The sequence below is a fragment of the Undibacterium sp. Ji49W genome (genome assembly GCF_049340205.1).
Taxonomy (GTDB): domain Bacteria; phylum Pseudomonadota; class Gammaproteobacteria; order Burkholderiales; family Burkholderiaceae_D; genus Undibacterium.
In genome coordinates this window covers 57,672-173,014 of record NZ_JBMPOW010000012.1, presented here as the reverse complement: position 1 = coordinate 173,014, position 115,343 = coordinate 57,672, and the positions used below count along the sequence as shown (strand labels likewise).

95 protein-coding genes and 1 tRNA gene (2 of these 96 cut by a window edge) are annotated in these 115,343 nt (G+C 51.3%); 55 read left to right on the top strand and 41 right to left on the bottom strand.

The features are described from left to right. Positions 1-339, bottom strand: partial view of a quinone oxidoreductase family protein gene (locus ACO0LK_RS16460; protein WP_422976851.1) — the start only. Its footprint begins 633 nt before the window's first position; 339 of the gene's 972 nt are visible here — the first part of the coding sequence; the start codon lies at positions 337-339; the stop codon falls past the left edge of the window. Positions 340-463: 124 nt separating this feature from the next. On the opposite strand from ACO0LK_RS16460, the gene ACO0LK_RS16455 reads away from it, so the two are divergent. The 7 genes from ACO0LK_RS16455 to ACO0LK_RS16425 all read left to right on the top strand — a co-directional run bounded on the left by ACO0LK_RS16455 (position 464) and on the right by ACO0LK_RS16425 (position 8,140). After that, a complete protein-coding gene (locus ACO0LK_RS16455; RefSeq protein WP_422976849.1) occupies positions 464-1,339 on the top strand; it encodes a LysR family transcriptional regulator in 876 nt (291 codons plus the stop codon). A 119-nt stretch (positions 1,340-1,458) separates the two neighbouring features. Continuing rightward, on the top strand, positions 1,459-1,989 hold the full coding sequence (locus ACO0LK_RS16450) for an isochorismatase family protein (protein ID WP_422976847.1): 531 nt from the start codon (positions 1,459-1,461) through the stop codon (positions 1,987-1,989). 325 nt (positions 1,990-2,314) lie between these two features. Beyond that, positions 2,315-2,611, top strand: a complete 297-nt coding sequence (locus ACO0LK_RS16445; RefSeq protein ID WP_422976845.1) for a flagellar protein FlaG — start codon at positions 2,315-2,317, stop codon at positions 2,609-2,611. Positions 2,612-2,623: 12 nt separating this feature from the next. Then, positions 2,624-3,610 carry a hypothetical protein gene (locus ACO0LK_RS16440; RefSeq protein WP_422976843.1) on the top strand — a complete coding sequence of 329 codons (987 nt, stop codon included), beginning with the start codon at positions 2,624-2,626 and terminating at the stop codon, positions 3,608-3,610. 175 nt (positions 3,611-3,785) lie between these two features. Next, the gene (locus ACO0LK_RS16435) at positions 3,786-5,273 is read left to right on the top strand and encodes a pyridoxal phosphate-dependent decarboxylase family protein (protein WP_422976842.1); all 1,488 of its coding nucleotides are present in this window, start codon (positions 3,786-3,788) and stop codon (positions 5,271-5,273) included. Further along, positions 5,263-6,504: an ATP-grasp domain-containing protein gene (locus ACO0LK_RS16430; protein WP_422976840.1), complete on the top strand. Its 1,242-nt coding sequence runs from the start codon at positions 5,263-5,265 to the stop codon at positions 6,502-6,504. Before ACO0LK_RS16435 ends, ACO0LK_RS16430 begins: the two co-directional genes overlap by 11 nt. Before the next feature lie 121 nt (positions 6,505-6,625). After that, positions 6,626-8,140 carry a hypothetical protein gene (locus ACO0LK_RS16425; protein ID WP_422976838.1) on the top strand — a complete coding sequence of 505 codons (1,515 nt, stop codon included), beginning with the start codon at positions 6,626-6,628 and terminating at the stop codon, positions 8,138-8,140. A gap of 1 nt (position 8,141) precedes the next feature. Here the strand turns inward: ACO0LK_RS16425 and ACO0LK_RS16420 are convergent, their stop codons facing one another. The 5 genes from ACO0LK_RS16420 to ACO0LK_RS16400 form a co-directional block, all read right to left on the bottom strand. Next, positions 8,142-8,981 carry a hypothetical protein gene (locus ACO0LK_RS16420; protein WP_422976836.1) on the bottom strand — a complete coding sequence of 280 codons (840 nt, stop codon included), beginning with the start codon at positions 8,979-8,981 and terminating at the stop codon, positions 8,142-8,144. 338 nt (positions 8,982-9,319) lie between these two features. Further along, positions 9,320-10,027, bottom strand: coding sequence for a hypothetical protein (locus ACO0LK_RS16415; protein WP_422976835.1), 708 nt, complete (start codon positions 10,025-10,027; stop codon positions 9,320-9,322). Positions 10,028-10,166: 139 nt separating this feature from the next. Beyond that, positions 10,167-11,411 carry an MFS transporter gene (locus tag ACO0LK_RS16410; protein WP_422976833.1) on the bottom strand — a complete coding sequence of 415 codons (1,245 nt, stop codon included), beginning with the start codon at positions 11,409-11,411 and terminating at the stop codon, positions 10,167-10,169. 69 nt (positions 11,412-11,480) lie between these two features. Further along, the gene (locus ACO0LK_RS16405; protein WP_422976831.1) at positions 11,481-12,614 is read right to left on the bottom strand and encodes an alpha/beta hydrolase; all 1,134 of its coding nucleotides are present in this window, start codon (positions 12,612-12,614) and stop codon (positions 11,481-11,483) included. Positions 12,615-12,684: 70 nt separating this feature from the next. Beyond that, a complete protein-coding gene (locus ACO0LK_RS16400; RefSeq protein ID WP_422976829.1) occupies positions 12,685-13,200 on the bottom strand; it encodes a cyclophilin-like fold protein in 516 nt (171 codons plus the stop codon). Positions 13,201-13,331: 131 nt separating this feature from the next. Here ACO0LK_RS16400 and ACO0LK_RS16395 point away from each other — a divergent pair, with 131 nt between their 5' ends. Continuing rightward, a complete protein-coding gene (locus ACO0LK_RS16395) occupies positions 13,332-14,246 on the top strand; it encodes a LysR family transcriptional regulator (RefSeq protein ID WP_422976827.1) in 915 nt (304 codons plus the stop codon). A gap of 6 nt (positions 14,247-14,252) precedes the next feature. Here the strand turns inward: ACO0LK_RS16395 and ACO0LK_RS16390 are convergent, their stop codons facing one another. Beyond that, positions 14,253-15,158 (bottom strand): LysR substrate-binding domain-containing protein, encoded by a 906-nt coding sequence (locus ACO0LK_RS16390; RefSeq protein WP_422976825.1) that lies wholly within the window; start codon positions 15,156-15,158, stop codon positions 14,253-14,255. Positions 15,159-15,264: 106 nt separating this feature from the next. On the opposite strand from ACO0LK_RS16390, the gene ACO0LK_RS16385 reads away from it, so the two are divergent. From ACO0LK_RS16385 to ACO0LK_RS16370, 4 genes are all read left to right on the top strand, one after another. After that, positions 15,265-16,038 (top strand): SDR family NAD(P)-dependent oxidoreductase, encoded by a 774-nt coding sequence (locus tag ACO0LK_RS16385; protein ID WP_422976823.1) that lies wholly within the window; start codon positions 15,265-15,267, stop codon positions 16,036-16,038. 374 nt (positions 16,039-16,412) lie between these two features. Further along, positions 16,413-17,384: an alpha/beta fold hydrolase gene (locus tag ACO0LK_RS16380; protein WP_422976822.1), complete on the top strand. Its 972-nt coding sequence runs from the start codon at positions 16,413-16,415 to the stop codon at positions 17,382-17,384. Between the two features lie 7 nt (positions 17,385-17,391). Next, positions 17,392-17,649: an SDR family NAD(P)-dependent oxidoreductase gene (locus ACO0LK_RS16375; RefSeq protein ID WP_422976884.1), complete on the top strand. Its 258-nt coding sequence runs from the start codon at positions 17,392-17,394 to the stop codon at positions 17,647-17,649. 73 nt (positions 17,650-17,722) lie between these two features. After that, on the top strand, positions 17,723-18,256 hold the full coding sequence (locus tag ACO0LK_RS16370) for a hypothetical protein (RefSeq protein WP_422976820.1): 534 nt from the start codon (positions 17,723-17,725) through the stop codon (positions 18,254-18,256). Between the two features lie 114 nt (positions 18,257-18,370). On the opposite strand, the gene ACO0LK_RS16365 is transcribed toward ACO0LK_RS16370, so the two are convergent. Next, positions 18,371-20,656 (bottom strand): pre-peptidase C-terminal domain-containing protein, encoded by a 2,286-nt coding sequence (locus tag ACO0LK_RS16365; RefSeq protein ID WP_422976818.1) that lies wholly within the window; start codon positions 20,654-20,656, stop codon positions 18,371-18,373. 845 nt (positions 20,657-21,501) lie between these two features. Next, positions 21,502-22,248, bottom strand: coding sequence for an SDR family oxidoreductase (locus tag ACO0LK_RS16360; protein ID WP_422976816.1), 747 nt, complete (start codon positions 22,246-22,248; stop codon positions 21,502-21,504). Positions 22,249-22,728: 480 nt separating this feature from the next. Here ACO0LK_RS16360 and ACO0LK_RS16355 point away from each other — a divergent pair, with 480 nt between their 5' ends. From ACO0LK_RS16355 to ACO0LK_RS16340, 4 genes are all read left to right on the top strand, one after another. After that, a complete protein-coding gene (locus ACO0LK_RS16355) occupies positions 22,729-23,067 on the top strand; it encodes a histone-like protein 2 (RefSeq protein ID WP_422976814.1) in 339 nt (112 codons plus the stop codon). 92 nt (positions 23,068-23,159) lie between these two features. Next, the gene (locus ACO0LK_RS16350; protein ID WP_422976812.1) at positions 23,160-23,489 is read left to right on the top strand and encodes a hypothetical protein; all 330 of its coding nucleotides are present in this window, start codon (positions 23,160-23,162) and stop codon (positions 23,487-23,489) included. A gap of 115 nt (positions 23,490-23,604) precedes the next feature. Continuing rightward, entirely contained in the window at positions 23,605-24,057 is a 453-nt protein-coding gene (locus ACO0LK_RS16345) for a hypothetical protein (RefSeq protein ID WP_422976810.1), read from the top strand. Between the two features lie 309 nt (positions 24,058-24,366). After that, entirely contained in the window at positions 24,367-25,536 is a 1,170-nt protein-coding gene (locus tag ACO0LK_RS16340; protein WP_422976808.1) for a hypothetical protein, read from the top strand. Positions 25,537-25,659: 123 nt separating this feature from the next. Here ACO0LK_RS16340 and ACO0LK_RS16335 read toward each other — a convergent pair whose 3' ends face one another. Beyond that, the gene (locus tag ACO0LK_RS16335) at positions 25,660-27,570 is read right to left on the bottom strand and encodes an ATP-binding cassette domain-containing protein (RefSeq protein WP_422976806.1); all 1,911 of its coding nucleotides are present in this window, start codon (positions 27,568-27,570) and stop codon (positions 25,660-25,662) included. 165 nt (positions 27,571-27,735) lie between these two features. Here ACO0LK_RS16335 and ACO0LK_RS16330 point away from each other — a divergent pair. Continuing rightward, a tRNA-Arg gene (locus tag ACO0LK_RS16330) sits at positions 27,736-27,810 on the top strand. Between the two features lie 990 nt (positions 27,811-28,800). Here the strand turns inward: ACO0LK_RS16330 and ACO0LK_RS16325 are convergent. Beyond that, positions 28,801-29,244 carry a hypothetical protein gene (locus ACO0LK_RS16325; RefSeq protein ID WP_422976805.1) on the bottom strand — a complete coding sequence of 148 codons (444 nt, stop codon included), beginning with the start codon at positions 29,242-29,244 and terminating at the stop codon, positions 28,801-28,803. Positions 29,245-29,521: 277 nt separating this feature from the next. Continuing rightward, positions 29,522-31,444 carry a tetratricopeptide repeat protein gene (locus ACO0LK_RS16320; protein ID WP_422976803.1) on the bottom strand — a complete coding sequence of 641 codons (1,923 nt, stop codon included), beginning with the start codon at positions 31,442-31,444 and terminating at the stop codon, positions 29,522-29,524. Positions 31,445-31,835: 391 nt separating this feature from the next. Between ACO0LK_RS16320 and ACO0LK_RS16315 the strand changes: the two genes are divergently transcribed. The 3 genes from ACO0LK_RS16315 to ACO0LK_RS16305 all read left to right on the top strand — a co-directional run bounded on the left by ACO0LK_RS16315 (position 31,836) and on the right by ACO0LK_RS16305 (position 34,391). After that, a complete protein-coding gene (locus ACO0LK_RS16315; protein ID WP_422976801.1) occupies positions 31,836-32,297 on the top strand; it encodes a hypothetical protein in 462 nt (153 codons plus the stop codon). 274 nt (positions 32,298-32,571) lie between these two features. After that, positions 32,572-33,450 carry a hypothetical protein gene (locus ACO0LK_RS16310; protein ID WP_422976799.1) on the top strand — a complete coding sequence of 293 codons (879 nt, stop codon included), beginning with the start codon at positions 32,572-32,574 and terminating at the stop codon, positions 33,448-33,450. 401 nt (positions 33,451-33,851) lie between these two features. Next, the gene (locus ACO0LK_RS16305; RefSeq protein WP_422976797.1) at positions 33,852-34,391 is read left to right on the top strand and encodes a cysteine hydrolase family protein; all 540 of its coding nucleotides are present in this window, start codon (positions 33,852-33,854) and stop codon (positions 34,389-34,391) included. A gap of 106 nt (positions 34,392-34,497) precedes the next feature. Here ACO0LK_RS16305 and ACO0LK_RS16300 read toward each other — a convergent pair whose 3' ends face one another. Together ACO0LK_RS16300 and ACO0LK_RS16295 are read right to left on the bottom strand one after the other, a co-directional pair. After that, the gene (locus ACO0LK_RS16300) at positions 34,498-34,980 is read right to left on the bottom strand and encodes a DUF6714 family protein (protein ID WP_422976795.1); all 483 of its coding nucleotides are present in this window, start codon (positions 34,978-34,980) and stop codon (positions 34,498-34,500) included. A gap of 8 nt (positions 34,981-34,988) precedes the next feature. After that, entirely contained in the window at positions 34,989-35,639 is a 651-nt protein-coding gene (locus ACO0LK_RS16295; protein ID WP_422976793.1) for a hypothetical protein, read from the bottom strand. Positions 35,640-36,031: 392 nt separating this feature from the next. On the opposite strand from ACO0LK_RS16295, the gene ACO0LK_RS16290 reads away from it, so the two are divergent. Beyond that, a complete protein-coding gene (locus tag ACO0LK_RS16290) occupies positions 36,032-36,487 on the top strand; it encodes a hypothetical protein (protein WP_422976791.1) in 456 nt (151 codons plus the stop codon). Positions 36,488-36,610: 123 nt separating this feature from the next. Here ACO0LK_RS16290 and ACO0LK_RS16285 read toward each other — a convergent pair whose 3' ends face one another. Both ACO0LK_RS16285 and ACO0LK_RS16280 read right to left on the bottom strand, forming a co-directional pair. Then, positions 36,611-38,533: a tetratricopeptide repeat protein gene (locus tag ACO0LK_RS16285; protein ID WP_422976789.1), complete on the bottom strand. Its 1,923-nt coding sequence runs from the start codon at positions 38,531-38,533 to the stop codon at positions 36,611-36,613. A 2-nt stretch (positions 38,534-38,535) separates the two neighbouring features. Then, positions 38,536-39,045, bottom strand: a complete 510-nt coding sequence (locus ACO0LK_RS16280) for a hypothetical protein (RefSeq protein ID WP_422976787.1) — start codon at positions 39,043-39,045, stop codon at positions 38,536-38,538. A 413-nt stretch (positions 39,046-39,458) separates the two neighbouring features. Here ACO0LK_RS16280 and ACO0LK_RS16275 point away from each other — a divergent pair, with 413 nt between their 5' ends. From ACO0LK_RS16275 to ACO0LK_RS16235, 9 genes are all read left to right on the top strand, one after another. Next, positions 39,459-40,034: a hypothetical protein gene (locus tag ACO0LK_RS16275; protein ID WP_422976785.1), complete on the top strand. Its 576-nt coding sequence runs from the start codon at positions 39,459-39,461 to the stop codon at positions 40,032-40,034. A gap of 1,089 nt (positions 40,035-41,123) precedes the next feature. Beyond that, positions 41,124-41,531, top strand: a complete 408-nt coding sequence (locus ACO0LK_RS16270; RefSeq protein ID WP_422976783.1) for a phage tail terminator-like protein — start codon at positions 41,124-41,126, stop codon at positions 41,529-41,531. Positions 41,532-41,629: 98 nt separating this feature from the next. Then, entirely contained in the window at positions 41,630-42,847 is a 1,218-nt protein-coding gene (locus ACO0LK_RS16265; protein ID WP_422976781.1) for a phage tail tube protein, read from the top strand. Between the two features lie 132 nt (positions 42,848-42,979). After that, entirely contained in the window at positions 42,980-43,405 is a 426-nt protein-coding gene (locus tag ACO0LK_RS16260; protein WP_422976779.1) for a hypothetical protein, read from the top strand. Between the two features lie 8 nt (positions 43,406-43,413). After that, the gene (locus ACO0LK_RS16255; protein ID WP_422976777.1) at positions 43,414-43,812 is read left to right on the top strand and encodes a phage tail assembly chaperone; all 399 of its coding nucleotides are present in this window, start codon (positions 43,414-43,416) and stop codon (positions 43,810-43,812) included. Between the two features lie 100 nt (positions 43,813-43,912). Beyond that, positions 43,913-49,831, top strand: a complete 5,919-nt coding sequence (locus ACO0LK_RS16250; protein ID WP_422976775.1) for a phage tail length tape measure family protein — start codon at positions 43,913-43,915, stop codon at positions 49,829-49,831. Then, positions 49,831-50,736, top strand: coding sequence for a hypothetical protein (locus ACO0LK_RS16245; protein WP_422976773.1), 906 nt, complete (start codon positions 49,831-49,833; stop codon positions 50,734-50,736). The genes ACO0LK_RS16250 and ACO0LK_RS16245 overlap by 1 nt, the downstream gene beginning before the upstream one ends. Next, a complete protein-coding gene (locus tag ACO0LK_RS16240) occupies positions 50,736-52,667 on the top strand; it encodes a hypothetical protein (RefSeq protein WP_422976771.1) in 1,932 nt (643 codons plus the stop codon). The genes ACO0LK_RS16245 and ACO0LK_RS16240 overlap by 1 nt, the downstream gene beginning before the upstream one ends. A 218-nt stretch (positions 52,668-52,885) precedes the next feature. Beyond that, positions 52,886-53,071 (top strand): hypothetical protein, encoded by a 186-nt coding sequence (locus tag ACO0LK_RS16235; protein WP_186949838.1) that lies wholly within the window; start codon positions 52,886-52,888, stop codon positions 53,069-53,071. Between the two features lie 102 nt (positions 53,072-53,173). On the opposite strand, the gene ACO0LK_RS16230 is transcribed toward ACO0LK_RS16235, so the two are convergent. Continuing rightward, positions 53,174-56,137 carry a site-2 protease family protein gene (locus tag ACO0LK_RS16230; RefSeq protein WP_422976769.1) on the bottom strand — a complete coding sequence of 988 codons (2,964 nt, stop codon included), beginning with the start codon at positions 56,135-56,137 and terminating at the stop codon, positions 53,174-53,176. 87 nt (positions 56,138-56,224) lie between these two features. Then, the gene (locus tag ACO0LK_RS16225) at positions 56,225-56,395 is read right to left on the bottom strand and encodes a hypothetical protein (protein ID WP_422976768.1); all 171 of its coding nucleotides are present in this window, start codon (positions 56,393-56,395) and stop codon (positions 56,225-56,227) included. Here ACO0LK_RS16225 and ACO0LK_RS16220 point away from each other — a divergent pair. The 5 genes from ACO0LK_RS16220 (at position 56,379) to ACO0LK_RS16200 (ending at position 64,055) form a co-directional block, all read left to right on the top strand. Next, complete coding sequence (locus ACO0LK_RS16220; protein ID WP_422976766.1) at positions 56,379-57,458, top strand: hypothetical protein; 1,080 nt, start codon at positions 56,379-56,381, stop codon at positions 57,456-57,458. The genes ACO0LK_RS16225 and ACO0LK_RS16220 overlap by 17 nt on opposite strands. Before the next feature lie 46 nt (positions 57,459-57,504). Next, positions 57,505-58,590, top strand: a complete 1,086-nt coding sequence (locus tag ACO0LK_RS16215) for a hypothetical protein (RefSeq protein WP_422976764.1) — start codon at positions 57,505-57,507, stop codon at positions 58,588-58,590. A gap of 325 nt (positions 58,591-58,915) precedes the next feature. Further along, entirely contained in the window at positions 58,916-61,306 is a 2,391-nt protein-coding gene (locus ACO0LK_RS16210; RefSeq protein ID WP_422976762.1) for a TonB-dependent receptor, read from the top strand. A gap of 198 nt (positions 61,307-61,504) precedes the next feature. Continuing rightward, positions 61,505-62,599 (top strand): glycerophosphodiester phosphodiesterase, encoded by a 1,095-nt coding sequence (locus tag ACO0LK_RS16205; RefSeq protein WP_422976760.1) that lies wholly within the window; start codon positions 61,505-61,507, stop codon positions 62,597-62,599. A gap of 325 nt (positions 62,600-62,924) precedes the next feature. Continuing rightward, the gene (locus ACO0LK_RS16200; RefSeq protein ID WP_422976758.1) at positions 62,925-64,055 is read left to right on the top strand and encodes an ABC transporter substrate-binding protein; all 1,131 of its coding nucleotides are present in this window, start codon (positions 62,925-62,927) and stop codon (positions 64,053-64,055) included. A 113-nt stretch (positions 64,056-64,168) separates the two neighbouring features. Here ACO0LK_RS16200 and ACO0LK_RS16195 read toward each other — a convergent pair whose 3' ends face one another. Together ACO0LK_RS16195 and ACO0LK_RS16190 are read right to left on the bottom strand one after the other, a co-directional pair. Further along, entirely contained in the window at positions 64,169-64,978 is an 810-nt protein-coding gene (locus tag ACO0LK_RS16195) for a substrate-binding periplasmic protein (RefSeq protein WP_422976756.1), read from the bottom strand. Between the two features lie 214 nt (positions 64,979-65,192). Further along, positions 65,193-67,148, bottom strand: coding sequence for a phosphatase PAP2 family protein (locus ACO0LK_RS16190; RefSeq protein WP_422976754.1), 1,956 nt, complete (start codon positions 67,146-67,148; stop codon positions 65,193-65,195). A gap of 393 nt (positions 67,149-67,541) precedes the next feature. On the opposite strand from ACO0LK_RS16190, the gene ACO0LK_RS16185 reads away from it, so the two are divergent. Continuing rightward, entirely contained in the window at positions 67,542-69,269 is a 1,728-nt protein-coding gene (locus ACO0LK_RS16185) for a methyl-accepting chemotaxis protein (RefSeq protein ID WP_422976752.1), read from the top strand. A 1,589-nt stretch (positions 69,270-70,858) separates the two neighbouring features. On the opposite strand, the gene ACO0LK_RS16180 is transcribed toward ACO0LK_RS16185, so the two are convergent. The 3 genes from ACO0LK_RS16180 to ACO0LK_RS16170 form a co-directional block, all read right to left on the bottom strand. Then, the gene (locus tag ACO0LK_RS16180; RefSeq protein ID WP_422976751.1) at positions 70,859-71,596 is read right to left on the bottom strand and encodes a substrate-binding periplasmic protein; all 738 of its coding nucleotides are present in this window, start codon (positions 71,594-71,596) and stop codon (positions 70,859-70,861) included. A 96-nt stretch (positions 71,597-71,692) separates the two neighbouring features. Continuing rightward, the gene (locus tag ACO0LK_RS16175) at positions 71,693-72,916 is read right to left on the bottom strand and encodes a M20 family metallopeptidase (protein ID WP_422976749.1); all 1,224 of its coding nucleotides are present in this window, start codon (positions 72,914-72,916) and stop codon (positions 71,693-71,695) included. Between the two features lie 48 nt (positions 72,917-72,964). Continuing rightward, the gene (locus ACO0LK_RS16170) at positions 72,965-74,224 is read right to left on the bottom strand and encodes an allantoate amidohydrolase (RefSeq protein WP_422976747.1); all 1,260 of its coding nucleotides are present in this window, start codon (positions 74,222-74,224) and stop codon (positions 72,965-72,967) included. A 340-nt stretch (positions 74,225-74,564) separates the two neighbouring features. Here ACO0LK_RS16170 and ACO0LK_RS16165 point away from each other — a divergent pair, with 340 nt between their 5' ends. Together ACO0LK_RS16165 and ACO0LK_RS16160 are read left to right on the top strand one after the other, a co-directional pair. Further along, positions 74,565-75,881 (top strand): C4-dicarboxylate transporter DctA, encoded by a 1,317-nt coding sequence (locus ACO0LK_RS16165; protein WP_422976745.1) that lies wholly within the window; start codon positions 74,565-74,567, stop codon positions 75,879-75,881. Positions 75,882-76,018: 137 nt separating this feature from the next. Continuing rightward, complete coding sequence (locus ACO0LK_RS16160; protein WP_422976743.1) at positions 76,019-76,714, top strand: GntR family transcriptional regulator; 696 nt, start codon at positions 76,019-76,021, stop codon at positions 76,712-76,714. Between the two features lie 76 nt (positions 76,715-76,790). On the opposite strand, the gene ACO0LK_RS16155 is transcribed toward ACO0LK_RS16160, so the two are convergent. Further along, a complete protein-coding gene (locus ACO0LK_RS16155; protein WP_422976741.1) occupies positions 76,791-78,485 on the bottom strand; it encodes a hypothetical protein in 1,695 nt (564 codons plus the stop codon). A gap of 20 nt (positions 78,486-78,505) precedes the next feature. Between ACO0LK_RS16155 and ACO0LK_RS16150 the strand changes: the two genes are divergently transcribed. The 3 genes from ACO0LK_RS16150 to ACO0LK_RS16140 all read left to right on the top strand — a co-directional run bounded on the left by ACO0LK_RS16150 (position 78,506) and on the right by ACO0LK_RS16140 (position 81,027). Next, positions 78,506-79,411 carry a hypothetical protein gene (locus ACO0LK_RS16150; RefSeq protein ID WP_422976739.1) on the top strand — a complete coding sequence of 302 codons (906 nt, stop codon included), beginning with the start codon at positions 78,506-78,508 and terminating at the stop codon, positions 79,409-79,411. 312 nt (positions 79,412-79,723) lie between these two features. Continuing rightward, positions 79,724-80,062 carry a hypothetical protein gene (locus ACO0LK_RS16145; RefSeq protein ID WP_422976737.1) on the top strand — a complete coding sequence of 113 codons (339 nt, stop codon included), beginning with the start codon at positions 79,724-79,726 and terminating at the stop codon, positions 80,060-80,062. Then, positions 80,059-81,027, top strand: a complete 969-nt coding sequence (locus tag ACO0LK_RS16140) for a CapA family protein (RefSeq protein WP_422976735.1) — start codon at positions 80,059-80,061, stop codon at positions 81,025-81,027. Before ACO0LK_RS16145 ends, ACO0LK_RS16140 begins: the two co-directional genes overlap by 4 nt. A 237-nt stretch (positions 81,028-81,264) precedes the next feature. On the opposite strand, the gene ACO0LK_RS16135 is transcribed toward ACO0LK_RS16140, so the two are convergent. Beyond that, on the bottom strand, positions 81,265-82,353 hold the full coding sequence (locus tag ACO0LK_RS16135; RefSeq protein WP_422976733.1) for a YwqG family protein: 1,089 nt from the start codon (positions 82,351-82,353) through the stop codon (positions 81,265-81,267). A gap of 35 nt (positions 82,354-82,388) precedes the next feature. Between ACO0LK_RS16135 and ACO0LK_RS16130 the strand changes: the two genes are divergently transcribed. Continuing rightward, on the top strand, positions 82,389-82,832 hold the full coding sequence (locus ACO0LK_RS16130) for a hypothetical protein (protein WP_422976731.1): 444 nt from the start codon (positions 82,389-82,391) through the stop codon (positions 82,830-82,832). 92 nt (positions 82,833-82,924) lie between these two features. Here the strand turns inward: ACO0LK_RS16130 and ACO0LK_RS16125 are convergent, their stop codons facing one another. From ACO0LK_RS16125 to ACO0LK_RS16105, 5 genes are all read right to left on the bottom strand, one after another. Beyond that, entirely contained in the window at positions 82,925-83,440 is a 516-nt protein-coding gene (locus tag ACO0LK_RS16125; RefSeq protein ID WP_422976729.1) for a hypothetical protein, read from the bottom strand. A gap of 80 nt (positions 83,441-83,520) precedes the next feature. Next, a complete protein-coding gene (locus ACO0LK_RS16120) occupies positions 83,521-83,961 on the bottom strand; it encodes a hypothetical protein (RefSeq protein ID WP_422976728.1) in 441 nt (146 codons plus the stop codon). A 108-nt stretch (positions 83,962-84,069) separates the two neighbouring features. Beyond that, the gene (locus ACO0LK_RS16115; protein WP_422976726.1) at positions 84,070-85,086 is read right to left on the bottom strand and encodes a hypothetical protein; all 1,017 of its coding nucleotides are present in this window, start codon (positions 85,084-85,086) and stop codon (positions 84,070-84,072) included. Continuing rightward, the gene (locus ACO0LK_RS16110) at positions 85,083-86,102 is read right to left on the bottom strand and encodes a hypothetical protein (protein WP_422976724.1); all 1,020 of its coding nucleotides are present in this window, start codon (positions 86,100-86,102) and stop codon (positions 85,083-85,085) included. Before ACO0LK_RS16110 ends, ACO0LK_RS16115 begins: the two co-directional genes overlap by 4 nt. A gap of 224 nt (positions 86,103-86,326) precedes the next feature. Then, complete coding sequence (locus tag ACO0LK_RS16105; protein WP_422976722.1) at positions 86,327-87,247, bottom strand: LysR family transcriptional regulator; 921 nt, start codon at positions 87,245-87,247, stop codon at positions 86,327-86,329. Positions 87,248-87,381: 134 nt separating this feature from the next. Between ACO0LK_RS16105 and ACO0LK_RS16100 the strand changes: the two genes are divergently transcribed. Continuing rightward, positions 87,382-88,356, top strand: coding sequence for an MBL fold metallo-hydrolase (locus ACO0LK_RS16100; RefSeq protein ID WP_422976720.1), 975 nt, complete (start codon positions 87,382-87,384; stop codon positions 88,354-88,356). Between the two features lie 95 nt (positions 88,357-88,451). Next, entirely contained in the window at positions 88,452-89,144 is a 693-nt protein-coding gene (locus tag ACO0LK_RS16095) for a glutathione S-transferase family protein (protein WP_422976718.1), read from the top strand. Between the two features lie 140 nt (positions 89,145-89,284). Here the strand turns inward: ACO0LK_RS16095 and ACO0LK_RS16090 are convergent, their stop codons facing one another. Continuing rightward, positions 89,285-90,811 carry a family 43 glycosylhydrolase gene (locus ACO0LK_RS16090; RefSeq protein ID WP_422976716.1) on the bottom strand — a complete coding sequence of 509 codons (1,527 nt, stop codon included), beginning with the start codon at positions 90,809-90,811 and terminating at the stop codon, positions 89,285-89,287. 331 nt (positions 90,812-91,142) lie between these two features. Between ACO0LK_RS16090 and ACO0LK_RS16085 the strand changes: the two genes are divergently transcribed. Both ACO0LK_RS16085 and ACO0LK_RS16080 read left to right on the top strand, forming a co-directional pair. Further along, positions 91,143-91,571 carry a hypothetical protein gene (locus ACO0LK_RS16085; RefSeq protein ID WP_422976714.1) on the top strand — a complete coding sequence of 143 codons (429 nt, stop codon included), beginning with the start codon at positions 91,143-91,145 and terminating at the stop codon, positions 91,569-91,571. Positions 91,572-91,822: 251 nt separating this feature from the next. Beyond that, positions 91,823-92,995 (top strand): DUF4157 domain-containing protein, encoded by a 1,173-nt coding sequence (locus ACO0LK_RS16080; RefSeq protein WP_422976712.1) that lies wholly within the window; start codon positions 91,823-91,825, stop codon positions 92,993-92,995. 83 nt (positions 92,996-93,078) lie between these two features. Here ACO0LK_RS16080 and ACO0LK_RS16075 read toward each other — a convergent pair whose 3' ends face one another. Then, a complete protein-coding gene (locus tag ACO0LK_RS16075) occupies positions 93,079-94,194 on the bottom strand; it encodes a hypothetical protein (RefSeq protein WP_422976710.1) in 1,116 nt (371 codons plus the stop codon). A gap of 294 nt (positions 94,195-94,488) precedes the next feature. Here ACO0LK_RS16075 and sodC point away from each other — a divergent pair, with 294 nt between their 5' ends. After that, a complete protein-coding gene (sodC, locus tag ACO0LK_RS16070; RefSeq protein ID WP_422976708.1) occupies positions 94,489-95,001 on the top strand; it encodes a superoxide dismutase [Cu-Zn] SodC in 513 nt (170 codons plus the stop codon). 176 nt (positions 95,002-95,177) lie between these two features. Here the strand turns inward: sodC and ACO0LK_RS16065 are convergent, their stop codons facing one another. Beyond that, complete coding sequence (locus ACO0LK_RS16065) at positions 95,178-96,470, bottom strand: GNAT family N-acetyltransferase (RefSeq protein ID WP_422976706.1); 1,293 nt, start codon at positions 96,468-96,470, stop codon at positions 95,178-95,180. Between the two features lie 174 nt (positions 96,471-96,644). Between ACO0LK_RS16065 and ACO0LK_RS16060 the strand changes: the two genes are divergently transcribed. Then, entirely contained in the window at positions 96,645-97,610 is a 966-nt protein-coding gene (locus ACO0LK_RS16060) for a ribonuclease Z (RefSeq protein WP_422976704.1), read from the top strand. Positions 97,611-97,720: 110 nt separating this feature from the next. Here the strand turns inward: ACO0LK_RS16060 and ACO0LK_RS16055 are convergent, their stop codons facing one another. From ACO0LK_RS16055 to ACO0LK_RS16035, 5 genes are all read right to left on the bottom strand, one after another. Continuing rightward, positions 97,721-98,017: a hypothetical protein gene (locus tag ACO0LK_RS16055; protein ID WP_422976702.1), complete on the bottom strand. Its 297-nt coding sequence runs from the start codon at positions 98,015-98,017 to the stop codon at positions 97,721-97,723. Positions 98,018-98,756: 739 nt separating this feature from the next. Continuing rightward, positions 98,757-100,883, bottom strand: a complete 2,127-nt coding sequence (locus ACO0LK_RS16050) for a peptidase domain-containing ABC transporter (RefSeq protein WP_422976700.1) — start codon at positions 100,881-100,883, stop codon at positions 98,757-98,759. 285 nt (positions 100,884-101,168) lie between these two features. Continuing rightward, positions 101,169-102,095, bottom strand: a complete 927-nt coding sequence (locus tag ACO0LK_RS16045) for a TraB/GumN family protein (RefSeq protein ID WP_422976698.1) — start codon at positions 102,093-102,095, stop codon at positions 101,169-101,171. Between the two features lie 86 nt (positions 102,096-102,181). Further along, on the bottom strand, positions 102,182-102,601 hold the full coding sequence (locus ACO0LK_RS16040) for a hypothetical protein (protein WP_422976696.1): 420 nt from the start codon (positions 102,599-102,601) through the stop codon (positions 102,182-102,184). Between the two features lie 160 nt (positions 102,602-102,761). Further along, complete coding sequence (locus ACO0LK_RS16035; protein WP_422976694.1) at positions 102,762-104,111, bottom strand: HlyD family secretion protein; 1,350 nt, start codon at positions 104,109-104,111, stop codon at positions 102,762-102,764. Between the two features lie 353 nt (positions 104,112-104,464). Here ACO0LK_RS16035 and ACO0LK_RS16030 point away from each other — a divergent pair, with 353 nt between their 5' ends. Continuing rightward, on the top strand, positions 104,465-104,857 hold the full coding sequence (locus tag ACO0LK_RS16030; RefSeq protein WP_422976692.1) for an MAPEG family protein: 393 nt from the start codon (positions 104,465-104,467) through the stop codon (positions 104,855-104,857). Positions 104,858-105,024: 167 nt separating this feature from the next. Here ACO0LK_RS16030 and ACO0LK_RS16025 read toward each other — a convergent pair whose 3' ends face one another. Next, positions 105,025-106,485, bottom strand: coding sequence for an efflux transporter outer membrane subunit (locus ACO0LK_RS16025; RefSeq protein ID WP_422976690.1), 1,461 nt, complete (start codon positions 106,483-106,485; stop codon positions 105,025-105,027). Between the two features lie 101 nt (positions 106,486-106,586). Between ACO0LK_RS16025 and ACO0LK_RS16020 the strand changes: the two genes are divergently transcribed. From ACO0LK_RS16020 to ACO0LK_RS16005, 4 genes are all read left to right on the top strand, one after another. Further along, the gene (locus ACO0LK_RS16020; RefSeq protein WP_422976688.1) at positions 106,587-107,246 is read left to right on the top strand and encodes a TetR/AcrR family transcriptional regulator; all 660 of its coding nucleotides are present in this window, start codon (positions 106,587-106,589) and stop codon (positions 107,244-107,246) included. Between the two features lie 84 nt (positions 107,247-107,330). Next, a complete protein-coding gene (locus tag ACO0LK_RS16015; protein ID WP_422976686.1) occupies positions 107,331-108,449 on the top strand; it encodes an efflux RND transporter periplasmic adaptor subunit in 1,119 nt (372 codons plus the stop codon). Further along, positions 108,446-111,514 (top strand): efflux RND transporter permease subunit, encoded by a 3,069-nt coding sequence (locus ACO0LK_RS16010; protein ID WP_422976684.1) that lies wholly within the window; start codon positions 108,446-108,448, stop codon positions 111,512-111,514. The genes ACO0LK_RS16015 and ACO0LK_RS16010 overlap by 4 nt, the downstream gene beginning before the upstream one ends. A 155-nt stretch (positions 111,515-111,669) precedes the next feature. After that, entirely contained in the window at positions 111,670-113,082 is a 1,413-nt protein-coding gene (locus ACO0LK_RS16005; protein WP_422976682.1) for an OmpP1/FadL family transporter, read from the top strand. Position 113,083: 1 nt separating this feature from the next. Here the strand turns inward: ACO0LK_RS16005 and ACO0LK_RS16000 are convergent, their stop codons facing one another. After that, positions 113,084-113,248, bottom strand: a complete 165-nt coding sequence (locus tag ACO0LK_RS16000) for a hypothetical protein (protein ID WP_422976680.1) — start codon at positions 113,246-113,248, stop codon at positions 113,084-113,086. Positions 113,249-113,346: 98 nt separating this feature from the next. On the opposite strand from ACO0LK_RS16000, the gene ACO0LK_RS15995 reads away from it, so the two are divergent. Both ACO0LK_RS15995 and ACO0LK_RS15990 read left to right on the top strand, forming a co-directional pair. Continuing rightward, complete coding sequence (locus ACO0LK_RS15995; protein WP_422976678.1) at positions 113,347-113,730, top strand: hypothetical protein; 384 nt, start codon at positions 113,347-113,349, stop codon at positions 113,728-113,730. A 245-nt stretch (positions 113,731-113,975) separates the two neighbouring features. Continuing rightward, entirely contained in the window at positions 113,976-115,106 is a 1,131-nt protein-coding gene (locus tag ACO0LK_RS15990) for a GGDEF domain-containing protein (RefSeq protein WP_422976676.1), read from the top strand. Between the two features lie 22 nt (positions 115,107-115,128). Here ACO0LK_RS15990 and ACO0LK_RS15985 read toward each other — a convergent pair whose 3' ends face one another. Further along, positions 115,129-115,343, bottom strand: partial view of a DUF1868 domain-containing protein gene (locus tag ACO0LK_RS15985; protein WP_422976674.1) — the 3' end only. Its footprint extends 610 nt past the window's final position; only the last 215 of its 825 coding nucleotides appear in the window; its start codon lies off the right edge, out of view; the stop codon is at positions 115,129-115,131.

The following is a 115,343-nucleotide window of genomic DNA, read 5'->3' as shown; positions in this document are numbered from 1 at the left end:
GGCCGCCTGCTGGTTACTGATGTCATCCGGTAGCCTTACCAGCTTCCAGGCCGGGATGCTCAGGTATTCAGCATAGGAGCCGGGCTGTGATAGCCAGGTCACTCTGGTACCGGCAGGCAGGTCTGGATTGCCTTCCACCACGACGCCAGCGCCTTCGGCGCCAGGGATGGCAGGCAAGACAGCAGGGTTTTGCCCGTTGCGCTGATACACATCGGCATAGTTGATGCCGGCGATGGCGACGCGTACCAGCACTTCTCCGGCTTTTTGGGTTGGCATGGGCAGGTCGGTCAGTTGTAAAACTTCCGGACCGCCCTGGCTTAGTATCTGTATGGCTTTCATCGTTACTCTTTCTATGTAGTAGGGGCGTTGTTGCACATAGCTTAGACAAAGAGCACTTTAAATAAAATTACTGAAAAATTCGCCTGGACTGTGCATAATTGCACCATGATGAATTGGGACGATCATGAATTGGGACGATCTACGGTTTTTTCTGGCGCTGGTCGATAGCGGTACGCTGACCGGGGCTGCGCGTCGCCTGCAAGTGGAACACACCACGGTGGCACGGCGCATTGATGCCCTGGAGGCAGCATTAGGCCTGCGCCTGTTTGATAGGCTGGTGCGCGGCTGGCAATTGACGGTGGAAGGACAAAACCTGGTGCAGCATGCGCGGGAAGTGGAAGATCGCTGGTTTTCGTTCGAACGAAAAGCCCTGAGCGAAGGACAGATGGAAGGCGTGGTACGGATTTCAGCTGCACCCACCCTGACATCATTTGTACTGGCACCCAACCTCAAAAACCTGCATGCCGCCTTGCCCGGTCTGGAACTGGAACTGTTTGCCGAAAAACACGAAGTCAGTCTGGGCCGGCGTGAAGCCGATATTGCCCTGCGCATGTCGCGCCCACAAACAGCGGGGCTGGTGATCAAGGCTGTTGCGACTATCCAGTATGGACTGTATGCCAAAAAAAGCTATTTGAAAGGACTGGATCGTAGCGACTGGCAATTTGCCGCCTATGAAAGAAACTCTGGCACGCCCCATCACCAGTGGCTGGAAAATTTGCTGGGTGCCGACCCGTCCAGGGTGCTGTTACGCAGCAATGATCAACTGGTCTTGCGTCAGGTGGTGGCCGCAGGCATGGGGGTGTCGGTATTGCCGCATTACCTGGCCAAAGGTCTGGGTAGTAATGAGCTGCAACGCATACAAGACCCGCCTTGCCCCGTGCAGCGCAAACTGTGGCTGGTCATGCATGATGATGTGCGCCGCTCTGTAAGGGTGAGAGCAGTGGCGGACCAGTTAATCAGCCTGTTTGCCAGCCAGGCAGTGCAAGACCTGTTGACCTGACTATCAGCCTGAAAATAGTACTGCCTGATGATGAACAAATGTTGCACGTGGACCTTGCACTGCACCACGTGCTGAACAACGCGGTATCATGTAGCTTTGGACAGGCAAGCAACAGCACAATGAATACCTTACTCATTATCGATATGCAGAACGCATGGGTGAATGGCACCACGCCGCGCTATGATAAAGAGGGAGTGGTCGCCCGCATCCAGCATGCGACCGAAGTCACGCGCCAGCATGGCGGGCAAATCATTTATATCCGTCATGCCAATGATGACGCAATGGTCGGTTCTGACGGCTGGGAAGTCATCCCCGAATTGCCGTTTACACCAGGTGATGTGTTCGTCGATAAAACTGCCTGCGATTCCTTTGCCGACACCGGCTTGCTGACGCACCTGAAAATCACCGGTGCCCACACCCTCATGGTCTGCGGCCTGGCGACTGAATTGTGCATAGATACCACCATACGCTCTGCCGTATCACATGGTTTTGATGTCATTGCCCTGTCCGACGCCCATACCACAGGCGACCGCCCCCACATGAAGGCCGAAAAAGTCATCGAACACCACAACTGGGTATGGGAAAACTTGTCCACCCCGGCCAATAGCCGCCTGATGGTAAGGACGGTGGCTGAGGTGTTTGGGTCATAGGCCCGCTTAATTTCTGTCAATGTTGTTATTTTGAAATAATTGATGAGAAGGCTGGAGCGGTCTGCGGCATCGGTCAGCTAATGCTTTTCTGGCAATTATTTGCTATAACCCCCACCGCCTGTCAGCGTAAATATCCCGTCAGCCCGTTTTTTGAATAAAAAATTAAACTTTTAAGCACAGCTACCGTTAATGATGTTAACGCAGTAATCCGTTTTGATTTTTTACATTACAGTCGGGGAATGATATGAATATCAGTCAGATAACAGGCGGGGGCACAAGCATCTCTGCTGTTGAGCCTCGGCAAGATGTTAAAAGTGCACCAAAATTGGCGCCTTCAGGTAAGGATTTGGCTGCTGGTGATGTCGCGCCTGCGAAAGATGCAACGCAAGCCACCGCCATCAGCAGTGCCGAGTTGAAGCAGTCTGTGGATAAAATCAATCGCTTTATCGATTCCAGCAATAGCGTGAATTTAAATCTGGACAGTGGCTCAGGCAAAGTGGTTGTGCAGATTGTTGACCGTGAAACCAATACCGTGATCCAGCAGATACCGTCTGCCCAGGCATTGTCCATCGCCAAGGATCTGGGGGGCAAAACTGGATTGTTGCTCGACGCCCAGGCCTGAGAGGGTTGATGCGTGATTTTAACGTCTGACCCGGATTTTTGGCGCGCCCAACTGGGCCGTCCTGTTCTTGAAAGACTGGGTGTGGCACCTGCCGAGGTGCTGGCCTATGTGGCCTCTGTCAATGCCAGCCAGCAAATCAACCAGCAAGGCAGTCAGCAAGGGGTGCAGCAATCTGATCCCGCCCTGGCAGCATCACCTGAAGCAGTGGTGCTTGCCGCCGATTTTTTGGCTGATGTGCAAAATGCCATGGCAGAAATGCCACCATCCCTGTTGAAACTGTTGGCCCGCCCCTTGCTGGGCGTGTATTTTGCCCGTGGCCTGGGTTCATCTGCACTGACCGATGTGGTCATGGCGCCGGATGGCCAGCAACTGGGCGTGGTTTGCCTGATGGATACTGATGCATTTTTGCACCGTGCAGCCAATGACTGGGCCACCTGGAAAGAATACACCCCCTTCCTGCCGCAGGACCAGTACCGCATTGATGTCATCATCGAAACGCCGGACAACGACAACCGCAAAAATGCCATCCAGTTTATATTGCTGCATGAATTTGGCCATGTCCTCAATGCCAACAGCGAATACCTGCCAGACTGGTGGATAGGTTCCAAACGCTTCAAATCAACAGAAGAATACAGCTACCTGTCGCTGGCATGGCAAATCGCCATGAGTGGTGATGTCATCCCCCTGTTGCGCAACGATTTTCCGCAACGCAAACACTTGCGCTTCTACACGGGCGAACAATTGCCGGGTGAACTGATCCCCGAGATTTATCAAGACCTGCAAAAGACCAGTTTCCCCACTCTGTATGCCGCCACCAATGTCTATGATGACTTTGCCGATGGCTTTGCCAGCTATGTGCACGAAGTCATACAGCAACGTCCGTTTGAGATCTGCATCAGGCAAGGCGAGCAGACCATTATGGAATTGCGTGATTACTGGTCCGGCCCCAAGGCAAAGGCCAGGGCCAGCGTCTTTGCGGAGATGTTTGCTGGCGCATAGTTGACAGGGTAAGATGCCCTGAAATATTGTCGTTTGACCATCGCAAGTCAGCCAAATTTCTTACAAATTGTCTCTCTGCATCAATAAAGCTGCAAAAACGCCTGTATTCGCTGCTTTAATCGTCCTACTCTCATAGATAATTACCGTATGTAGATAAGAGAAATTGGGAATAGGCATGGCAGCATCTGACAATGAATCACTGGACCCCAGCGACTGGAAGGCATTACGGGCGCAGGGGCATCGCATGCTGGATGATATTCTTGACTATGCCGAACACCTGCGCGAGCGGCCGGTCTGGCAACCGATACCGGACGCCGTGCGGGCGCAGTTCAGGCAAACCATGCCTGCTGGTCCCAGTGATTTATCGGCAGTGCATCAACAGTTCATGGACCATGTCCTGCCGTATTCGGTAGGTAACAGCCATCCGGGTTTCATGGGCTGGGTGCAGGGTGGTGGCAACCCTGTCGGTACGCTGGCAGAAATGCTCGCGGCGGGCCTGAATGCCAATCTGGGTGGTCGCGATCACATGCCCATCGAAGTCGAAAAACAAGTCACCCGCTGGGTCAGTGCCCTGTTTGATTTCCCTGACACAGCCAGCGGCCTGTTTGTCACTGGCACATCCATAGCCAATTTTATTGCCGTGCTGGTAGCAAGGTCACGTGCCCTGGGCACGCAGGTGCGTCAGACAGGTCTGGCTGCCTGTACGTCAAGGCTGGTGGCCTACACCTCTGCCGGTGCCCACGGCTGCATTGCGCAAGCAATGGACATGGCCGGTCTGGGTATGGATGCCTTGCGTGTCATCCCCATGAATGCGCAGTTTGAAATGGATACTGCCTTGCTGCAAGCCGCCATAGCGGCGGACCGTGCCAGCGGCTTGACCCCTTTCTTTATTGTCGGCACCGCAGGTTCAGTCGATGTCGGTGCGATTGATGATCTGGATGCACTGGCAAATATCGCCCAGCAGGAGCAGTTGTGGTTTCATATCGACGGTGCTTTTGGTGCACTGGCCATGCTGTCACCCGCATTGGCACCGCGTCTGAATGGCATACAGCGGGCCGATTCCATCGCTTTTGATTTTCATAAATGGTTACAGGTTCCGTATGACGCCGGGTTTATCCTGGTGCGTGACAGCACCGCCCATTACAACACCTTTGCCACACCTGCAAGTTACCTGCGACGCGATACCAAAGGCCTGGCCGCCGGTTCACCCTGGCCCTGCGATTTTGGTCCCGACCTGTCTCGCGGTTTTCGCGCCCTCAAAACCTGGTTCACCATACAGGTGTATGGCGCAGACCAGTTGGGGCGCATGATTGCCCACACCTGCGAGGTGGCGCAATACTTGAAACAGGCCGTACTTGCCAACCCAAAACTGGAACTGCTGGCCCCGGTGGCCTTGAATATTGTCTGCTTCCGCTATCGCTGTGCGAACCCGGATGTGGTCAATGCCGACATCGTGGTGGCCTTGCATGAATCGGGTATTTCTGCGCCTTCTACCAATACCATCAATAAGCAACTGGCCATACGTGCTGCTATTGTTAATCACCGTACCCGCACTGAAGATATCGATGCACTGATCGCCGCCACCCTGCGTTTTGGCGACCAGTTCAGCAACACAGACCAACATGCAGCAAGCAAACAGGATGACAAGTCACATGAACGATAATCAGGATACCAATACCGCCGCACCAGCACAGCAAAGCAAGCTGATCGGCCTGGCACCGCTGATGCGCAAGGCATTTGCCGGTGTCGACATGAAACCGCAAGGCATGGAACTGATTGCCCATGCCGAAAAATATCCCAATGATGCCAATGCCATGATGGACCTGGCAACCACCCTGTTATTGCTGGGCCACCGCGACACTGCGCTGGCGACGCAGATGGAAGCCTTGAAGCTGCAACCCCTGTATTCCATCCCGTCGGCGCATGAAACAAAAATCAGATTGCTGGCCCTGATGACCGATGGCGATCTGATGGCCAATACCCCGCTGGAATTTCTGGTGGAAGATTCAGACATCGCGCTGGACCTGTTATACGTCGGTGCCGGCATACCCGCCATAGAACAACTACCCGAACACGATGTCCTGTTTGTGGCCGTTGGTGAAGCGGACGACAAGCATGAACTTTTGCTGGATTTACAGGCGCTGGCAGACAGCTGGCCACGGCCTGTCATCAACGCACCAGAACGCATTACGCATCTGGGACGTGACGGTGCCTGTGCATTGTTGCAGGCTGGCGAAGGCATAGAAATGCCCACCTCCATCCGCATAGACCGGCCTACGCTGGAAAAACTGGGCAGTGGCGACATAGAAATCAGCAGCTTATTGCCTGGTGATGATTTCCCCATCATCGTGCGGCCTTTGGGTTCTCATGCCGGGCATGGCTTAAGAAAAGTCGCATCGCCCGAAGATATTCCCGATTATCTGCAAGCCGTACCCAGCGATGAATTTTATGTTGCCCGCTTTGTCGATTACCGCAGCGCAGATGGTCAATTCCGTAAATACCGCATTATCCTCATCGATGGCAAACCCTTTATTTCCCACATGGGTATTTCCAAACACTGGATGATTCATTACCTGAACGCAGGCATGACCGAAAGCCAGGAAAAGCGCGATGAAGAAAAACGCTTTATGGAAAATTTTGACACCGATTTTGTACCGCGCCACCTGACCGCATTTGCAGAAATCACCCAACGCCTGGGGTTGGATTATGTCGGCATAGACTGCGGTGAAACCCGCGATGGCAAATTGCTGATATTTGAAGTGGATAGTGACATGATCGTGCATGCCATGGACCCGGTAGACATGTTCCCCTACAAACAGGAACCGATGAAAAAACTGTTTGCCGCATTCCGCGACATGCTACTCAAGGCCATGGCAACAGCACCTGCTGCGTAAGTTCTGATATGGAATGTGAGCCCATCCATCAGGCAGGGATGGGCCACGCTGTAGCTTGTCATAGTGTGTAATAGCCATAGTGTGTCACAGTGTGTTGCAAGGAGCCAGATCACTCATGCCCATGAGTACACTACAAGATTTACCCACGCTCGATCAGTTGCTGATTGATGGTGGTGATGCCAGGCTCATTCTGCAAGCCGATGGCACCAATAAATACGGCTGTGCTGCCGTGCCTTTGAACGCGCACGATGCGATGTATGCATTTAGCTCGGCCACTGCTTCCAGCATATCCGCACAGGCTTATACCGCCGCCGCACGTACCTACGCCAGACTGTATCAAAGCGAGCAGGATGCGTATGCTTGCTACGCAAACGAATTGAATGAAGTCCGGCAAGAATTGAAGCAGTTATGTGGGCTGGAGCAGCGCAAAGACGTGGACATCATCTTTGCCGCATCCGGCACGGACCTGCACCTGATCGCCGCCCAGCTATGCGCCAATTTTTCCAGCACACGCACCCTCGTCATCATGGCGGATGCCAATGAAACCGGCAGCGCCGTGCCATCGGCACTGACGGCCAGGCATTTCAGCGAACGTACCGCTCTGGGTGAACAGGTCAGCGCTGGCAGCCACATCGCGCAGGCGAAAGAAGTTGATATCGTCAGCATCAGCTTGCGCCAGCCCGACGGCACCGTGCGTGACAGCCACGATGTCGATAGCGAAGTCGAAACACTGACCCAACAAGCCATACAGCGTGGCCAGGCAGTCATGCTGATTTTGATGGATGTCAGCAAAACCGGCATGATGGCACCGTCATTAAACACCGTAGTGCAACTGCGGGCACGTTACCCGCAATTGCAGATCATGGTAGATGCCTGCCAGTTCCGCCTGTCGAATGCTAGCCTGCAAGCCTATCTGGATCAGGGCTATATGGTGGCGATGACAGGGTCTAAATTTTTATGCGGCCCCAGTTTTTCTGGGGCGCTGTTTTTGCCGGGGGCCATGCGACCGGATTTGAAGACGATCAGATTGCCGGCGTCGCTGCATGCCTACAGCAGCCGTGCTGACTGGCCGTCTGACTGGATCGGAGCCCAGGGTTTGCCGGCAGGCCCTAATTATGGCCTGCTATTGCGCTGGGTCGCCGCGCTGGAAGAACTGCGTGCTTTTCGCGCTTTGCCGGACGCGGCCATTCTGGCCTTCATCCAACAATTTCAACATGCTGTCCACGACTATTTTGCCGGCCATCCATCACTGGCCATGTTGCCCGTGGCAGCACCAGACCGCAGCGCCATCATGACGGCGCAGGGCTGGGATTGTTACACCACTATTTTTTCGTTTGTATTGATGTGGCCTGCTATATCCACATCTGACAAAGCCCAGCCGTACAGCCACGAAGACACGGTCGCCATTTATCGCCACCTGCAAAAAGAAAAAGGCATGCAACTCGGCCAGCCTGTCACCTGTGGCATGCGCAATGGCAAACCCATCAGCGCCTTGCGTCTGTGTTTAGGGGCGAGACAGATTGTTGCGGCAGTCCAGAAAAATCAGGCCAGCACCATCATTGTAGCGGCGCTGGAGGTGCTGGATGAGGTGCAGCGACAGATGGTGCTGGAGCATCCTCTCGCAACAGAAAAATAACTCACCTTGCATGCTCGTTCGCTTGCTTCGCCCATTGCGCATAGGTATGGTCTGCCATATTGCGTGACTCACCAAGCGCTTTGATGACTTGCTGTTGTTCTGGTGTCCCTTCCCAGTGTCCCGGAATTCTGGCAAGAGTGAAAAGGACGTAGAGATTGACGCGATAGGCAGAAGGATCTTTTTCGGGACGTACCGTTGCAATCAGCCTGTCAATGACAGCTTTCTTATTGTTAGCATAATCCCGAACGAGAGTATTGCTGACATCTCGTCTGGTCGGGCCATTGAATAATTCGATCAGAGAATCACTTGTTGGCGCTAGCACGGCGACAGGCGTGATTTGAGGGCTGACAGCACTACTGTTTTCTGTCAAGACGACATCAAGCGCTTTGCGGCCATCTGCCCAGGTTACCTTTTCTGATTCCTTGGCTTGCTGCTCTAGTCCCTTGAATAGGGCATCTACGATGTCGGGTGGGTAGGCGAGAATCATGACTTCACGAATTTGTACCTGGTCTTTTGTATTTCCGGAAAAAATAAGCTCTCTATTGGCTGATACATAGTTTGCTGCGTCGGATCGCCATTTCCTGTTTGCCTCAAATACAGCTTGTGATTGCGCACGTTCATTTTGGCCGGTTTGTAGTGCCAGTTCCTTTTCTTTTTGAGAGAAAGAAATTGCGACTCCGCTTAACGAGACAATGATTGCGGCCAGGGAGATTGCCCCGGTAATCAATGTAGTTGAATTTCTATATAGAAATTCTTCGTCTCGTTTTGCCAGTTTTTCGTCAAGCTCAAGCCGACGGAGTTCCAATAGATACTTGGCAGTGTTTAGTTCATGCTCAGTCATATGGGTAACTCCACGGTCAGTGTGAGATTTGCTGAAATGTTATTCCTTAATAAATTAAACCCATATTAAAAATATGGCAACATTAAAATGAAACTTGAGATTGATAAGATGCCCTGGCGTTGTTTTATGCAGGAATTCTGATCAATGAGAATGGATTGTATGTTCCAGTTTTTAGCTGGTTTGCTGAGTTAATTCAGTTGCGCTAATGCAACTTGATGATCGTTTTTCAAGCAGATTGCCGCGTGCATCGACATGTACTTGCGTGGCAGCAAGAAAGGGCTTGCCGGGCCAGCGCAAAGAATGCGCTGGCATCATCGTTAATGATGAATGTCGGTCACTTATTGCATCGTCGTTTTAGGCGCCGCATCGCAGCCCATTGACCTCAGATTGCTTTCTATCTCACGCTTGTTGCGTGTCAGTTCATCCAGGGTGCTGCCCTGGCCGCCGCTGCGCTGGGCATTTTGGACGGATGCCAGTTGGCGGCGCACATCGTCACACATGGCTTTGGTGCGTGCGGCATCTGCACTGGCGCGTTTGGCGGCGTCTGCCGGGCTTTCACCCTGGCTGGCTTTGCGTTCGGCTGCTTGCGTACGTTTAGCCGGGTCTTCCTGGACAGGTGCCATGCCAAACTTGCGTTCGTTTTCTTTTTCTGACATGCAGTCGCTTTCTATGCGGGCACGTATGTCTACGGCATTGCCGCGCTGGGCATAGACATCGCCTATCACTTTGCGGCGTTCTGCGGTTGTTGCCTCGTTCAGTAATTTGTCTTGCAGGGCACCGCCTTCACGCATCCAGATCACCTTCTTGGCTTCTTCGCCACGGCGCACGCAAGTTGCATCCAGCGGTGGTTTGTCCGTGGCTGTGGCTGTCACGGCCTTGCCGATGACTTTTTCTTTTTGGCCATTGGTGCAGGGGGTGTCCTGATAATCGCTACCGCAACGGTACATTTTTTGTGCCATCACCTGACCGGGCAAGGCCGTGCCACTAACTAACAAGGCTTGCAACAGCCAGGGAGTGGCGAGAGATATAAGAGGGTGGATACGCATATTGGCGAACCTATGCTAAAGCTATAAAAGTATCACTCTAGCATTGGCCGCTTCGAAATGGGGATAGGGGACAGAAGAAAGTAACTTTACCAAGTCGGTTTGCTAATGGTCCTTACGGTTCACGTCGCGCTGATATGGATCAATGTTGGATGTCATTTTTCGCAGGACGCAAACGCCTGCCGTCACCGACTGCCAGTGATGCAAGCAGCAGCAACACCGCTCCGCCGATCCAGGTTGCGCTCAGTGATACGTGATCCAGCAGCAAACCACCAAATGCAGCACCGAGCATGATGGCCAACTGAATGGCTGCTACCATCAGGCCGCCGCCCGCATCAGCTTCGTCGGCGATATCCAGTGATAGCCATGTGGACCACGCCACCGGCATGGCGGCATTGAGTGTGCCCCAGATGATCAGGATCAGTGCGGCAGGCCACAACAGGTGCACAAATGCAAGGGCCAGGAAGGCCAGCGTTGCCGCTGCCAGTGCAAGTGGCAACCAGGCCAGCAGGCGGTAGAGAAACCGCCCCGATAAGGCGCTGGCACCATAGGTGCCGGCAAACCCGGCCAGCCCCATTCCCAATAACAGCAATGACAACTGGGTGACGGTCACGTCCATGCGTGTTTCGAGAAAGGGGCGCAGATAGGTAAAAGTGGAAAACGCCCCCGCAAACGACAGCATCACAGCCAGCATGGCGAAAGCAAGGTTGCGACGTTTCAGTAGCTTGAATGCATTGGTACTGACCACTACGGAACCGGCATCGGGTGGCATGGATGGCAGGCTGTACCACTGCCACGCAAGGTTGATGATGACGAATGGCACCAACGCCCAGAACACGCCACGCCAACCGATCAGGCCACCCATATAGCTACCGATGGGGGCAGCGAAAGCGACGGCCACGGCGTTACCCGTGTAAAGCACGCCTAGTGCCCTGGGTACGGATGGGGCCGTGACCAAACGCATGATCGTCGCCGTCGACAATGCCCAGAAGCCACCAATGGTGACACCTAACAGTGCTCTTGCCACCATCAGTACCGGGAAATTGGGGGCTTCTGCAATCAATAGCAGTGATACCAGCATGGTCATCGTCAGCCCCAGCAGTACATGACGGCGGTCCCATCGCGCGACCACGCTGGCAATCAGCAAACTGGTGGGGACGGCGAATAAGCCAGACACAGAAATAGCCTGGCCTGCCATGCCGCTGCTGGCATGCAGGTCGGCAGCAATCGGTGTCAATAGGCTGACCGGCATGAATTCTGACGCGATCAGCAATCCGACACACATGGACATGGCCCCGACAGCGCTCCATGCCTGCCTGCTTGAGACGCGATCAGATCTGCCAGATGACATGGATGTCGCCGCATTCGTTATGCTGGCTTCTGTCATTTGGACCTCATTTTATTGAAATCACAGGCTACGGTTATGGCTACGGCTATGAAAAGCATGGCTTTCTCCTTATGCCAGATGTTGGGTAAAAAAGGCCGTCAGCTTGCTCCAGGGGATAAGATTTACACGGTCGTACAGGTCCACGTGGCCAGCACCAGGGACGATGAATAGTTCTTTGGGTTCCGCAGCGCGGCGAAAAGCATCTTCACTGAACTCTTTTGAATGTGCTTTGTCACCCGTGATGAAGAGCATAGGACGAGGTGAAATCGTTTCAATGTCATTGAAGGGGTAAAAATTCATAAACTTGACGTTGCTCGACAGGGTCGGGTGCGTTGTCAGTTGTCGCGATGAGCTTTGCGGTGTGTATTCGCCGCGCGGTGTGCGGTAAAAGTCATAGAACTCACGCTGGATGGGGTGGGTATTTTCATTCAGTTCATGCTCTGTCCCGCCGGTATATTTGATGTGGCCACCGGTGAATTCGCCATAGCGTTGCTGTGCTGCTTCGGCAATGATTTTCTTTCTTTGTTCCAGCGTCAGCGAATGCTTGAGCGCATTGCGATTGGCAGCGCCCATGTCGTACATGCTGACCGTGGCAATGGCTTTCATACGGGGGTCAATCTTGGCGGCACTGACGACGAAACTGCCGCTGCCGCAAATCCCGATAGCACCAATCTGCTTCCTGTCCACAAATAGTTGCGTGCCAAGAAAATCCACAGCAGCACTGAAATCCTCTGCATAAATGTCGGGTGCAACAGCGTTACGAGGCTGCCCTTCACTCTCGCCCCAGAAAGACAAGTCCAGGGACAGCGTGATGAATCCTTGTTCAGCCATTTTTGTGGCGTACAGATTTGCACTTTGCTCCTTGACTGCGCCCATGGGGTGGCCTACAACGATTGCCGGTGTTCTTTTACTACGGTCGAGATTTTTGGGCGTAAAAAGATTGCCCGTGACGTTCATCTGGTACTGGTTCTTGAAGCTAATTTTTTGTACAGTGACTGTGTCGCTGGTATAAAAATTATTGGCACCATTCGACATGTCTGGGACCGTTGCTGTACTTGCAGCAGAGGCAGTGCTGCCTGCTGCCGACAAGACACCAAGTGCTGCGACGCTTTGACCTGCCATTATCAGAAAGTCGCGTCGGCCCGACGCCGGGCCAGCCAACTCGGTTGTGGATTCATTGTCGGTGTTGGATGGTATGTTCATGGTTGGTATTCTTGTTGAAAGGTGAAAGGGGTAGATTGAAGAGGGCATTTGTACTCTTCGCGAATGACTGTCAATCCTTGATATGTTCTATCCGGAGCTTTAACGGGCCGGGGCGCTGCAATGCGGCCAGGCCAGTATTGATCTTGCCCAGTCGCACCAGCCCTCGCGCATAGGCGTTGTCGCCCGCAAAAATTGTCAGGTTGTTCCACGGTGCGTAGTAAGTGATGTCGCCAGTAACCGGGGTCATGCCTGCTGGTGCACCCGCAGTAGAAAGCGCGCGAGGCATATCGCCAATGCGCTCGACCTGGGCAAAATCCGTTAAAGTCAGTGACAGTGGCAGCAGCGTAGCGAAATCGCGGGCGGTCGCGTTGTCATACAAAGTGGCAGTGGCGATGTCGCCATTGACATCCAGGCGTATTTTCATAGGGAACTCCTGTGTGAATGCGGGGAGGGCGTAACTGGCCAGCAAGCTGATGACCAATCGCCCCGCAGCTTTCAGCCACGGCGGCGAGCCGCGCCGGGTAGCGCGTTCACGCATATAGTTGCGCATGTGGTCATGGCGGTTGTTGTGGTAGCGGTACTTCATGCGACTGCCGGGTTTTGGTCTCTTTGCTTCATGGGGCTAAGTTTGACAATCCCCACAGATATTGACAAGATAATGAATGCTTACATGGCTTATTAGTAATTCTAATTAATCTTCCTGATACACTGGATCCCATGGCACGACGAAACCTCAACGATTTACTGGCCTTTGTCACCGTGGCACGTGAAGGCAGCTTCACACGCGCAGCCGCTGTGCTGGGTGTGACGCAATCGGCACTCAGCCAGGCCATCAGCGGGCTGGAGGCACGTTTGCGCATCCGTCTGCTTACACGCACGACACGCAGCGTTTCGCCAACTGCGGCGGGCGAACGTCTGGCACAGGCGATTGGCCACCGCTTCGACGAGATCGAAGATGAACTGGATGCACTGACCGAATTACGCGACAAGCCCGCAGGTACGGTGCGCATTACCTGTGGCGACCATGTGCTGCACACAACATTGTTGCCCAAGCTTGCGCCCCTGTTACTGCAATACCCGGATGTGAAAGTAGAATTCGACGTCAACTACGGCTTTCGCGACATTGTGGCTGACCGCTTCGATGCAGGCGTGCGCCTGGGCGACTATATCGATAAGGACATGATCGCTGTACCGATTGGCCCCAAGCTGCGCATGGCTGCTGTCGCCACGCCGTCGTACTTTGCCACAAACCCCGTGCCGCAAACGCCACGTGACCTGATTGACCACCGTTGTATCAACATCCGTTTTACAAGCCAGAGCGGGATCTATGTCTGGGAATTCGAGCGGAAAGGCCAGCCCTTGAATGTGCGCGTGGACGGGCAGGTAGTGTTTAACACCACCCCTCATGTCGTGGCAGCGGCATTGACCGGACTGGGCATCGCGTTTTTGCCGGAAGAAGAATTCGCGCCCCATATCGAACAAGGGCGTCTGGTACGTGTGCTGGAAGACTGGTGCCTGCCCTTTGCAGGTTACTTTCTGTATTACCCTAGCCGCCGGCAGTCTTCACCAGCATTTTCTCTGGTGCTGGATGCGCTGCGCGTGGCGGGCACGGGTGGGCCAAAGCGACGCTGAGGCAGATCACACCCGGTCAAGCATGTGTGGCCGGGTGACCTGAATAATCCAGTTCAGTACAGCCTCCACACGTGGAGCGTTGTGCCTGCGGTGAGGAAGGAGCAGGGAAGCCTGTAGTGGCGGTGGTCTGAATTCGGGCAGTACTTCAATCAAATCGCCGCTGTCGATCAGGCGCTGGCATGTCGGGATAGACATCTGCACGATTCCCAGCCCCTTCACGCAGGACATCTGCAAGATAGTGCCACTATTAACAGTGAGCGCACTGCGCATGGGCACCGTCCGGACAGTGCCGTCACGCATGTACCGGAAAACAGCATCTTCGTTGCGCAAGTTGTTCGCGTAATGAATGATGCGATGATGGGCAAGATCACCCAGCGAAAGCGGCACCCCGTGCTGCCGCAGATACGCCGGGCTGGCCACGTTGCACATCTTCATCATTCCAATTGTCCGTGCCACCAAATCTGAGTCTGGCAGTGGACCTATCCTGATCAGGCAATCAACTCCCTCCCGTACTAAGTCGACCCTACGATCATTGATACTGATCCCAAGGGCAAGCTGCGGATGTATGGCGAGTAGTTCCGGCAGCTTTGGCAACACCAGTTCCTGAGCGAACAAGCCGGGCATGTCAATGCGGACAGTGCCGCGCAAATCACCGGCAATTGGCTGGAACATTCCCTGTAACTGGTCAGCTTCCGCAAGCAGTTCTTTACAACGCTCAAGAAAAATTTCGCCATCGAGTGTGAGCTGGACCGTGCGGGTAGTGCGTTGTAGTAACCGGCTACCCACCTCTTTTTCCAGCAACTGGATGATGGTTGATACCCGGCCTTTTGCCATGTTGAGATGTTCCCCGGCCTTGGTGAAGCTGGCTAATTCGGCGACACGGCAAAAAATCCTCAAATCGTTCAGATCCATGAGTAATTGTTCTTCCTGGGGAAACAGTAAGTTAATTTTCGGCTACTTTATCTGTTGCTAGCGGAACTGTAAAGTCCTCCTACCCAATCAACCTCAGGAGAATTTTATGAGTATCGCTACAAAACCAAACCGTATCGCCCTTATCACCGGCGGTAGCCGCGGACTTGGACGCAGCAGTGCGTTGCGCCTGGCTGCACATGGTGTCGATGTCATCATCACCTATCTCAGCAGCCCGGACGAAGCGGCGGCCGTGGTCAGGCAGATTGAAAGTATGGGGCGCCGCGCCGTGGCCTTGCGACTTGATGTTGGCGCTGCCAGCACATTTGCCGACTTCGCACGTGACGTGAAGGCAACGCTGCAAAAAAACTGGCAGCGCGAGCGTTTTGACTACCTCGTCAACAATGCTGGTTCCGGTGTGTATGCGACCCTTGCCGACACGACCGAACAAGAGTTCGACCTGATGATCAACGTCCACCTGAAGGGAGCTTTCTTTCTGACCCAAAAGATGCTCCCACTGATTGATGATGGCGGACGTATCCTCAATACGTCATCTGGCTTGACGCGTTTTACGTTCAGCGGCTACGCCGCCTATGCCGCAGCGAAAGGTGGTGTTGAGGTGTTGACACGCTTTATGGCAAAGGAATTGGGTACCCGCAACATCAGCGTGAATGTGATCGCGCCTGGCGGAACAGAAACAGACTTTGGTGGTGGTGCGCTGCGCGACAACGCCGAACTCAAAAAGCAATTCGCTGGCATGACAGCATTGGGCCGCAATGGGCTTCCGGATGACATTGGTGGAGTAGTCGCCGCACTGCTTTCCGAAGGCGCAGGCTGGATCAATGGGCAACGCATAGAAGCGTCCGGTGGAGCGCTTCTCTGATACGCCAAAGCGTACATGCCCAGTACGGTATAGCACTGTAAAGCGGGGCGATATACTGAAGTAAGGCCATCGCTCAATTTCCAGGAACTGATGCAAATGCAATCAGTTCCTGTTTTTTTTTGTGAGATAGGATGCTGGCTTTGATAACCCAGCTGCTTGCAGAGAATATTAATGATTTTCGACAGCGCTAGACAGTGCTACTAACGGCCCTTATTCTGCGTGAGGATGGATTTTTTTAAGTCGCTTGACATGAATTTTGTTTTTAGATGATAATCGACATCTATAAGATGATGGTTGACATCTAAATGCCTTGATTTCATCTTGGCCAGCTTAGTTACCTTAATTCCCTTAGCCACCGGCCGGAGCAAGAGATCATGAACAGTGCAAGCAAGGCAGCAGATCAGATGGACCATGCAGGCAGCGGTACGGAAGTTTTGCTGACTGCATTCGAAGCCATCGCTGAACACCATTATGTGGATAGCGATGGTGTCCGCATTCATTATGCGGCTATGGGACAGGGGCCTTTGCTGGTGCTGTTGCATGGTTTTCCTGATCACTGGCTGGGTTGGTGGCAGGTGATGGCAGATCTGTGTGCCGATTACCGTGTAGTTGCTTTGGATTTGCGTGGTTATCACCTGAGCGATGCGCCGCCTGACCCGCAAGCTTATCTGCCTACTAAACTGGTCGCTGATGTGGCGGCGGTGGTAGAACGTGAAGGCGCGGGCAAGGCGACATTGCTAGGGCATGACTGGGGCGGTTTTATTGCGTGGCATGCCGCCATGCAGGCGCAGCCCTGGCTGGAAAGACTGGTCGTGCTGAACATGCCGCACCCCTGGGCCATCGCACGCGAGTTAAGCAATAACCCGCAGCAGCGGGTTGCCAGTGATTATGTGCGAGCGTTTCGCCAGCCGCAGTCGCATTTGCAGTTGCCCATGTCAGGGCTTGGCACCTGGATCAAAGACCCCGCTTTCAAACGTCGGCATGACCAGGCGATGGCGATATCGACACTGGAAACCATGCTGCATTATTACCGCGTCAACTGGCCGGCAGAACCGTATTTCATGCCGGGTGACATGCCGCCCAAGATAAGGGTACCAACCCTGTTGATACATGGTCTGGCTGACCCCTACGCATTGCCCGCCGGTCTGAATGATGTCTGGCAATGGGTGGACAATGAACTGAGCATACAAACCATTCCTGACGCCGGTCATTTCATACAGCACGACAACGCGCAACAGGTAGTGCGTATCGTACGTACATGGCTACACCAGTCAACCGGCGGCAGCGACCAGCAAACCCACTCGCTTCCGATCCCGGAACTGCATTCAACTTCTTCTTTAGTGTAAAGGACGTATCAAGGAACTCAATAATACTGTCGTCTTTGTCACCGGTGCCAACCGTGGACTGGGCCTGGCCTTTGCCACTGCCCTGCTGGAGGCTGGTGTCAAAAAAGTGTATGCCGCTGCCAGAAACCCGGTGCAGGTAGCAAGCCAGGTAGTGGACGCGATAGTGCAGGGACAGGAAGAAGTATGTGCCGACGACATCACGCGTCAGGTAAAACAGGGTTTGTCACTGGAAGCCGCCCCGTATTTGCGCGAAGGTGGTCGATAAGATATTGCCTGGTGCAGTGCAGGCTAACAGCGGGTTATGATGTCACTCTTGCCGTTAGACAAAGGGTGTGGCCGTGTCTGGATTGATTCGCAATGTTTTGACGATACTGCTGGCATTGTGCCGCTACCGCTTTGGCGGCCATAGCGTCGGTGTGAGTGACAGGCTTGACTGTCATTTTTGGGTAACACCATGGGATGCAGGCATCCGGATATTGAAGAGTGATGCCTATCTTCAGCTTGCCGAAGCGGCACAGTTTGATTTTGTTATCAGGACTGGTTTGTTGCGCCCCATGCTAGGCAGTGGCACGGCGTTTGTGAATGTGTCGCAACTGATAATTTTCATGAAGCCGGTGCGTCTTTTTCAGCGGGTGCGGGTAAGCAGCTTCATCCTGTTTGCCGATGATAAATGCGCGTATTTTTCGCATGAAATTTATGTGGGTGATGTGGTGCATGCAGAGGTACTGGTGAAGATGAAATTCAAACGTGGACGTGTCACGGTTGAACCATATGCCTTGTTGCAAACCCGTTTCGATGAGCAGTCTGCGCAACTGCTGGCCTGGGATCAGACGTTGCAGGCGATGGCTGCGGTACACCAGGTGCCGTCATAATCTATTAGATAAGGTCCCAGGGAAGTGCCTGAGACCTTATTTACGACTATTTACGACTATTTACAACTGTGTGCGATGAATGCCTTATCGCACTCCACAACTTCAAAACTTCACTTAATCAGTGGCCACCAAAGTCACACCACTAATGGCGCTGTAGGCTTTGACCATGACGTAATACGTACCGGCAGCGGGTGATGTAACGGTAATGCTTTCATTGTTGCTGGTGCCGTTAGACCGTTGCAGGTAAGACGTGGTGGTCGGTGCCGAACCCAGTTTGACATACAGATCAGCATCGCCTGTACCGCCGCTGGTTTTAAAGCTTACTGATGACTTGCCAGCAGGTACCGCAAAGGTATATACCGCAGTTGCACCCGATGCCAGGCTGATGCCCGTGACCGGCACACCATTGCTCAACACGTTACCTGACGTAGTAGTTTGGTAACTGGCCACCAGGCTGATGCCGCTGGAAGCGGTATAGCCATTCAGCAGAACATAATACGTGCCTGCTGTTGGTGACGCGATGGTGATGGTTTCCGTGCTGGTGGATCCATCCGATTTTTGCAGATAGGTTGTGGTCGTTGGGGTTGAGCCCAGTTGCACGTACAGATCCGCATCGCCTGTACCACCTGTGGTTTTGAATGTCAGGTTGGTGGCGCCAGTCGGTACAGAAAATGTATAGACCAGGTTGCCACCGGTAGTGACAGACAGGCCCGTGACCGCAACATCTTTGGTCAGGGTGTTAGGTGGTGGTGGCGTTGTGGAACCCATGGCAGACGCAAAGTTTGCCATGTTCAGACTGCCGTATCCACTGGCATAATCCCAGCCTGCCTTAGCGGTGTAGCCGCCATTGCTGCCAGACGTGATGTCGTGGAACATGCCCGGTGTGCTGGCCGCTTTTTGGTAAATCGCAGCAGCAGGGAAGGGCAGGCTGTTATTGTTCATCGACTGTACACGCGCCCAAAAACCGGTGAAGATAGGCGCTGCCAGACTGGTACCACCGATCTGCTGGTTGGAACCATTGACGATCACCAGCGCACCACTGGCCGGATCAGCATTGAATGCAATGTCTGGCGTGCCGCGTTTGGTAGAAGACCCCAAAACGCCTGCACTGGTTTGCCAGCTTGGTGCTGATTCATTCAGGGATGGCCCACCGCCGGCGCCACCGTTTGCACTTTGCTGGCAACTGGCTGCCGTGGTGCAAGCCCATACCGATTCAGACACCCACGTTGTACCCGAGGTATTGAGCAAGGTGCCGCCCACTGAAATCACATACGGTGATACCGATGGATAGCTTTGCGATGTGCCTGGGCCGCCACATTCATAGGCACCCGAATCGCCGGACGATACCGAGAAAGTCTGCCCCTGTGCCACCGCAGTCTGGAAGATCTGGTCATTGCTGGCCATGACACCCGAATTGAGAGCGTCGTTTTCACATTCACCCAAAGACACATTGATGACCTTGGCCACGTTGTCGCTGACAGCGCGGTTATAGGCTGCCGTGATGTCGGCATCGTTTAGCGTGTTGGCGGTGTACAGGATCATTTTTTTGATCGTGCCACCCGCTGTTGCCAGGGCATCCTGCGTATCCATATTCCATTCACCGACACCGGCAGTGTCCGAGCTGGCAGCACCGATTGTGACTGTCTGCACATTCACAGTCGGATAACCGGCGCGGCTGGTAAAGGTGTTGAGATCCGCAATTGTCTGCGTCATGCTGCCCTGGGTGATAATGCCGATGGTGGCATTCACCGCGCTGGGCAGGTTGCTGGCGTTATAGATGGCAGAAAACTCGGTAGGATTGTGCCCCGTACTGGCCAGGGTATTGGCGTTAGGCCGGACCAGATGAGTGCGATAGGTATGCAGATTTTGCAGACCATGCACCGCCAGTACCGTATCTGACAGCGCCTGCGGTACCTGTGCGTCACTCAGGTTGACCTGAACAGAACGTCCCCCTACCGTGTAGGTGTGCAAGTCGGTATTGAAGGCGGTTTTGACCGTCGCGGCGGCACCATCGGCGCTCACCAGCGTGCGGTTGTCTGACACGGTGATGTTGACGAAGCCGCTGCTTTTCAAATGATCAATCACAGCCTGCACCTGTGCTGCTGTCGGTGCGTAGTTCGCCATGAAGTCGGCACTGGAAATCGGCCTGACATTTTTCCCGTTCAGGATACCCGTGGTCAGCGTGTCAAGTGCTGCCTTGTTGCGCAGCTTGAGCGCGACCACCACGTGCGTGGGTGACCCCGCCTGCAAGAGTGTGGCCGCTGATGTCGATGACACGGTCGCCGGTATTCTGGTGGCCTTGGTTGCTGTTGGCGCCCATTGTGCCTGCGCAGTGCCGCACAACATGGCTAAAACCACCGGGATACCGGATAGTAGTTGTAATTTCCCTCTGATACGCATTACTTTTCTCCTTGTTTTTTTGATGCGAAGATATGACCGGCACCGTTTTAGCGATGCCGGCCAAGCTCAGGTACCCATCCCCGATATGGTTTGAATCCGGGATGGGTACGTAAGCCAAAGCCGTGTATAAGCACGGCCCTGGCCCTCCCCCAATTGAGCATCCAGACAAACCAGGCATTTGATCAATGACTGGCTTGCCCTTCTGCTCCGACTGCATGCCAGTCATTGATCAAATGCCTGGCATTGCATTTTTTAGGCAATAGTTGTCCCTCTCGCAGGTGCAAGCGCCTGCAAGAACTATTGGTCCTGCTTAAATCAAAACGACTTCATTGAAGCCTCATTACCCAGCGACAAAAATAGCTTGAATGCAATATGTCGCTTTGTAACAGAGGCCGATTATTAACATTGTTTAACAATATGTCAAAAACAATAAGCCGTTGCCCTTTGGTAAATATTCTCTATTTTTTACCTTGATTTTTGCGAAAAACTGGTTCTTTATAGACAAAAAAGTAAAGTCACATAACCAAAAAGAAATGATTGCGCAAAATTAAGTGGTTGCGAAAGTGCAACAATGTCTGTGGGAATGTTGAATTTGGCGGGAATTGAAAATGCACTGTGGGGCGTTGAAAAAGCCCGGGAAGGGTGTCAGGAACACGCTGCGTAGCAGCAAAAAAGCCACGCAGATGAGCGATCGAACAAGAAAGCATGAATTACGTCAGTACAGTGGCCAGGTCAGGCAACACCTTTAACGCCTACCTAAAGCCCGCCCAATGCCTGTCGCCGCGTGTTTTTTGTCAACAAAAAGTTGGCGTGTTCACCCTTGTGGACACGCCAGTTTCCCTTATTTATCGCCCGCCAGATACATCCACAAAACTGCCGGTGATATATGACGCCGCATCGCTCGCCAGAAAGACGATGGCTGCTGCCACTTCGTCTGGTGCGCCACCACGTTGCATGGGAACGCCGGTTTTTAGTCTTTCGACCCGGTTGGGTTCGCCGCCATCGGCATGCATAGTCGTCGTGATCAGGCCAGGGCGCACACAGTTGACGCGTATGCCCTCGGCTGCCACTTCAATTGACAAACCCTTGGTCAAGGTGTCTATGGCCCCCTTGGTGGCAGCGTAATCGATGTATTCATTCGCCGAGCCCAGGCGTGCGGCGGCTGACGACACGTTGACGATGGCACCACCTGTGCCGCCATGGCTTGTTGACATCCGTTTGACCGCTTCACGGCAGCATAAAAAATAGCTGGTGACATTGGTGCTGAACAGGCGGTTGATGCGTTCTGCCGTCAAGTCTTCCAGCCGGCATTGCTGCATCAGTATGCCGGCATTGTTGACCAGCACATCCAACTTGCCCAGTTGCTGATCCAGCTCTGCAAACAGACGCACTACGTCGGCTTCCAGAGCCACATCGGCCTGTATGGCAATGGCAGTGCCACCTTGCGCACGGATGCCTTGCACTACCTGTTGTGCGGCGTCGTGATTGTGCAGATAGTTAATGCAGACCGCATACCCAGCAGCCGCCAGTTGCTGTGCCGTGGCAGCACCAATACCGCGACTGCCACCAGTGACCAGTGCGACTTTTTTCATGGTTCATCCTCTCTCGTTTTTTATGTCAGATCGTACACGGCGCAGGTTAGAAATATCTCATGCAGAGATCATAACCGGGATGAGAATTTTTCACCGAAGCAGAGGTGATTCCGTAGGGTGCGCCGCGCGCACCATGTGCATAAAACAAAGAGCAATTGCAATTGCCGGAAGAGGAGAGTGGTGCGCGTGGCGCACTCCACGGAGCAGTTTTTTTGTTTGCCTGACCTTTTTCGTGCCCCCAAAAAACAAACGACACCGTGCACCAGGCAGATGTCGTTTTTAGTGTTCCTACGCGCGTAACGCATGAACATGCAATCCGGTTGACAGGGCAGGTGCCGTTTAGAACAACAACACTAAGCCGCATGCACTGTGGTTTTTTGCGTCAACGCAGATGCATCGGCTGGCGTTTTTGGCTTACGTAGACTGACTACGCTAAGCAAAATAAAGCAAACCAACCCAAATACGAATAGGAAAATTATCATGAACAAACTGATCACCGCCCTCATCGCTTCCACCGTTCTGATGGGTAGCGCATTTGCACAAACACCAGCCAGCGCATCTGCCAGCGCGACTGCAAAACCTGCTTCCGCAGCCGCCGCAGCCAGCGTCGCCAAATCTGCCCCGGCAGCCAAAGTGACCGCAGCTTCTGCATCAGCAACTGCATCGACACCAGCAGCGGCAGCAGTGCCAACAGCAGAAACCAAGCCAGCAACAGATAAAACAGCGAAGCATGAAAAACATGCCAAGCACGACAAAAAAGAAGTGAAAAAAGATGAAGCAAAACCAGCATCTGCTTCCGCTCCAGCTGCTTCGAAATAAATCGTCACCAGCAATAAACAGTTACCACCGGCAGCACATGCTGCCGGTTAAAAAAAGTAAATTAAATCGCTCACATAATTGAAGGAATAAACATGAACAAGCTCATTACCGCACTGATCGCTTCTACTGTTCTGATGGGTAGCGCATTTGCACAAACACCAGCCAGCGCATCTGCCAGCGCGACTGCAAAACCTGCTTCCGCAGCCGCCGCAGCCAGCGTTGCCAAATCTGCCCCGGCAGCCAAAGTGACCGCAGCTTCTGCATCAGCAACTGCAGCAGCACCAGCAGCACCAGCAGCAGAAACCAAGCCGGCAACAGACAAAGCAGTGAAGCATGAAAAACATGCCAAGCATGACAAAAAAGAAGTGAAGAAAGATGAAGCTAAACCAGCATCCGCTGCTGCATCAGCTGCTTCGAAATAAGTCGTTATCGGCAACACGCAAACGCACGAATTTGCAACAACTATGTACACCCGGCAGCAAATGCTGCCGGTTAAAAAAGTAAATTAAATCATTCACATTATTGAAGGAATATCACATGAACAAGCTCATTACCGCCCTGATCGCTTCTACCGTTTTGATGGGTAGCGCATTTGCTCAAACACCGGCAACGGCTACGGCAAAAGTTACTCCGGCTGCGACACCTGCCGTCGTTACTACAACAGCAGCGTCAGCAGTGACATCAGCAACTGCCAGCAAAGCTGTAGTGACAACTACTGCTGCCACACCAGCAGCAACACCAGTGACACCTGTTGCCGTTGACACCAAAACAGCAACAACTGACAAGGCAGTAGCTAAACATGAAAAGCATGCCAAACATGTCGCACATGAAAAGCAAGCCAAGGCTGATGTAAAAGCAGAAGTAAAAACCGAAACCAAACCTGAAGTAAAAGCAGAAGTAAAGGCTGACACTAAAGTTGCGACTGCAACCAGCGCCACTGCCAACACTACTGCCAACACTGCCAAAACAGCAGCACCTGCTGCAAAATAAGTTGTGCGGCGATGCGCCGCAAGCTCGATAGCCAGGCCAGGTAAAAAACGACGTGCAATCACTAGCGATTGCGCGTCGTTTTTCTTTTTGTGCAGTGCCGAAAAGTGTAATCCTTAAAAGAATGTAATATGGCACGCTGTCAAGCAAGGCGTGGCAAAAAAATACAGGCGCATTTCAGTGATGCGGCATTTCTTAAAAGAACTATATTTTTTGATAGAATGCCAGCGCACCCATCCGTGCTAGTGGTATTTGCCGTGCGTTGGGCGTTGTTTTGAATGGACTACCTTTCCCAATTTCGGAGTTAGTGTAATGGCATTGCGTTTTGTAAAAGCGGCGATTCTGGTTGTTGCATCCAGCCTGGCGATGCATGCATCGGCCATGACACAGCCTGACGCTGAAAAGTTACAAGCCTATCTGCACAAACAGGTGGATACTGAAAACAGTTATTTCATCGTGCCGATACTGCCTACCGAAAACTCCAACAGACTGGCGCATTTGATGCTCGACAGTTTATGGAAAGAGCCCGCATACCGCGACAATATGCGTGCCTGGCTTGCGCAAAACCAGGCCAGCGTGATGGAAGATTTGCTGGCTCTATGGCATGAGCATTACCATAAAGCCTTCACAGAAAGCCTGGACCTGCTTGACGATGACGCCATCAAGCTGTTGTGGCGTCTGCACCGGACCAATGCCATGTACGCCATGGACCGCCAATATTGCCGCACCCGTACCGAAGCGCAGGTTGCCGATATACTCAGGGCCGAAACCGACAAGCTCATCGTCGCACAATTCGACAGATTGGCGACGGCCTTGCCCAAGGCGTTGACAGGCGAGTTTGCGCGTCAGAATTCCCCGCGTGCAGGTGAACGACCAAATTCCAATGCGATCGCCAAGATAGCCATGAAAACCTTCGCTGCCGTTACCAAAGAATGGCCAGAAGAGGATAAGAAACGTATCGAAGGCCGTTTTTCTTATGGCTACCAGTCATCCACGCCACAAGAATTGTGCGAGGCTATCTGGGTGACCAGTCGTGCCGTTTATGACAGCTATATCGAAAAACCAAATGCCATGTTGTCAGCTTCCACACTCAGGCTAAGTGTAGTCAAATCTGCCTATCAAAAAGCACTGGCCCAGGACGATGCACCAGGCGGGGCAACACAACCTGCTGTGCAGGGGTTTACGCCGGGCAAAGCAGTTATATATTACCCAAAGATATTTAATAACAAAAACGTCAATGGCTCCACCACTTACAAGATAGCAGTTGATGACAAAGGCAAAGTTACCCAGGTAACGCAGGCAGCCGGTGGCGTCAAACCGGCATCGATCACCAGTGTTGATGGCACGGTTTTTACAACTGACACCATGTTGTTACGCGTTGTTGAAAGCTATTTCCGCAGCGGTTCTTTTGTGCCGAAGTTGGTTGATGGCAAACCCGCCCCTTATGCTTTCAGCCTGGGATTTACCTGGAGCTGGGATTAATTTCCTTAGCGTAGATGACATAAAAAAACGACGTCCGCTTGCTGCGTGACGTCGTTTTTTATTCCTGCCTAAGTGATGTGGCCAGTGCTAAATCAACCTTCAACCCTTCAACCCTTCAACCCTTCAGCCCTTGCTTCTCGCTTCTATCACTTCCCATTTTTCCAGTGCTTCCAGCAATTGCTCGTCAATCTCAGCATGGCGCGCATTCAGTTGATTCGCCTGGTCCGGGCCGTTTTTGTACAGATTGGCATCGGCCAGTTTTGCAGTAATCGATGCCTGCTCGGCTTCCAGCGCAGCAATCAGCTTCGGTAATTCTTCCAGTTCACGCTGTTCTTTGTAGCTGAGTTTTTTCGGTTTGGCGGCTGCCGGTGCGCTCATGCTTGATACGGCTGCCACGGCTGGTTTTTGTTCTGACTTGCTGATTTTGACCGCTGGCACCGTGCTGCGATAGCGTTCCCAATCGGTATAGCCACCAATAAATTCGCGCCACTGGCCTTCGCCTTCAGCAACGATAACCTGCGTCACCACATTGTCGAGGAAGGTACGGTCATGGCTGACCAAAAAGACGGTGCCGGTATATTCTTCCAGCAATTCTTCCAGCAATTCCAGCGTATCGATGTCCAGATCATTGGTCGGTTCATCCAGCACCAGCACGTTAGCCGGTTTGGCAAACAGGCGTGCCAACAACAGACGATTACGTTCACCACCAGACAGCGATTTAACCGGAGACCGTGCACGTTCAGGCGCAAACAAAAAGTCGCCCAGGTAAGACATCACATGCTTGCGCTGGCCATTCACCTCTACCCAGTCACTGCCGGGCGCAATGGTGTCTGCCAGGCTGGCCTCTTCGTTCAGTTGCGCACGCATCTGGTCAAAGTAAGCGATCTGCAATTTGCTGCCTTGCTTGATGGTGCCGCTGTCCGGCTCGTCTTGCCCCAAAATCAGTTTCAACAGGGTGGTTTTACCGGCACCGTTCTGGCCGATCAGGCCTACCTTGTCACCACGCAAAATAATGCTAGAGAAATCATCGATGATGATCTTCTCGCCAAAGCGCTTGCTGACGTTTTCCAGTTCCGCCACGATCTTGCCTGAACGTTCGCCTGAGCCTACATCCAGCTTGACCTGGCCTTGCTGTTCACGACGGGCGCTGCGTTGCAGACGCAACTGTTCCAGGCGCTTGACACGGCCTTCATCGCGCACACGACGGGCTTTGACGCCTTTGCGTATCCAGATTTCTTCCTGTGCCAGAAACTTGTCGAATTTGGCGTTTTCTACTTCTTCATTTTCCAGCAAATCTGCCTTGCGCGTCTGGTAAGTCGTAAAGTTGCCAGGGAAAGAAGTCAGCTTGCCACGATCCAGTTCAATGATGCGGGTCGCCACATTGTCCAAAAAGCTGCGGTCATGGGTGATGAACAGCACGCTGCCTTTAAAGTCTTTCAGCAAACCCTCCAGCCACTGTATGGATGAAAAATCCAGATGGTTGGTTGGTTCATCCAGCAGCAAGACATCAGGCGCACTGACCAGCGCACAGGCCAGTGCCACGCGCTTTTTCATACCGCCCGACAGCGTACCCATGATGGCGTCTTTGGACAGGTTCAGCTTGTCCAGCGTGGTTTCGACCTTGTTACCCAGACTCCAGGCATCAGCCGCATCCAGTTGTACCTGGATGTCATGCATGCGTTCCATCAGGGCATCATCATTGTCGCCGCCAAACTGGCCAGTCAGCGCCTCATATTCCTGCAACAGGGCAGGCAACTCACCCAGGCCAGACGCCACCGCATCAAACACGCTAAGAGTCTGGTCGAACTGCGGTTCTTGCTCAACATACGCAATCTTGATGCCTTGCTGCATCACTAGCAGGCCATCATCAATCTTGGATGTGCGGGCAATAATTTTCAGCAACGATGATTTGCCGGTGCCATTACGCCCGATCAGACCAACCCGCTCGCCTGCCTCTATGGAAAACTCTGCATGATCAAGCAGAGCAACGTGACCGAATGCCAATTGGGCATCGCTTAATGAGATAACTGCCATAAAACCCTGTGGAACCGGCATCAGAAAGATGCGCGGACATAATTAGAGAAAAGCAGTATTGTACGCTAGGGAGACGCCGAAACTCATCTGCTTAATTGATTGTTGCGCCCGGCTCAGGTAAGATGTCGGGCTGATTGAGAAATGCACAAGCATTTCTCACCGTGTCTCGCCGTAGTTCAATGGATAGAACGTATGCCTCCTAAGCGTAAGATACAGGTTCGATTCCTGTCGGCGGGACCAGGGCACTAATTCCCATATCTTCAAAAAATAACTTAATCCGAATGAAATCAATGGGTTAGCGTTGCGATCAAATAGTAGTAAATTCCCAAAGCTAGGCAGAAACTGTGCTTTTTGTTAGCCTTTACGAAAAATTTACGAACAAATTACGAATGTGACCAGCTTCAAAAAAACAGGTAAGGTTTGGCGTGTCCAAATTGCTATCAAAGGTGGCTAAGGCATCGTGACGCTGGTGAACTCGTCGAGCAAGGGGTTAAAGCCCATGGCTTTGAAGGAGTTGGGTTGCGTGCCACGCAGACGTTCAAAGCTGGTACGCAGGTCTTGCAGTTTGGAAAAAGCAAAAGAGGACGGTGTTGTGATGCCCCTATTGCAGACACCATAAGAGAATGAGCAGCCATGTGACCGGTTAGTATGTCTTTTTATTGTTTTTTGGGAATCTATGAATAAGTGTCCACACTGCGGAAAGCGGGCAAGTTTTGTCAAGCTACTAAAAATAACCCGCCGGACACCCTATTGTTGTACCGCCTGCAAGCAACCTAGTAGGCTTTTGCCGAGACATAATACTGTAGCAGCACTAATTACCCTTACCGCTGTACTTGTATCGGTAGGAGTGCCAATAATTTACCAATGGGGTAGTTGGCCGATGAATTCTCTATCGATATTTTTATTTTTGTACCTTGGGATAGGATTGGTCATGCTCTGTTTTATGGAACTTGTTCCAGATCCTGAGGGAATGGGGAAATTTGAGGGCCGAGGGTAATTTGTTTTTTTCAATTGGAACTGGCGGTGTTGCAGCGACCTGACGGGAACAGACAGGCTTCGCCCTGTCTAGCATGGTTGAAACTTATCAAAAGCCGCTTTGTGCGGCTTTTTTGTTGTTCGTGCGCAGCGGGCAGCGGTATGGTGGGCGTTTTATGGGCGCTGGCTACTTGGGTGATCTGACTGGTTTTAGCTCGCAACGCGCAGGCCAGCAAGGTTTGTAATAGTGACGAATTATTTTAGAAACTGAGCGCCTAACTCAATTTTCTGAAATGCGGAATCGACTTTTTCACCGAACTCCGATTCAAGTTGAGCCCATGACGGATTATCCAAGACCAGAAACGCTATCGTGTCGCCGCCATTGCTCGCCGTGATAAAGCGGATATTGAATTCTGCAGAAATTGCAGAATTTAAAGTGACAAGGGTGATGTCTTGTTCCTCTGGTTCAAAGTTGAGGGGAATTTTTGTCAAATTTCCTTGGAAATTTATGTACAACACATCGTCAGTCCATTGAGGACGTAAATCCGTTGTTGCAAGGGCATTGGCCGCAAGAGTGATAATGTCGTCGTCTGCTTCGCGCCAGTCAACCCAAAACACATTCTCAGCACCAGCGAAGAGCTGCTTAGTTGTTTCGCGACCAGGTTCAGTGATAAGTTTTTGGGCAAAACTGATGTTCATTTCACAGTCCTCGGAAAGTCGTATTGCATTTGCCGCATGGGCAGGAAATCGCCCAAGCACACGGCCTAATGCCTTTATTTATACTTAGTGCCTCCACATTCAGTAGCTGGTTGCAGTCTAGGCATGACTGGTTGATAGGGTCTCCACTGTTGGATTGAGCGAGCGCGATATATATTTGTACAGCTTGCGGTGAGAGTCCTTCCAAATTCATCCCAGAAAGATATTTTTTCTTCATCGGTCATGGCGATATATTAGTGATTGAAATATGAGGATAAGCTTATGGCCGCTTAATTTGATTGGCTAATTTTGTTTTTGCGTCGTTTAAATTTTCAAAAACGGTTTTTGTTGAACGGTGCTCTGGACCAAAATCTGGATTTAAAACCAAAGCGGCGTATACCAATTCAAAATTGCCGATCGCGTTACGATATTCCTTTAATGAACTTAATGCCAAGCCTAAGTTATTTCGGTACGTGACCACACTTGGATGCACTTCCCCGTATGCCTTTAGAGCACTAGTTAAGGCTAGTTTATAGAAGGTTATCGCCTTGCGATACTCCCCCATTGAACTTAACGCCATTCCCAAATTATTGCGTTCTGTCGCTACATGTGGATGAGCATCTCCATAAGTTTTCAAGTCACTAGTCAATGCCAATTCATGGAATGTGACCGCCTTGTGATATTCTCCTAATGAACGCCACGCAGCTCCTAGATTATTGCGGTCCCTCGCCACATTCGGATGAAATTCCCCATAAGTCTTAATATCACTAGCTAAAGCCAACTCATAGAAGGTGATTGCTTTTCGATGCTCTCCTAATGAGTCCCACGCTACCCCTAGATTATTACGATCTGCCGCTACCCGGGGGTGAGCATCCCCATAGGTTTTAAAATCGCTGGCTAAAACTATTTCATAAAAAGAGATTGCCTTTTGATACTCCCCCAATGCTGCCCAGGCTCCACCCAGATTATTGCGGTCTGTAGCTACAGCAGGGTGAACTTCTCCGTAGGTCTTCAAATCGCTGGCCAGAGCCATTTCATAAAAGGAGATCGCTTTGCGAAATTCTCCCAATGCAGCCCATGCCTCACCTAGATTGTTACGGCGTGTTGCTACTAGCGGATGAGCTTCGCCATAGGTCCTCATATCGCTGGCCAAGGAGAGCTCAAAATAGGTGATGGCCTTGCGATAGTCTCCCAATAAGTTCCATGCTACTCCTAGGCTATTTTGGTCTCTCGCCACGTTTGGATGGAATGGTCCACTACTCTTGAGGTCACTGGCTAAGGCCAATTCAAAGAAGATGATCGCTTTGCGATAGTCTCCCAATTCTGTCCATGTTGCACCGAGGTTATTGCGTACGTTCGCTACTAGTGGATGGAATTCCCCGTAGGTATTCAGCGTACTTGTCAAAGCCAATTCATAGCAGCTAAGTGCTTTACGATATTCTCCCAAGGAGTCCCATGCAGCACCTAGATTATTGCGGTCCCTCGCGACGTCCAGATGAGCTTCCCCGTAGGTTTTCAAGTCGCTGGCTAGTGCTAGTTCATGCATTTTTTTTGCTTCAAAAAAATTCCCGAGATCATGGGCATTATTTCCAGCCGAAGTAAGATAAATTGCGTGCTCAGGACTTAGTAAGATCGCTTTGTTGTAATTCTCAGTTGCTTTGGAAAATGCTAGACGCAGGCGCTGAACGTTAGCCAGTTGATACGCTGTCTCTGCTGCTGTACCATCATCTTGCTTTTGTTTTCTCTCTAACAGTTCTTCAACTTTAGGAAGATCAAACTTGTCACGAGCTTCCTGGATTTTTTTTGTTAGTTCATTTTTTTCGTTCAGCAAGGCGACGCGTTCATTCTGATCTTTTAATTGCTGCAATAGACTCTTTGCGTACTCCCAACCTTTGAGCAATTTTTCTTGATCAGATAAATGACGCTTTTCTTGGGTACCGATGAGGTCAATATTTCTCTGGATTTGTGCTGATAAATTTTTAACCTTGATGTTGTAATCTTTTATCTTCAGCTTGTCTCTTGGGTCGCCAAAAACACTAACAATACCGTTGTTAACTGCGATCTGGAGGGTGCCGCCGACAATATTAATCGTGCCTATGTTGGTTGCTACCTGCACGCAATCATCGCCTTGGCAAGTTTGTTCCACTGCTAGAGTATCTGCGGCAATAATCAGATAAAAGCAAAATAGAACAATTGTTTTCATAGCAGATCGTATTTGTTGGCATTTATTTTTTATCGTGCAGAGGGCTGGCCTTACCATTCATGCATTTCTAAGATTGAGGGCGATTTCGCGCCACTAGCTCCTGTGCGTGCTTGCACCGTAAGCCATGCCAGCGGGTCCAGTACAGAAAGTTTTTTTTGTTTAGTTATGTAATGCATATACACAATACTCTCGCGGACCTGAGCGAATGTATACATCAGCTCTAATTACCTTGTTTCATTTGCGGCGTTGGAGAGTGCGGAACATATATTCAGCATATTGACGTAAAAACCACAAATTTCAAACATTTGATTAATTTACCATACTGTGTTGAGCACCATTGATGTTAAATTGATACTTTTTCATATGGCCCCCTAGTTTGAGGAGAGTGTAAATGGACGATCAATCTGAACTATATTGGCGCTATCTAAAGGATAACCTTGATCATTCACGCCATCATGAATCAATGCGTGCAACTATGACGAACATTGTTCTCAGTATTGCTGGCGTGGGATTTTCCGTTGCTGGCTTTGACAAATGCTTATCTATTACCGATTTGCCGATTCTTATTTTTATTTTCTTACTTGGAGTATTCGGAGCACTATTTGCTGCCAAACAAACCGAACGAGCATCTTTGCACTACCAGCGCGCTCGCGAGCTACGCGATGCAATTGACTCTGGTCCACATGCCCCTACTTTCAAGGTACTTAAGAGGGCGGCAGACAATAAACATAATCCGAAATATCCTTGGTTATCTTCTCATGACCTTCGAGGTTTCTGGATATCGCTACACATTCTTATTTCAATTTTAGCGATTATCGTGAGCATCTTTGCATTCAATACAGCATCGTGCTGAACTCGGCCGCCATAGGTGCGATTAGCCGCGTATTACCGCACGCATTTTGAATCAAAAAGCATATTAATCTTCATTTCAAAATCATACGTGCGAATACGCACGGCTATTCGCACCAACGCGGGCTGCTACAGGGGCAAATCACCTTGTAGGATTTGCCTGACGTAGTTTTAAGAGAACGGCTAATTTACTCCCCACTGGCCGATTGTTATTCTTCATCTAATCGAGATCGGGTTCAAATAATCTGCCAACGCTGCTCACTTTTTTGGAGACTGCCATGTCTGTGTCATTCCTGGAAATTTCCCGTCAATCTGGATTGTCCAGACAAGTTGCCCGGCTTTTCAAGACGGCAGCAGGTTGGATACTATTGATGGCTGTGGCTAATACCGCTATGGCGGCAGAGATGTCTCCTGCGCTTGATCGCATGAGTATCTCTATTGGTGCGCTGAATGTGGATTCCAATGTGCAACTGGGTGTCAACACATCTGCTGGACGGGCGGATACACCAGACTACAATGCGGATCGTTATACGATCCCCAGAATCAGGGCAGATTTTCTGCTTGGTCATAGCCAGGGGATATCCCTTGATTATTATCGTTACGACAGATCCTATTCATCAAACCTGATTGGTAACACCACTGTGAATGGGCAGGCAGTGTCCGGCACGGCCAATCTGGCTGCCAAGCTGCGGCTGGAGCTGGGGCAGGCCGCTTACAAGTGGTGGATAGGCAGTGGTGACGATGTGTTTGGGCTTGGCCTGGGTGCAGCATTTTATCGGGCATCAATAGATGGCACGGTTTCCGGTACGATTTCGGCCGCTATTCCGGGTGCGACTGGCAGTATGTCGGCGAGCGAGTCAAATTCTGTCAGTCGTAGCACTGTCGCCCCCTTGCTTGAACTGGGATGGCGCCATGCGTTTTCACCATCAACACGTTTTTTTGTAGAAGCGTCGGGCATTAAAAAGAACGGTGGAAACATTAACGGCCACATTTATACCGGCACGGTTGGCGCCGAATGGTTTCCTTTGGAAAATGTGGGTCTGGTGGTGGATTATGGCGTATCGAAAATCAATCTGGAGCGCGAAACCAGCAATGGTATTGCCCGACTGAGTACGCGCTTGCAGGGGCCATCGGCGTATGTGAAAGTGCGCTTCTGATTTTAAGGGCGATTTCTGGTCCTTATTTCTTGTTCCTGCGTCCTTATTGATGAAACGGCGTAGCAATTGGCATCGCGCGATGCCGACTGGTGTGGGGACTATCAAAACGGACTGCAGCTCGCTGTATCAAATACCGCTTAAATCAGCGCCTCAACCATAGACTTGTCGGGTTTTGGACTGTTTTTGCACCAGGTTTATCTTCAGGCTCAAATGCTTACCAGTGTCAAGGCTGTAGATAGCATGGAAGCAAGGTGATTTATAAGGCTGTTAAAAATCTACTCCCATCTTGGCGGCCTCGACCCCGGATTTATAACGGCCAATTAATTTGCTGCATTGCGCCGCCATTTTCATGTTAAATTAATATTTTTCCATGAATGTCACTTCAGGCAACAACGCTCACCATGACTACCGCTCTACTTATCATTGATGTCCAGCAGGCCCTGTGTTACGGCGACTATGCAGCGTTTGAATCAACACAGGTGATAGAACGCATTAATGCTGTCAGCAGCAAGGCTCGCCAGGCTGGGGCGCCAGTCGTTCTGATTCAGCATGAAGAGGAAGAGGGGCTGCTGGTATACAGCACGGACGGCTGGAAGCTTGCCGCCGGACTGGATGTCCAGCCCACTGACATCTTCGTGCGCAAGAAGGCGACGGATTCGTTTCACAATACAAATCTGCAAGACATCCTGCAAGCGCGTGGGGTGACAAATCTGGTGATCTGTGGATTGCAGAGTGAGTTTTGCGTGGACACGACTACGCGCAGGGCACTTGCGCTTGGCTATCCCGTGGCGCTGGTCTCGGATGCCCATTCAACCATGGACAACAGCGTGTTGTCGGCTGCACAGATCACCGCCCACCATAACGAGACGCTGTCGAATATCTCCAGTTTTAGTGCCCGCGCAGTGGCAGTTGCATCGAATGACGTGAAAATCGAGGGGTGATTTTTCGCGTTCCAGGTAATTGGGTATCTGCTGTCCGTTCTTACATTCGGGTATTTCTTGCCCAACGAGCGATTATGCAGTTTCTAATCGCGCCGTGCTATAAATGTCAGGGATATATAGTAAGTGAACGCATAAATTTTAATGCGCCATCTATATCTTCAGGACAATACTCATTCCAGTGAGTGTGATTTTTTAGCCATTCGAGGAAGTGAACAAGACAAGTTATTTGCTTTTGATTCAGGCTTGAGAGTCGCACTTTGGTATCTGCTTGAAATGCCGGATCAGGCCCAAGATTGAAAATTATGGATTGAGTCTCAAAAGTGTTGCGCACCGCTTCTGGCGTCAGACTAAATTTCAGGTAGTGCGGAAGAATCCATCGCCAACTGGCAGAAGACAGGCAGCTCAATTCCATATGAAGATAGCGGATTAATTTTCCAGTGATTTCTTTATCTCGATTTTCTTCCAGCTCGTTTCTTAGATATTCACATTGCAGGCAATCAGTCTTGTGAAACGTTAGCTCGGCATTGATCGGCATTGGCACTTCAGGGAGTGCCAATTCAATTTCATCAAATAGTGCTTTACTGTCCATGCCCAGCTTCAAATCCCCGTATAAGTCAGCGCCCCAACGAAGGGCTTGTTGGGTTTGGGGTAGCTTTTGCTCCAGGTTTTTTGGTAGCTAGGCTTTTCCCATATTTCTGCTACTTTCCAGCCTTGCTGGTCTTTTTCAAGTACGTAGCGGTAGTTTTCACCGTTGCGTCGGTAATTTTCTTCGATTTTTTCGATTTCAGCGCCCGCAGGTATCGGCGTCGAGTTTTTCATATTGACGATGATAATTGCTCTGGATTCGCTTTCAAGCTTTACTTCCATAATGTCGCGGGTAAATGTTTCTGGTGTCCATAATTTAGACTTCCAGTTAGCGGTGAGTGCGCTGGTGGCAACGTCGGGAAGTTGCTTTTGCTGGTCGATTGATTCTTGCAATCTGGCGTTTTGCAACAGGGTGTCTTTTGTACGAATTTGGTCACGCACTTGCCAGTATGATTTTAAGGCTCTGTCTGGCGTGGACATATCAAGCTGCACTGTTTCAACTTCCGCCGCCTTTGTTGGGGCCGGGGCCGGCGCTGAGCTTGCTGGCGCAGCGGTTGCCGGAGCTGTGGCTGTAGCTGTAGATGGGCCCGCAGGGACATTACTCTTTTGATCGCAGGCGCTTAGTGCCAGGGCTGTGAGTAGCAGTATGCTTATTTTTTTCATGGTATGGGCGTGGGTGACTGAAATGATTGGCTTAAATGTAATGGATGTCTGAATTGTATTTCAGTCTCGCCTTTAAGTTAATGTCTTTGTTTAATGTCTTTGTGATGGGGCACAGGGAAAGACGACAGGCAGATGCTGGCTGTTGCGCATTTCGGCTAAGAGGATGTAATTTCTCTGACGGATGCTTGGTAGCGAATGGGGTAATTTGGTACACTGCGGCCATTCTGATAACTGTATGCAAACGGCTATCGCTTCAGGACACTTCCTTTGCAGGGGGAGGGCGTTAGGTCGGCAGACAACATATTGTCTGACACTTCGACTACACCGCTGCTATCGGCGGGTATGCATGCCATCATAAACATCTCATCAAGGGCACTATGTATTTTTGGAAAATGGATCTGTTGAAGGCGCAACTGATCGCTAAAGGGCTGACTGAAAATCAGACTTATTTATACACGCTGACATATATCGTTTTCACTACTTTTATGGTGGAACTGATGCGTTATAGCCCTGATACCGTATTTAATGAATGGACGCATTTTTCGTCCACGATGAATGTTCTTATTCCTGTTGCAGGGACGATGATGGCTTTTCGTGCCAATGGCGGTGCGTCGGGTGTTCAATTTCTGCCGCGTTACTTGAGTATTTCTATGGTGGCGTCGCTACGTTTTATGGTTTTGGTGATCATACCGCTGATTATGACGATAGCGATCGTCAATCCTGAAAGCGCGTTGTCGGGGTCGCCGTTTGACCTGCTGTTTTCTGCTTGCGATGCCTTGTTATTCTTTTTTATCTTCAAGCATATGCGTGAGGTGGCGACTGCGCGGCCAGGTGCGGACAGTCGCTGAAGCTTGAAGAGGCGGCAACGCTGCATTGTTGTGGTCTCTTGCTACATTCGCTTGGTTTTCCCTTCGTTTTTTTACATCACTGACAAAACGATAAAGTCCATTCAAAGAGGGCCATGCAGTCCTCTATGGTGACTTCGCCTGGTTACCCAATTGCGCTTTGGCATCGTTCAGATTGGCGAGCAATGTTTTGGTAGAGGGGTGGTCCGGGCCGTAATTGGGGTTTGAATTCAAGGCCGCATAGGCCAGTTCAAAATACGAGATGGCTTTGGTGTATTCGCCCAGGGCGGTCCACGCGGCGCCCAGGTTATTGCGATCTATCGCCACGTTGGAATGGGTGTTTCCAAAGCTATTGATGTCACTGGCCAGGGCCAGTTCAAAGAAGCCGATGGCTTTGCGGTATTCGCCCGCTGCTTGCCATGCTGCCCCCAGGTTATTGCGTTTTATGGCCACATCCGGGTGCGCTTCACCATAGATTTTGATGGCACTGATCAAGGATCGTTCATAGTAGCCTATCGCTTTGGGGTAGTCTTGCAACGCGCTCCATACGCCGGCCAGATTATTACGGTCTGTCGCTACGGTAGGGTGTGCTTCCCCAAAGGTTTTAAGGTCGCTGGCCAGGGCCAGTTCAAAAAGGTCGATGGCTTTGCGGTATTCACCTAAAGCTGACCAGGCCGTGGCCAGGTTGTTACGCCTTACCGCGACATCCGGATGCGCTTCGCCATAGGTGGCGAGATCGCTGGCCAAGGCTTGTTCAAACAGGGCGATGGCCTTGCGATACTCACCTAAAGAGCTCCAGGCTGCGCCTAAATTATTGCGCTCTGTTGCTAACACTGGGTGGTCATCGCCATAGGTTTGAATGTCACTGGCCAGCGCCAGTTCATAGTAGCTAATCGCTTTGCGGTATTCACTTAATGCATCCCACACCAGGCCCAGGTTATTGTGTTTTAACGCGACACTGGGATGAATTTTTCCATAGATTTTGATGTCACTGTCGATTGCCATTTCAAAGTAGCTGATTGCCGCGTAGTGCTCGCCCAAGGCTTCCCACACCAGGGCAATGTTATTGCGGTTTGTCGCCACATTCGGGTGTGCATCCCCGTAGGATTTGATGTCGCTGCTCAGGGCCAGTTCATAGAAGTTGATGGCGGTGCTGTATTCCCCAAGTGAATACCAGGCGCCAGCGAGGTTGTTGCGGTCTATCGCCACATCCGGGTGGGTTTCGCCATAGGTTTTGATGTCACTCGCCAGCGCCTGTTCATAATAGGTGATGGCCTTGCGATATTCACCTAACATGTAGCAGGCGGTTCCCAGATTATTGCGATCTCTGGCTACGTCGGGGTGGGCTTCGCCATAGGTTTTGATGTCAACTGCCAGAGCCTGTTCATGTAAATTCTTTGCATCAGAATACTCACCAAGGGTATGGGCATTGTTGCCGGCGGCGGAAAGAAACAAAGCGTTGCCAGGATCAAGGTAAATCGCTTTTTTGTAGTTGGCGTCGGCGTCGAGGTATTCCAGGTCATGGCGTTGTAGTTCTGCCAGTTGGTAGGCTGTTTCGGCCGCGGTGTCGTCATCCTGCTCTTGCTTTTGCTTCAATAACTCTTTGGCCCTGGGTAGATCAAAGCGTTTGCGCGCTGCCTGGATTTGTTTTGTGAGTGTATTCTTGCCGTCCAGAAAAGTGATGCGCTTGTTCAGTTTGTCTAATTCCTGCACCAGGTTCTTTGCGTATTCCCAGCCTTTGACTAATTTTTCCTGATCAGAGACATGACGTTTTTCTTGCGCATTGATGGTGTCGAGATTTTTCTGAATCTGGGCTTCCAGATTTTTGACTTTGATGTCGTAATCACTGATCTTTAATTCGTCCTGGGGGTCACCAAAGACGCTGACAATGCCATTATTGACGGCAATCTGAAGAGTGCCGCCGACCACATTGATGGTGCCTATGTTGGTTGCTACCTGAACGCAATCGTCACCCTGGCAGGTTTGCTCAATCGCCTGTGCATTCGCAGAAATAATCAGACAAAAACACAACAGGGCAATCGCTTTCATGGCTATTTGTTGGCCGCCGGTTGGCTGGCGGTCGATTGGCTGGCGCTTGCCTGGTTAATGGTTGGCTGGTTAATAGTAGGCTGGTCGATAGCAGACGGGTTTATGTCCGATTGACTTGCTGTTGTCTGGCTTGCAGAAGCGCGGTTGATATTCAGTGTGCCCTGGTTAACCCCAACCTGCGTGCCATTGTTGCCGCTGCTGGTCTGAATGACAGGTGCAGCTTTTTGTGCGCCAGGGGTGGCAGGCGTCACCAAAAATACGGTGGCAAACACCGCCAGGGCGCCACCAGCGCGTAATTTGAATTTATCTATACCGCCTTCTACATACAGAAACCCGGCCAATATGCCACCGACACCTGCGGCCGCCAGGGCCAGAACGATCTTGAATGTGTCATATTGTGTCGGTGTGGGATTGGGGATGAACACGTTCAGCACCAATAGGGTGATCACGAATACGACACCAAAAATAAATCCGGCGATTTTTTCCCACGATTTTGGTTTTGGATTAGGCATTATTTTTTTGCTCAAGAGTGATTGTTGGTGTTGTTGTAAGGCTCAATATGGACCAATACTGGCCGCATTCATTGTGAATAGCATTGAAATTATGCCATTGTTGTATTGGTATTGGTGCTTATAAAATAACTATATTTTTATACGGTAAAGACTTACGCAACACTACCCTTTGTATTACAGGAATGGTTTTGGATTCGCCCTGAAAAGTGTGTAGTGTGGCGGACAGGTGTTGGAAATTGACGACTTTCTGTCTCATCAAGGGGGCGGGCGTGTTGTCAGGGCGAGTTTGATGGGCGTTGGCAAATTGTCTTTCTGTCTCCGCTCGGTTATGCTGCCAGCAGTAAAATCTGTAGAGCGCAGTGCATACATGTAGACGGGAAGTGTTTTCCCCTCGATTTAGCGGAAATTTGTCGATGATAGAATATTCTCTGGGTACCTTGCCGTTTCGTGATGGCGTCGTTTTTCTGTTTCCCAATCATTTATGCTGTAATTGTGGCAAGACCACCGACCTGACGACCATACATCAGGATACCAGGCGCACCAGGTACATGCTGGGAGGCGGGACCGAGATCACGTTCAAGCTGCCTTTGCCCTTTTGCAAGGATTGCGCGCCGACGGCAACCCGCCGCCCGAAAAGCCTTTTGAACTGGCTGCTGATCTTTATCGCCGCATTTGCGGCATCGGCATTAGCGCTGATCATTATTGGTGACATGGTCTTGAACAGCCCGCTGATTGCCCGTTACCTGCTGCCATTTTCCGTGATGCTGGCTGCCGTGCCTTGTGCAGCGATGGTGTTGTTGATGCGTCCCAAGGGCAAGCAGACCAGTTATTTTCAGCCGGTACGTATCCCGCGCCTCAAGCAGGAATTTGTCTCTGGCGCAGTGACTGCCATCGGCTTTGGATTCAGTAACCTGGCCTATGCCAAAGCCTTTGCCCTGGTTAACCGTGAAGCGATTGCCAAGAAGCTGGTGACGCTGGAAGGAATTTAAGCTTATCCCGATCAGTGCAGTCTTGCTCAACATGCGCTTGTCTGCGTGGTGCACTTGTTCAACGGATGTTGAACAGAGGCTGCATGCATGCCTGACTGCTGCTGCGCATATGTTCTACCAGGTACAGAGCTGTGCTTGAACACACTAGCTGATCTGTTTCAACGCTGCGACAAGCAGCGGGTAACGGACCGCTAACAGGCCGCTAACAGACCGCCAACAGCCGGATAGCAGACCGTCTGCAATGTTGCGACGCTGATCCAGCGGGCCTGCAAGCAAGCTACAGCTAAGCAACAACCAAGCTACAACCAAGCTGCTACATCCCAGGCAAGCGATACCATCGTTCGTTGCACAGCCGGTTTTTTTCGATACTTTGCAGTGCGTCATCCGTGCTCATCATGTCAAACAGTTGTTCGCTAACTGTTCAACGCTGGATGCCGGTTTGCCGTAGCTCTGTCGTGATTTTGTTGAACGTGCTTGCTACAAACCGGGTACAGCTGTTAACCAGAGCAACGCACGTGAAACGGATGTTGGATTTTTGTTGTAGCTGTGTTCAACTAACCAATAACCAATAACCAATAACCAATAACCAATAACCAATAACCAATAACCGTAAACCAGTAAACCAAAAAGCAGTAAACCTCGCGCGCGCAAAAAAACGATTCCTTGCCAACGAAAAAAAACAGCAAGCCGGATGCGATTTTGGCTTCGGCTTGCCCGCCAATTTTTACTTTTTCATAGGAGAAAAATCCGATTTTTAGAAGCGAAAATAAAATGTGGCGAAAGGCTTGACGACCGATTTTGTCCGGCTTACTATGTAAATGTATACACGTAATAGCTGCGTCTTCAGCCAGTGCAAGATGTTTTTTAGCTGCGTTTTTTTAGCCAAAAATCGTCAAATTCAAACCGTAAAAATTTCGCTAAGCCCCCGATCGAAAGATCCGGGGCTTTTGTTTTTTCCATCACATGCCACTGCTGCCTTCGTCTGGCAGGGACAGCACCCCAAAAGTATTTTTTCCACGTCGAAATGAGGAAATTTATGAAACATCTGACATTCCGCAAACCCCAGGCCGCCATGGCGATGGTGCAGCCATGAGCATCGTAAAAATTCGTACCGCGCTAGAGACGGCGCTGACGGCAACTGACCCCAGCTTTGCCACCGCCCGTGAAAATGCCGCCTTCACGCCAGTGGCCGGCACGCCGTATCAGCGGCTTTCGCTGCAACTGGCCGCGCCCGACAATGCCATCACGAGCAGCAGTGCCTACCGTGACCAGGGCATATTTCAGGTAAGCCTGATGTACCCCTTGCAGAGCGGCGTTGCTGCTGCTGAAGCGCGCATTGACATCATTCGCAATGCCTTCAAGCGCGGTGCCAGCTTTGTTGAATCCGATCACATCATCACTATCGACAAAACCCCGGAAGTTGCCCAGGGCATCGTCGATGTTGACCGCTGGATGATTCCAGTGAAAATCCGGTTTTATTCAAACCTGATGACGTAAGCGAGAGCAATCTCCGACACCTGCCAGTGGACGAATGGTTCGTTCACTGGTTTTTTTATGCCCGCATCATGCGGGCTTTTCTTTTTCAAGAGGAATTTATGCCTACAATTGCACAAGGTATCAACAAGAAAATCGCATTCAAACGTCAAACTGGCGTTGGTGTAGCTGCATCAGTAACAGGCGCACAATATCTGCGTCGCAAGCAATCGGTATTCACGCTGAAACGTGATACCTACAATACCGCCGACGAAATCGCCAGCCATCAACAACTGATTTCCGAACGTCAGGGCGTGCAAATGGTCGAAGGTAAATTGTCCGGCTTCCTGGCACCAGGCGCCTATTCCGACTGGATGGCTGCCTTGCTGCGTCGTGACTTTTCTGCTGGTGCATCTGCTACTGCCGTATCGATTACTGTTGCTGGCTCTGGCCCTTACACACTGACACGCGCTGCCGGTTCTTATCTGGCTGACGGCTTCAAGATCGGTGACGTGATTCGCCTGTCTGTCGGTTCACTGAATGTTGCCAACCTGAACAAAAACTTCCTGATCACCGGCCTGACAGCCACTGTTGCCACCGGCATCCCGTTGAACGGCGTGGCACTGGTCGCCGAAGGCCCGGTCACTGGCTGCACCGTTTCTGTACAAGGTAAAAAAACCTTCACACCGGCATCTGGCCAAACCAACGTGTACTACACGGTGGAAGAATGGGCGAATGATGTATCCATTTCCGAATTGTCCAAAGACGTCAAAGTCGGCCAGGTTGCACTGAAGCTGCCGGGTAGCGGCAATGCTGAAGTTGATTTCACACTGGTCGGTCTGGATCAAACCACAGGCGCTACACAATACTTCACGACACCAACGGTAGAATCGTCTGCCAATGTCTTGTCGACAGCGACAGGCGCATTGATCTTGAATGGCGTGCAAAACGGCATCGTTACCAACATCGACCTGACCATCAACGGCCAGGAAACACCAATGGACGGCGTCGTCGGCACCAACCTGCGTCCGGATATCTTCCGCAAAAAATTCATGGTGTCCGGTTCTTTCTCTGCCATGCTGGCAGATTCCACCATCGATGCCATGTTCCGCAATGAAGCAGAAACGACACTGGTCGTCGCCCTGACTTCAGACCGCACTGGTAACGCAGACTTCGTATCCTTGGTATTGCCACGCCTGAAAATCAAATCGTCTACCACCGACGACGGTGAAAAAGGTATTGTCGGTACCTACGAATTTACAGCCCTGTACAACTTCGCTGGCGGCGCAGGCGTCAATTCTGAACAAACCACTTTGTCCATCCAGGACACTCTGGCCTAAGCTAAGCTGGCCAAACTAAGACCTATCTTGTAAAAGCAATTCAGCCTGCGGGCTGTGTCTTTCGGCCCACCTCAGACGTGGGCTTTTTTTCGTCCATGCCGGACATTTCAATCAAATCAAAAAGGTAAAACCATGACACAAGCATTCTTCAATATCGACACTCTGGTCAACGATGATCTGGCCGTAGCAGACGTGCCTGTCGTCTTCAATGAAGACGCAGAACCTATCGCCGGCTTTAAAGTTGTCGGTAAAAACTCTGCCCGTTACCAGGAAGCACAACGCGCCATCGAAATTCTGTCCATCAAACGTGCTGTCATCAAAAAACAGCAAATCGATGCCAAGACCGATCAAGGCGCAGGCCAGTTCGTTGATATCAACAAAGAAAACCAGATCAGGCTGGCAACCGCCGCCGTGGTCAGCATTTATGGTTTCCGCTCTGGCGATACCGATTTGAAAGCAACACCTGAAGTGCTGGCAAACCTGTTCAACAAACGTCCAACCTGGTTGGCCAAGGTGATTACCGCGATTGAGGCAGAAACAGGTTTTTTGCCAGCCTGATAGAACAAATGCTGGACTATGCCAGAGCAGAATTCTTTCTTAGTCAACCACAAAAAGACGGAAAGCCACTGCGCTGGCATTTGACCGTGGCCCATGATGCCATTGCCCATTTTGATGCTGCCAGCAGCATGCAATACATCCCTGCCGAATTGCGCGATTCCTGGGATCTGTTCGTCAACCCGCCACAGCTACCGTTTGAACTGGAGTACCTGTGGCGCTGGTTTCTGGAATTGCACAATTCACGCAGCAACAATGGCATGGGGCCATCGGTCATCACGTATCAGGATTTGCTTGCCTGGTCACACATGACAGGCAATCAGCCTCGCAAGTTTGAACTGGATGCGATCAGACAGTTGGACCGCATTTATTTCGAAGCGATGGACAAAAAGAATGACACAGCCGCCTGACGTTACTTAATAGTACTTAAGAGCGCTGAACAGACTTGAATCAAGATACAGCAAACCGCCCCAGGGCGGTTTTTTATTGGGAAAACATAAGGACAGAACAATGTCAAACGAACCCGGGAGTAATACTAGCGGAGTAGCCCAGTCAAATGTAAAACAAACCAGTGTGGATGTCAGCCAGTTAAGCAGTGCCACTGATACTTTGGCCAGCAATGCAGGAAAACTGGGCAATGCCATCCAGAACGTTTCAGCGGCCATGGCCGCACACAATGCCAATTTGCAGACTCTGGTCAATTCGGTGGCCAAAATCCAGGAGCAAACAGCAGCAGCAATGTCACTTGCTTCTGCGGAAGATAAGATGGCAGCCAAAGGCAAGGAATTTATCGAAAGCCTGAAGCAGCAAGCTGAAACCCTGAAAATGAGCAAGCAGGAAATGCTGCAGTACCAGGCAGCGCAATTGGGTGTTTCTGCGCAGGCTGCGCCTTTCATCGAGGCACTTGGGCATACAGACGAAAACATGAACAAGCTCAGTTTCAGCAGCGAAGCCACACGCAAGCAATTGCTGGGCATGGCCGCAGACGTGAGTAAAGGCAATTGGGACAAACTTGGTGATTCCCTCATGGGTCTGGCTGAAAGTACGGGTTTAATGAAGCTTGCACTTACGCCAGCCGGAACTGCAATTACGCTTGTTGCTATCGCCGCCAATGGCCTGTTTTCGGCAATGGCGAAAGGTGCGCAAGAGCAAAAAGCCATGAATGACGCTTTGATCATGACAGGTGGATATGCTGGAGTAACCAGTGATGCACTCCATGAAATGGCGCGTGCGGCGGCTGCGTCAGGCGGCAATCTGGGAGAGGCGAAGAGAGTTGCCACTGAGCTTGCAGGAAGTGGAAAATACACGAGCGAACAGATTGGCACGATCACCAGAGCAGTGATTGAAATGGAACATGCCACAGGTGTGTCAATTGACAAGGTGATCAAAGATTTCGAATCGCTCGCAGCCGGAGGTCAAATCGGCGGTTCGTCCGATGCGATTTCAAATGCGATCGTCAAGTTAGATGATCAATATCATTTTCTTACGGGTGCCGTTTATGATCAGATACGCGCTCTCGAGGAGGAAGGTAAAGCCAAAGAGGCGTCCAAGGTAGCAACGGATGCCTTTGCTGAAGCCATGGAATCGCGTTCATCAAAGGTCGTCGAAGATCTTGGCTATGTTGCAACCGCATGGGAATTTGTTAAAAAGGCGACATCCATCGCAGGTGATGAAATTGGCGGCTGGGGGAAAAGAACTACAGAGGCCAGCGAAGTATTACGCTTGCAAAAAGAGCTTGCAGCGCTTGAGAGAGGTGGGAAGCCTGAGTATGTCAATGGTCATAGATTCGTACAGAATGAAGCGACGAATGAAGTACAAAAGAAAGCAGTCATCGACCAATTGGCAACTGCGCAAGAAAATTTGAATCGCGTCAATCAGATTGCGCAGAAACAGAGCGAAGATAAAATCCGGTCTTCTGAAGCCGTTCACGCCAAACAGCAGATTAGCGCCATGTTGCTGCAGGCAGAAGAAAAGTCACAAGACGGACTGACCGTAGCTTTGAAAAGATACGACGAATTACTGAAAAAAATTCGGGCCGATAGCAATACGGAAATTGCGGATCCTCAACTGAGTGAAGCCACTATCGCGAAAAACAAGAAAATAATAGCCGATTCTTTCGCGACAAAAAAGCCAGATGACAGTCGGCAGATTGCAGAAGAGGCCATAGCATCTGAAGGCAAGTTGAGAGAAATCAGGAATAAAGGTGAGGTTGATGATATCGAGACCTCACGGAAGTTGGGTACCATAAATCAGTATGAATATGAAAGAAGAATGCAAGACATTGCATTTGAAGACATCGCTTTTAAAAAAATGCAAGAAGGAAAAATAATCGGTCTTGCAGGAACAACCAATTTGCAAAAAATTCAGCATCAAAATGTGATCAAAGCACTTGATGCAGAACGCGATATGCTCGAAAAAGGAAACGCCAATAAAGCACTCCTGAGTGAAAAGCAAGCGACTGATGACACCTTGAAATCCATTGAGGATGAAAAAAAGGCGACATCATCAAAACTCGAAGATGCAATCAAAAAACAGCAACAGCTGAATGAAGAAATGCAGAAGAAGCTGGAGAACAAAGGAAAGGAAAAAAAACTTACTGAGGATACGACTGTCGCCGAATTGGAATATCAGGCTGCGCTGACCGAATTTGCACTGAGTGAAGGGAAGTCGGAAGGACCTACGCACGAAATAAATCAAGCCAGGCTAGATCAGATACGTGCAGAAATCGAGCTTCAAAAGTCCTTGAAGACAGAACAAGACAAAGGTAAAACGCTAACAAAAGAGGTTGATGCCAAGAAAGCTCAAAAAGAGCTAAATGATTTATTTGACCCTGATCGAGCAGTTGCTTTTAGCCATTCCTTCAAAGGAGCAATGGCGCAGGTAGTCGATTCCATCTTCAAAGTTGATGCCGCTTTGAAGGCAGCCACCGCCACTAAAAAATCTTATGATGAGCAGGTGGAAAAGGCCGAAACAGCTAGTAACGGTGATAAGGATAAGCTCAAAATTGAGATGGCGAGGATCGATCAAAAAAATACAGAAAATCAACTGGCGAATTATGCACAACTGGCCGGTGCTGCCAAAGGGTTCTTCAACGAAAATAGCCGTGGCTACAAAGCCATGGAAGCCGCTGAAAAAGTCTTGCAGATTGTGCAGCTAGGTACCGTTCTGGCCAGATTGACCGGTATTGGTGCCGTCTCCGCCGCTGGTACCGCAGCAACAAGCAAATCTATTGCAGAAAGTGCCTGGGACTTTATCAAGGCGGCGCCAGCAGCTATTGCCAAGGGTGGTTCACAGGCTGGCCTCGTCGGTATGGCGGTCATGGCAGCTGCGATGGCAGCGCTTGGCTTTGCTTCTGGTGCTCTGGGTGGTGGAGATAGCGGCGGTGGAAAGAGCGCAGCCGACATGCAAAAAGAGCAAGGCACTGGTAGCGTATTTGGTGATGCTTTGGCTAAATCAAATTCAATTTCCAAGTCAATTGATATATTGAAAAGTAACTCAAACCTGATGTTGCCGGTTAATCAGGGCATGCTCGCGGCGTTAAAAAATATTGAAGCCTCCATGGCTGGCTTGACCAATCTGATCGTGCGCACCCCAGGATTGACCGATGGGACCAACATGGGGATTGCCACCGGTACTTTGGCTAGTGGTGATTTTGTATCTAACTCAATCACAAGTCTGGCCAAGGGTTTATTCGGTAATAGTGATGGTGGAATTGCTGTAGGTCTGGCAAATAGAATTGCGGGTTTTCTTTCCAAGACGACAGCCACCATTGTTGATTCAGGTTTGCAATTCGGCGGTAAGGTCAGTGATCTGCAAAACGGTGTTGGCTACAATCAATATGCCAGTGTCGATACCACCACATCAAAACTAGGGGGACTGATAAAGAGGACTTCAAATTCGATGCAGATGCAGGGTGTGAGTAGTGAGGTGTCAGCACAATTCGGTCTGATTTTCACCAACCTTGAATCTGCTTTGAAACTTGCGGCCAAAGGCCTTGGGAGCAGCGCGGATAGTGTCAGCAAGATATTCGAAGATATGACATTGACGACGACCAAGATATCACTCAAGGGTTTGACTGGTTCCGCATTGACAGAGGCATTGAACGCGGTTATTTCGAAAGCGATGGACGAAATGGCCCAGAAAACTTTTCCTGGTCTGGATGCATTCCGTCAGGTGGGTGAGGGCTATGCACAAACGGTTATTCGTGTTGCATCGGGTGTGGAAGTTGCTGGCAGTGAACTGAGTAAATTTGGTATCACCGCAATCAAGTTCAGCGACGTGATCAACAAGCAAGGCGATGTAGCTGCCGAAATTGTGCGTCAAAGTATTACTGGCGTTGAAGTCATGCGCACGCATTATGATGCTGCAAATACAGGTGCCACGGTGTACGGAACGACCTTGACTGGTGTTGGCAAGATCATGGAAACCATGAGCGGCACTGCCTCTGAGCTGACGACGGTGTATCAGCAGTTGTTGGATGTACGAAAACTTCTGCGCGCTGGAAATATAGATGACAAGAGCTTGAACCTGGACATGATACAGGGTGCCGGCGGTGTCACGAAATTGAGTGATGGTGCTTCAAACTACGCTGACAAGTATTTCACCGATGCTGAAAAAAATGCATTTGCTGTGAAAGAGCTTAATGCTGATTTTACAAAATTGGGTATTACAGTCATACCGCAGACAAGGAAGGAATTCCGCGATCTGGTTGAGGGGATTGATCGTAGCACAGAATCCGGCTCTCGTTTGTTTGGCAGTTTGATGACGATATCGGAAGCTTTTGATAAGGTTGCCACTGCAAACGATCAAACTGCAGTGACGAAACAGCGTCATGCGATGGAAATCCAGATCATGGAATTGTCTGGCAATGCGGCAGGTGCAACAGCTATCAAGCGTGCTGATGAACTTGCGGCCATGGATGCGTCTTTGCGACCATTGCAAGAGCGTATTTATGCGCTCAACGATGAACAGACGGCTATTGCCACCGCCAAGCAACATCGCGAACTGGATATTCAGTTGATGGAAGCCTTGGGTAATTCCGAAGGTGCATTGACTGCCCGCCGTGCAATTGCTCTTGCCGGGATGGATGAATACTCACAAGGTGTCCAAAAGCAAATTTACGCCATCACTGATGCCAAGACTAAAGCTGCTGAAGCTGCTGCAACAGACAAGCAGCACAGGCAACTGGACATTGATTTGATGGAAGCCATGGGTAACACAGAAGCGGCAACAGCGGCACGACGAGCAATGGCGCTGGAAGGTCTGGATGACTATTCGCAAGGCGTGCAGCGGCAAATCTATGCGGCGCAAGATGCGAAAGCGGCAATTCAAAAAGCCAAGGAAGCCGCAGATGCCGAAGCGCAAAAGGCAGAGCAGGAGAAACAGGCGGCTCAGCAAGCCTATGACCAGCGTCTGAGCGCGGCAAAAACAGCATTGCAAAATGCCTATAACGCCGAATCAAGCGCGTTGCAAAACGTCATCAATAAGATGCAAAGTTTTGAAACAGCGGCGCGGGCCATGCAAAACACCTTGATCAGTGCTGCAACATCACCGGTCAGTGTGGCAGATCAGTATGCCAGTGCAAAAGCAGATTTGCCGAATGTGATTTCCAAATTGCGTGAAGGTGATCAGGATTCGATTTCCAAATTGCAGGAATTCGTCAACCTGTCACAGCAAAGCTCGACAGATTTCGATGATTACCGTCGTGATTTTGCACTTGCACAAATCACTCTGGATGAATCGGCTTTGGCTGCGGAACGTCAAATCAAACAAAGCCAGACGCAACTTGATTTGTTGAAATCCCAGGTGGATGGATTGTTGCAGGTAGACCAGAGCGTTCTGTCGGTTGCAGACGCCATTCGTGAATTGCAGAATGTTACAGCTGCTGGATTAAACGGCGTGACCAATGCAGTGAGTGGCCAGGTGGCAGCAAAGGCTGCGGAAGATGCGGCAAAGAAAGCGGCTAATACGGCTTCTTCGCAATATGGTTTCGCGAATGGACTGTCTTATGGGCGGGATGCCGTTAGCTCAGCTTACACGCCACCTTCACAAGGGGACGCGCAGGCTGAATATGCGAAATATATAGAGTTTGCGACACGCTGGGCGAAAGAAAATTTTGATACCAGCACAGGCTTTGCACAATCGGTGACGACGGATGTTGCCAATATGTTGATGCAGTCGCATGACAGCGGCAATTTCTCTGATGATCAGGTACTTACTGGTGGCAAGGCGTATGCCGATACGGTTTATACACGCCAGTACGGCACGACAACCGGGCAGGGCTTAAGCCAGCAAGACAACAGTGAGATGCTTGAAGAGCTTCGCTTGATGCGTGCTGAAATGCGTGCCGTTGTCAGCAATACGAAAGATACGTCGAAAACCCTGGACCGCTGGACGAACGTCGGTCTGCCTACTACGGAGACTGCATAATGAAATTTGTTCGCCCAGTTACCATCAGCGACACCATGCTGATCAGCAGCACGGTTGCTGAAACGGATAATCCGGAGTGGTCAAGCGGCACTACGTATTCCTTGAATGACGTGGTGCGCAGGACGGTACCAGGTACCCACAGGCGCTATCAGTGCCTGCTTGGGAATTCGGGTGCCGCTCCGGAAATCAATAGCAGTGGTACCTCACCCAAATGGCTGGACATTGGCCCCACCAACAGGTGGGGCATGTTTGATTCGCAGGTGGGTACCGCTACGACGACACCCGGTTCTGTGACGGTCGTATTGCAGCCAGGAAGTATCGATGCGCTGGGACTGTTGCAATTAACCGGTGACAGCGTGCGCGTCAGCATGACCAGTGGTGGCACTACTGTGTATGACCGGACTTTCAGTCTGGTCTATGGCGCCCCGGTTGTAGATTGGTACGCTTATTTCTTTGATCCCATCAATAAAAAAAGTGACCTGGTGATTACGGATTTGCCACCTTATAACAGCGGCATTCTGACGATCACGATTACTGCTGCTTCAGGTAATGTCAGTTGCGGCATGTGCGTGATGGGCCAGGCGTTTGATATTGGCAATACCCAGTATGGCGCAACGATAGGGATTATCGATTACAGCAAAAAGGATATCGACGCCTTTGGCAATCCCAGTATTACCAAACGCAAGTTCGTTAAAAAAATGGATGCCAAGGTGATGCTGGATGCCAGCAAGATGGATTTGGCCGTCAGCACTCTGGCTACGTGGCGCAGTACACCTGTGTTGTGGATAGGTGCTGACAATCTGTATACCAGCTTGATCATCTTCGGGTTCTATCGCGATTTTTCTGTTGATATTGCGTATCCGACGACGACACTTTGCTCTCTAACCGTAGAAGGAATTATTTAATGGCAATCACACCATTACCAGCGGCACCAACGCGTGCCAATCCAACAGGGTTTGCCGCAGCGGCAGATACCTTTGTCACAGCCTTGCCACAATTTGTGACAGATGCCAATGCCTTGCAGGCAGATATCGTCACCAGGCAAACCGATGTCACAAACAGGCAAACGGATATTACGACCAGGCAGGCTGATGTAGTCAGCCGTCAGAATGATGTCATCGCACGTCAGACTGATGTCAGCAACAGGCAGACAGACGTGGGCAACAGTCAGGCATTGGCGGCAGCCAGTGCTGCAACTGCACTGAATGCGCCAGGTACTTCTGCAACCAGTACCAGCAATTTGACGATTGCAGGTGGCACACAATCACTGGTCGTACAAACCGGCAAGGCCTTCGCACTTGGGCAGACTGTGGTGGTCGCCAGTACGGCATCGCCCGTCAACCAGATGACTGGTGTCATCACCGCATTTAACAGTGGCACCGGCGCATTGACTCTGAACGCCAGCAACATACAGGGCAGTGGTACTTTTTCTGCCTGGACGGTGGCACTGTCGGGCCCGCAAGGGGCGGCGTCAAATGTGTTGGGTGGGGCTAGCAGATCGCTTGCTGTTGCATCCAACATCAGCCTGTTATCCACCTCAAGCCGCGTGCAAGCGATTGGCATGGCATCTGCTGGCCTGGCGGTGAACTTGCCTGATGCCACCACCATAGGCAGCGGCGGCACCTTGTTCATCATCAAGAATATTGATGTGTATGGCTTTGTGGTAAAAAAATATAACAGTGACGCTGTTGTGTATTTGCAGCCAGGGCAAATCGCCGTACTTTACCTGTCAGATAATTCTACTGCAGCCGGCCTATGGGAAGTGGGTAATCAGAATTTTGATGGCAGTGCCTTGCAGTCTGTTTTTAACGGATCTGTGACGGCTGTGTCTTCAAATACCTTGAATAATAGCTGGCCGGTAGACGTGAAGCCATTGTCTGCGAATAAATTTGTAGTCACTTATAACGACAACGCTATCAATCGTATAAATTGCGTCATTCTTGATATTACTGCTGGCAATGTAATCAATGTGGGCACGCCTGTTGCGGTCACAACGGTGGGACCAAATTATCAGTTTGGGGTGGCGATAATGTCTCCCACCAAGTTGATGGCGGTCTATTACAATGCTAGTACGAGCTTAAATGAAGCGGTTGTAATGACTGTCACAGGCAGTACCCTGACAAGAAATACGGCGTTTAACTATTATGGCGTTTCAGCTACGCAAGCCAGTATTTGTGCGGTGTCGTCAACATTGTGCCTGGCGACATCATTTGATGGCAGCAATTTGATTGTAACGGCGCTATCAGCTTCGGGCACGACAATCAGCAATGCAGGATCGACCAGTCTTGCAGTCAGTGGCGCTGCCTACGTCAGTATTAACCTGCTGAGTCCTACTCTTGCATTGATGACGTATCAGGATACGTCGTCCACCTTTGCCAAGGCGGTGACAGTCAGTATTTCTGGTTCTACTCCGACGATAAATACGCCGGTATCGATCAGTTCTGTTGCTGCAACTTATGTGTCGCAGGCTGTGATCAATGCAAACAGTGTGTTGATGGCCTGGGCTAATGGACAGGCAAGTTTGGTAACCGTGACCGGCACAATACCATCTGCTGGGCCAATCGCTGTTTTCAAGGCAACAGGTGGATCTGCTTTGTCATGTACATGGAGCTCGGGCAAGGGTTGTATAAGCTTTGTAAATAGCAACAATTATGCGGAAGAAGTCTATGTTAGCGCTTCGGGAAATACGCTGACTGTTGGTATCTCCAATGTATTGACGAACGCTGGTGCTGCATCACTTTTAAATGCTGCAATATTCGGTAATAAGAAGTTGACGGTGTGGAAAATTAGCACGACATCACAGGCGAACGGCATCATCACAGAAATGTTGAACTAGCAATATGGCTTTTGGCAGTATGTATAACCTGAACTGAATACGACGAGCGAAATTGTTGGTAAGTGAAGCTGAATTTTTTACCAGTATATGTACTTGACAGTCTTCTTTCTGGCGTCAGTCAAAAGCCAATCATTTCAATATTTCTTTATACAGAAAAAGCCCGCGCAATCATTGGCGGGCTTTTTCATTTTCCATGAAGGTCAACCAAGGTCAACTTAATGCAAGAACATCAAATTACGCATTTCATTGATGCCTTGTCCATAGGCACGGTGCTGGCGACGTTGGCGGGGTGGTTTCCTGCCATGGCGGCGCTGGCTTCGCTGGTGTGGACTTGCATCCGCATATTTGAAACACGGACGGTACAAAAATGGTTAAGTACGCGACAGCGTCACCGTCACCGATAAGTCCGTCCTGAATATCAGCAGGCCTGGATGGATGCAGCACGGCGGTGAGCCGCCTGCTGCAGCCCACTTACCTGTTCATCATTTATCATCACTTAGCGTGACTTATCTGGCCACGGCAACAACGCGCGGTATGCATTTGATTTCGCGTTGTTCAATATCGAGCAGGGTTTGCTGGAAGAATTTTTTCCAGCCGGTGTCAAACACAATGCTGCGGCATGCCAGTTCGTCCGTGGCGGGTTTGGCTGCCTGTGGCATGCGGTTGCGTGCCTGCTGGACGGCATTGCGCAGTCTTTCTGCGGTTTTACCGGCTTCTTCTGTTTCACCCAGTGCGCGCTGGCTGTGCACCAGCATAAGGTCTGCCTGGAAATTACTGACAGGTTGCCCGCGCTTGATGAAAAGGTCAATCAGCCAGTTACCAGATGACATCTGGTAGCTGTTGTTGGCGGCCTGGGCTTCCTGTCTGGCAGTTTTATAATCCTTTTGCAGGGTCGCGATCATCCAGCTGATCTGGTGACTTTCGTGTCTTGCAAAATCATTCATGCCTTTATCGTTGGTGGCTTCCTTTAAAAACGGAGCCACCAATTGTTTTGCTTCATCCAGCCGGTTGGTGCTGACCATCAGCCAGGCCCGGTCTGTTTTCAACGAATTGCAGTAATAATTATTATTGGCCTGGTTAGCTAGCTGATTGTTCTGATCGGCTGAGCAGCCAAAGTCAGTTTCGGCATCCTGTAATTGTGTTTCTGCATCTGTGCGGCGCCCTGCCGCATACAGACTGTGCGCCAGCATCTGGCGGGCTTGCAGCAACTGCACATCTTCCTTCTGTTTGTCACTGGAAAGCAAAGTGACCACTTCTTCCTGCAGCACGATTTTGCCCGGCGTATCGGCGGACAAATCGCGTGCCTGCAATACCTGAGCCAACAAACGGCTATCATTCTTATCTTCCTGCGCATGCAAGCGCGCCCGCAAAATGGCTTCGGCTTCCAGCAGGTACTGGGCTATTTCTGCATCATTCTTTTTGGGATCAGCCGTATCGTCCGGGCCTGACCAGTTCATCAATGCTGTCGCTACAGAAAACGCGGCATCGGCATGGGCGTGGGTGGGCTGTATCGAATTATTGTTTTCGGCGTAATACAGTCTGGCGATGCGCAAGGCATCTTCGGGATCGGCTTCCTGTGTTTCTTCCAGCGCTGCCTTGATGACGTCTACACGCGCTGCGCCTTGTGCTGCGTCTATTTTTTCTGCGCGCAGTTTTCTTTGGGCCTGCATATCGGCTTCCCAATCGTGCGCTGCTGCCTTGCGGTCTATCTTTGCGGCTTTGGCTGTTTTATCATTTTTGTCGTTGTCTATGAAGGTGCTGGCACCCTGGCCGGCAACGCTCAGCATGGCACTTGGCGCGGCATACATCAAGCCACCCATGGCAACAAGGGGCAGGATGATGCAGCTCAGGTACAGTGCCAGACCGGCTGCGCTTTCTTTCCAGCCTGGCAGGCGTCCCAGGTAGCGCGGCAGTATGGTCAGGCCGACGTTGAGTTTGGTGGAATAATTCCATTTGTTGAAGCTGGCTTGCCCCATGAAATCATACAGGCGACGTGCTGCCTTGCTGAAGCGTTCACCCGGCGCTGGTCTGGCCTGGTCCTGTTTCAGCAACAGGGACGACGCTTTGGCGACACGGAAATGCAGGGGTGAGCCTATCAACATCAATATGCCCAGACCACGCAGGATGTTGTCGCCGGTATTCATACCAGCCACGACCAGCAAACCACCACTGGCGACTGAGAAGATAAAGCGCAACCACGGCAGGCGACCCACGATCAGCAATTCAATCACACGGCCGCCATCCAGCGGCAAAACCGGCAAGAGATTAAAGCCATTGATGAAAAACGATGCCATGACTGCCGTCATCAGGTACGGTGCCCATTCCATTGTCAGCAATGAAGGGATGAAGGTAATGGCAGCCAGCGCACCAACCGATAGCAGCAGACCTGGCATGGGGCCGGCCAGATAAACCAGTAAATGGGTTAGTGGCCGGGCTTCGTGTTTCTCGCCACTGGTGATGCCGCCCATGCCGGGTACAAAAAATACCTGCACATCGCGGAACCCGGCCAGCTTCATTGCCAGCCAGTGGCCACCTTCATGCAGGGCGATGACTGCCGCCACGACCAGCGCGCCATCCAGCCCCCACCACCAGGCACCCACGCCCAGAAAGGCCAGCGCCGACAGGGTGAAGCTGACGTATTGATACCAGCGTGGCGCGCGCAGGGAACGCAAGGTGCACAGCGTTCGTACAAAGGCAAAGCGGTCACGCGCCAGACTGGCAGTATCGAGTGCCGGGTCCAGTGTAGTGACGGTTGTCGTTTTTTTCTTGATGCGCCAGCTGTTCAGACGCATGCGCCAGGCCAGGGACAGCGCCGGTAAAAAGCGAAACCCATAGACCGGTTCGTCTTTGACCATGCCGCGCTGATAGGTTTTGCTTTCTCTTTCCAGCCTGATCATCCAGCGTCCTGCCAGATTTTGTGCAATGGCCGGTGCATCCATATCATCCGTGCGTTGCTGCGGAACTGCTTCACGCGTGTGCAGATGGGCTGCCAGTTGCCCGGCAAAATCATCTGCATTGGCATCCTGTACCCACACCCGGTTTGGGTAAGGGATCATGCTGTGCAGCAGCTTGTTGACGGTCAGCAGGGCATTGCCATCGATATAGGTATTCCACAGATAGACGTTATACAGCCTGCCACCACTGCTTGATTCCGAAGGATAGACCTCGGCATGCACATCTTGCGCCAGGTGGTGGTAGACATCGGCATAACTGTAGGGCATGTCGTCGGCGCAGATCATGGAGCGTTCGCGCCAGCTGTGCATATAACGGAAGCCTGCCTGTTCCAGTTCGGTGCGTGCAGCATCCAGCACCGGCGTGAGTTCACCGATGGCGCTACGTACGCACGGAGTTTTTAGCGGTGACCACAGTTGCAATTTCAATAAGCGATTGGTGGAGATCACCAACGTGATTACTTGCACCAACACCACAATGACGATGAGCGTCACACCCAAACCCAGAACCAAATCCATTTATTTCCTCACTGCATTTTGCCTAACTCGCATTTTCTGCGAAATGCAACGAAAAGGCGAGTAAATAGCGGGCGATCATTCACATAATCAGGCAAAAGCTTTCATCTGGCCCTGGCAGGTCGCTGGATTTCCAACAAAACCATGCCACGCAGCTATTTCAACGTCGCTAAATTGGTAAATTGCCAATTTGCGAATGCCGGTATATATTTGCAAATCAAATTTATCTTTACAGGAACATACGATGAAATTGCTTTGCACCTTGTTTCTCTTATTCTTTGGCATCACAGCGCAGGCAAAAAATCTGCAATATGCCGGTGTATGGAAAGGTAGCATCGGTGACAACAAGCTCATGGTGTGTTTCACTTCTTCTACGTTTGCGGAATTTTATTATTTGCGAAATCTGCGGGGGATATTGCTCGATCCGTTGGACATGACACCTCAAAAAGACACCACTCGTTGGAAAGAAACCAATGGGCTTTATGGTGATGATGAAAAAATCTCAGGCTTCTGGGAAGTTGCAAGCATAAAGCCAGGTGTTGCAGTCAAGAACCTGGACCTTACCTGGACCAGCCCGGACGGCAAGAAACAAATACCAGTCAAGTTGTCGAAAGTGCCTGTCATGACTAGCCCCAGAATTCCCGAGTCCGATATTTGCGGAGCTAACTATTACAAGCCCCTGGAAGATGATTTGCCGCATACCAGCAAAGATCTGAAATTTGAAGGCAGGGAATACCGCAGCATTTCTACCCCGGCCGCCACAGTATTTGAATTGCCAGCCAGTGTGCCCGGTAGCAAGAACTTCAATAACTATGCACGCAATTTTTTAAAGGACGCTGCGGATGAATTTTATGCTTGTCTGCGCAATGGTGGTAAAGAATCAGACTGGGGTCGGGGTTTTGAACCATTGATCTGGACTGACAGCAAACTGGTGATCAAAGACTGGTTGTCTAACGTAGTTTGTGACGGTTCACATGGCATGGCTTCTGATGGATATGAAACCTTCGATCTTCGTACCGGAAAAATTATCTATACCTGGACATGGATCAAACAAGGCGATAAGAATAGTGGTGGCGAAAATAAACAAAAAACGCCTCTGTACGTGCTATTGGAAAAACGCAAGAACCTGGAATTGGAACAATGTCTGAAAGACTCTGATACTTTCGAAATAGACTCCCCCTATGCAGGCAAGAATGGCATGGTGTTCCGCCTTTCTCAAATATACCCTATGGCCTTGTGTGAAGACACGATCACCGTCCCCTACAAACAAATGGTGCCCTTCCTGACGCCTGCGGGCAAGGCAGCAGTGGCAGAGTTTTTGTAGCCTTAGTTCAGACCGGAATTGCTCATTTTTTTTACAGGATCATATGATGAAATTTTTTTGCACCTTGTTTTTCTTATTCTTTGGCATGACAGTGCAGGCGGCCGATTTGCCCTATGCTGGTACTTGGAAGGGTAGTATAGGCAACGACAAAGTGATGGTGTGTTTTTCTTCCTCTACTGATGCGCAATATTATTATCTGCGGCAACTGCGTGGCATCAATTTGGAGTTGGATGACAAAGCACCTGCAACTTCTGGCTGGAAGGAAACGAATGGACGGTTTGGTGATGAAGAAAAGGTGATAAGCTTTTGGACCGTCGCAGGCATAAGCGAAGGCAGTGCAGGCAGCACGCTGGACATAACCTGGTCCAGCCCGGACGGTAAGAAGACAATACCAGTCAAATTAACGAAGGTGTCTGCAGCAGCAAATGGCAAGTTGGACAAACCTGGTAAATGTGACGCCGCATTCTACCGGCCCGTAGAGGATGGCCTGTTTCATACCGCCAAGGAGTTGAAATTCGAAGGTAGGGCGTACCGTAGCGTTACCAATCAGGCCGCCACCGCATTTGAATTGCCGACCACAGTGGCCGGTAGCAAGAATTTCAACGACTATACCAATGCCTGGTTAAAACGTAACGCTGTTGATTTCTACACTTGCGGCTTGTCTAGCTTGGGCTTAGGTGGCGATGAGTGGGGGCGTGTTTTGGAACCACTGATCTGGACTGATAGTAAGCTGGTGGTCAAAGACACCATGCCCCCGATTACCTGTGGCGGTGGACATGACTATTCTTCTTTGACATATGAAACGTTTGACCTCAAGACCGGAAAAATGATCTACACATGGTCGTGGATCAAGCAAGGAGACAAGAGCGTCGAAAGCAGGAAAAAAGCTGGAAAACTAACGAAACTGCGCGCGATGCTGGAAAAGCACGTTGAAAGAGAAGAATGTCGCGCAATCATTGATAAACTCGATGTTGTCGATCCACATGCCAGCAAGCTTGGTATGGTGTTCCCGACGCTCTACTTTTATGAGATGCGCTCGTGTGAAGTCGACATCACCATCCCCTACAAACAGATAATGCCCTTCCTGACACCTGCGGGTAAGGCAGCTGTGGCAGAGTTTTTGCAGCCTTAAGCTTTCCTATATTTCCATATTCCTTCCGCTTTCTTGATGGCCTGTCAGGTGACAGGTCATCACAGCCAAACCTGATTCATACCTTAAAAACACTGTTACAAAACAAGTGTGAATAAAACCCAACATTGAAAAAGTTGCTGTCACGGCAAGGTCATATAAGGCCACTACACTTCGGCGGTTTTCCAAATTACGTCAGCGTTTTAATCCAAACTTTTTAACGTGGTTCAGTTTTTTCTGGCGACATCAGCGTTGCCTGGAAAGGGGCTCGTGCGCGCATTTTTTTGCGGCAGGCCTTGTGCTGTTACCGATTTTTTCTGAGAATTTCATGACATCCGCCAAGCAAAAAACACATGCCCAGCCATCCTCATTCCGTATGCTCGCCATGTCGGCAGCCTGCCTGATGGCCTTTACCCAACTGGCCAGCGCACAGACTGCACCAGCCAAAGATGACAATAAAAACGAGAAGGCTGATGCCGGTATCGCCACGGTAGAAATTTCATCGCAGACTACCCGCTCTGCGGTGTCCATGCGCGGTGCCGAACTGCAAAAAATCCTGCCTGGTACCAATCCTGTCAAGGGTTTGCAAACACTGCCAGGTGTGACCTTTGCCACGGCTGACCCATGGGGTAATAATGAACAGAACCTGAGCCTGTTTGTACATGGCTTTAATGGCCAGCAACTGGGTTATACGCTGGACGGTGTACCGCTGGGTGACCAGCAATACGGCAATTACAATGGTCTGTCACCACAGCGGGCGGTGATCAGCGAAAACGTCAGGAATGTGATTTTGTCTTCAGGCGCAGGTAACCTGGCGACAGCATCCACCAGCAATCTGGGCGGCACCATCGAAGTGTTTTCCAGTGACCCGTTGGCGACACAAAGAACCAACATCGAACAGACCTTCGGCAGCTACCGCACCTCACGCACCTTTGCCCGTTTTGATACTGGCAATTTTGGTGACGGCAATGCAGCCTACATCGCCGTCATGCGGCAAGATGCGCGTGCCTGGGATTTTGATGGCAAGCAGGGTGGCAAGCAACTCAATGCCAAATACATCAATACCCAGAACGCCGGCAAGCTGACCCTGTATTTCAATTACAACGACAAGATAGAACCAAACGAAGACAGTACCGTGCATGTCACTGGTGAAACCAGTGCGCCTTACACACGTCCGTTTTTATACCCTGACTTTGCTGCCGCAGTAAGCTACCTGTCGCCAACCGGCGCCACGCCGGCAGCCGATGGGTCGAACTATCGCAATTATTACAGCGATGCCCAGCGCAAAGACGTGCTGACTTATGCCAAATATGACTGGAACCTGAACAATGATACCGTCTGGTCCAACCAGGTGTATTTCCATCGTGATGATGGTGTCGGTGTGGTTGCCGGGCCTATCGGTGCGGCTGGTTTGCCAGCCTTGTTCAGCGTGTATTTTCCTAACCAGAACCTGAAGCAGGTATTTGGTAATTCTGGTTATGCGACCCGCACGACGGAATATGATATCCATCGTTCTGGCCTGATATCCAACCTGCGCACCACCTGGGGTGACCATCAGATCGAATTCGGCGGCTGGTGGGAACATAATGAATCATCCGCTTATCGCCGCTGGTATGCGCTGGATGTGAATCGCCCAAGTTCTCCGTATGATCGTCCATCGAATCCGCTGATTACGCAATACGGTAGCGAGATACGCAATAACGTCATTCAGTTGCATTTGCAGGATGAATGGCGCGTGCGTCCGGACATCGTGGTACAGGCCGGTTTCAAATCCAGTCTGCAATATGCAAAAGGCGATTTCCCGGTTCAGCCTTTGCCGGGCGCGATATCCGGTGGCTCGCTAGCCTTGCCCGTGGGCGAGATCGATACCAAAAAATGGTTCTTGCCACAACTGGGTTTGCTGTGGGAAATCAGCCCGCGTGATCAGTTCTTTATCAACGCACAAAAAAACCTGCGCCAGTTTGTGACGTATGGCGGTGGTGGTGCATCCCCGTGGAGCCTGGCCAGCCAGTCGGCATTTGACCTGTTCAAGAACACGGCCCAGCCAGAAACATCGGTTACCTATGAAATGGGCTGGCGCGGCAAGCGTAACCTTGATCTGGGTGTGCTGGACAAGGTTGATGGTCAGGTCAATATCTATCACGTCGATTTCAGCAACCGCCTGTTGCAGATCAGCCCGACGCCTGTGATTTCATCCATCGTTGGTGGTAACCCTGTGCTGGCCAACGTTGGTAGTGTCAGCACTGATGGTATTGACATTGCCGGCACGCTGTTCTTTGGAAAAAACTTCAGTTTCTACAATGCCCTGTCTTACAATCGTTCTGTGTATGCTGATGATTACAGCAACGGCAAGGCACTTGTGGCAACCGCAGGCAAGCGTGTACCTGGCAGCCCGGAATGGATGAACAAGTTTGTGGCCACTGCCACCTTTGGCGACATTGAAGCACAACTGAGCGGTGACTATGTTGGCAAGCGCTATGCAACCTATACCAATGATTTGTCGGTGGATAGTTACTTCATGCTGAACCTGGGCGTGACAGCAAAAATACCGCTGGAGCCAAATGGCTTTTTGAAAAATGCCAGACTGCGTTTGAATGTCACCAACCTGAACCAGGTCACCGGCACATCGGTGGTGGTAGTCGGTGCCGCCAATGGCACTTACAATACCTTCCCGATTGCACCACGTCAGGTGTTTGTCACTTTTGGCGGTAGTTTCTAAAACCTGCTTCCGATCTTACTGCGCGTGCGTAATGGGGGCCACGCGGAGCTCATGTGCTGCTCAAAATGCTCATGTACCTATAGTACATTCCGCTTTTTGCGCTGCGCTTGGTTACCCTGACTCCGCTGACGCACGCTCGCTACAGATCGTAAACAGGTTTTAAAGGAAAATAATATGAGTATGCAACGCAGACATTTTATGAAAACAGCTGCCGCTTCTGCGGCGCTGCTGGGTGGTGCGCAATTGGGTTTGACGTCCAGTGCGCAGGCAGCAGGCAAGGGCAAGGTAGAGTTGTTTGCCCACCGTGGCGCATCAGCCCTGCGGCCGGAACACACGCTGGCCGCGTATGCCAAAGCCATTGCCGATGGGGCTGACTATATTGAACCTGATCTGGTCATCACCAAAGACGGTGTGCTGGTAGCGCGCCACGAAGCCTTTCTGAGTGAAACCACCGATGTCGCCAGTCACCCCGAATTTGCTGGCAAACGTACCAGCAAAAGCATCGATGGCAGGCCGCAAGAAGGCTGGTTTGTCGAAGACTTTACCCTGGCAGAACTGAAGACCCTGCGCGCGGTAGAGCGCCTGCCCAAAGTACGCCCGCAAAACACGGCGTATGACGGCATGTTCCAGGTTTTGACCTGGGAAGAAATCATCGACTTCGCTGCCGCCCATGCAGCGACGACAGGGCAGGTGATAGGCTTGATACCCGAGCTCAAGCATTCGACGTATTTCAAAAGCATAGGCCTGCCGCTGGAAGACCGCTTCCTGAACATCATCGCCGCTCACGAATACACGCGCCGCTGCCCGCTGGAGATACAGTCATTTGAAGTCGCCAACCTCAAGTATGTCCGCAGTGTGCTGGGTAAGCGCCCCAACGTCCGCATCATGCAACTGGTAGAACGTGGCGATGTCCGTCCGGCAGATGTGGTTGCAGCCGGTGGTGACCTGACGTTTGGCAAAATGTGCAGCAAGCAGGGTTTGCGTGACATGGCTAAATATGCCGACGTGGTGGCACCACCGACCCGCGCCCTGATCCCCTTGCTGGCGGACGGCAAGCTGGGTCAGCCGACCAGCCTGATCGCGGATGCACATGACGCGGGCTTGCTGGTCCACACCTGGACCTTCCGCCCGGAAAACCGCTTCCTGGCAGCAGATTTCCGCGACGACAAAGGGGAAGATGCCAGAAACGAAAAAGGTTCGGTGGCAGAAATGCAGCGTTACATCGCTGCGGGCATTGATGGCTTTTTCTCGGACGACAGTGCCTTGGGGCGACGTGCGATCAGTAGCATCTAACAATATTGAGCAATATCGAGCAACATCGGAATCACCTAAAGGTGTAAAACTTGGTAAGTTATTGAAATAAAAAAAAAGGCAGCAATCGCTGCCTTTTTTGCATTTATCTGGCATGCCTGCCAGGTTGAGCGCCTTGCCTGTCTCAATTTTACAACCGCACTCCACATGCTGCATTCCGCATGCGTTAGCAAGCAAACGCTTGATTAATTCACATCGGTCTGTCGCCTTGTCTGTTGCCAAAATGCATTAATGCATACAGAATGGGCTTTGGAATTGCCCCCTGCTCAAAGGAGGGTGATCCATTTATAAAAATAACGGAGACAAAATGCTTTCAAAAAAATGGCAGGCGGGCCTGTTGGCTATCGCTTGCGGGACAGGCCTTGCCCACGCTGAAGAAATCAAAATCGGATATGTCACTGGCCTTACCGGCCCCATCGCCATGACCGCCAATGAAGGCTTGACCATGGCGCGTGGTTATATCGAGCAGGTGAATGCCCAGGGCGGTATCAACGGCAATAAAATCACTCTGGTCGCTAAAGATGATCATTATGACGCCACCAAAACTGCCGGGCTGATTGATGAAGCCATCACCAAAGACGGTGTGGTGGCCTTCGTTAACACGGCTGGTACGGCAAACACCCTGGCCATCATCAAGTCTGGCACACTGAACAAATATAAGGTGCCTTTGCTCGGTGTGTTCAGTGGTTCGGAGGCCATACGCGGTGCCGGGTCGGAACAGATTTTTCATACCCGCCCCAGCTATAACGATGAAGTATTCAAAATTGCCCGCATTGTGTCTACGCTGGGTTTGAAAAAAGTCGCCGTCTTTTATCAGGATGATGGTTTCGGTGCCAGTATCAACGACAGCATTGCCAGGGCCGCGCAAGAGCATAAGTTTGACGTTATCCTGAAAACGTCTTACAAGTCTGGCGAAACCAATTTCACGAAACAAGCCAAAGAGATTATTGCAGTCCAGCCACAGGCGATTTTCTTGATGGGTGTGCCAGAAGCGGTCATGCACTTCATGAAAGCCTATGATGCACCAACCGGGGCATCGCAGATTTATACCCTGTCGTTTGTGCCGCCCAAGCTCTTGATTGATTTTGCCGGTGAAAGCCGCGTGCGTGGCCTGGCCATTACCCAGGTCGTGCCCAACCCCGTTGGTGGTTCATTACAACTTGCGAAAGAATATCAGGCACTGCTGGCCTCACCCTACGGCAAGGGCACGGTTGCCAGCCCGCTCAATTTTGAAAACTATATGAACATGCGCCTGATGATGGAAGCGCTGAAAACCGCCGGTGCCAAACCGACGCCAGAAAAAATCACGCAGGCGCTGAAGGGTATGCGCAATTATCGTATAGGCGGGTTTGCGATTGATTTTGGTGATACCAATCGTCGCGGGTCATCGTTCCTTGATATTGCCGTCATCAGTATGAACGGGCGGCTTGCGTATTGATGGGGAAGAGGGTAGTGCTTGTTCTTGTTCTTGTTCTTGCTCTTACTCTTACTCTTACTCTTACTCTTACTCTTACTCTTACTCTTACTCTTACTCTTACTTGCCCTTCTTCACTATTTCTGGATTGATCTGTCTGGTTTTGCGCCGGAAATGCCGTTCGACAGCTTATAGACGACATAATTGGCCCGTGCTTTTTTTAATGCCATGTCCATGTTGCGTGGGTAAGTCGCATCTGAAAAGAATTTGCCCAATGCCGGTAATCTGGCTTCCAGCTCACTGGCATGGGCCGATTTTTTGCTGATCATCACATACAGATCCAGTGACGACAGGCTGTATGGCAGGTCGGTGATCATATCGCCCATGCCGAGCACATCAATTTGCGCCTTGCCGCCTTCACGTCCCATGACTACCAGGTCAGTACGCCCGGCCTGTAGCATTTTCCAGTTGGATTCCAGTGTGGGCGCGCGTTCTATGCGTGCATGCTGGGCCAGATAAGTATCCAGCGGTTCACCCAGCTTGACACCCAGCACCATACCTACCGATTTTCCATTCAGGTCATCGATTTTATCGAATGAAAAAGTGGTGCCGCGTTTGACAAAGGCGGCAATTTCATTGCGCCCCAGGATGCCGTTCACCACCATCATTTTGGACTTGCGGTCTTCAGTGCTGACGGCACAGATGTTGACATCGACGGCACCGCTTTCCAGCAAATACTGGCAGCGATTCCAGGGGCCGACGTATTGCAGATCCAGTTGATAGCCCAGTCGTGCAAAGGCTTCACTTGCCAGTTCGGCACAGGCCCCCACTATCTTGTTACCAGATTGCCAGTTCCAGGGCGGATAATCATGATGGCCGCAGGCTTTCAATACCGTGATCTGCGCTATGGTCTCTTGTGCAGACAGGGTCAGCACAAGGGCTAGCATGCTTCGCCAAGCACAGATCATTGCTATTCTCCCGGACGTGGTACACGTTGGTGCAACATCGTCCAGCCTAGCCAACAATGACAGCAAAAGCAATATGAATCACATACAGAGCAAGAAGTCGCAGTCAAAAAAACACGCCGGATGTGAGACACACCGGCGTGTTTTTGTTATCACCTGATGCTGCGCTGCATCATCTGGCATACCTGCCAAAACTTTATGCAGCCAGACGCAATTGCAAGCCAGTGTCAGTATAGGTAGGTGTGGCAGTGAAGCCATCTACCGTGATAGTGCTGAACTTGCCTTTCAGGCTGCCTGCGCTGATGACGGTCAATGTATCACCGACAGCGGGCTTGTAGCCATTCTGGAACTTGATACGCAGGGTGCCACCAGCAATGGTGACGGTGCTGCCTACCACCAGTTGGCTTTGTGCGCTGCGCAAATTCAGTTCCAGTGTACCGGTTGTCAGTTGCGTGTATTTGCTGGCGATGTTGACATTGGTACTGCTATTGCAGACCAGAGTACCGGCGCTGTTATACACATCACCTGTGCCGAAGGCGGTTGCCGAATTGGCTTCCAGTGCGCCGGCATCGAGTTGCGTGCCACCCGTCCAGCTATTGCTGCCAGCCAGTTTCAGGCTGCCAGTACCCAGCTTGGTCAGCTTGCCAGTGCCAGAGATATTATTGCGCCAGATGTCCTGTGCATTAAAGCTGCCTTTGCTGGCATCCATCGTGACCACGACATTGCCAAAGAAACTGCCATAACCGTCAGCTGCGGCGAACAGGTTCAGGCGACCCCAGCCTTCAGCATCGTCAAGTACCGGATAGCCGGACGCGATGGCCGTGGTTTTCAGCACCACACGTCGTTGCGCATCGCTCAGATAAGGCAGGCGGGTTTCCAGCAAGACTTCAGCGCCCTTAGGCACTACTGCCACTGCCATCGTACTGGCGATAGGGGCAAAGTTAAACGTCAGGCGGCGCAGGTAGCCAGCTTTATTGGTGGCATAGTCTGCAAAGCGGTCCGTCGTAGCGGTGCCAGAATGGGCATAGGCATTGAAATTGTCAGCCGTGGTATTAGTCAGGGCCATCAGCGCGGTATGCGCCTGGGTGACAGCAGCGGTTTTTTTGCTGGCATTGGCCGGGTCCACCAGATTGGCGGCGACCACGGCTTGCCCCAGCACACGGCCACTGATCACGTCCAGTGGTGAATGCATGCCGGCGACGATGCGGTTTTCGCCCAGTTCCAGGCCACGCGCCAGAATTTCCTGGTAACGCTCTGGTACGGCATAGGCCATGGCCAGTGCGTCACGTACGGCTTCGGCTGAATGGCCGCTGGTAAAACCGCCGTCGGTGGCTGGGGTGGTGCTTTGCGCCGGTACCAGTGATGGGGCGACGATGACCTTGTTGCTCCAGCGGTAAGGGCGTGCGTATTTGTAAAAGCGTTTGGCCGGTTCGGTAGAACCGTTGTTACCGACCAGATTGACCAGGTCAACCACATTGCCAAAGCTGGTGTTGGTGGTGCTGCCAACGCCGGTATTGTTGCCGCCATCGTTGTACAAAACCGTGCCGGAATCAGCCGCAATGGCAGTAATGGTGGTGGTTTGCTGCGCTGCCTGACGCCAGGCGTTTGTCAACGGGCCCATGCCATCAGTCACGCTATAACCCTTGCCACGGCGGTCATCCAGATAGGCTGCCAGTTCCTGGTCAGCCGTGCGCTTGCTGGTGGTGTCGATAACAAACTGGATATTGGCGTCATGCACTGCCTGGTTGGCGATAGTGCCACCGGGGGTGCCGTCATTTGGCAAGCCTGTCCATTTCGATGCCACGACTGCCGGGAAGTTATCAACGGCAGGTGCAGTCTGACCAGCATCGACGATCTCTGTCAAAGGTTTCCAGATATCCCTGAAGCCCCCCAGCACGCGCACGCCGGCATTGGTGTCCAGCGTCGCATAGCGCGCATCGCCACGCTGATTGGTGGCTACATTGTCAACAAAGGCTGGTACATTGGCAGCGACCGGTGCCGTGTCGACCGTACCAGGATCAGCCGGTGGAGAAGGGATGACCAGCGGTGCATCTACTGCTGGCGTGCTGGAACCACCGCAAGCCACCAGCAACAAGGCGGTGCTGACCATCATCGCCAGCGGCAGGCGGCGGAATACAGATAAAGTTTGCATGATAAGAAAAATCCGTTGAAATCACATTCAAGTGAATTTGTAAAAGCGTATGGGAATCAAGAATGACCGCCGCGAATGATAGGGGATGGGTGTTACGGTTGTATGACATCCTAGGTCTTTTTTGGGACAGCATGCCGGCCAGGTCACGCTCCTGGTCTTCAACTTGCAGTCGCCGCTGTATGGTCTATCTTGGAGTAATGCCGGGGCTAGTACTTTTCTTCAAGCCACATGCTGTCACCTGTACGCCACGCATCAATGGCATACAAGCGTGAAATCTTGTGTCATGCCGTTGCCCTGGCGAAATTGTGCTCTAACATGATTGCATTCCTTGCCGGTTGACTGACTGCTCCAGGATGCGTGCAGGACCATTCCAACACTACCCAGTGACATGCCATGAAAAACTTTTCCATTTCTTCCCGTCTGGTAGCTACGTTCAGTTTGATCATTGCCTTGTTGATGTTCGTGGCTGGCGCTGCTTTTCTGAAGATGGTCATCATGAAAGACGCGACCAGCGATATCACTGGCAACTGGCTGCCCAGTGTAGAAGCAGTGAATCGTATCAATACCCGGACATCGGATTTACGCGTGATCGAATTCCAGCATGTGCTGAATACGGACGATGCGGCGATGGCAGGTCTGGAAAAAAACATGGCGACGATCCTGGCTGGGCTGGAGAAAGACAACCAGGTCTATTCCAAGCTGATCAGCAGTGAGGAAGAAAAGAAGCTCTACACCAGTTTTATAACCGACTGGAATAAATACCTGAAGATTCATGAGCAGGTATTAAACCATTCCAGAAAAAATGAAAATGACCAGGCCAAGGCTTTACTGGAAGGCGAAGGCAAAAAGATCTTCGATGTATCCAGCGATATACTGGACAAACTGATCGAAATCAACCATAACGGCGCGATGGAATCGGCAGCCCATGCTGATGCCTCGTTTTTTAGCGCCAGACTGACCATGCTGGTCGTTACTTTGACTGCCATCCTGTTGACGGTAGCCAGTGCCTATCTGATTATTCGTGCTATTACCGTACCCCTGCTGGTTGCCAGAGATGCAGCAGAAAGACTGGCCAGCGGCGATCTGAGCCAGAAAATAGAAGTAGATGCCGACAATGAAATCGGACGTGTCCTGCAAGCCATGCAAAACATGCAGGAAAGTCTTGCCAATCTGGTCGGCCAGGTGCGTGCCGGGGCTAATACCATCGCTGGTGCATCGTCCGAAATTGCCACCGGCAATCTTGATCTGTCTTCCCGCACGGAAGAGCAGGCCAGTTCACTGGAAGAAACCGCATCCTCCATGGAAGAGCTGACTTCCACCGTCAAACACAACGGCGATAATGCCCGCCAGGCGAATCAACTGGCTGTATCTGCCGCAGACGTTGCCACCAAAGGCGGCCATGTCGTAGCGCAAGTGGTAGATACCATGGGCATGATTAATGAATCGTCGAAGAAAATCGTCGACATCATCAGCGTGATTGATGGCATTGCTTTTCAAACCAATATCCTGGCGTTGAATGCCGCTGTTGAAGCCGCCCGCGCCGGCGAACAGGGCAGGGGGTTTGCCGTGGTCGCGTCCGAAGTACGTAATCTGGCCCAGCGGTCCGCCAGCGCCGCCAAGGAAATCAAGGACCTCATCAGCGATTCAGTCGAAAAAGTCGAAACTGGCAGCCGCCTGGTGGATCAGGCTGGCATTACCATGAATGAAGTCGTATCCAGTATCAGCCACGTCACCGATATCATGGGCGAACTGACCGCTGCTGGCCGTGAGCAGGAAGCAGGCATAGAACAAATCAACCGCGCCGTGACCGAGATGGACACCGTCACCCAGCAAAATGCTGCCCTGGTGGAAGAAGCCGCAGCCGCAGCTGAATCCCTGAAAGACCAGGCCGGCAATCTGGTGCATCTGGTCAGTACATTCAAGCTCAATGAAAGCCATGCCATCGCTGTCGCCGCTGCACCCGTACGTAAGAGTCCTGCGCTTGCTACATCAGCGGCGGCAAGTAAAAATCTTCGCGCTTTGCCGGCTGCCAAAAAACCGGCGGCAGTGAAGAGGGCGACTTCTGCGCCGGCGAAGGAAGATCCGTCAGTGTCGGGGAAGGATGACTGGGAAGAGTTTTGAGTGATGGTATCTTTTCCTTGACGGCGAAGTTTTGGATGGTGGTGGGTTTTAGTCGATAAGCGGTAATCATATTATCGTTGCTCCAGCGTAGGCTGGTGGCTAGCGGGCTGGGGTTATGCCGGGCTGGCACCACACTAGGCTGACGCCACACCGGGCTGGCGCTCCAGAGAGTTCGTTGCATATCGTCTCAATTGAAATTCCCTCCCCTTCAAGGGGAGGGTTAGGGTGGGGATGGGTTTCTTTCAACTAGCGGCAATCATCATATCGTCGCTCCAGCGTAGGCTGGAGCCTAGTGTCTGTCGTGGCATACCGTGTTGTTAATTAAAGCGATTGCCCTTCGTAGATACAAGCCGGGTCTCGGTCAATCAACAGCAATCATTATATCGTCGCTCCAGCGTAGGCTGGAGCCCAGTGGCGTTCGTTGTCTGCCGTACTTTGATTAAACGATTGCCCTTCGTGGATGCAAGCCGGGTCTCGGCCCGGCGGCCGAGATACTTTCTTTTGCTTCGCCAAAATAAAGTATCCAAAGAAAAGGCGACCGCAGACTCGCTCCCTGCGGGAGTACCCATTTATGCAGCGCAAAAAATGGGAAGGTCCGCAACTCGCCTGCGGCTCAAACATCGGACCTTCTATTTCCATTTTCTGCACTACACAAATGGCTTCGTCCCAAGCGGATTAAGGTCAACGGCAAGGTCAAAAACAACAGCAACAACAACCCCAACGTCAAAAACAACTACAACCCCCACACCATCGTTAATTGACGGCATTCAAATAAATATGAATGAGGTTGTGTTGACGTTGGGGTTGATTTTGATTTTGGTTTTGACTTTGGGGTTGCTTTTGACGTTGTAGTTGTAGTTGTTGTTGACCTTCAACCGCTTGGGACGATGTAATTTGTGCTTCACAGAAAATGGAAAAAGAAGATCCGATGTTTGAGGTGTAGCAGGGGTTTCGTGGTGCCTGCACCACGCCTGCGTAACGGCATGCGCTTGCAAGCGCATGTTCCTAAAGCAAGGCCGCAGGCGAGTTGCGGATCTTCCCATTTTTTGTGACGCACAAATTATGCTGAAGCGTAGCGTAAGCACCCGTAGGGCGAGTCTGCGGTCGCCTTTCTTTGAATACGTTCTTTGGCGAAGCAAAGAAAGTATTTCGGCCGCCGGGCCGAGACCCGGCTTGTGTCTACGGAGAGCAATCGTTTAATCAAAGTACGGCAGACAACGAACGCCGCTGGAGCGACGATATCATGATTGCTGTTCATTGGCCGAGACCCGGCTTGTGTCTACGAAGGACAATCACTGAATCTCAGTACGGCAGGCAACAAACGCCACTAGGCTCCAGCCTTCGCTGGAGCGACGATATGAAGATTGCCGAAAGTTGAAAGAAACCCATTCCCACCCTAACCCTCCCCTTGAAGGGGAAGGGATTTCAATTGAGACGATATGCAACGAACACCTCTGGAGCGCCAGCCCGGTAGATTCCAGCCTTCGCTGGAGCGACGATCGTATGATCGCGATCGATCGATGTAATCGCATGCTCTCGCATCAAACATTCATGGCGCACAATGAACGCCATGAATGTTCAGGAAGCGCTTATTTAAAACTGATCCCCTTGTTCAATTTTGCCATCACATCATCCGGCACATTCTTGCTGCAAATGAGATAGCGTTCCCCACCATCCGGCATATCACTTGCCTTGAACTGACTGAACTTGTCCTTGGCTACATTCGATTGCTCAATCAGGTAATTGGCTTCTTCTGGTGCGGCGAACATCAGGTCGGCGGATTTGGCGGCGATCAGTTGCAGCATCTGCGTGTTGGTGCCGTTGGAGACGACAGTCTGGGGTTTTAGCTTGGCCAGTGCGGCATCAATGTAATGGCCGTAAGAAAATTTCTCTTTGATCAGCACTTTGATGCCGGGCATGGTCAATACCTCTTCCAGCTTGGCATGGTCCTTGATCTTGAAACCGCTGCTGATGATCATGACTGTGGGTTTGTCGCGGTACAGGGCCTTGCTGAACTTGGCAAAGCCTTCGCGTTCTTCGGTTTTATACCAGCCTATGGCGCAGGTTTTTTGTGTGTTTTCCTGCACCATGGCCAACTGGCGATTGGGGGCTGCCTTGGCCCAGGTGAAGGCGACGCCAGCACTTTTGAACGCGTTGGCTGCGGGGCTTGCTGTCAAACCGGATGCAGAACCGTCGGATTCTTCCACGATATACGGCGGGCGCACATTGTAGTTGAGGACAATCTTGTCATCGGCCAGGACCTGACCGCTGGTAGCGGCAGCCAGCATGGCCAGTGTGCAGAAATGAAAAAGTGCTTTTTTATTCATAGTGATCTTTCAAAATAGGCTCACGATAAAAACTGCTTTGACTGCAGCTTTATGTTAGTGGATGAAGCTGATAAATTCCATATACGGCTATGTTTTTTATTGCAGCAGATCTTGCAGCGCACGTGCCACCACCTTGGTCGCCTTGCGCAAATCTTCCAGGTTCAATCTTTCATCGGCGCGTTTGGCATGCGACTCCAACACCGTGCGTGGCCCCGCACCATAGATCACGCCGGGAATACCCACTTCTGAAAACAGGCGCACGTCGGTATATAACGGTGTGCCCAATGCCGGAATGACTTCACCAAATACGGTTTCACCATGCTTTTGTATCGCTTCCACCAGCGGCGTATTGCCGGGCAGGGGGCGCATGGAATTGGCCAGCAGCAGGCGTTTGATATCGACGCTGATGCCGGGCAGATCGTTGGCGGTGTCGGTGATGAGCTGGCGCAGGGTAGCTTCCACTTCTGCCGGATTTTCTTCCGGGATCATGCGGCGGTCCAGCTTGAAAGTGACGCGACCGGGGATGACATTGGTATTGGTACCGCCTTCTATCGTGCCCACATTCAGGTAAGGGTGGGTAATTCCTTCCACTTTCGATGTCACCTGTTTGTACAGCGTGTTTTGCGCATACAAGGCATTCAATATCTTGACGGCAGCCTGTAGTGCGTCGACACCAGAATCCGGGATTGCTGCATGTGCCATCTTGCCGTGTACGGTCACTTCCATCTGTAGGCAACCATTATGGGCAGTGATGACCTGGTAAGAAAAACCGGCAGCGATCATCAGATCAGGCTTGATCAGATTGTGTTTCAACATCCAGCCGGGGCCGACTTCGCCACCGAATTCTTCATCATAGGTAAATAACAGTTCCAGCGTGCCAGCCTTGGGCTGAACAACAGCTTCCAGCGCGCGCAGGGCAAAGGTGAAAGTTGAAAAGTCAGATTTACTGACGGCAGTGGCACGGCCATAGATGTTGCCGTTTTCTATTTCACCGCCATACGGGGCCTTGGTCCAGCCTTCGCCGGGTGGCACTACATCGCCATGGGCATTCAGCAGGATGGTCTTGCCAGGGCCATAGACACGGCGTACCAGCAGGTTGGTAATGCTTTGCAAGCCCGCGGCTTGCACTTCACTGTCAGGGACCACGTGTTTTTCAGCAGCTATACCCATGTCTTGCAACAGATCGGCAGTGCGGTCTGCATGTGGCGCATTGTTGCCGGGTGGGGTATCGGTGGGCACGCGTACCAGTTCTTGCAGGAATTTAACCTGTTCATCAAAGTGGGCGTCGATCCAGGCGTCGAGTTCTTGGTAGTGGTTCATGGTGGAGAGCTTTCTTGGTGAGTGTGATTGTGTGGCTGGGCGCGTTTGTTATGCTTCACGCCTCGATGTAAAGTGTTCAACAAAATGGCTAAAGGCTTGCGTGGCCAGTGCGGCGTCTTCTGCCGTCATGATTTCATCCGGATGATGGCTGATGCCGCCATTGCCGCAACGTACAAACAGCATGGCAACATCGCATAGTGCGGCCATCGCCATGGCATCATGCCCGGCACCTGAGGGCAGGTAACGCAGGCGCTGGTCGCAATGGGCAATGGATTGTGCAAGCTGCTGTTGCAGCCATGGCGCGCAAGGTACGCTGGGGGCTTCATGGGTTTTTCGCAGATTGAACTGCACCTTGCGTCTTGCCGCTATGCGTTCTATCTGTGCCAGCACATCGGCCACCGCCTGTTCACGTATGGCATCCTGTTCTGCACGGATATCAATGGAAAATACGGCCTTGCCCGGTACCACATTGGCGGCACCATTCGGTACATTAAACTGGCCTACCGTGCCGACCAGACCGGGGATGTCCTGGCAACGCTGTTCTATATACAACCCGGTTTCCGCTGCTGCCATGGCGGCATCGCGGCGCATGCCCATCGGGGAAGTGCCAGCATGGCCTGCCAGACCTTCCACTTCCACCATATAACGGGTAGCACCGGAAATGGCGGTGACCACACCCAGCGCCAAGTCTTCATTCAATAATACCGGGCCCTGTTCTATATGGACTTCGACAAAGGCCAGCACCTGCGCCGGGTCATACGCCGCTTTGGCCAGCCCGGCAGGATGAAAGCCGGATGCCGTCATCACTTCACGCATGCTGAGGCCGTTGTCATCCAGATTGTCCAGCACAGCCATGTCGAAGGTGCCGGCGGCGGCGCGGCTGCCAAGCAGGGTGGCTTTGAAGCGCACGCCTTCTTCTTCCGCAAAGCCGATAACCTCAATCGCAAACGGGAAACGCCTGCCTTCGGCATGCCATTGTGCTATGCAGGCTAGCGGTAGCAGGATGCCCAGGTTGCCATCATATTTACCGGCATTGCGCACGGTATCAAAATGCGAGCCGGTCAGCAGGGCGGGGGCATTCGGTTCCTGCCCTTCGTAGCGGCCGATGACATTGCCTGCCACGTCACGCCGTACGCTCATGCCGGCAGCGCACATCCATTCGGCCAACTGGGCTGCTGCACTGTGGTGCACCGGGGTCAGATACGTGCGGGTCAACATGTCTGGCGTTTCGGTATGTTGCGCCAATACGTCAGCCCTGCTCATGATTTGCGAGCCACAACTCGCGTAGGAATGCATCTTGCTCGACATGCTGGTCTCCTGCCTGGCCTGGGCTTTAGGTACGACTTCAATATAGCCTTCATAGTGGCTTCATGGCGGCGTTTTGATTTCCGGGTTGGCTGCCAGGTTTTTTCCCGGTTCGGACGCTGCCATTTTGGCCTGTTTTTTTGGATTCTACTATTGAATTCATTTATTGCATACAAAAATTGGATGCAGTATATTGGGTTTCAGATCACTTCATAACAAGCTGGCCTGGTGGTGATGTTTATTCCGTTTTTCTGTTATTTATCAAGGAGTTGCAGTTAGCTCACAGTCGTGCAATTACAGTAATGCTTACCATAGTAGTGCTAACCCTTATCAGGAGGTAGTCGTGCAGCGCATATACAAATCACTATTCGGCCAGGTGCTTATTGCACTGGTACTGGGGATACTGGTCGGGGTCATGTACCCCAGCTTTGGTGTCAGCCTGAAACCCGTAGGCGATGGCTTTATCAAGCTGATCAAGATGATTATCCCCATGATCGTCTTTTGTGTGGTCGTGCATGGCATTTATGGTGCAGGCGAGTTGAAGAAAGTAGGGCGGGTTGGCCTGAAAGCCCTGGTCTACTTTGAAGTAGTGACCACCGTTGCACTGGTGCTGGGCCTGGCGCTGGCGTTTATATTTCATCCGGGTGAGGGCATGAACATCGTCCCTGCTTCGCTTGATGCTAGCACCCTGAGTACCTATGTAGACAATGCCAACAAGGTCAAAAGCGCCGGCTTTGCCGAATTTGTGATGAAACTGATCCCGACCACGGTGGTCAGCGCCTTTACATCGGGTGACGTGTTGCAGGTATTGCTGTTTTCGCTGATTTTTGGTTGTGCACTGTCGCTGGTGGGTGAGAAAGCCCGCCCCATCGCCAACCTGATCAGCAGCCTGTCGGAAGTGTTTTTCAAGTGTATGTCCTTCATCATCAAGCTGGCACCTTTGGGCGTGTTTGGTGCAATTGCCTTTACCGTGGGCAAATATGGTGTGGGCTCATTAAAACAGCTGGGCTTCCTGGTGATCTTGTTTTACGGCGCGGTCATCATCTTTGTGTTTGGTATTCTGGGTGGCATATTGAAAGCTGCCGGTTTCAATATCTTCAAATTCATCAAATACCTGCGTGAAGAACTGTTGGTGGTGCTGGCAACGGCTTCGTCTGATTCTGTCTTGCCACAGGTAATGAAAAAGCTGGAATACATGGGCATCAAGGACACCACGGTGGGCCTGGTGATACCTACCGGCTATTCCTTCAACCTGGATGCGTTTTCTATCTACCTGACACTGGCCGCCGTATTTATAGCCCAGGCCACCAATACCCCGCTGGCGATGTCTGATCTGCTGGCGATACTGGCAATTGCCCTGGTGACATCCAAAGGTGCCCATGGCGTACCAGGTTCGGCGATAGTGATACTGGCTGCTACCTTGTCTGCCATACCGGCGATACCGGTGGTGGGCCTGGTACTGGTGCTGTCGGTGGACTGGTTTATCGGCATTGCCCGTGCACTGGGCAACCTGATCGGCAACTGCGTTGCAACTGTCGTTGTGGCGTCATGGGAAAAAGACATCGACAAAACCCGTGCCCATGCTGTCCTGGATGGTGATACCGCAGCGATTGCCAGTTATGATCTGGCGAACGCCAAAGCAGAGCTGGCGGCGGTATGAGGTGTTTATCATTGACTGACTGAGCCAGGTCAATATAAGTGTAATTAAAATAACGCCCATGGATGGAAATCTTTGGGCGTTTTGCGTATGGGGTTACAATTCCGGCCTGACTCATCATGCAGTAACAGGTAAATAATATGACAGCAACGACCCATTCAGACCAGGCAGACAGTTCTGAAGCCATTGCCAGCGATATCACCACCGCCATTGCCGAACAAAGGCTGCCGCCCGGCACCAAGCTGCGCGAAGAGGCGCTGGCACGCATGTATTCCGTCAGCCGCACCAAGATCCGCGCGGCCCTGGTCATGCTGGCCAAAGACAAGCTGATTGATCTGGTGCCAGAAAAAGGCGCCTTTGTCAGCAAGCCCAGTGAGCAGGAAGCGCATGAGATATTTTTTGTTCGCCGTATACTTGAAGCTGCACTGGTGCGCGAGTTTATTGCCAAGGCCACAGACGAAGACTATGCCCGCATAGAACAACACCTGATCCAGGAACGTCAGGCCATCATCGACAACAACGTGCAGGAACGTTCCACCCTGCTCAGCGACTTCCATATCCTGCTGGCGAAAACGGCAGGCAACCAGGTACTGACCGATATCCTCATGAAACTGGCAGGCCGCAGTTCACTCATTACCATGTTGTATCAGTCCAGCCGCGACGCCAGTTGCTCATCAGACGAACACGTAGAATTCATCCGCGCCGCCAAAGCCGGCGATGTAGAAAAAGCCGTGGAATTGATGGTGCATCACCTGCACCATGTTGAATCGGCCCTCGAATTCAAAGAGCCAGCGAAGAGCGACAAGAAGGATTTTATTTCGGCATTGCTGGCTTGAGTTTTAAAATATCTCCAACCAAACAAAAACAGAGGCCAGTATTGGCCTCTGTTTTTTGCATTTGATCAGCCGTTGATCAGGATGTTTTTGATGGCGGTGCGCTGGCGGTTCCGGTTGGCGTTGCCGCAGCCTGTGCTGCCATTGCTTTCTGCATCGTTTCCATATAGCTGACCGCCTCAGCAGTAGCAGTCGCATTTGGATAGCGCTGCAAGATCACCTTCAGGATACTGATGGCCTGTGCATGCTTGCGGAAATGGTCGCCAGACAGGCGTGCTGCCATCATATAGACCGCAGGTATATCCGCATGGTCTGGATATTTTTTATCGAAGCCCTGTATCAGGTTCATCGCGCCTTTGAAATCCCGCGCCGCTAAGGCAGTGCCTGCCATTTGCAATACATTGTCACCGAGTATGTCAAAGGCCGGGTCGCGCTTCTTCAACTCACTTAACAGGTGCAGGGCTTTTTCATGATAGGTGGCCTTGCTGAGCGCCAGCATATAACGGCGTCCCTGATCCAGAATGCGTTTTTCATCATCCTTGCGTTGCAATAGCTGGTACAGCCTTTCATTCATGCTGAGGTTATTGCGGTCATAACGCATTTCATCTTCCAGCAGGCGGATGGCGGCATCGACTTCGCCCTTCAACAGCAGCGCATCAATGCGCTGCATGAAAGGATCGGACGATACAGGTACTGCGCTTGCTTCTGCCTGTACACGCTGCGCATCAAAATCTACCTCGACCGCCATCCCCAGTTGCTGATGGTATTGGTACAGCACATAACCCATCATCGAATAGGTCGCCAGAATCAGGTAGAAATTGATAAACGTCACTAGCGGTACACTGACGAATGGTGACCAGGTTGCCGGTATCACATGGCGCACGCCCTCAATCGCCAGCAAGACTCCACCAAATATCGCCCACACGACGAAATAAGATACGCCCATGGCACGAATGAAGAACAGAGACGTCAGCGGGTTCAGTGCACGCAGAGTATCGTCCTCAATCGCCAGCACCATCACCGCCGCCGGTATCGGTATGGCAAACAGCAAGGCCAGCACGTAAAACCATTTGGCAAAATGCACGTCTGGCTTCATAAAACGATCCATCTTGCTGCCGGGCGTATTGGCGGGAGCATCCCCGGCACCGTTGTCGCTGCCGTAAGTGAGCGCCTGTTCCCGCGCGGCGATCTTGCGTGACGTGGCATCATCGGCATCGCTGGTTTTGGGGGCGCTCATGTCGTACTGGCCCATCGTTCTCTGTGCATCAGCGTCGTCATCGTCATCATCCTGGGCATTGCGTCGCTGCTCTGCATAGATATCCCGGTGTGCCTGGCCAGGTGATGTGGTCGCTGATGGAGTCGCCAATCCGGTTTCCGATGCGGCGGCCGATATGGACGGTGGTTCTTTGGGCATATCCACCTTGATTGCATAGGTGCCCACAATCACCATCAGCACAAAGTACAGCAAAAATACAAGATTCTGCTTGTAAGGGCGCTTGTCCTTGTTGCCAAATACCGTGATGTCATCCCATTTTGGATTGTGCTTGCCCATGGCAGCCATTTCCATTACGGCATAGGCGTAGCGCAAAAAGAACAACATCAGCAAGCCACGGAGCAGGCCAGAAGTGAGCACCGTCACGACGCTGACGGCCGACAGGCCCGCTATCATGAAAAGCGGTGCTGGCCGGAAAGGGAACAAAAGAAATGCAGGCAAGCGCTGCAAAAAAGGTGTGATATCGTCTTGATAGACTTTGATTTGATGGTCGACAGCCATGGATTCCCTTGATAATTTTCATGCGCTCTTGTGGCGCTGACGTCTATATTGACAAGCAGCACTATAAACGCAGTCCTGACCTCCTGCAAGGCTGTTGCTGGTGGGCATTATTATTAAATGAAATCAAACAGATGACGCAACCAACGCAGCAATACGGATTAACAAACCAGCACCGGCAAGCAGAACTGGTACGGAAGTTTGGAGAAGAACAGTTCAGCCAATTGCTGGCGCAACTGCTGCGCTTTGAGAAGACCCTGGCCGATGAAGAATCAATCCAAAGAGAGAGAATTTTGGGCGCCATCGTTTTTCTGGCGCGTGAAGGTTGGCCCGAAGATATCGCTGAGAATATTCACATCGCAGAGGTCAATGCGCCGGGTTTGCTGTATGCAGCAACGGTGAAGGATGAGCGGGGAGGGAATGTGAACAGTAATGAACCAATAGAAATGGATGATCGGCATGACGTGCCCGACAAGCGCATTGATGGATTGCCGCCCTCGACAAAACAACGCCAATTGAACGTGCAACAGCAAAATGCCCTGCATAAGCAAAACATGGCTAATACGGTACAGGCATTTCGCAACAGGCTGCCGGGTCAGAAACAATATCGTTGGGTGCTTGAATTGCTGGACCATGCCAGGCTGCATCCTGCGGAAGGTATTTTATTGTCGTACGGATCAACGCCCTGCGGCAGCAATGAAGCGTTTGCCCACGTGTTATGGCTGAGCGCGACCGCCCGGTTTTATGAACTGAACGGCATCATTGATACCGACAAAAGCGAGATATTGGAAATAGAATTGGTCACAGATATATCCGGACAGACAATTGTCAGCGCTCACCTGAAGGGGATCGGCAAAAGCTGGGGGCAACTGGCTATAGAATTGTTGGCGGAGTTTTTTCCTGGAGATACCTTAGTCGCACAGCCCTAGGTTGCGACTAAAATCATCAAAACGCCCGTGTGCAGCCCATAAAATAGTGAATTTTTCTGGTATCGTAGACAGTTATGCCAAATAAGCACCACGCTGCATAGCGACCAAGACTACTTCCATTTTTAGAATGTAGTAATACCGCTATATGTCAGGTACGCCACATCGCTTGTTTGCACACCGGTAACCATGCATCACTGAAGTCTGTTTACAAAGGAAATCATGCCTTCGCCTTCGCTTAGTTTAATACCGATCACCACAGGTATTTTCGCTGCACTTGTATGTTGCACTTTTCCTGCTCTTGCTCAGGACGCCATGTGTGAAGTCAAAGTGTCTGGTACAGAAAGCAGCTTCGAAATCAAGCGTACCAGTGACCCGTTTGCTTTGAATACCCACGACCTCGAAGGCGGCTTTCGTTTCAGTGCACAGGTATTTCAAGATCCAAAAAACGGGCAAGGCAAGTTAAAGACGTTTACCTATCACCAGTCGAAGAATCGTTATGTGTTGATCCATGCCAGCGAATCCAGCATTGATGCGGCCAGTTGCCAGACCGCGAAAAATGGTTTTGGCTTGCAGCGCGTGTATTCTCATAAATTCGAACGTGAACTCAGCTTTAGCTGTAAAGCGGTATGCGTGACAGGAACATCCCAATGAACACCTTATTCTTGAAACTAAAACAGCTTTCCTTGGGGCTTCTTTGTATGGTAAGCCTGTGCAGCAATGTGTATGCGCAAAAGCAGGATGTACGCATGTTGTTTGTTGGTGACCTGATGCTTGATGAATTGCCAGGTAAAGTGATACAGCAGGGCAAAGACCCGTTTGCCGCTTTTCAACAGCAATTCAAGCAGGCCGACCTCAGTTTTGGCAATCTGGAATGTGTAGTCGGATCAAGTGGAAAAAAAGAAGACAAGCCATTTACCTTTTTAGCGCATCCAAGGGTATTAAAAACCGTCAAGTCACATTTCTCAGCCGTATCGCTGGCGAATAATCATACCGGCGATTATGGCCCAGATACTTTTGCTGCCATGCTGGGCCTGTTGGGAAAAGAAAAGATTCCTTATTTTGGTGGTGGCCGTGATCTGCGTTCAGCGCATACGCCCTACCTGGTAGAAAAAAATGGCCATAAAATTGCCATATTAGGCTATGACAATTTCTTCCCGCGCAGCTTTGAAGCCCTGGAAGACCGGCCCGGCGTCGCATGGGCCGATGCGGATCAGGTCGCATTTGATATCCGCAATGCCAGAGAAAAGCTTGGTGCTGATATTGTCATTACCTATCCACACTGGGGCTGGGAACATGAACCGCATGCATCCAAACATCAGGAAGAACTGGCCCGTATCATGATCGATGCAGGCGCTGATGCCGTTGTCGGCGGCCACCCGCATGTGACGCAAAACATTGATATCTACAAAGGAAAACCTATTTTCTACAGTCTGGGCAATTTTGTTTTCAATGGTTTTCATACGGAAGAATCACAAACAGGCTGGGCACTGGAGTTGACCTTTTCTGCCGACAATAAAATCAACTGGACAATTCACGTCGCCAAGTTGGATAAAAATGGTATTCCTAAATATGCAGGTGTATTGCCTCAGAAGGAGATTGATAAGATTTTGAAATGAGTCAAGGCATTTCATCTTTAGGGGTGAGATGCTTTTATCTGTGCAGACCCGAGGGCCGCAGGCGTGTCGTACAGCAAACTGCGTTTGTATATGTTTGTATATGTTTGTATATGTTTGTATATGGATATGCGCTTGCTAGCGCATAGACATCTTGCAACAAAGCGATGCTGTCGATAGCGGGTCTGAAGCAGCATTTTTAAGTTTATCGGCGCATTGTTGCCTGATTGTTTTGACTCTTCAAAAGCCCACAGCGGTACTAACCACGCGAGAGAAATCTCGCACGGACAAGTCACTTTCGTGAATCATGAAGTATAGAATGCCGCTATCGGTGCCCCACATAAAATGATCATCAGAGTTGACTTGCAATAGTAGTCGCCATTGTTGCGCGGTCTTCCAGCCATTTTGATCTGGTTTTGGGTATTGCCCATTGCGTTTGTATTCGGCAACCGCCTCTCTGCCATTTTGTTGCAGTACGGTGGGGTAACCACCAAGGCGATATGTATCGCCACACGCCGATTCTGCTTGATGTTCGTCTAAAAAACTGCGGTATTCTTCCAGTTCAGTATCGGATAATAACTGCGCTTCTACAATTGCAGCGTCAGTTTGTGGCCATGTGCCAACTCCTTTTACGAACTCGACATGCTTGCTTTCAACATGCGGCATATCTGTATGCGCATTACTTGTCTTGCCAGCAGCCTGGTTTATCCACAGCACGCGCGTTGCAAGCGGATTAAATTCGTCATCAAGCAGCACTTCAAAATCTTTATCAACGCCGACAAAGAACAGCAACAAGCCTTGATCAGGGAATGGATTTGCAGGAAGCAGTAGAGCAGCTTCCTGCAAATCAAGCTGGCAAAGCAAGAGCATGGCTTGCCCTGCATGTGTGGGCCATGCTTGCTGGTCGGGCATGGACGGCATACCATACATGAATGAATTTCTCTGTGCATTGGCATCAGCGGCACTTACTGGTTTCAGTTCCAGCGAGGGTTTATAAAAACTTTTCCAAGTGGCCTGTATGGCGGATGCCTGACGAGTGGCTTCCGATTGTTTTGCAGGTTTCCCCGGCTGGCTGACTGATCGCCAGCTTAATTCGCTGATACTGAAATGCGTAATGTTTTTTTGCGACAGAATGAAAACCCCCAGATCGGTAATGATCAGATCTGGGAAGTAGTTGATTTCTGCGCTAAATGTAGTGGGTGAGTGTTCATTGACAAACTGGGGGAAGTCAAAATTTGCTATCAGCCCACCTTCCAGATCAATGATGGCACTTGCATCTGATTCCTGCGCCAGCAAAAACTTACCTGTATGGGAGAAGGCAATATGCATTTGTGCGGTGCTGGACAGAGGTCAGCTCAAATGTTGTGCAACTTGGTCGTAAGGCATGGACCGCCTATGTAAGAACCGTAATTATCGCGTTGATCATATTGTTATTTATTCCCGCTGCATTTGCTGTCTCGTGGATTTTTGGGCTGGTTATATTGATCATATCGCAGGCATTAGCGATTTATCGTATTCTGATATTGCGTAGCTATAAACTTTATTGCGATGAGAACGGTGTCTGGCTTTTTACCGGTATTTTGCCTTGGGACAGAGGAATTGTCGGAGTGAAGTGGCGTGACCTTGATGAGGCTGCATTCTATCCGACTTTCTGGAGTTGGCTATTTAACTCATTTTCTATTCGCCTTGGTCACCGCTTTACCAAGTCTAGCGAAATTTTTATTTCGCACATGAAGAGTGGTAAAGATTCTGTTGCGATATTAAACGCACGGCACCAGGAATTAATTCGAAATAAGCAAGTCAACTGAGCAGCGACTTGTAATTTATGACTCGCTCACAGGTGCGTCTACTCTTTGCCTTCAACAAGATAGATTGCACCCGACCCCGCCTACTGTTCAGGTCAGGTTATTTTCTTGTTTGTCTGCAAAATGCGCTGATTCGAAAATGCCCGATCTCGCCGTTTTTCCCAGTTGCGCAGGTAGTAGCGCACTGCCAGCCAGATCAATCTGGAACGTGTAATGATGATTTTTGGAGAGTAGGCAGCGACAAGGATTTTGACGCCGCTCGCAATACCCATTTCCCCTTGTTCTGATTCAGCACTGGAATCCAGACACGCATACGTAAGCTGGTCTCCCAGCTTTCCCAGCGCTTCCAAGCGCACTATCCAGTCCTTGGCAATTGCATGATCGAATTCTGCTCTGACAAAACCATCCTGTATTGCTATTGGTGGTCGATACAAAATCAGCCGCTCGTCCCCCTTCGAACCAATTGTTGCAGCTGGTAGCTTGATGAATTGGGTTTTGTCCAGCCAGACAATTTTTCCTGACCAGCCGCTTGCCGATAGACATGTTTGCAGGGATGCTAATGCGTGGTCAAAATTTACCGGAGTTTCTGCATGGTGTAGTTTGTCTGTCATTGGCCGTTATGGTTCCAGGCAGGGTGATTGATGGGGACGTGCGACGAGAATATATTTGATATAGTAACTGTGACAGTCCACTAGTCTTCATTCACCATTCTGGATATCAGCCAAGCGCGCACAGCAGAGGGAAATGCAATCGCTGTTATCGCCATTGCGCTGATCGTGAAAATGATACCTATACCTGGGTGGCCGTTACATACCAGTTCTGGATTGAAGGAAGGAAAACTGCCACCGCAATCTATCAACAAAAAAATGCAGGAAAGTATTCCTGCAAAGAAAAATATCACCAACCAGTCCTGCCATGTCTCAATACCGTATTGCCGATTTTTTCCGCTGAAGAAATCAGGATTTGTCCACATGCGAATAGACAGTCCTGTCAACAGCAAATTGACGACAATAATCGTCGCAATTGATTCGTCTTTGGGGGAAACTGACTTCGCCAGCACGGTGACAATACTCCAAAGAATGACCAAACTGATCAATGAGTAAATATTTTTTTGAATTTTTTTCTTGGGCATAAAGAGCGCCTATCGCTATGTTGGGTTTTTGCAGCAAAGGGGAGCACGATCACTAATGCAGCCAGCTACAATTGCTGACAAGCCCAAATCAGCTAGCTGCCAAGCACACTACTCATTCAGCGCTGGCTCTTTCTTGCGCAAGCCATCAACATAGATACCCAAACCAAGCAGGCTGCCACCGACCAGCAACAAATGGATAAACCACAGTGAAGGACTTTTACTGACTAGGAACTGGAAGTAGAAGGTATATAAATTAATCATTAAAAAAGTGTAGGCATAGCCACGCAGCAGTTGCAGATTGAAATGCATGCTTGCCCATACCGAGCCGCCCGCCACCGCTGCCCACAGGATTGAAAACGCCAGGCGCTCGCCCCCGGTATCATCCCAACGTACATCCAGGTTCTCGTAATAACCAAACACACTGAGAAACCATAGCGACAGATTGATCAGCAACAAGCCATAATGAAAATATACCCGCGCAAACGGTGCCAGGCGGCCGCGCAGAAATTTCACATGTACCCAGGCCAGGCAAAGTACCCCAGCCCCGATGGCCAGAAAACGGGCTGGATAGGTCATACCCAGGTAATAGGCGCCCCAGCCAGAGATATAGCCTGTTTCCGCCCCGCAAAAGAAAAAGAACAGCGCCAGCGAATACCATAACAGCAGGCGATTGGCCAGCGCATAAGCCAGTGCCAGCAGCAGGGCCGCATCGACGCCGACCAGGGCAGGCCAGTTTTTGCTGCCGCTGGAGTGATGCAGGGCCAGCACGATACTCAGACCCTGCAAGGCCATACCGCTTGCCAGTTCCAGCGCTTCGGCCAGGATGGGCATGTTGCGATGGGTCTTCAACCAGTGCGCCAAAGCCAGGCCACCTAAAAAAGAGCCCGTAAGGGCGGCTTCACCCATTAGCCACCAGTTCATATGTTCGCGCAGCAAAATGAGTATGCCCGCCACGCAGGTCAGCACACCCAACACTGTGAACGAGCGTACCAGTGCCAACATATTCCATGCTTCGGCCGGATAACGCAGCTTGATTTTTTCTGCTTGTCCTGCCTCAATGATCTGGAGTGCGACCAGATCATCCAGTTCATTGTGTACGCCACGGTTGACGCTGCGCTGGTTCATGCTGCACCTCCGTCAGTGTTTTGAACGCTGCTGCCAGCCTGGTTCAGACTACGTGAGATGACTTCCATCAACGCACCGGTGACTAGCAGTAGCAGCCCGCCAGCGGCCAAATAACTACCCAAATCAAGCCGGTTCCAGAACTGTTCATGAAAACGGGTAAACAGATTGATGCCGAAAAAAGTGATGCCAAAACCTCGCAACAAACCACTGTGCAGGCGGGCACCTGCCACTATCTGCACAACGGTAGCGATGCTGAACGCAAAGACCCAGAAGACAGTTTCCTCTTGATAGTGGTGCCAGACCGATAAAATCAGCAGTGACATGTTCAGGTACACCAGCCCGACTGACTGCCAGGCCTGATAAAACCGTCCTGTGGCGGGGTAGGCCATGCGTTCATGTCCATACCCTATGGCGACAGCGATGAGGGCGACCACACTCATCATCTTCGGGTCCTGGATCGACAGCGCATAACTGGAACGACCAAACATGGCCGACCACGAGCCTACCCAATGAAACAGCGCGAGCAAGGCCAGAATCAGCAAATAGGTATTGTGGCGCTGGTAAGCAAGGTAAAAAGCCAGCGGGATGGTCAGCAATCCGGTGAATATCAGCACCACGTTGCGCTCCAGGTGCAGCACTTCACTTAAAAATCCCCCCACCGCACTGGCCCACAAGGCTATGCCAAGGGTGACGATAAACTTCGACGAAGCCGCATAGCGCTGCTGCACATCGTCAGCCAGCCGTAAACCCGCCCAGGTTAACGCTATGCTGATGGCAGCACCAACCAGCACCGCGAACGTCACCGATTGCGACAAGGCACTGATCGTGCCCATCAACCCAAGAAAAGCACAAAAGCCGCCAAAAATGCCGCAATATTTCACGACGCCAATCAGGCCAAACTTGCTTACTTCATAGCGCTGGGACAAAAGTTCGTAGGCAGATTTTTCAATCAAACCATCGGCATGCCAGAGCGCGAGGTCTTGCTGTAATTGTTGTTTGACTTGTTTGCTGGTCATAAAAAGTTTTTGGCGTGTTAACTTTAAGTATTGGCGAACGGATGTTGAAATCTAAGATGAGCATAAATGCGCTTGTCTTGGCTGCGACCATGTTGTGTTCGCGATTAACGAAAAAGTTCTACTGAGAAAAATTCTTTTCGGTAGCGAATATACATCTATTCGTATTCATTCCAGCCAATTTATACAGCTTTCTTACATGTTTTACACTTCAATCCTCCAATACCTTATCCCAAAACTCTATCCCAATACACCGGTTCCCCAAACACGCTGCGCAGGTGGGCGATGAAGAGCTGGGCTTTGGCGGCGTGGGAACGGCCAGGCATGCGGACGGCATGGATGCCGGGGCGGATTTTGGTGGGGATGCTGCTGGTACCGGGGAAGAGTGAAATCAGTTGCCCAGATTCGATATGCTCAAACACCATCCAGCTGGCCAGGTGGATGATGCCTGTGCCTGCCAGGGCGGCCTGTAGCAGTGTTTCGGTATCGCTGCAACGCAGGCTGCCACGGACGGGCAATGCTATTTCCTTGTTGACGCCTGGGTAGATCCACCAGCCTGCTGGCGATGGCGACGCTGCCCCGGTCAGGCAATTGTGCTGGAGCAGGTCTTGCGGTGTGGCAGGGTAACCGTAGCGGGCCAGATAGGCAGGGCTGGCGCAGGTCAGTCTATGCAGTGGTGCCAGGGTAGTGGCGACCAGATCGCTATCGGGCAAGATGCCCATGCGTATGGCAACGTCCACCCTTTGGGTGGACAGGTCAACGATCTGGTCGCTGATATGCAGGTCGACTTCCATCAGCGGGTAGCGGTTTAAAAAGCTGGCGACAGCCGGTCCTACATGGCGGCGGCCAAAGGCTGCGGGGGCTGTGATGGTTAGCAGGCCGCGTGGGTCGGCATTGAGTGCAGACATGGCTTGGCGGGCGTCGTCAAGTTCGGCAGCGATGGTTTTTGCTCTGGGCAAAAATTGTTCGCCAGAATCGGTCAGCAGCAAGCGCCTTGAGCTGCGGTGGAATAATTTCATACCGAGCTCTGCCTCCAGCGCATCAATCTTTCTGGAGATGGATGACACTGCTACATCGCGCTTTTTGGCAACGCCAGACAGGCTTCCTGCCGCATGGACTTCCAAAAAAATCTGTATCGCATCGAACATGGGGCACCTGGACTTTGATTTGCGTAAAGCGCAAAGATGGTTTGCATTGTTGATGATTGTACCGATTTTCGCAAAGAAATAGAATCTGCTTCATTATTAACCCATGGCGATTAACGCCTTAAGGAAGAATCATGATGAAGCACACATTACTGAACTTTGCCCGCGCCGCCTTATTTCTGTCTGTTGCCGGTGCCATAGGCTTTGGCAGTACCACACCGGCATTGGCTGCCGCACCGATGGTAAAGACATCAGCACCCGCATATCACCGTTTGATGCTGGGCACGTTTGAGGTGACAGCCCTCAGCGATGGCACGATCAAGCTGCCCGTCGATCAAATCTTGATGGAACCGGCAGCAACAACCAAGGCAGTGCTGTCGAAATCATTTTTACAGGCACCGCTGGAAACCTCGGTCAATGCCTACCTCATCAACACGGGCAGCAAGCTGATACTGATCGATGCCGGCACTGGTAGCCTGTTCGGCCCCAGCCTGGGCAAGCTGATCGCCAATCTGAAGGCATCTGGCTATGAGCCTGCACAAATCGATGATATCTACCTGACCCATTTGCACCCTGATCATGTGGGTGGCCTGGTGCTCAACAATGAAATGATATTTGCCAATGCCAACATCCATGTAGACCAGGCCGAGGCCGATTACTGGTTGAGCCAAAAGAATCTGGAACAGGCACCTGCTGACGCCAAGGGATTTTTCCAGGGGGCGATGGCATCGGTAAACCCCTACAAGGCAGCCAACAAGTTGCAGACTTTTGCTAAAGATGGTGAATTGCTGCCGGGTCTGACAGCGTATTCCACCCGTGGGCATACTGAAGGCCACACGTCTTACCTGGTCGAAAGCCAGGGTCAGAAGTTATTGCTGACTGGCGATTTGATCCACGTCGCAGCCGTGCAACTGGGTAAGCCGGAAGTGACAGTGACCTTTGACAGCCACGCCAAAGAAGCTGCTGCCGCGCGCCAGAAAATATTCGCACAGGCAGCAAAAGACGGCACGCTGATTGGCGCATCGCACATACAGTTTCCCGGGTTGGGGCATTTGAACAAAACGGGTACATCGTATCAGTGGATACCTGTCAATTATACGCAGATGCCTTGATGTCTTGATGTTTGACTCTTGATGTCTGAAATGGATGATGGGCGCATGTAAACGGCTCATCATCCCCTGATGCAAATTCTTGAAGAAGTTTATTTATGATCAAATTTTATTATCACCCATCGCCCAATCCGGCCAAGATTGCGCTGTTTCTGGAAGAGTCTGGTCTGCCATATGAACTGGTGCCTGTTGATACCCAAAAAGGCGAACAGCATGGCGCGGATTTTCTGGCGATTAACCCTAACGGAAAAACGCCGGCCATCTTTGATGACGAAGTGGGTGCAGTGGTGTTTGACAGCAATGCCATCCTGCTTTATCTGGCTGAAAAATCTGGCCAGTTTTTACCGGCTGACCCAGTTCACCGTGCTGACCTGCTGTCATGGTTGATGTTTATTGCTACTGGCATAGGGCCGTTTTCCGGGCAGGCGGTGCACTTCAGGCATTTTGCGCCTGAACCCAAGACCTATCCTTTGAATCGTTATGACTTTGAAGCCTGGCGGCACTGGCGCATACTGGATGCGCGTCTGACACAGCGCCAGTATCTGGTGGGTGATACCTACAGCATCGTCGATATGGCGTTCTGGGGATGGGCGCGAGCGATACCCTTCATTATTGGCGATGATGCCTGGAGTCAGTTGCCCAACGTGAAGCGTCTGTTCGACGATATCAATGCCCGGCCTGCTGCACAGCGTGCAGACAATTTAAAGACTGCACATGCCTTCAAGACCGCTATTGATGCAGAAACCCTGGCGGCGATGTATCCGCAAAATGCCCGTCTGGTTGCCGCCTGATCTGCGCTGCTGACAGATGAGCATGTCTTGCAAGACAAGGCCAAACCTTGCGCGCAGCGTTTGGCCTGTTTTGATAAAGTAAAAAAATAATCGGGTTTGCCCATCTGCGGTGAACCACGGCAGGCGGGCTGTGTCGGTCTTTAGTTTTTGATCAAAGTAAAATCATCCACTCTTACCCAGTTGTTGGCATTGGCCACCGAGTACACGCCCACTTGTGCCGTGCCGTTGCTGACGACGATGTTGGGAATCGAAATCTGCGTCCAGTTGGCAATGCTGGTGTTGATGGAATAGTCTATTTCAGCACTGCCAAAATTCTTGACATATATCCTCGCAATACTCTGGCCGCCGCTGCTTCTTACCCAGGCTTTCAGGGTATAGGTGCCATTCGGCAGCGTGACATTCTGGTACATGCTGGCGCTGTAGGCGGCTGTATAACTTTGCGTCATTGCCCAGCGGCCACTGTGGCCACCAGCCACGTTGCTGTTGGGGTCTACGCCGGACAGATTGCTCCAGTTTGACCAGCCAGCCAGGACGTTTTGCCCTACACGATCTGCTTCAAAACTGGGGTTGAGAATGTAGTTGTTGCCACTGCCAACAGACCAGCTACCTGTTGCTGCATCCAGATTAAACTGGCTCAGTGAGTTGAATTTGGGCGTGCTGCCGCTAAACGAAAGCGGCGTCCATTGGTTATAGCCTATGCCATTGCCAGCAAAGTCACTCCAGCGGTCACCGGCAAACAAAATCGTCGTACCGGCACTGCCATGCACGGGAATAAAAAAGCCTGTCTGCGTCACATGTGAAAAATCGGCGTCCGTGCCTGCCACGACAAATTCGGCAGAATAGGGGCCAGTAATATTATTGGCCGTGATGCAGTAGGTGTGCGAGGCATTCCATCCATGCAGATCAGACGAACAGAAATAATAGATGCCATTGTATTTAAACATGGCATTGCCTTCGCGACCGCCAGACCCGCTATTGTAGATATTGGTGGCTGCTTCGATATTCAATGAATCGGACGTGCGGACAGGGGCCACATATAAATGCGAGCGGCCATTCGAATTGCTGAAGACCAGATACGCCTTTCCGTCATCGTCGATGAACACCGTCTGGTCACCGGTAGACGGTGTCACCACATTGGTAATCTGCGCCTGCATGTGGTCATACACAAAAGGGCCAGTGGGCGAGCTGCTGGTGGCAAACAATACGCCAGCCCCCATGGCAGTGCTGGAATATTGCGTGATCAGCACATACTTGTGCGTCGTGCTGTTGTACACCACACCCAGGCGGCCCAGCCATGTGGCCGATTCAAACACTTGCCCTGCCGGTGCCACTGAAATGGCATTGGCTTCAAATTTCCAGTGCGCCAGATCAGTGGATGAGTAGACCGTCACCGCATTGAAACTGGTGTCTGAATTTTTGGATGCCGGATTGGCCGCATAAGTCACCGCACCATTATATTTGACGCCATACCAATAATACGTACTACCCACCTTCAATATGCCGCCACCCTGCGAATAGATATTGTTGCCGGCAGTGTCTTTCCAAAAAACGTCATTCTGTATCACCTGGCTGGCTGCGTAAGAGGGCATGGCAGCCAAGGCACATACACTCATCAGTAGCAATCTGGCCCACCTGCAAAACAGTCCCCATGTCGATTTTGTGTTCATTTTTGTCTCCGTTATTTTGATTTTTAGTTTGCGTTTTAAAACGCCAATGTGGATGCACAATAGAGACTTGTTCATCCGACAATCAGCATCCTTGCTAATTTTTGAATTGACCAATGCCTTTTTTCGCTTTTGCTAGATGGATTTGGCATATGAGTTATTGATAAGCTTGATCAGGGCAAATATGGCGAGCAGAGTTGTGGCTTAACAAGTACAAGCATAGGCACCAGGGCAAATTGCTTTATCTTTGCTATTCTGTTAAGTTGCAGGTTTGATAAACTTATCCGGTGCCACTTGGGCAAAGTGCTACCGGGATTCAATGATAGGAATACAATTGACCTACGTCTTTTTGGGCTTTACGTTTTTACTTGCCGATCTGTTTCCAATTGGCACTTATCTGATGATGTTTGTGCCGGGCATTCATATGATGCCGCACGGTATGGCGACTCTGCTGACTGTGCTCATCAAATATTTACCGGCAGCCTTGATCACGGCATGGTTTTTCAGATCTGAAAAATTCCGGGAGCGCGTGCCTGCACCGATACCTGGTGGTAAGTTATTGATGGTCGGTGTAGTGATGACACTGTTAACGATCGCGGCCGCCATGTTTGCATCAACGGTAGAAGGCGGTGGCGGTGCTTATTTGGTCGGTAGTATTGCGGTATTTATCATTCTGCCAGCCAGAATCTTGATGCTGTTTGGTATAGTCAAATTTTTGTTGGGCATGCCTGCTGTTGCGACAGCAGAAAAACGGATAGGCTGAATTATTGCCCCTTATTTTTCATGTAAGCTTGCAACTATAAGCGACAAACACCCATGAAGACGCAAGCCCCGGTACCGTCCGAACAGGTACAGCAAACGCAAGCGCTGAAGACTGCACCAGTCAGTCAATTGGCTGCGGATGTGGCTACAGCCTTTGTTGACCACAGGCCAGAAGCGGTGCTACAGGGGCGTTTTCAGGAAATGGCAGACCAGAGCCCACAGTCGCAACGGCTCAACAGCTTGCAGGCAGCCATGGACAACAGCCCGCAAGCCCGGCAAATGCAGGCCACGGCACAACGCATGCAACAACACACCCCTCAGCGGCAGCCAATACAGCCACCCGTACAGCGGCAAGCTGGGCATGCCGCAGACGGGCATGCACCCGCATCAAATAACACTGGCATGCCGGATAATCTAAAAGCAGGTGTAGAAAACCTGTCCGGCATGGCGATGGACGATGTCAAGGTGCATTACAACTCGGCACAACCAGCAGCCATGCAGGCGCATGCATTTGCGCAAGGTACGGACATCCATATCGCTCCTGGGCAAGAGCAGCATTTGCCGCACGAAGCCTGGCATGTCGTCCAGCAAAAGCAGGGCCGGGTCAGGCCAACTTTTCAGATGAAATCAGGCACCAGCATCAATGATGACGTGGGGCTGGAATCAGAAGCCGATATCATGGGGGCGAGGGCGCTGAGTGCGGGCACGACGGTTGTAAAGAGTGGGGTCGGACAGGATGGTGGGGTGGCGCAGGCGATGGCGGTATCGGGGCGGCCGGTATTTCAGTTGATGAAGTTAAAAGGAACCCTAATAAAAGACAAGAAATCTATACGGAAAGGCAATGGTTCGGAACAAGAAATTAACGCTGATGCAAAATGGGGTGATGCGGAATGCAAAGATGGTGATGTGGTTGACTATGAATGGGATTCTAAAAACGGTATTACCATAATCTATGGTGATTCCCGAACACCTCTGGAAAGACGTCTCGTGGCTGTTGAAGGTAAAGCACATGAAGAAATTAAACCAACATCCGTGGACTGTTCAGAAGAAGCAGCCCAACATAGTTGGGAGCGCCATACACCATCAGGTATTTTTTTTGCACAAAAAAGCGGGACAGCATATGCCGGTGATAATGTTGCAATGTTTGATGACATGAGTCTCGAGGAACTCAGTGCATTTATTGCAAAAGAATGCGCGGCTGGAGCAGCTTACGCTTGGGAACACGAAGGCGGAAGTAAAAGGCGGGGCAGGCGCGGCAATATCGAAATGATCTGCACTAGCATGGATGGAAAACTTTTTTCTGTTGATACCTGTTACCCAAAAAATAAGAGCATACCCAAGGCAACCATAGAAGCGGCGCTTAAAGCGCACAGCGATGACTTCGATGCATTTTTAGCCGCATTGGCCGGTGGCAAATCGAAGTAAAACCGACGACCCTTGCAATGGGTGCCTTCAATATTTGGCTCTCCCAGAGTCAGCAATACACGATCCACCGCACCCGCCATACCTCACCCCCGCAACGCATCCTTCAGACGTTGCAACATCGCCGTATCCTGCCAGGCCAGCAGCATTGTGTGGGCGGCCAGCGCATGCGGGTTGGCTTCCACCTGGCGGCCACAGGCACACAAGGCCAGGGCCAGATGGGCACGGATTTCTGTAACGTTGGCCTGCATCAGCGGCATGCTGGCATAGGCTGCGGTGATTTCATAGGCTTCGTTTAATTGGGTGATGGCCAGTTCTGGCCGCCCGGTGTTGAGGCTGATGACACCCTGGCAAATGAAGAAAAACAGGCGTTCCAACTGCGACAGAGTAGCCTTGTCGATATCTGCCAGCAGCAATTCTGCCGCTTTGAAATTATTCAGGTGGCGAGCCAGGGTAGTGGCCAGGTCGATGCTGGGGGCGACACCGGGGTTCAGTTTGCGTGAGGTATGCTGGACCAGGGCAACCTGCTGGAAATCGCGTGCAGCAAAATACACCGACGACAATCTGGATTCATAAAACCCTGGTTTTAGCGAGGCGTCGTGCTTTAACACCGCAGCCCGTTTCAAGCCGTCGGCCAGGCGACCCTGACCGGCTTCGGCAGTAGCCAGTCTAAAGATGATTTCATGTTCGGGTATCGCTATCTTGAACCATGATTTCCAGCGGGCTAGCGCACGCATGATACGCTCAGCCTCTGCCCAGCGGTTCCAGGTGCAGGCTTCCAGTGTGCGGTTGTACAAAATCATGGGTACTTTGGACCAGATAAAGCCCAGTAGGTGCAATAACAGCAAAGCGGCAGGGATGATGGCAGCCGTGCTGGCATAGCCATACATGGCTGTGGCAATCGCCCACAACACCAGCAAGGGCCCCCACCAACTGGCATTGCGGGCAAACAGCATGGCCAACTGCATCAACAGGCTTGGCTGGCGCTGCAATTGCTGTTCTTCTGCTGCTGTCAGTTCCAGCCGGTTTCTTGAATTGTCGTCATTCAGGTTGATCGCGGTGGCCGCATTGCTGATCATGTTGATGTCGGTGTAGCCGGCTTTTTGCAATGTCGCCAGGGCTTCTTCATAGGTGGCAGCAACCACCCTGTCAGTGACGACCGTCTGGCTGTTGTTTTTGGCGGTAAAGTTGAAGGCAAACACGATCTGTCTCGGTTGGTCAGTCAATCGGCCCGGTTGGGGTCACGTTGCTGCTGTACTTGAATTATTTTACGTAGATTAACTTAAGTAGATTACCTGAAACAGATTATGGGAGCAGCGCCGGGCATTTGTCTACCAGTCAGCGCCTGATTTGTTGAAACTGGCACACTTTCCTGAAGGCATTTCAAATTGCCAAGATACAGATTGTCACCTATAGTCAGGGCATTGCGCGGCAGCCACACGCTGCCAGCGCTGAATGTAAACCCGCGACTTGTAGCGTATTTTGGAGAATTGAGTATGAAATCCCGTCTGTTTTTTTGCATCGCCGCCGCTTTCCCATTGCTGGCAATGGCTGATGTCACCATCCCCATGAACCAGGTCAGCGAGGCTGGCGTGGGCAACAAGCTGGGGCAGGTTGTTGTTTCTGAAAGTAAATATGGTCTGGTATTTACCCCGGCCCTGACTGGACTGACACCTGGTCTGCATGGCTTCCATGTACACCAGAATGCGGATTGCAGCACCAAAGAAAAAGATGGCAAAATGGTGCCTGCCATCGCTGCCGGTGGCCACTATGATCCGGAAAACACCAACCGTCACGGTACTCCATGGGGTGATGGCCACATGGGTGATTTGCCGCCGCTGTATGTCGATGCCAGTGGCAATGCCAACCAGCCTGTACTGGCCCCGCGCCTGAAAATGGCTGACCTGAAAGGTCGGGCACTGATGATACATGTAGGCGGCGACAACCATTCCGACCATCCGGCAGTGCTGGGGGGCGGCGGGGCACGCGTTGTCTGTGGCGTTTCTTAAAACCTGCTTACGATCTTACTGCGCGAGCGTGATCGGGGTTCATGCGCTGCTCAAAATGCTCATGTACTAGAGTACATTCCGCTTTTTGCGCTGCTCTTTACCCCGCTGACGCTCGCTCGCTACAGATCGTAAACAGGTTTCTAAAATAAAAAGTCGGGTAGCAGTGGGGCTTGCCCCTATGCTGCCTCTGCCCCGTCTTTGCCGCCTTTAGCTTTTTTGAACGGGTTGCGTTCCGGCGCATCTTCATGTTCTATACCCAGCAGCAGGCGCTTCATCAGCTTGTTTAATACGGGCTGGCGGTGGCGCACGAAGATGCCGAAGGTTTGTGGCTTGGCACCCAGGGCCGCCTTGGGTTCCAGCGCGGTACGGCCATACGATATCTGCCTGCATCCCAGCGCCAGTGCATCGGCAATGCCAGCGTGCAGCAGGCGCAGATAAATCGGCAGGTCGGCTGCCGCAGCGCGGTCAAAACCTATGTGGTAGGCAATGGCCGTATCACCATCCGCCACTGAAATCAAAAAGCCCAGCAAATTGCCATCGCGTTTGACGATGCTGCAACGGAAGCGATCACCCGCAACATTTTGCAGCGCCAGAAAATAGTCAGGCACCAGTTCAAACGGACGGAAACCGGCATTCACCTGCACCGCCTTGTACAGCGCAAAAATGTCGTCGATATGCGGAGCCAGGTCGGGCAGGTGTTCTATCGTGCAGCCTGCTTCATCCATAGGCTTAAAAATCGCATTGCGGATATTGGCGCGGTATTTGGATGCCAGGCTGGCCAGATAATCGTCATAATTCTTCCATTCCGGTGCCAGCGTCAACATCATATTGGGTTCAGTTTCGATATAACGATAACTGAGGTTTTCCAGATGTGCAGCCTGCTTGATGTAAGGATCATGCAAATCCTTGATCATCACAAAATGCGTCTTGCCTGCCAGTTTTTCGGCCTGGCGCACGCGGTATAGCACTTCCACCACGCCATGCCATGCCAGCTTGCTATCCACATCCGGTGCAAAGGCAATGCCATGCTGTCCATAGATCAGCAAGTTACCGCAAGTCAGCACGCGCTGCCTGGCTGCCTGCGCCAACTGGTCTAGCGGTAAAGCCCATTTTTTATCTGCTTCTGTAGTTTTCTCAGGCTTTTCTGGCCGCGTCTGCGCCAGGCTGATGTCGGCAATCTGCATATACACCGCCGCCACCAATTGACGGTCAGCACCCAGCCCACTAAAAATCAGGGCATAGCGGGCCGACAGGTTGACGGGCAAAACCTGTTCCAGCGTGCTGAGATACTCCAGCGACATGAAGAAGCCAGCCTGGGCCGTCACTTCTCGCCATGCTGCTGCATCCAGCAGGCTGATTGAATCCGCCAGCGCATAATGCAGATCCGCCGGGCCACGCAAGCGTTTTCTTTCTTTGTTGCGTGCGATGAGTGAGCTGGTCAGTGATTGCAGGGCGGCAGGGATTTTCATAGGCGTGGTGTGATTGGTGAATCTGAATGCCGCCTATTGTATATCCTGTCGAAACATGAACATGATTTCTGCTCCAGCGCTTTGTGCTAATGTGGCGGATCACGCAGCTGCGATGGCTTATTTGTGGCGTGCTGTGTCAAGGACTAAATAAGCGTTAAAGTATAAAAGGAAAGTGTGGATATTCTATTTTTAGGCACCTCTGCCGGCGCGCCGACGCGGCAGCGGAATGTGACCGGGCTGGCTGTTCTGGCGGAGCAGGGCAGTGACTGGTATCTAGTGGATTGTGGCGAAGCCACGCAGCATCAGTTGCAGCGCACCCCTTTGTCGGTGCACGGCTTGCAGGCGATTTTTATTACCCATATCCATGGTGATCATTGCTATGGCTTGCCGGGTTTGCTGGCTGGTGCAGGCATGTCAGGCCGCAAGGCACCATTGCCGATTATTGCTCCGGCAGGTATTGCTGGCTGGCTCAAGGCAACGCAAGAACTGACAGAATTATTTTTACCGTTTGAACTGGAATTTATCGCCGTAGAAAGCATGCAAGGCTGGACCGATGGCAAGCTGCATGTGCAGGCCACGAAGCTGTCTCACCGTGTACCTTCATTCGCTTATAGCTTTACCGAAGCACGGACTGAATCAGTGCTGGACATTGCGAAATTACGGGCCGAAGCGATACCGCAAGGCCGCTTGTGGGGGAGATTAAAAAACGGTGAAGATGTCGCACACGAAGGGCAAACCCTGCGCAGCAGCGATTACCTGACTTACCCGCATACAGCCCGCCGCATTGTGGTTGGTGGCGATAACGACACGCCAAGTCTGTTACACGAGGTATGTGCAACGGCCCAGGTGCTGGTGCATGAGGCGACCTACACGACCGACATCGCAGAAAAAGTTGGTGCACGGGTGCAGCACAGTTCTGCCGCTGACGTGGCTACATTTGCGACCGACATAGGTTTGCCCAATCTGGTGCTGACCCACTTCAGCCCGCGTTACCAGTATGACCCGGCACAATCACCTTCGATTGCCGACATCCGTACCGAGGCGCAAGCCCACTACCATGGCCAGTTATTTCTGGCAGAAGATTTTTCCCGTTTCAGGCTGCATAAGAATGGAGAATTGAGTCGTGTAGAGGTGCTTTGAATATGTGTGGTTAATGTGTGGTTAACAACGGGCCTAGGTACCAAAAGGCCCGTTGTGGTATTGCTTCTTCTCTTTGCCTGCGTCAGGAAAATTTTAATTCCGGTAAATTCTTAAGCCTGGTCTTGAGGAGATGATGCCGGGATTATGTCTTTTTTGAATACCGGCAGTTTCCCCAATAGCCAGTATGCTCCAATGAACAAAGCGAAAACTGAAAAACCATGGGCTAATGCAATTTTTAAATTGAAATTTTCGGTAAACATCAAGCCACTGCGGTCAATTCTCAGTTCACGGAAAACAAAATCGGTAATCAGCAATCCAATTAACATCGGAAAGAAAAATCGCAGAAAATCTTTGACTGGTTTTGACATCATTATTTCTTTCATAAAAAAGATGAGTACGACAGACATGTATTCATTTGCTAAAATTTTTATTTTGGTTCCTTTGAGGTTTAGACGATTTTGAACGCCTCTTACTTCCAGATGCGATACGAGATTCCTCTCGCTGTCCTGTGTGACCACATAAACCAAACGAAAAGTACCGAGACAATCGCCAGCAACGAGAACTTAATCCCTGCTACAACAGAATCATTTTCTCTCTGAACGATAAAAAAAAGAAAATACCCGAGAGCAAAATTAAGAATCAGCGTAGAGATGCTAATTGTTAATACTATTTCTGTTTTAGGTTTCATTACGTGACTCCTGTTTATATAGTTTACTATCGTTTTAAAATTAGTTGAAAATTAGTATTAATCGGCATCTCTTCTAAACAGAAGGTAAATCCAAGCAGACAGGAAGCCTATTGGAAAATAATGGATCAAGATCTTCACAATAACTGTAATATCAAAAGACGTTATCTCCCCTTCCAGTACCCCTCCTAAAAGTCCGACCAAAAAACTTAAAAGACCACATAGTATTGACTGTTTGAATTTTGAAATTTTCCAACTCATGTTAGTCCTCTGTGACTGTATGACCTGCTAATCGAAGTGAATTTACTATTCTCTCTGGTCTTGGAATATGAGAGTTGCTAGAAAAAACACGGCTCATCTTGTTTCATTAACCCAACTATTCTTTGCTGTTTTTAGAGTTTGAATTTCAGGACTAAATTTTTTTATTCTTGTACTATGCAGAATAAGGCTCGGGCTAATTTTTAAGCCAGTTTCAACTCAGTCACATCCTCAAGTACGGCCTTCGCCATAGCCGCCCGCACTTCCACAACAGTACCATCCTGAATCGACACTACACGTTCTGCCGCATTGATGGTTTCTGGCCTGTGCGCCACCATGATACGGGTGAGTTTCAGTTGACTCAGAGCCTGATTCACCTTATGTTCATTATTCACATCCAGATGGCTGGTCGCTTCATCCAGTGCCAGTATCTTGGGTTGCTTGTACAAAGCACGGGCCAGCAAGACACGCTGCTTTTGTCCGCCAGACAGGCTACTGCCCATATCCCCCACCAGCGTCTGAAAGCCCATGGGCATGGCGCTGATTTCCTGATGGATAGCGGCCTGCATGGCACTTTCTTCGACACGTTCCTGATTGATGTGGCTATCAAAGAAGCTGATGTTGTCCATGATGGAACCCGCTAGTAAAACATCATCCTGCATCACTGTTCCCACCAGTTGTCGGTAAGTCTTGACGCCCAGTTGCGTGATGGGGATGTTATCAATGAGGACTTCACCTTCTGTCGGCTTTAATAATCCAAGAATGATTTTGCATAAAGTAGTCTTGCCACAACCACTGGGGCCAACCAGCGCAATGCTTTGCCCTGCCGGGATAGTCAAGTTAATATCCTTCAAGACCCAGGGTTCACCTTCTGCATAACGGAACTTGATGTTTTTAAGAGTAATCTCAGGATGGATGCGCGAGACATCCGTTTCCATTTCTGTTTCTGGCTCGGCCTCTTCCAGCACGATATCGGCCAGCCTTTCACTATGCAGACTCAACATGCGGTAACTGATGAACACATCAATCAGACTGGAAATGCGCCCAGTAAACGTACCGGCATAACTGGAAAACGCCATCAACATACCCACAGTCAGCGTGTTTTGCATGACCTGGCCAGCACCGATATAAAATAGAGTCAGACCCTGTATGCCAAAGATCAGCGTATTGCTGACCTTGAAGATGATAGACAGCTTTTGCGTCTTGATATCGCGGTTCTGCACATCCATCTTCAAATTCTGCCAGCGCGACAGGCGCTCAGTCTCGCGGCCAAACAATTTTAATGGTGTGACAGCCCGCATGGTTTCCAGAAAGTGGCTGCTTTCTTTGGAGGACAGGATCAGTCTTTCTTGTGATGCTTCGCGGAAAGGCTGGTAGAAAGCCCAGCGCAGGCCAGCGTACAAGACCACAGCGCCTATAACCAACGCGCTCAACTTCATGCTGTATACCAGCATCATGATCAATGCAAGCATTGCCATCAAGCCGTCAAGCGCACTTTCGATGAATATACTGCTTAAAGTTCCTTGTATGGCTCCAATAGCGCCAAATCGAGACAGTATGTCACCCAGATGCCGCTTTTCGAAATATGAAACAGGCAAACGTACTAAATGTGTTAATACTCGCGAAGACCATTGGAAGCTGATATCCATACTCCAACGCATCAAAAACCAACTACGTGCAAGACCAATGGCATTTTGAGTAATCATTAACAAGATAAAACCAAAAACCAATATGGTTAATAGCTCTTTGTCTCCACTGACGATGACTTCATCCACAACAAACTGATTGAACAAAGGTGCACAAATCGCGAAGATTTCCAAAGCCAGCACCAGGGCAATGACTTTGACGATGGCCGGACGGAGGCCAACGATGTGACCAGTCAAATCACGCAGGGCAACTTGCTTCTTTTCTTCCTTGGGTTTAAAAGCAGGGCTGGGTGCCAGCTCAAGGGCGACACCAGTAAAATGTTTGGACGCTTCTTCGACAGAGACGCGGCGTTCACCAACAGCAGGGTCGAGCAAAATCAGTGTTTGCTTGCCGTGCCAGTCCTTGCGTATCGCTTTCAGCACCACGAAGTGATTCAGGTTCCAGTGCAGGATACAGGGCAGGGCCAGTTGATCCAGTTCATCCAATTCCAGACGCAAGGGGCGGCTGCTCAATTGCATGGCCGATGCATGACGCATCAGTTGCGCCAGCGTTGCGCCTTTGAGGCTGATGGAGAATTGACGACGCAGGTCTGCGAGGTCAGTATGATAGCCAAAATGACTGGCAACCATGGCGAGGCAGGCCAGGCCGCACTCGCTGGATTCTGTTTGGAGTTTTAAATTCATTTGTTTGACGTGAATTGCAGAAGTACTTTTTTATTCACATCATCAGATGTGCATATATTTTAAAATCAGTTAAAAACAGTACTAATCGGCGTCTTTTTTTAACAGAGAGAGAATCCAAGCAACCCCGAAGCCTAATAGAAAATAATAACGGAATATCTTCAAGATGGCTGTTGTATCAAAAGATGTTATCTCCTGTTTCAATACGCCTCCTAAAAGACCGACCGAGAAACTTAAAAGACCGCATAATATGGGCTGCTTAAATTTTGAAACTTTCCAACGCATGAGTTATTCCTCAGTGACTGTATAGCCTGCTAATCGAAGTAAATTTACTATCCCCTCTGGTCCTGGAATATGAGAGCCGCCTACAACAACAAAAACCGGTGCACCTTGTTTCATTAATTCGATAATTCTTTTCGACATTCCCAAGTTACGTTGATTTGTCAGTTTATTGAATATTCCAGGAGTCCAAGATAAATTTTGAATCATAAACTCCTCATCAATTTTTTTTACGTTTGCAAAATCACCTTGCTTTGTCAGCGCAGCGAGTTTTTGGCTATGAGAAAAATTTTTATCTCTAAGCGTTTTGTTTTCAAACAGCGATATTACTGACTGCATCAATATATCCATCTCAGATAACGTAAAACTTTTTACAGCATTGACGAAATCTGCTGGATCTTCAAGAATCACTTTTGGGATGTTATTGCGGTCAGCAATGGCACCGAGATACATTTCAGTACCAGGTAAATATAGGTGGTTGTCTGCGGGAACAATATCGCCAACTAATTGATAAGTTGGAAATGGATAGTAACGAGAAAATTGGTCAATTACTTGTGCAGGATAAGTCCCCTTGTTTTTTAAAATCGATTTAGCCTTTTCAAAATAAACAGGTGAAACGAAATCTTCAATATGCTCGTTAGCTGATAATTTCAATAGTTTCGCTAATGAGTGGCCCCATTCTGGATCTTGGCCAATTGCTCCCTCTGTTGCCAGGAATCGTGAGGTTTTTAATTTTTCTTCTAACTTGGGGTCTAAAGGATATAGGTTTTCTGTACCTATATGCATGGCGCCCACTAGATAGGCACTACCATTTTCCCCTTCAACTTTATAAATGACTGCGGCACTCGCTGTAGTTACTTGTCCTAAAAAAATAATGAGAAAAAACAACGAAAATAGTGTCCGAAATAATCTCGCATTACCTGTATTTATATTCATATATGTTGAATCTGATCCGAAATTTTCGCGTGACGAAAAAAGGAGCGGCCAGTAGTATTCCGAACCGCTCCCAATTATTCCTACTTTTACTTGTTCTTTACGGGCATCATATCGGCATAAAAAGTACCGCTGCCAAGTGAGCCAACAAATGAATTTGTACAACTAGAGCCATTATCGTAATAGATCGAGTTGTTCATGTTTAGCGTCGTATCGTAACTTGAGCATACGTCAGTAGCAAATGCAGCTCCAGCATTACTAGACGCGTTAGTTTGACTATAGGCTGCACTTGCCAACGCGCCAAGAGCGATGTTCTTTGTGGCAAGACCTATTCCCACACCTACTCCAAAATCTGCTGCAATAGTTGCAACTGGCGTGACAAACCCAGCACAGATTTCATTTGTGGACTTTGTCGTTGTTGTTATGGACCCCGAGTCCGCTGGAGGTGGTTCATCGGTGAGCCCACCGCTAATGTCATTTAACATTGCTTCGTTTGTAATTTCGTACATTTTGTGTATCCTTCATGTAGTTAAGGGAACCATACCTCATGGCATGGTTTTACTGCTCCGTTCTCGGTCTCGAATACCTTGAACGGTTTTTTCGAACTGAGTCTGTTGGGGTTTCCCGACAGACTCAGCACTCGAATTTGAAATCCTTGTCATCCTGAATTCAGGCATGTTGTGTCATCGCCAGCACTGGCTCCAACACCCACTCCCAAATCTTTCTACTGTCCTGCAACACATCTGCTTCCAGTGTCATGCCTGGTTTGATGGCTTGTGCCTGCCCATAGGCTTGTATGCTTTGCTCATCCAGCCTGACCCTGACGCGGTACAAAGCTTCATTACTGTTAAACCCATTGATTGCCTGCTGGGCATTGCTCAAGATGGTGCTTGCCAGATGGGGTGGTAACTCCGATGGTGCAAATGGAGTACGGCTGACGTCGGTTACTGTTGCTGTGTGTAAGCCAAACTTCTGGTAGGGGAAGGCTGCGTAACGAATCAATACTTGCTGCCCAGGCTGGATGAAGCCGGCAGTGCGGCTGGGTACATACAGATGCACTTCCAGCAGACCCGCGGTTTCAGTGCTTGTTTGACCATCCTTCGATTTATCTACGTTCCCTTTGGTATCTGATGGTATCAAGCTCGCCAATACCTGACCCGCATTGATGGTTTGTCCATTTTGATTGGTTAGTGCTGAGACCGTACCTGCTTGTGGTGCCGTAATCTCGCTAGATTGACGATTGGCGTTTTCTGCCACTTCCTGCTTCAGGCTTGCTTTGGCCCTGTCGATTTGGGTCAGGTCGGTTGCCAGCGTGTTTGCCAGGGTATTGAGTTCATCTTGCAGGGCGATTTTATTGGCCTGTAGCTGGGTCTTGTTGCGTTGCAAGGTGCTTAAGCGGGTGCTGATGTCGATCAGGTCTTCCTGCTTTTGCTGGGTTTGTGCTGCTGAGACATAGCCATTGCCTTGCAGGGTTTCAAACTTACTGACGCTTTGTTGCGCCAGTTGCTGGCGGCGCAGTGACAGGGCCAGTTCCTGTTCAAGCTGGCTGTATTCTTGCTCCAGATTCGCCAGCCTTTGGCTTAGTGCCAGCTTCTTTTCTTGATACTGGGTTTGGCGCAGTCTTTGTTCTGCCGCTAGGCTATCGGCGCGGGTGGCCAATTGTTGGGCGACCAGGGCAGTGATTTCACCCTGGCTATTTTGTCTTTCTGTACTGATGGTGAACAGGACTTGCCCGGCTTTGACCAGTTCGCCTTCTTTGACGTGGGTGTTCAGCAAGATACCGGCATTGGGCGCGGCGACACTTAATTGGCCTCCAACTGGAACAGTAATGCCGGTGACACGGGCTTTTTTGGTAATGCTGCCAAAAGTGATGTAGGTAATCAATGCGGCAGCAATCAACATTGCCACGACAGCAATCAGACTTGCCGAGGCAGGTTGGGCCAGGCGGATGGAACCCATCCATTGACTACTTAATGCTGCTGTGACTTCGGGGCGGAACAAAGGGCTGGAATTACTCATTAGCGCCCTTATTTGCATCAATATGTTTATTTCTATGTGGCATCTTCGTTTATCTACGGCAATATTCATCGTTAGCTCAATCTCGCGCCGTTTGAATAATCATAAGCCGAAGTTTTTAAACATTGTTAAAAAATGTGAATATATATTTTTTGTGCAAGCTATTGTATTGTTGAATAGTCATTTGATAGAATCGCGCGCCGCGTGTGCGGGCTACTGTGTCTGGTTGCTTTAATGTCCGTATTTGCACAAGAAACACATCAATTTCCGCAAAAAATTGCACAAAAGTAAAGCAGCGCATCATAATCTCTGGGCGTCGCAATCATGACGACGATATAAATCATCAGGGGGACAAAATGAAGCCAGAACTGCTCTATCTTTGCTATGCCACGGCGCTGACCGGCGTCTTGTGGGTGCCGTATGTTCTTGAACGGGTGCTGACCCGTGGGGTGATTTCTGCGGTTGGGTATGAAGAGCAACCGAAACCCCAGTCCAAATGGGCGCAAAGGTTGATGAAGGCGCATGGCAATGCGGTGGAAAATCTGGTGGTGTTTGCCACGCTGATTTTGCTGGCAAATGCCATGGGCGTATCGAACCCTGCAATCGCCACGGCCAGCATGCTGTATTTCTGGGCGCGCTTGGTGCACGCTGTCACTTATACCCTGGGCATACCCTGGATACGTACGCTGGCTTTTCTCACTGGTTTTGCGGCACAGGCCATGGTGGCCTTGCAACTGCTGTCGCATTGAGGCGTGGGGGCGGGTTAAATGGGGTTTTGCCCGCACCAAGGTCTACTACCTTATGTGCCGGTGCTTTGCCGCACGGATGGAATGTAATCCATTGGTGATGGCGACGAAGTAGTGCAGGTGGCGAGGTTCCAAATACTCTCCTTCGTAGCCGTTGATGTGTGTTGGGGTTATCTCGTCGCTACCGCTTCGGATTGACGGGGTTGCCAACCGCCGCCGAGTGCCTTGAATACCGCCACCGCTGCGCGGGCTGATTCGGTTTGTGCTTGCGCTTGCGTATCGCTGGCACGTAGCAAGTTTTCGTCTGCTTGCAGGACTTCGATAAGGCTGACGACTCCTTTCTGGTATGCCGCAAACGAAGCGCCCCTTGCCTGACTGAGCGAGCCCACACCCTGAGTGAGGATATCAGCCTGATCCTCACGTTTGACGAGGGCCGAGAATGCATTCTCTACATCTTCGGTCGCACGCAGCACAGCTAGGCGATAAGCGGCAAGCGCTTCGGCTTCCTGCCCCTTGGCCAGATCAATCTGTGCGTTGATGCGACCAAAGTCGAACAGACGCCAGCGAAGACCCAGTACACCTGCTGCCTGGCTCGCACCATTGGTAAACAGGTTGTTGCCAGACACTGATGTCGCGCTGCCGATCAGCCCGCTAAAGGAAAGTTTGGGATAGTACTCGGCAATCGCCATGCCGATACGGGCGTTCGATGCAGCCAGGCGGCGTTCTGCCACGATCAGGTCGGGCCGGCGTCTGAGCAAATCACTTGGCGCACCAGTGGATGCGATCTGCGGCGCAACTGGAATAACACTCGCATTTGCCAGCTCTAGCCGATAGGTGCCAGCCGGTTTGCCTAACATGACATCCAGCGCATTCAGGGCGGTATCCAAGCCTGTTTCGAGGATAGGTACCGATGCCCGCACTTGGGCCAGCGCGCCCTCGGCTTGTCGCACTTGAAGTTCTGCCACCAGTCCCTTGCCAAGCAGCAGATTGACCCTGGCGAGCAGGTCTTGTTGTGTTTGTACTTGTTTGCGAGCGATGTCAAGGCGGGCTTGCAATCCACGGATACTAATATAGATGTCGGCGGTTTGTGCTGCCACTACCAGTCGTGTTGCCGTGGCGCCTGCTTCAGAAGCCTGATATTCAGCAAGTGCAGCTTCCCGACCGCGACGCACACCGCCGAATACATCCAGTTCCCAGCTTGCGCCGAGGTTGGCCTCATAAGCATTGCCGTGGCGGTCGGAATTAGGTTTTGAATTCAAGACTTGCCCCAGCGGCGTTTCAACCGACTGGTAGGCACGTGCACCCTGGGCATTCATGGTGCCGGAAGGCAGCAGCGCGGCATTCGCGGCACCAAGCCCTGCTTGCGCCTGAGCGACACGAGCAGACGCCTGGGCAAGATCCAGATTTTGCGCCAGCGCCAGTGTTACAAAGCGGGTCAGTTGCGGATCACCAAAGCCTTCCCACCAGGCGACGAAGTCTGCGGTGGCTTTTGCATGCCGCTGCTCAATTGCGGTCTGACCTAAGTAACGGTCTGGCATAGCGGGGATAGGTTGACGGTAATCCGGTCCGACAGCACAACCTGCTGCAAGACTGGTGGCGACGAGCATCAAGAGAGAGCGTTTGATCGACATGGGCATCTTCCGTGAAGTGAAAAGGGGTGAAATATTTAGTGACTATATCACTAAATGGTCACATGTTGTGCAAATTAAATTTAAGAGGTAAGCTGTCGGGTATGAGCAAAACAACCACCACAACCACCACAAGCACCACCACCGCCCCCACGGCGACCACGCATCCGGCTACGGCCCGGGGGCCGGTCGATCACGAAGTGCGGGATCAGATCATCGTTGCCGCTACCGGGCACTTTCGCCTGTATGGTTACGAAAAGACTACTGTCTCTGATCTTGCCAAGGCCATCGGTTTTTCCAAGGCCTATATATATAAGTTCTTTGAGTCCAAACAGGCCATTGGCGAACTGATTTGCGCAAATTGCCTGCGTGAGATTGAGGCGGATGTCAGGGCCGCTGTTGATGGGGTCAAGCATCCGCCAGAGAAATTCCGGCGCATGTTCAAGGCTATCGTCGAGTCCAGCCTTCGCCTGTTTTTTGAAGACCGCAAGCTGTATGACATTGCAGCCTCCGCTGCTACCGAACATTGGGAGGCAGTACGTACCTATGAGGAGCGCATCAAGCTCATGCTGGAAGAGATTCTGCGTCAGGGGCGCGAGACCGAGGAGTTTGAGCGCAAGACCCCGCTCGATGAGGCGGCGGCGGCAATTTACCTGGTGATTCGCCCTTATCTCAATCCACTGATCTTGCAGCATAGTCTGGATTCCACTGATGATGCGCCGGCACAACTGTCCAGTCTGGTGCTGCGCAGCCTTTCACCATAAATACGAAAAACATCATGTGACTGTTGACAATATTGGTCACTAGTCCCAAAATAGAAATCCTGTTCAGTTCTATATGGGATTCCTATGTTCCGTCGCCTCGTTTTTTCTGCTTTTCTATCTGTATTGCCGTTTGCGCTGGTTGCTTGTAGTGAAAAACCGCAATCCGACCCTCGTACCGAAGCGCCGTTGGTACGTGTGGCTACTGTTCAAAACGCGGCCGCTGCATCACGTACTTTCACGGGCACCGTAGCCGCCCGGGTACAAAGCGATCTTGGTTTCCGGGTCTCTGGCAAAGTGTTGGAGCGCCTTGTGGACACTGGCCAAGTTGTCAAGCGTGGGCAGGGGCTTATGCGCATCGACCCAGCCGACCTGAAGCTCGCAGCGCATGCCCAGCAAGAAGCGGTCGCTGCCGCCCGGGCGCGGGCGCAGCAAACAGCCGAGGACGAGGCCCGTTACCGTGACCTGCGCGGAACTGGTGCGATATCAACATCAGCCTATGACCAGATCAAGGCTGCGGCAGATGCTGCCAAAGCCCAGCTCAACGCAGCCGAAGCCCAGGCAGAAGTTGCGCGTAACGCCAGCCACTATGCAGAGTTGGTGGCAGATGCTGATGGCGTCATCATGGAAACGCTGGTTGAACCTGGCCAGGTCGTCAACGCTGGTCAGGTCGTGGTACGTGTTGCTCGCGCCGGACATCGCGAAGCCGTGATCCAGTTGCCGGAGACCTTGCGCCCTGCCGTCGGTTCAGTTGGTCAGGCCACGCTATTTGGCAAAGAGGGTCTTACTGTTCCGGCCAAACTCAGACAACTCTCGGATACCGCAGACAGGCTAACCCGCACCTTTGAAGCGCGGTATGTGCTGGATGGAGAGATGTCCAACGCCCCATTGGGCGCTACCGTCACCATCCTGATTCCAGACGCACATACTGCGGTTCAGGACAGCTTACGGGTACCTATTACCTCTTTGTTTGATGCACCCAAGGGGCCAGGAGTCTGGGTTGTCGAAGGTGAACCAGCAAAGGTTTCCTGGCGCGCCGTCAAGGTCCTGCGTCTGGATGACGAGGGCGGCTATGTCAGCGGAATCACCGGACAACTCAAGCAAGGTGACCGGATTGTCGCACTGGGCACACATTTGCTGCGCGAAGGTGAGCAAGTGCGGCTAGCCAGCCAGGCCGCTGCTGCAACGCCGGGAGTGACGCCATGAGCGAAGCTCGTTTCAACCTGTCGGCGCTCGCCGTGCGTGAGCGATCCATTACACTGTTCCTGATTTTTTTGATATCGGTTGCTGGAATTCTTGCTTTCTTCAAACTCGGGCGTGCGGAAGACCCGCCGTTTACGATCAAGCAGATGACCGTTGTCACCGCATGGCCGGGAGCAACGGCCAGGGAGATGCAGGATCAGGTCGCTGAGCCACTGGAAAAGCGCATGCAAGAGTTGCGGTGGTATGACCGCACGGAAACCTATACACGTCCCGGTCTGGCGTTCACCATGGTTTTCCTGGCCGACAAGACGCCACCTTCGGAGGTTCGGGAAGAGTTCTATCAGGCCCGTAAGAAGCTTGGGGACGAGGCCAAAAAGCTGCCTGCCGGCGTCATCGGACCGATAGTCAACGACGAGTATGCCGATGTCACGTTTGCGCTCCTTGCCCTTAAAGCCAAGGGCGAACAGCAACGCCTGCTGGTGCGCGATGCGGAAGCGCTGCGCCAGCAACTGTTGCATGTCGCGGGCGTGAAGAAGGTCAACATCATAGGGGAGCAACCCGAACGCATTTTCGTTTCTTTCTCCCACGACCGCCTGGCCACGTTAGGTGTCACGCCGCAGGACATCTTTGCCGCGCTCAACAGCCAAAACGTATTGACCCCCGCCGGTTCCATCGAGACCAAGGGGCCGCAGGTCTTCCTTCGTGTCGATGGTGCGTTCGATAACCTGGACAAGATTCGACAGACTCCGGTTGCTGCGCATGGGCGGACGCTGAAATTGTCGGATGTGGCGACCGTCGAACGCGGCTATGAAGACCCGGCTACCTTCCAGGTCCGCAACAACGGTGAACCGGCACTGCTGCTTGGCGTCGTGATGCGCGATGACTGGAATGGGCTCGACCTCGGCAAGGCGCTTGAGGCAGAAATCACCAGGATCAACGCCAGCCTCCCGCTGGGAATGTCCCTGACCAAGGTGACCGATCAGGCTGTCAACATCAGCTCGGCAGTGGACGAGTTTATGATCAAGTTTTTTGTTGCCTTGCTGGTCGTGCTGGTGGTCTGCTTCGTCAGCATGGGTTGGCGCGTTGGCATCGTGGTCGCGGCTGCCGTGCCGCTGACCTTGGCTGCCGTGTTCGTCGTCATGGCGGCCACGGGCAAGAACTTCGATCGCATCACGCTTGGCTCGCTGATTTTGGCGCTGGGCCTGTTGGTGGACGATGCCATCATCGCCATCGAAATGATGGTAGTGAAGATGGAAGAAGGGTATGGCCGCGTTGCTGCGTCTGCCTACGCCTGGAGCCACACAGCCGCCCCCATGCTTTCCGGCACGCTGGTTACCGCCATCGGTTTCATGCCCAATGGCTTCGCGCGTTCTACGGCAGGCGAATACACCAGCAATATGTTCTGGATCGTCGGCATCGCCCTGATCGCGTCCTGGGTGGTGGCAGTCGTATTTACACCCTATCTGGGTGTGAAGATGCTGCCAGACATCAAAAAGGTTGAAGGTGGGCACGAAGCCATCTACAACACCCGCCACTACAACCGATTCCGGCAAGTGTTGGGACGCGTCATCGCCCGTAAATGGCTGGTGGCAGGAGCGGTCATCGGGACGTTTGCGTTGGCCATCGCTGGCATGGGGCTGGTCAATAAGCAGTTCTTCCCGACCTCTGACAGGCCAGAAGTGCTGGTTGAAGTGCAGATGCCGTATGGTACCTCCATTGAGCAAACCAGTGCCGCAACGGCAAAGGTCGAAGCCTGGCTCGCTAAGCAGAAGGAAGCCAGGATCGTGACATCCTACATCGGCCAGGGCGCTCCACGCTTCTTCCTGGCGATGTCACCTGAGTTGCCCGATCCGTCGTTTGCCAAGATCGTGGTACTTACGGGTGACGACAAGGAACGCGAAGCCCTCAAGTTCAGATTGCGTCAGGCGGCGGCTGACGGTTTGGCGCCCGAGGCGCGGGTGCGCGTTACGCAAATTGTGTTCGGCCCCCCCTCGCCATTCCCCGTGGCCTACCGCGTTATGGGGCCAGACCCTGACAAGCTACGCACGATCTCCGCGCAAGTCGAGAGCGTCATGCACGCCAGTCCGATGCTTCGCACCGTCAACACGGATTGGGGCCCGCGTGTACCTGCCTTGCACTTCACGCTCGACCAGGACCGGCTTCAGGGTGTTGGTCTTACCTCTGCTTCAGTTGCCTTGCAGTTGCAGTTCCTGCTCAACGGGGCACCGCTTACCGAGGTACGCGAAGATATCCGTTCAGTGCAGGTGGTGGGCCGTGCGGCCGGCAATATCCGCCTCGACCCCGCGAAGATCGCAGGCTTTACGCTGGTCGGCTCGGCAGGGCAACGTATCCCGCTGTCTCAGGTAGGTGCCGTCAACGTGCTTATGGAAGATCCCATTCTGCGGCGTCGTGACCGTACACCGACCATCACGGTTCGCGGCGACATCGCCGAAGGTCTACAGCCGCCGGATGTTTCCAACGCCATCATGAAGCAGTTGCAGCCGATTATCGACGGGCTTCCATCGGGCTACCGAATTGAGCAGGCTGGTTCAATAGAAGAATCCGGCAAGGCTTCTACGGCGATGTTACCGCTGTTCCCGATCATGATTGCGCTCACGCTGCTCATCATCATCTTGCAGGTCCGCTCGATCTCGGGGATGGTCATGGTGTTCCTGACCAGCCCACTGGGACTGATCGGCGTGGTGCCAACGCTGCTTCTGTTCCAGCAGCCATTTGGCATCAATGCGCTGGTTGGTCTGATTGCACTGTCAGGCATCCTCATGCGCAATACGCTGATATTGATCGGGCAGATTCGTGAAAACGAAGAGGCCGGGCTGGATCCATTCCGCGCAGTTGTCGAAGCCACTGTGCAACGTGCCCGACCTGTGGTCCTGACAGCATTGGCAGCCATTTTTGCCTTCATTCCGCTGACCCATTCCGTCTTCTGGGGGACGCTTGCCTACACGCTGATTGGTGGCACATTCGCAGGAACAATTCTGACCCTGGTGTTCTTGCCGGCGATGTATTCCATCTGGTTCAAGATCAGGCCAAGCCCATCGCAAAGCTGATTTGCTGTCCATCCTGAAAAATGTGCCGGCATCGTTTCAACGGTGATCGACAGGGGAGCGGCATTCTTGCCGCCGACTTCAAAAACTGTATTGCCTGAATTACCTAAACTATTAACAACTATTAACAAACTACTAACAATGACTGAGACTACATCTTGAACCCAAAATTTATCACCTTGACCATCGCCGCCGCCTTGGGTGCTGTGACCCTATCCTCCCATGCATCCGGCTACCGTTTCGGCTCTCAGAGTGTGTCTGCCCAGAGCACCGCTGAAGCCAACGGTGCCGAAGCGGTTGACGCCTCCACCGTTTACGCCAATCCGGCTGGTCTGACCTACCTTGATGGCACCCAGATCGTGGGTGGCGTGACCGCTGTCGTACCGCATTCGACCTTCTCCGACACCGGCTCCAGGCGTTTCACTGGCACCAGTTCTGGTGGCCTGACTACCCAGGATAGCTACACACCGGGCATGGTGGCTGCACCATCCCTGTATGTCAGCAAGAAGATCAACAACCAGTGGGCCGCTGGCTTTGGCCTGTTCGTGCCTTATGGTACCAAGCTGGACTACGACAACAATTGGTCTGGTCGTTACGCGCTGACGAATGTGAAGCTGGAATCAATCAACCTCAATCCGTCCATCGGCTTCAAGCTGAATGAACAGCATTCCTTCGGCTTCGGCGTGAGCGCCCAGTTCATGAAAGCCAATCTTGGGCAGGGTGTGGATGTGCCGGGTTCGATCGCCGCGCTGACGGGCACACCGGCAGCAGCGACACTGCTACGTACCATTGTTGCCGCTGGCGGTAACCCGGCTGTCCTTGCAGGCGTTAAGGATGGTCACGGTTCTATGGATGGCGAGGACTGGGGTTACGGCTGGAATCTGGGCTATCTGTTCCAGCTGGACCAGAATACGCGCCTGGGCCTGTCCTACCGTTCTTCGATTTCACACAAGTTGAAGGGCAGTGCTGTGTGGGACTTTAATGTGACAAACGATCCGGTAGTCAACAAGATCATTGCCGTCAATTCGGCCAAAAACAATTCCGCTGTGCTGCTGGATATTCACACGCCCGAGACTTTCTCCATCAGCGGTTTCCGGCAGATTGATCCGAAATGGGCCGTGATGGGTGATGCCACCTGGACACGCACTTCGCGTTTGACGAACTTGAACATCCAGTTTCCTGGAACCGTGCAGGGCGACGAGGTGATCCTCCAGAACTGGAAGAACACCTGGCGCTTCTCGGCGGGAGCGAGCTACAAGCCCGATGAAAAGCTCACCCTGCGCGGCGGTCTGGCTTACGACCAGTCGCCAGTGGCAGGCACCACCCTGCGCCACCCGGCTCTGCCAGATGCGGACCGCGTGCAACTATCGTTTGGTACGAACTGGAAGCTGAACGACAACTCATCTGTTGATTTGGCATATTCCTATCTGCATTTTCAGGATGTGGACGGCAGCTACAAGAATTCCTGCTCACCTTTGATCAGTGGATGCACTGGCAACGGAGAACTGACCAAGGGTACCTGGCAAACCCGCCTGCATATGATCAGCATCGCTTACAACTACAGGTTCTGAGTCAGTTGGGTGGACGTATCCTGGTGGCTTTTTGATGACCCGGGTTCTGTTGCCTGTCGTCAAGCATGATGACAGGCCAGATTTTCATCCAGACAGGTGCAAAGTTCGAAGCACAGGCACATGCCAGGGTAGTTGAGAATCTGGCGATGTTTACTGTCATCATCATGTTATATTTCTGGGCGGTCACTGTTACTTTGAACCTGCCCTGTAGATAGCCGTGCTGTCCGTATAACACGCCCTAATTAGTTCGCCACTACCCAGCTCATGATCGAATTTATATTTGAAATCTTTGGCGAAGTGCTGTTGCAGCTTCTTGCTGAAATCCTGACTGGTTTTGGTGGCCAGGTATGGAACAAGCGTCAGCAAGGGCCGGTCAACCCCTGGCTGGCAGCCTTGGGGTATACCGTTTTCGGTCTGGTTGCCGGTGGCATCAGCCTGCTGATTTTTCCACATCACTTTATCCATGGCGCATTGGCGCGTCTGCTGAACCTGCTGCTGATGCCGGTCGGTATCGGTATCTTGCTGGCCCTGGTGGGCAGTTGGCGCTCTGGTGGCAGTGCACGTTCGCCAATGAACCGCTTTGTCTGCGCTTATCTGTTTGCGCTGAGTATGGCTATTGTTCGCTACGTTTATACAACGTCGTCATAGTGTGAATGTCAATAGTCGGGGCAGGGCCCGTCTGCCTGACCAAATATATTGATCTGGTCTGATCTAAGTCAGTTTTTTGCGCATGATACAGCTCAGTGTCGCTGTATGATGATGCCATAAGCGTGCACTTTAAGCGGAATACACGTTTTTTGACATATACGCAAGATTACTTCCTGTACTATTGTCGACAGGAAAGATTGCTTTCAGGAGCAGGTCAATAAGCCCTAATTGTCGGAGCCTCAGGTATGCCCACTAAAAGGACAAGGATCAGGCGTAGTCTGGATCTGGTGCTAGGCACCGGGAAGGCAATGCGCATCCGTACCAGTCAGTTTGTGTTGGCGGCCTTGTTGATGCTGGCCAGCATGGGGGTGCTGTTTTTCATGAAGGCGGTTGGCATTGCCGGTATGGGCGATGTCACGGTCTGGGCTATTTGTTGCACAACAGGGCTGGTGATTGTGTATGCGTTGATACGCAGCGGTTATTCGATGCGCTGGGCTGATCCGTCGATGGCCTTTGTGCAAATGTTAAGTGCCATTGCCTGTAATGCCGCTGCTTTTGCCCTGGCGGGGGATGGTCGTGGCGTGACCTTGCCGCTGTTGGCGGTGATACTGATGTTTGGCATGTTTGGCTTGTCGATACGCCAGGTGGTCACTGTTGCTGTCTACGGCTTGGTCCTGTTTGGCGCAGCCATCCTGTTTGCGCTTCAGCATGAAGGTGGTAACGACGCCGCATCCTTATACGGGGCCTATTTCTTCATGGTGGTGATTGTACTTGCCAGTTCCACCTTCCTGACCTGGCGTCTGCGAGAAATGCGCGAGCATATGCGCCACCAGAAGCAGCAACTGACGCAGGCGCTGGAAAAAATTCAGCTGACGGCCAATCATGATGAATTGACCGGTACCGCCAATCGTCGTTATATGCTGGAACTGATACAGCGTGAAACCCAGCGTACCAACCGCACATCGCATCCCTTGCTGGTGGCCATGCTCGATATTGATTATTTCAAGCGGGTCAATGATGCCTATGGTCATCAGGCTGGTGATATGGCATTGCAAAAATTTACCCAGACGGTGCAGGCGAATATTCGTACCACCGATACCCTGGCGCGCTGGGGGGGCGAAGAATTTCTTATCCTGCTGACGGAAACTGAACTTGAGGTTGGCATGATCTGCCTGGAAAGGGTACGTGCTGCGGTTGAGGCCGATGTCATCCTCTTCGCCGGATCACGCATCAACTTCACAGTGTCGATAGGTGTTGCCCAATACAAGATAGGTGAACCATTTGAAAAAACCGTCACCCGCGCCGATGAAGCACTGTATGCCGCAAAGGCGCAGGGACGTAACCAGATTTGTCTGTCTGGCATGGAAAAAGTTTAGGCAGTGGACTAACTAACTGTGGCTAACTGCGGCTGGACAGGTAAAACTGCCTTTCAAAATGGCTCATGTCACTGAACTGCGTAAATTCGGGCTTGCCTAATTCAATGACGGGCAGGTTTTTTTTCAGCTTGCTTAGCATTGCCTGGAAATTCTTTTGGTAAGTGTTTGCCTCGCAGTTACTGAACTGCTTCACGTAATAGCCACCCGTGCTATGAAATTCATAGTTGTCATGATTCG

Bases quoted from the DNA above. Each gene is read 5' to 3' on its own strand.
- ACO0LK_RS16455 (WP_422976849.1), top strand. From the start codon at position 464: ATGAATTGGGACGATCTACGGTTTTTTCTGGCGCTGGTCGATAGCGGT.
- ACO0LK_RS16015 (WP_422976686.1), top strand. From the start codon at position 107,331: ATGTTCCGTCGCCTCGTTTTTTCTGCTTTTCTATCTGTATTGCCGTTT.
- ACO0LK_RS16095 (WP_422976718.1), top strand. From the start codon at position 88,452: ATGATCAAATTTTATTATCACCCATCGCCCAATCCGGCCAAGATTGCG.
- ACO0LK_RS16080 (WP_422976712.1), top strand. From the start codon at position 91,823: ATGGACAACAGCCCGCAAGCCCGGCAAATGCAGGCCACGGCACAACGC.
- ACO0LK_RS16340 (WP_422976808.1), top strand. From the start codon at position 24,367: ATGGCATTGCGTTTTGTAAAAGCGGCGATTCTGGTTGTTGCATCCAGC.
- ACO0LK_RS16300 (WP_422976795.1), bottom strand. From the start codon at position 34,980: ATGGACAGTAAAGCACTATTTGATGAAATTGAATTGGCACTCCCTGAA.
- ACO0LK_RS16350 (WP_422976812.1), top strand. From the start codon at position 23,160: ATGAACAAGCTCATTACCGCACTGATCGCTTCTACTGTTCTGATGGGT.
- ACO0LK_RS16135 (WP_422976733.1), bottom strand. From the start codon at position 82,353: ATGCATATTGCCTTCTCCCATACAGGTAAGTTTTTGCTGGCGCAGGAA.
- ACO0LK_RS16205 (WP_422976760.1), top strand. From the start codon at position 61,505: ATGAAAACAGCTGCCGCTTCTGCGGCGCTGCTGGGTGGTGCGCAATTG.
- ACO0LK_RS16215 (WP_422976764.1), top strand. From the start codon at position 57,505: ATGAAATTTTTTTGCACCTTGTTTTTCTTATTCTTTGGCATGACAGTG.
- ACO0LK_RS16120 (WP_422976728.1), bottom strand. From the start codon at position 83,961: ATGCCCAAGAAAAAAATTCAAAAAAATATTTACTCATTGATCAGTTTG.
- ACO0LK_RS16345 (WP_422976810.1), top strand. From the start codon at position 23,605: ATGAACAAGCTCATTACCGCCCTGATCGCTTCTACCGTTTTGATGGGT.
- ACO0LK_RS16200 (WP_422976758.1), top strand. From the start codon at position 62,925: ATGCTTTCAAAAAAATGGCAGGCGGGCCTGTTGGCTATCGCTTGCGGG.
- ACO0LK_RS16050 (WP_422976700.1), bottom strand. From the start codon at position 100,883: ATGAATTTAAAACTCCAAACAGAATCCAGCGAGTGCGGCCTGGCCTGC.
- ACO0LK_RS16260 (WP_422976779.1), top strand. From the start codon at position 42,980: ATGACACAAGCATTCTTCAATATCGACACTCTGGTCAACGATGATCTG.
- ACO0LK_RS16185 (WP_422976752.1), top strand. From the start codon at position 67,542: ATGAAAAACTTTTCCATTTCTTCCCGTCTGGTAGCTACGTTCAGTTTG.
- ACO0LK_RS16100 (WP_422976720.1), top strand. From the start codon at position 87,382: ATGAAGCACACATTACTGAACTTTGCCCGCGCCGCCTTATTTCTGTCT.
- ACO0LK_RS16290 (WP_422976791.1), top strand. From the start codon at position 36,032: ATGGATCTGTTGAAGGCGCAACTGATCGCTAAAGGGCTGACTGAAAAT.
- ACO0LK_RS16235 (WP_186949838.1), top strand. From the start codon at position 52,886: ATGCAAGAACATCAAATTACGCATTTCATTGATGCCTTGTCCATAGGC.
- ACO0LK_RS16325 (WP_422976805.1), bottom strand. From the start codon at position 29,244: ATGAACATCAGTTTTGCCCAAAAACTTATCACTGAACCTGGTCGCGAA.
- ACO0LK_RS16425 (WP_422976838.1), top strand. From the start codon at position 6,626: ATGAGTACACTACAAGATTTACCCACGCTCGATCAGTTGCTGATTGAT.
- ACO0LK_RS16140 (WP_422976735.1), top strand. From the start codon at position 80,059: ATGAACACCTTATTCTTGAAACTAAAACAGCTTTCCTTGGGGCTTCTT.
- ACO0LK_RS16385 (WP_422976823.1), top strand. From the start codon at position 15,265: ATGAGTATCGCTACAAAACCAAACCGTATCGCCCTTATCACCGGCGGT.
- ACO0LK_RS16435 (WP_422976842.1), top strand. From the start codon at position 3,786: ATGGCAGCATCTGACAATGAATCACTGGACCCCAGCGACTGGAAGGCA.
- ACO0LK_RS16020 (WP_422976688.1), top strand. From the start codon at position 106,587: ATGAGCAAAACAACCACCACAACCACCACAAGCACCACCACCGCCCCC.
- ACO0LK_RS16175 (WP_422976749.1), bottom strand. From the start codon at position 72,916: ATGAACCACTACCAAGAACTCGACGCCTGGATCGACGCCCACTTTGAT.
- ACO0LK_RS16275 (WP_422976785.1), top strand. From the start codon at position 39,459: ATGATAGAATATTCTCTGGGTACCTTGCCGTTTCGTGATGGCGTCGTT.
- ACO0LK_RS16090 (WP_422976716.1), bottom strand. From the start codon at position 90,811: ATGAACACAAAATCGACATGGGGACTGTTTTGCAGGTGGGCCAGATTG.
- ACO0LK_RS16400 (WP_422976829.1), bottom strand. From the start codon at position 13,200: ATGAAGTACCGCTACCACAACAACCGCCATGACCACATGCGCAACTAT.
- ACO0LK_RS16250 (WP_422976775.1), top strand. From the start codon at position 43,913: ATGTCAAACGAACCCGGGAGTAATACTAGCGGAGTAGCCCAGTCAAAT.
- ACO0LK_RS16320 (WP_422976803.1), bottom strand. From the start codon at position 31,444: ATGAAAACAATTGTTCTATTTTGCTTTTATCTGATTATTGCCGCAGAT.
- ACO0LK_RS16360 (WP_422976816.1), bottom strand. From the start codon at position 22,248: ATGAAAAAAGTCGCACTGGTCACTGGTGGCAGTCGCGGTATTGGTGCT.
- ACO0LK_RS16390 (WP_422976825.1), bottom strand. From the start codon at position 15,158: ATGGATCTGAACGATTTGAGGATTTTTTGCCGTGTCGCCGAATTAGCC.
- ACO0LK_RS16430 (WP_422976840.1), top strand. From the start codon at position 5,263: ATGAACGATAATCAGGATACCAATACCGCCGCACCAGCACAGCAAAGC.
- ACO0LK_RS16180 (WP_422976751.1), bottom strand. From the start codon at position 71,596: ATGAATAAAAAAGCACTTTTTCATTTCTGCACACTGGCCATGCTGGCT.
- ACO0LK_RS16380 (WP_422976822.1), top strand. From the start codon at position 16,413: ATGAACAGTGCAAGCAAGGCAGCAGATCAGATGGACCATGCAGGCAGC.
- ACO0LK_RS16265 (WP_422976781.1), top strand. From the start codon at position 41,630: ATGCCTACAATTGCACAAGGTATCAACAAGAAAATCGCATTCAAACGT.
- ACO0LK_RS16000 (WP_422976680.1), bottom strand. From the start codon at position 113,248: ATGATGATGACAGTAAACATCGCCAGATTCTCAACTACCCTGGCATGT.
- ACO0LK_RS16450 (WP_422976847.1), top strand. From the start codon at position 1,459: ATGAATACCTTACTCATTATCGATATGCAGAACGCATGGGTGAATGGC.
- ACO0LK_RS16245 (WP_422976773.1), top strand. From the start codon at position 49,831: ATGAAATTTGTTCGCCCAGTTACCATCAGCGACACCATGCTGATCAGC.
- ACO0LK_RS16395 (WP_422976827.1), top strand. From the start codon at position 13,332: ATGGCACGACGAAACCTCAACGATTTACTGGCCTTTGTCACCGTGGCA.
- ACO0LK_RS16045 (WP_422976698.1), bottom strand. From the start codon at position 102,095: ATGAATATAAATACAGGTAATGCGAGATTATTTCGGACACTATTTTCG.
- ACO0LK_RS16065 (WP_422976706.1), bottom strand. From the start codon at position 96,470: ATGAAAATCCCTGCCGCCCTGCAATCACTGACCAGCTCACTCATCGCA.
- ACO0LK_RS16150 (WP_422976739.1), top strand. From the start codon at position 78,506: ATGCGCTCTTGTGGCGCTGACGTCTATATTGACAAGCAGCACTATAAA.
- ACO0LK_RS16125 (WP_422976729.1), bottom strand. From the start codon at position 83,440: ATGACAGACAAACTACACCATGCAGAAACTCCGGTAAATTTTGACCAC.
- ACO0LK_RS16025 (WP_422976690.1), bottom strand. From the start codon at position 106,485: ATGTCGATCAAACGCTCTCTCTTGATGCTCGTCGCCACCAGTCTTGCA.
- ACO0LK_RS16285 (WP_422976789.1), bottom strand. From the start codon at position 38,533: ATGAAAGCGATTGCCCTGTTGTGTTTTTGTCTGATTATTTCTGCGAAT.
- ACO0LK_RS16210 (WP_422976762.1), top strand. From the start codon at position 58,916: ATGACATCCGCCAAGCAAAAAACACATGCCCAGCCATCCTCATTCCGT.
- ACO0LK_RS16115 (WP_422976726.1), bottom strand. From the start codon at position 85,086: ATGAACCAGCGCAGCGTCAACCGTGGCGTACACAATGAACTGGATGAT.
- ACO0LK_RS16040 (WP_422976696.1), bottom strand. From the start codon at position 102,601: ATGTACGAAATTACAAACGAAGCAATGTTAAATGACATTAGCGGTGGG.
- ACO0LK_RS16105 (WP_422976722.1), bottom strand. From the start codon at position 87,247: ATGTTCGATGCGATACAGATTTTTTTGGAAGTCCATGCGGCAGGAAGC.
- ACO0LK_RS16295 (WP_422976793.1), bottom strand. From the start codon at position 35,639: ATGAAAAAAATAAGCATACTGCTACTCACAGCCCTGGCACTAAGCGCC.
- ACO0LK_RS16355 (WP_422976814.1), top strand. From the start codon at position 22,729: ATGAACAAACTGATCACCGCCCTCATCGCTTCCACCGTTCTGATGGGT.
- sodC (WP_422976708.1), top strand. From the start codon at position 94,489: ATGAAATCCCGTCTGTTTTTTTGCATCGCCGCCGCTTTCCCATTGCTG.
- ACO0LK_RS16195 (WP_422976756.1), bottom strand. From the start codon at position 64,978: ATGCTAGCCCTTGTGCTGACCCTGTCTGCACAAGAGACCATAGCGCAG.
- ACO0LK_RS16145 (WP_422976737.1), top strand. From the start codon at position 79,724: ATGTGTGAAGTCAAAGTGTCTGGTACAGAAAGCAGCTTCGAAATCAAG.
- ACO0LK_RS16365 (WP_422976818.1), bottom strand. From the start codon at position 20,656: ATGCGTATCAGAGGGAAATTACAACTACTATCCGGTATCCCGGTGGTT.
- ACO0LK_RS16110 (WP_422976724.1), bottom strand. From the start codon at position 86,102: ATGACCAGCAAACAAGTCAAACAACAATTACAGCAAGACCTCGCGCTC.
- ACO0LK_RS16010 (WP_422976684.1), top strand. From the start codon at position 108,446: ATGAGCGAAGCTCGTTTCAACCTGTCGGCGCTCGCCGTGCGTGAGCGA.
- ACO0LK_RS16035 (WP_422976694.1), bottom strand. From the start codon at position 104,111: ATGAGTAATTCCAGCCCTTTGTTCCGCCCCGAAGTCACAGCAGCATTA.
- ACO0LK_RS16030 (WP_422976692.1), top strand. From the start codon at position 104,465: ATGAAGCCAGAACTGCTCTATCTTTGCTATGCCACGGCGCTGACCGGC.
- ACO0LK_RS15990 (WP_422976676.1), top strand. From the start codon at position 113,976: ATGCCCACTAAAAGGACAAGGATCAGGCGTAGTCTGGATCTGGTGCTA.
- ACO0LK_RS16410 (WP_422976833.1), bottom strand. From the start codon at position 11,411: ATGACAGAAGCCAGCATAACGAATGCGGCGACATCCATGTCATCTGGC.
- ACO0LK_RS16255 (WP_422976777.1), top strand. From the start codon at position 43,414: ATGCTGGACTATGCCAGAGCAGAATTCTTTCTTAGTCAACCACAAAAA.
- ACO0LK_RS16335 (WP_422976806.1), bottom strand. From the start codon at position 27,570: ATGGCAGTTATCTCATTAAGCGATGCCCAATTGGCATTCGGTCACGTT.
- ACO0LK_RS16415 (WP_422976835.1), bottom strand. From the start codon at position 10,027: ATGCGTATCCACCCTCTTATATCTCTCGCCACTCCCTGGCTGTTGCAA.
- ACO0LK_RS15995 (WP_422976678.1), top strand. From the start codon at position 113,347: ATGATCGAATTTATATTTGAAATCTTTGGCGAAGTGCTGTTGCAGCTT.
- ACO0LK_RS16420 (WP_422976836.1), bottom strand. From the start codon at position 8,981: ATGACTGAGCATGAACTAAACACTGCCAAGTATCTATTGGAACTCCGT.
- ACO0LK_RS16190 (WP_422976754.1), bottom strand. From the start codon at position 67,148: ATGCAAACTTTATCTGTATTCCGCCGCCTGCCGCTGGCGATGATGGTC.
- ACO0LK_RS16155 (WP_422976741.1), bottom strand. From the start codon at position 78,485: ATGGCTGTCGACCATCAAATCAAAGTCTATCAAGACGATATCACACCT.
- ACO0LK_RS16230 (WP_422976769.1), bottom strand. From the start codon at position 56,137: ATGGATTTGGTTCTGGGTTTGGGTGTGACGCTCATCGTCATTGTGGTG.
- ACO0LK_RS16405 (WP_422976831.1), bottom strand. From the start codon at position 12,614: ATGAACATACCATCCAACACCGACAATGAATCCACAACCGAGTTGGCT.
- ACO0LK_RS16170 (WP_422976747.1), bottom strand. From the start codon at position 74,224: ATGTCGAGCAAGATGCATTCCTACGCGAGTTGTGGCTCGCAAATCATG.
- ACO0LK_RS16305 (WP_422976797.1), top strand. From the start codon at position 33,852: ATGACTACCGCTCTACTTATCATTGATGTCCAGCAGGCCCTGTGTTAC.
- ACO0LK_RS16310 (WP_422976799.1), top strand. From the start codon at position 32,572: ATGTCTGTGTCATTCCTGGAAATTTCCCGTCAATCTGGATTGTCCAGA.
- ACO0LK_RS16270 (WP_422976783.1), top strand. From the start codon at position 41,124: ATGAGCATCGTAAAAATTCGTACCGCGCTAGAGACGGCGCTGACGGCA.
- ACO0LK_RS16315 (WP_422976801.1), top strand. From the start codon at position 31,836: ATGGACGATCAATCTGAACTATATTGGCGCTATCTAAAGGATAACCTT.
- ACO0LK_RS16240 (WP_422976771.1), top strand. From the start codon at position 50,736: ATGGCAATCACACCATTACCAGCGGCACCAACGCGTGCCAATCCAACA.
- ACO0LK_RS16055 (WP_422976702.1), bottom strand. From the start codon at position 98,017: ATGTCTGTCGTACTCATCTTTTTTATGAAAGAAATAATGATGTCAAAA.
- ACO0LK_RS16220 (WP_422976766.1), top strand. From the start codon at position 56,379: ATGAAATTGCTTTGCACCTTGTTTCTCTTATTCTTTGGCATCACAGCG.
- ACO0LK_RS16280 (WP_422976787.1), bottom strand. From the start codon at position 39,045: ATGCCTAATCCAAAACCAAAATCGTGGGAAAAAATCGCCGGATTTATT.
- ACO0LK_RS16160 (WP_422976743.1), top strand. From the start codon at position 76,019: ATGACAGCAACGACCCATTCAGACCAGGCAGACAGTTCTGAAGCCATT.